Raw genomic sequence first — 113156 nt, 5'->3', positions numbered from 1 at the left:
GCATCTTCGCCTTCATAAGACACCAAGCTGGCGGAGCCGGTGAAGGACAGTTGGCCCGTGACATAGTCGATATCGCCATTGAGGCTGGTGATATCATCTTCTTCGATGTTGAAGTAAGACGCTTCGGCTTTGCTATATGTTACACCATCAGCGGCGGCGGCACCGGCTGCGGTGATCATTGCAAGCGCGAGTGTGAGTTTTTCTGTTTTGCTCATTTTTTACCCCTTTTGATTTCTGCGCAGGATTTACTCCTGTGATTTTGGAAGTTTAAGAGGGCAAAATCTGATTTTTGGCTTGTGTAGAAAACTGTGTTATTTTTGCTACTGATCTGCACATACGCACAGGCGGAAATTTGCCCAAACAGGTGTTTTCTGCATGTATCGCCTTCAATTTTTTGTGAAAGCCTTTGAATGGAAGGGGAAAAATAGATGTTTTGGCATTTTCCCAATTTTACCTGAGTCTTTAAAAGGTCTTGTGATACCTATTTTCGTTAACAAAACGGGGCCTCGAATTGGGGCCCCGTTTCTGCAATTTTATAAGTTTCTCATGAGATGAAAAAATAGGCTCAGCTTTCCACGTCGCCCTTGTCGCTTTCGTCCTCATCGGACTCCGCGATCCATGCGACGGAGACGACTTCTTCGCCTTTGCCGGTGTTGAAGACTTTCACACCGCCCGCACCACGGGACCGGAAAGAGATGCCATCAACCGGACAGCGGATTGACTGGCCTTTGGAGGTGGCGAGCATGATCTGGTCTTCCATGCCGACAGGGAAGCAGGCCACGATCGGACCGCCGCGCATGGTTTTCTCCATTGCGGTCACACCTTGGCCCCCGCGACCGCGCACCGGATAGTCGTGCGAGGAGGATAGCTTGCCGATTCCGCCTTTGGTGATCGTCACCAGAAGCTCTTCGGCGGCTTTCATCTCTTCAAACCGCTCCATGCTGATGGAGCCTTCCGACACCTCTTCGTCGTCTTCTGTGCCTTCGACCTCATCAGCTCCGGCCAGTTGGCGGCGCATTTTGAGATAGGCCTGACGCTCGTAGCTCTCGGCCTCGAAGTGTTTGATGACGGACATGGAGACCACCTCGTCGCCTTCATTCACCAGTTTGATCCCGCGGACACCTTGCGAAGCGCGCGAGTTGAACACGCGCACATCTGTCACGGGGAAGCGGATCGCGCGACCTGCGGAGGTCACAAGCATCACATCGTCGCTTTCGTCGCAAATCCGCGCGTTGATCAGGCGGGTGCCTTCATCCTCGCCCTCGAATTTCATCGCGATCTTGCCGTTGGACTTCACATTGGTGAAATCCGACAGGCGGTTACGGCGCACAGAGCCTTTCGAGGTGGCAAAGACGATTTGCAGATCGTCCCATTCCTTCTCGTCGCGGTCCACCGGCAGGATCGCGGCAATGGAGACGCCCTGCGGGATCGGCAGGATTTGCAGCAAGGGTTTGCCCTTCGCGGTCCGGCCCCCCAAGGGCAGGCGCCATGTCTTGAGCTTGTAGGCCATGCCATCGTCGGTGAAGATCAGAAGCTGCGTGTGGGTGTTCGCCACGAACAGGGTCGTGATTACGTCCTCGTCCTTGGTCGACATACCCGACAGCCCCTTGCCGCCGCGTTTTTGGGCGCGATAATCGGCCAAAGGCGTGCGTTTGGCCCAGCCGGAGGAGGTCACGGTCACAACCATGTCCTCTTTCTCGATCAGGTCTTCGTCGTCCATGTCGCCGGACCAGTCGGTGATCTCGGTGCGGCGGGGCACGGCGAACAGGTTTTTGACCTCGATTAGCTCGTTCGAGATGATCTCCATGATCCGCTCGCGCGAGGCCAGAATGGCAAGGAAATCCTTGATCTTCGCGGCCAGTTCGACCAGCTCGTCGGTGACTTCCTTCACCCCGATCTGGGTCAGGCGTTGCAGACGCAGATCCAGAATGGCGCGGGCCTGAACCTCGGAGAGATTGTAGGTGCCGTCATCATTCATCTTGTGCAGCGGATCGTCGATCAGCCGGATGTAATCGGCAATCTCATGGGCTGGCCAGCGCCGCGTCATGAGTTTCTCGCGGGCCTCGGCGGCATCGGCGGAGGACCGGATCGTCGCGACCACTTCATCCACATTGGAAACGGCCACGGCCAGACCACACAGGATATGGGAGCGGTCCCGTGCCTTGCGCAGTTCAAACGCCGTGCGGCGTGCCACCACTTCCTCGCGGAAGGTGATGAAATGCTCAAGGAACTGGCGCAGCGTCATCTGTTCGGGCCGCCCGCCGTTCAGGGCCAACATGTTACAGCCGAAAGAAGTCTGCATCGGTGTGAAGCGGAAAAGCTGGTTGAGCACCACTTCGGCCGTCGCGTCGCGTTTCAGCTCAACCACCACGCGCACACCATTGCGGTCGGATTCATCTTGCACATGCGCGATGCCTTCGATGCGTTTTTCACGCACCATATCGGCGATCTTCTCGATCATCGAGGCCTTGTTCACCTGATAGGGAATCTCGTCAATGACAATAGCGTAGCGGTCCTTGCGAATTTCTTCCACGCGGGTCTTGGCGCGGATCACGACGGAACCACGACCTTCGAGATAGGCTTTGCGTGCACCGGAGCGCCCGAGGATCATGCCGCCCGTCGGGAAGTCGGGGGCAGGGACGATCTCCATCAACCGTTCGGTCGAGACATCGGGGTTCTCGATCAGCGCGAGCGTGGCATCAACGACTTCGCCAAGGTTATGCGGCGGAATGTTCGTGGCCATGCCGACCGCGATCCCGCCTGCGCCGTTGACCAGCATATTCGGGAACCGTGCGGGCAGGACGGTCGGTTCACGGTCCTTGCCATCGTAGTTCAGCTCGAAGTTGACGGTGTCTTTGTCAATATCTGCCAGAAGATAGGCGGCGGGTTTGTCCATCCGCACTTCGGTATAGCGCATGGCCGCGGCCGCATCGCCATCCATAGAACCGAAGTTCCCCTGACCATCCAGAAGCGGCAGCGACATGGAGAACGGCTGCGCCATCCGCACGAGCGCGTCATAGATCGCGCTGTCACCATGCGGGTGATATTTCCCCATCGTGTCGCCCACGGCACGGGCCGATTTGCGGTAGGGCTTGTCGTGGGTGTTGCCCGCCTCGTTCATCGCAAAAAGAATGCGCCGGTGCACAGGCTTCAACCCGTCGCGCAGGTCGGGGATCGCACGGGACACGATCACGGACATGGCGTAGTCGAGATAGGAGGTCTTCATCTCGCTCGTGATGGAGATTTTCGGACCGTCCCATGCCATCGGCTCGCGCGGGGTTTCTTGTTCGTTTTCAGGGGTTTCGGGTGTATCGCTCACGTTGTCCGCCTGTTGTCTTTGTGTGACGGGGATAAGCCCCGTATCTCGTTGTGACACACTCTACCCCATACCGGATATGGGGTGCAATGGGGGGATGGTCATTCGTTCTGGCAGCCGGACTATATGAGTGACAACATATTGTTTTTATTGACAGTTAACCATTTTGAGGCAGAGTTTTCTTATGGGAGTCGAAAAAAGATCAAATCACAGGACCAACAGGAGAAAACACATATGACTCACATTGCGTCTCAAGAGATGAGTGAAACGGAAATGATGCTGTCCGGCTACGGGCTGACCTTCGCGGAGTTCACCTACCGGATGCCGGATTACAAAAACGTGTTGAACAGTTTCTCGTGGCAGTTGTTCGACCTCGCACCGGACTATCCGAAACTCTTCAAGTTTATCGAGTTCTGGCAGGAGAATATCGAAGGCCCGCTACATCATGTGCGGTTTTCACATCGCAAGATGATTGCGCCGGGTGAATGGCGCAATTGCGTGGGTGAGTTCACTGTGCATTGACCACCGTGCATTGAGGCACAGCGAGCGCCTTGCCGAATGTGGCGCAGTGACTAGAGAGCGTGGCGAGTGCGCGCTGCTCAGAACCGTTTCAGAAGCTTTTTGAGCGGCGTCATGGTGCTTCCCGTCTGGGCGTCATTCGACACTTTGGCAAAACGCTGACGCAGCGCCTCTGCACGGGCATCGGCCATCACACCACCAAGCCGCTTGCGTTTACGGCGCGTAGCGGGGAAGGGCACAACGGTTTTGTTCTTTCGACCAGTCATAGGGAAAAGATGGGATGTTTTTTCCCTGATCTCAAGCCCGTTTTGAGAGCTTTTTCCATGCAATGAACCAAAGCGCGGCGAAAACCAGCGAAAACAGGAAATTCCAGCCCGCCATCGTGATCCCGAGACCCCATGTGTCCCAAACGATCTCGTCGCAAAGCACCAGTCCCGCATCTCCCGCGCCACCGGGCAAAAGATCCGCGCCAGACAGGCCGGACAAGGAGTCTCCGGTTCCCGTGCAGGAACTCGGCCCCGGCCACCATTTTTGTTCGACACCGGCGTGATATAGTCCAAGCGCGGCAGAAACCAGCATGGTGAACAGGCCCAGAAGCGCTAGAGGGCGCAGCCGCATCAGAAAGAACAAAAGCCCGATCACAATCGCAATTGCATGGGGCCAGCGCTGCCACAGACACATCGGGCAGGGCGCAAAGCCAGCCGCCTGAAAGATGAAAGCGCCCAGAAGAATGGCCAGAGATCCGACTGCGGCGGCCAGTGCGGGTTGAAGGGCTGCGAATTCGGAGACAGGTTTTCTCATAGGTATTTCACGGCATAAAAGCCGCCCAGCAGGATGACGACAAACAGGGTGAAGACGAGGCCGAGACGGCGCTCGATAAAGTCGCGGATCGGATCGCCGAATTTCCACAACAGTATCGCGACGACGAAAAAGCGTAGCGCGCGCGCCGTGATCGAGGCCACGATAAAGACCGGAAGCGACAGGCCCGTGGTGCCCGACAGGATGGTGATGACCTTGTAGGGGAAGGGGGTCACACCCGCGATCAGCACGGCCCAAGCGCCCCATTCATTATATTTTACGGCGAACTCGTCGAAGTAGGCGTCCTTGCCGTAGAATTCCAACACCGGTCGCCCGATGGTTTCAAAGGCCCCGTAACCGATCCAGTAACCCAGCATCCCGCCCGCGACCGAGGCCACAGTGGCAATGCCCGCAATCTTGAAGGCGTCACGCGGGCGCGCAACGATCAAGGGGATCATCAGGATGTCCGGCGGGATCGGAAAGACCGAGCTTTCGATAAAAGCCACAAGAGCCAGCGCCCAAAGGGCGTGCGGGCTGTTTGCGAGGGACATGGTCCAGTTGTAAAGCCGTCTGATCATACCTGCCCCTGTAGTCTTGCTCGGCCTCTTTAGGCCTCATTCCTCGGTCGGGGTCAAGCATGTGGGCGCCTGTCACAGGTTTTCCGTCCTGCGCATTTGAGTTGCGGCGAAATCATAAGCAATTTTTTTAGGAAAACCGCGCAGAACCCTCTGGACGCCGCCCGCAGGCTTGGGTAAACGCCTTTTACTGCGCCAGACTTCGGCGCTCTGCCCGTGTGGTGGAATTGGTAGACACAGGGGATTCAAAATCCCCCGCTGTAACAGGCTTGCCGGTTCGAGTCCGGCCACGGGTACCATTCCAATTGAAATGACAAAGACGCCGGTGTTCCGGTCGAGGAAACACGCGCTTTTGAGCGCGTTGATTCGCGTGGTTGCTCTGTTGTCACGCCTCGATTGTTCCCAAAATGGCTAAGATTCTCCGGTTTGCGAAGGATTGGTTCCTGAAGTGAAAACCCGCCCTTATTTTGCGCATGCAGCATCTCCTTGCCCCTACGGAAGCCTGATGCTTCGGAAGGGCTGCTTCTCCGGTTCGTTAGGATGCGATTAACGTGTTGAAAAATAATATTAATATTTTGTTTTTCAATTTCCGGCTCGAGTGGTTTGACCGGACAGTAAATTTGTCATTTTTGTGCCCGTATAGGTTTTTCTCGTCATATTTGACCACATTTCCGCCTTTTTCCCTGTTGCAAGGTCGCATTTTTGCCTTATCCATAACGAGCCCAACTGGGGGGCAAAAGGCCACGGGGGCGGCCGCGCGATGAGGTCCGGGGGGACTAAGCTTGCGTGTCCGATTGTGGTGAAATGGTCGTCTATCGGCCTGCTGCTGCGTTTTGGTGCGACTGCCGCGCCAATCGGCTCTCAAGCTGTATCTGCCTTTCCCTGACAACGCTTTGCGCGTGCTGTTGGTCCAAGAGACGTGTCTTGCGCGGAGTTCTCGCGAAGTCTTGAGGATTGATTTTTTGGTTTTGTCTGCCCGAGCGGCAGTGTGATGGAGAGAGACGATGACACATTGGTGGAAGTGCCACGGCGGGACAACAACGACGGATGATCCGGATTTCAATGACGCTCTGGCCGAGAATCTGATCGGTCTGTGGGAGTTCTCCAGCGGTGCGAGCAACGAGGACACCGGTCTTTCTGACGGGATTGCGCAGAACGGCCATTTCCACGGCAATGCTCATGTCGATGACGGGGCGCTGCAACTGGATGGCAAGGGTGACTATTTCGACGTGTCGACCAACGCCACGACGGATGCGCCATTTGATCTGTCCGAGGGCACCATTCAGGTTCAGTTCACGCAAGACTGTCACGTCGGTTCGTCTCCCGACACGATTGTGAACCGCGGTGAATACTGTGATCGCAATTCCGAAGGCTACTTCAATATCGAAGTGACCAGAGACGGAAGCGTTGTGGTCAACCACATCTCCGACACGGATTCCGTGCAACTGTCCACTGGCTCCGATTTCTTCTCCGAAGGCGACGAAGTGCGTGTGTCCTATTCCTGGGATGAGGACGGCGAGGGCAGCTTTATCGTCGAGAACCTGAGCACGGGCGATACGTTCGAGGAAAGCTTCGACAGCGCCGGTCTCAACATGGACATCGGCGACAATGACGACGAAAGCTTCACTTTCGGCGCGCGTGAATACAATGACGGGTCTTATGACCGGTTTTTCGATGGTGAAATCGCCTATGTCGCTGTGTTTGACGATCCGGAGCTCGACGCCAGCGATGGTGTTGTCGACGGAACCGACGACGGCGAAGACATGATGCTCGGATACACGGATGCCGATGGTGACCAGATCACCGACGGGGCTGATGTGATCTACGGCAATGACGGTGACGATACGATCGACGGGGCCGGTGGCGACGATACGATCTATGGCGGCGCTGGCAACGACACGTTGCAAGGCGGCGGTGGCACCAACACGCTTTCCGGCGGTGACGGTGACGACACGTTCATCGGCGGCGAGGGTGCTGACACATTTGACGGCGGCGCAGGTCAGGACAACATTGACTATTCCGCGTCGGATGCGGCGGTGAATGTTGACCTGTCCACATCGACCCTATCCGGCGGTGATGCCGAGAACGACACCATCGTGAACGGTATCGACGGGGTGATCGGCTCCGAATATGACGACACGCTCACCGGTTTCGATCACGAAGGCACAAGCGCCTCCGACACCTACACCAATGAATTCTTTGGTATGGGTGGTGATGATACGATCTCCGGCGCAGGTGGCGATGATTACCTCGACGGTGGCGATGGCAATGACACGATCAACGGCGGTGACGGCGATGATGTGATCATTGGCGGCGAAACCGGCCTGCCGGATCGCGGCTATGGTTCGACCGGTGTGGATAGTGACCCCGACAATGACAAGGACACGCTCTACGGCGGGGCTGGCAACGACACCATTTATGGTGGCGATGACGAGGATTACATCGACGGTGGTGCGGATAACGACTATCTCGACGGTGGTCTCGACGACGACACGATCCTCGGCGGTTCCGGCGATGATACGATCATTGGCGGCGAAGGCTCCGACACAATCGAAGGCGGAGACGGGAACGACACCATCTATGGCGGTCTTGATCCGGCCTATCCCGATAGCCTGAACGTTCCGGACGACGAGGGTGATCTTGAGCCGGAGAATGGTCAGGATGTCATCTATGGCGGTGCTGGCAACGACACCATCTATGGTCAGGACGATGACGACATCATCTATGGTGGCGACGGCAATGACACCATCTATGGCGGCATTGATGACGACACAATCTACGCTGGAGCGGGCACGGATCACGTCGATGGTGGCGAGGATGATGACATCATCTACGGCGGCGGTGACAACGATGTGTTGTCCGGCGGCGATGATCAGGACACGATCTATGTGACCTTCAGCGATGTAACCTCTGGCGTCTATGACACGACGGTGAACGGCGGCAATGGCGGCGTTGATTGGGATACGCTTGACCTGTCCGAGCTTCTTAGCGACGGCTGGGTTATTACCAGCCATGTGCAGAACCCCGATGGGGATACCGGAGACGCTGCTGGCTACAATGGTCAGATTGTGCTGGAAAATACAGCTGACGGCACCACTGCCAACATCAACTACACCAATATCGAAGAGATCATCCCCTGTTTCACGCCGGGCACTCTGATCGCTACGCCGAAAGGTGAGGTTCCGGTGGAAACTCTGAACGTCGGGGATCGGGTCATCACCCGTGACAATGGCATTCAGGAAATCCGCTGGATCGGCAAAAAGACCCTGTCAGGGGCCGACCTTGCCGCGCGTCGGGAGTTGATGCCGGTGCTGATCCGCCAAGGTGCGCTTGGGGCCGGTCTGCCGGAGCGGGACATGGTGGTTTCTCCGAACCACCGCATGCTGGTATCCAACGAAAAGGCTGCACTTCTCTTTGAAGAGCACGAAGTTCTCGTGGCTGCCAAACACCTGACCCGTATGGACGGTGTCGATGTGGTCGAGGCCTCCGATGTGACCTATATCCACGTGATGTTCGACCGGCACGAAGTGGTGCTGTCGGATGGCACTTGGTCGGAAAGTTTCCAGCCGGGCGATTACACACTCTCCGGCATCGGAGACGAGGCCCGCGAGGAACTCTTCGCGCTCTTCCCTGAACTGGAAGAAGTGTCGAGCCGCGGTCGTTTCTCCGCCGCCCGCCGCGTGTTGCGCAAACACGAGGCCGAGCTGCTGGTCTCCTGACCTCCGCTCAACTGGCTGGGTCTCGTAATGGATCAAGGTTCGGGCTGCCACGGTGGCCCGAATTTTTCTTTATGGCTTGCGGCGATAGACGCGGAATTTGCCTCCGGCGTTGTCATAACGCGGGTCCCGAAAGGCCCGAAACGCTGTTTCCAAAAGTGACCTAATCTACAAAAAATATGAAAACTGTTTATTTGGAGGGGCGGAAGGCTCTCTGTATATACGGCAACCTGTAGGATTTATGACACTGTTTTGCCATATATGCACAGCAGTCGCGAATGTGCTCTTCTCACTTGTTTCTATAATTCATTTGAAAACAAATACTTAATGATATTCGTGAGTTTCTTTCCGAATTCTTCCCCCTTTGAAGTGACGGCAAATGTGGCTACATTGAGTGTATATTTTTTCATGCAGCTTTAATCCGTAGTTACGAAGGTCAACCGTTGTCCTTTGCCCTACTGATGCGCAGCGAGCGATTTCGCCACGGCGGAGGTTTGTAGGGACGACAAGATGGCCAATATCAACGGAACAAATGACGACGACAATCTGAGCGGAACCTCTGGTGCGGATTCGATCGACGGCAAGGCGGGCGACGATCAGATTGATGGCGGCAATGGGGCCGATACCATCAAAGGCGGGTCGGATGACGACACGATCTATGCCGGAGACGGCAATGACGTGATCTATGGTGATGACGGAAGCTCGACGGGCACTCTTGGCCTTGATGCCTCGGCCTTGACGTTGTCGCGCAGCAATCTTGTGTCCAAAACTTGGTCCAACTCAGAAGCCACCTATTCCAACGTTGCTACATTGGAAGATGGCACTGTGGTCAATGCAAAGCTGGTTCTGGTCTCCAAATCTGACAGGGATTTGAACGTCGATTTGTCTGGTGATGCCGGGCAGGAAATCCTTTTGAACGGGAGCAACAATTACAAAATGGTGGGCGAAACCGCCACCATCCGCATGGAATTTTACAATGCGGCCACGGGCGAACCGATCTCAATCAACTCGACAGCGACGTTCAACGACATTGATAAAGCCTACGGCAGCGAACAGGTCAGCATCGATTCCGCGTCCTTCACCAGCTATGGCACCTCGTCGGACACGTCTTTGGATGTGCAGACCGATGGCGGCACCGTGGTGGCCTCTGGGACCGAAGCCAATAGTGCATCCGATCAGGACGCATGGTTCTCCGCCGCGTTTGAAAACCAAAGCTCGATCACCTTCACGCTGACCGCACGAGGGTATAATTCCGGCTATACGCTTTCCGGCGATGTGATTGACGATGTGGACGAAACCGAGCTTGACCCCGGCGATGACGAAATCCACGGCGGGGCTGGTGCCGACACGATCTACGGTGAAGCGGGCGATGACACGCTTTACGGTGATAATGGTGACGACGACATCTATGGCGGCGAAGGCAATGACACCATCTCCGGCGGTCAAGGTCAGGACGAGATCGAAGGCGGCCTCGGCGATGATGTCATCTCTGGCGGCTCCGGCGATGATACGATCTCCGGCGGTGCGGGGGACGATACGATCTATGCCGATGGTGACAATGACAGCCTGTCGGGGGATGAGGGCAGCGACCGGTTTGTGGTGACGGCCTCGGGCAACACCACAATTTCAGGTGGCGAAGATACGGATGGCACCGATCAGGATGTCATCGAACTGTCGCGCGACACCTATGATTATGACGACTACCGCGTCGTGTATACCAATGGCGATCCCTCTACCGAAAGCGGCGTGATCGAGCTTCTTGACGCCAACGGGAATGTCACTCGCCGGATCAAGTTCGAGGAGGTCGAACAGATCGTCTGTTTCACGCCGGGCACCGGAATTGCCACGCCTGATGGCACGGTCGCGGCGGAACAGCTTTGCGTCGGGGATCGCGTCTTCACCCGCGACAACGGTGCGCAGGAAATCGCATGGGTCGGGCGCAAGGATCTTTCGGCGGCGGATCTTCAGCGTCAGAAAGACTTGATCCCTGTGATGATAGCGAAGGGTGCTTTGGGCAACGGTCTGCCGGATCGCGATCTGATCGTCTCACCGCAGCACCGCGTGTTGCTTACCTCCGACCGCGCGGCGCTGTATTTTGAAGAGCGCGAAGTGCTGGCCGCCGCCAAACATCTGGTCGGCCTGCCGGGGATCGTGCGGGCAAAACCGCTTGCGACCTCCTACATACATTTCATGTGCGAGAACCACGAGGTTGTGCTTTCCAACGGGGCATGGACGGAGACTTTCCAGCCGGGGGCGGCCTCCATGTCCGGTCTGGAGAACGGGCAGCGTGATGAAATCCTCGCGCTTTTCCCCGAGCTTGCGACAGCCAAAGGGATGAACGCCTATATTTCCGCGCGCAAGACGCTCAAAAAACACGAAACACGTTTGCTGATGGCGAGTTAAGCCGCGCAAACGGGCGCAGCTCTATTCCGGAATGACGAAAAAAGGCGGCCTTTCGAGCCGCCTTTTCTACATCTTATGTTTGTGGGGCCGCTCTCCCAAACTCCTATTTCTCTGGCAAAAGCCCGCGGGGCGAAAACCGCAGTACCACGAGAAGGATCACGCCCATTGTCAGATAGCGCATATAGGCCACGCGTTCGATCAGACCGGCCTTGAGCGCAGAGCCGTCCTCCAGACCAGAGGTCAGAACATTGACGATCCATGCGCCGATGGGTTCGACCTCGACCCACAAAAACCAGATCAGCATACCGCCGAGAACCGCGCCCCAGTTGTTGCCCGATCCGCCGACGATCACCATCACCCAGATCAGGAAGGTGTAGCGCAGGGGCTGATAGGTGGTGGGGGTCAATTGGCCGTCCAGCGTGGTCATCATCGCACCGGCAAAGCCGATGATGGCTGCCCCCAGAACGAAAATCTGCAAATGCCGTCCGGTGACATCCTTGCCCATAGCTTCGGAGGCCACTTCATTGTCACGGATCGCACGCATCATCCGGCCCCAAGGGCTTTTGAGCGCCAGTTCCATCGCCACGACGATGACAAAGATCACTGCCAGAAAAATTCCCGCATAGAGCAGCTTGACGAAGATCGACGACCCAGTGACCGGATCCATGCCGAGTTTGGCCATAAGGCCGAGGAACCACTCATTTTGTTGCAGGTTGATCTCATAGGGCACAGGACGCGGAAGGCCGTTGACGTTCTTGACGCCACGCGACAGCCAGTCTTCGTTTTTCAAAACCGCGAGGATGATTTCTGCAATGCCCAAAGTGGCTATGGCGAGGTAATCCGACCGTAGGCCCAAAGCGGTTTTCGCCACCAGCCATGCAGCCCCTGCGGCGAGCAAGGCACCCACAGGCCATGCAAAAATCACCGGCAAGCCCATACCGCCGAGATAGCCGGACACGGCGGGATCAACGGCTTCGATGGCTTCCACGGCCGGATCGAAGAGCGCGCGGAAGGCGAAGAAACCGCCAACCAGAATGACGGTCAGGATCACACCACGCAGCCGCGTTTTCGGCAGGCGCGGATAGGTCAAAACCGCCAGAGCAATCGTGCCGACACCAACCAGCAGCGCGAGGATCATCCGCCCGCCGCCCGCAGACCATGCCGCTGGCACAGGCGGCATGGAGGTCAGGACTACGGCGAGACCGCCTAGGGCGGTGAAGCCCATCACGCCCACGTTAAACAGGCCCGCATAGCCCCATTGCAGGTTCACCCCCAGCGCCATGATGGCCGAGATCAGCCCCATGTTGAGAATGGAGAGAGCGGAGTTCCACGACTGAAGAAACCCGACCGCTGCGATCAGAACCGCCATGGCCGCGAAGTAGAGCGGCGCACGGGGCAGGGTGGTGGTCGATGTTTGTGTCTGTGCTTGGGTCATATCGATTGCCCCTTGAAAAGCCCCGTGGGTTTGAACAGCAAAACGATGATCAGGATCGCGAAGGAGACCGCGAATTTGTAATCGGTCGAGAGAAGCTGCACCAACCCGTCAGGTGCCCAACTGTCCGGTCCCAGATAGGTCACGACCTTCTTGAACGCATAGGTCAGCGTCACTTCGGAAAACGCAATGACAAAACCGCCAGCCACAGCCCCCAAGGGGTTGCCGATCCCTCCGACAATGGCGGCGGCAAAGACGGGCAGCAGGAGTTGCTGGAAGATGAAAGGTTTATAGGACTTGTCCAGCCCGTAAAGTGTTCCTGCGATGGTGGCGAGTGCGGCCACCAGAAGCCATGTGATCATCACCACACGCTCCGGATTGATGCCCGACAAAAGCGCGAGGTCTTCGTTATCCGAAAAGGCGCGCATGGATTTGCCTGTGCGGGTCTTGTTCAGGAACCAGAACAAGGCCGCCACGGTGATCATGGCCACAACCACGGTGATCACCTGCGTGGTCTTGAGGGCAAGCCCCTCGTTGAGGCCGGACCATGCCTTGAACTCGCGGGCATTGATGACGAACCGCGCTCCGTCGGAAAAGCGTCGGTCATCTGTCCCGACAACCATCCGAACCAAGCCGTTCATCACGAACATGACGCCGGTGGAAACGATCACGAACATGACCGGCACGGCTTTGACCTTGCGATAGAATTTGTAGACCACGCGATCGGTGAGCAGCAACAGAAGCGCCGTAGCGAGAATGCCGAAGGGCAGGGCCAGAAGCGCCGTGGGCAGTACGCCGAGCGACAGGCCCCAGCTTTGGAACAGCCCCGTGACCAGCACGACGACCATCGCGCCGAAGGACATGGTCTCGCCATGGGCAAAGTTGGAAAACCGCAGGACGCCATAGATCAGCGTGACGCCCAGAGCCCCCAAGGCAAGCTGGGAGCCATAGGCGGTGGCCGGAACCACCACAAAATTGGTGAATGCCACAAGGGCGTTGAGAATATCCATATGCCCTCTCCTTATCCGCCAAGAAATGTGCGACGGACCTCGGGATCCGCCAGAAGGTTGGCACCCGTGTCGGTATAGGCATTCGCGCCCTGCACCAACACATAGCCCTTGTCCGCGATCTCCAGCGCCTGACGGGCATTCTGTTCGACCATGAGGATCGAAATACCGGTCTTGGCAACCTCGATGATGCGGTCGAACAACTCGTCCATCACGATGGGAGAGACCCCTGCAGTCGGTTCATCAAGCATCAGAAGTTTCGGCTGGGTCATAAGCGCACGGCCTACTGCGACCTGTTGGCGTTGACCGCCGGACAGCTCGCCCGCGTTCTGGTTGCGCTTTTCATAGACCGCCGGAAACAGTTCATAGACCTGTTCAATTGTCGGTTCGATTTCGTCCTTGCGGATGAAGGCCCCCATCTCCAGATTTTCGCGCACCGTCATGGTCGGGAAAATATTGTGGGTCTGGGGCACAAAGCCCATGCCCTTGTAGACCCGTTCCTGAGGCGAGAGGCCGGTGATGTCCTCACCGTCGAGATAGACAGCGCCCTCGCGCAGCTTGAGCATCCCGAATACGGCTTTCATCGCGGTGGACTTGCCCGCGCCATTGGGGCCGACGATCACCGCGATCTCGCCCTTTTGCACGGTGAGCGTGCAGCCGTGCAGAATATCCGCACCGCCATAGCCGCCGCGCATTTCACTGGCATGGAGGAAAGTCATTGTGCCTCCTCCGTTTTCTTGTTCTTCACACCGGTGCCGAGATAGGCCTCGATCACCGCTTCGTTCTGCATGATCTCGCTGGCGCTGCCGGTGGCCATGACCTTGCCTTGCGCCATGACGATCACCGGATCGCAAAGCTGTTTGATAAATTCCATGTCATGTTCGATCATGCAAAACGTGTAGCCGCGCTCGACGTTGAGCCGCTTGATCGCATCCCCGATTGTATAGAGCAGCGTGCGGTTCACACCTGCGCCGACCTCGTCGAGAAAAACCATCTTTGCATCGACCATCATGGTGCGGCCCAGTTCCAGAAGTTTCTTCTGGCCACCGGAAATCTCGCCCGCCTTGAGATCGGCAATATGGGAAATCGTCAGAAATTCAAGAACTTCGTCGGCTTTTGCACGCAGAGCGCGTTCTTCCTCGGCAATGCGTTTGCGTCCGAACCATGTGTTCCAGAGCGTCTCGCCCGACTGGCCCGCAGGCACCATCATCAGGTTCTCGCGGCAGGTCATGGAGCCGAATTCATGCGCGATCTGGAAGGTGCGCAAAATGCCCTTGTGGAACAGTTCGTGCGGTTTGAGCCCCGTGATGTCTTCGCCATCGAAGAACACCTGTCCGGAGGTCGGGGTCAACACCCCTGCAATACAGTTGAAAAGCGACGTTTTCCCCGCGCCATTGGGCCCGATGAGCCCTGTGATCGATCCTTGCTCGAGCGTGAGCGAGGCCCCATCAACCGCACGAAAACCGCCGAAATGCATGTGCAAATCACGCACTTCGATCATGTGTCAGTGTCCCCGTATATGGTCCGGCCTTTGTGAGATGGCCGGAACAGTGAGCCCGGAACGCATGAGACGCGCCCCGGGCCAATGATGGTTTTACCGCGACTTAGCGGATGTCGACCGTTTCGAAGTCGCCATCGGTGATGGTGTAATAGCGATAGGTGCCTGCGGCTTCGCCCGGTCCGATCAGCTCGACATTGGTTGCGCCGACATAGTCGATGTCGCCACCCTCTGCGAGAATCTTGAGCGCCTTGTCCAGTTCACCGGGCAGGATTTTCTCACCCGGCGCATTGGCCACCTCAAGCACATTGGCTGCGACCGCCTCTTTGGTGGCTTCGCCACCTTTGGCCATGGCCAGAGCGATCAGAGCGCCCGCGTCATAGCTTTCACGGGTATAGGCAGAGGAGACGTTGATGCCAGCGGCTTCGCCCAGTGCGTTGAACGCATCCGTGCCTTCGCCTTCTGCCCAAGGCACAATGCCCATGGAACCTTCGACAATATCACCAAGATCGGCTACAAGGCTGTCGCCATACATGCCGTCACCCATCAGGAAGGTGTCAAACGCACCGGTGTCGGCAGCGGCCTGAATGATGCCCTTGCCGCCTTGGTCCACATAACCAAGCACCACAAGCACGTCGCCGCCAGCAGAGGCCAGCGCACCGATCTCGGCAGAATAGTCGGCCTTGCCGTCTTCGTGAGAGGTGTTGATGGTGATCTCACCGTCAAAGGCCGCCTCGAATGCGTCGGCAAGGCCCTTGCCGTAATCGGAGTTGGTGTAGCTCACAGCCACCGAAGAGATGCCCTTTTCTTCAAGCACTTCGGCAAGGATTTCCCCTTGGCGCGCATCGGAAGGCGAGGTGCGGAAGAACAGGCCGTTGTCTTCAACCGTGGTCAGCCCCGGCGATGTGGCGGACGGGGAAATCATCACAACACCGTTGGGCACTGCCACGTTGGAGAGAACCGCGCCGGTCACACCGGAGCAATCCGCGCCCATGATCGCCACAACACCGTCGGAGGTGATCAGACGTTCTGCGGCTGCAGAGGCGGCTGCGGCATCGACACAGGTGCTGTCCGCGCGCACGGGGGTGATGGTCGAGCCTTCCAAGAAAGCGCCACTGTCGCTCACTTCTTTCAGAGCCAGTTCGGCACTGGCTGCCATGTCAGGCGTCAGCGATTCAATCGGTCCGGTGAAGCCGAGGATAATCCCGACCTTGACGTCTTCGGCAAAGCCTGCGCCCGCCATCAGAGTTGCGGCGGTAGACGCCAGAAGCAGCTTTTTCATATGGAATACTCCCTGTTTGGATCTTGTCCTGTGGCGCAGACTAGACAGGGTTTTTGCGATTGGAAAGACGATGGCGTGTTTTGCTGATCGATTTTTTTGCATTTGCCTAGGTTCTGAACAGCATGTGGGGCCGTTTTCATGTGACCTGCGTCTGGTGCGCGGTTTCAGGGAAACGAACTGGCCGTTTACGCTTTGAAAAGACGACTCACGATATGAAACGATAAAGGTCGAGGCTTTGTCCGAGGGTTTGTCTGGAGGGTCTATTGGGGATATAATTGAACCACGCCGTGAGAGGGGCTGTGCATCGCAGGCAAGCCAAAGAGACTTTGGCCGCAAGCGTGCCGCAGTGTTTTTTGACATAACGCGCATGAATTAGGCAGTTGATTGCGAATTCTGCGAAATTTTCTGTCTCTTTTGGGTTTTCTCACGCCCGTCTCCTGCTTATAAGTCTACGGACTTCTGTGTGCGCTAACACGCATATGGGGGAGGAGAGATGACCAAGATTTTGGAGTAAAGACGATGACGGATTGGGTGAAAACCGCATGGCGCAACAAACCGCGTGTGCAAATGCCCGACTATACGGACGTGGCCGCGCTGAACGCTGTAGAGGCGCAGCTTGCCAAATATCCGCCGCTCGTCTTTGCCGGCGAGGCGCGTAAATTGAAACGCGATCTGGCGAAAGCGTCCCGTGGCGAGGCGTTTTTGTTGCAGGGCGGCGATTGTGCGGAGAGCTTTGCCGAATTCGGTGCGGACCAGATTCGCGACACGTTCAAAGTCATGCTGCAAATGGCGATGGTGCTGACCTTTGGGGCGAAAGTGCCGGTGGTCAAAGTGGGCCGCATGGCCGGCCAGTTCGCCAAGCCGCGCTCGGCACCGACCGAAACGGCGGGGGGCGTGGAACTGCCGTCCTATCGTGGCGACATCATCAACGGTTTCGACTTCACGCCCGAGGCGCGGATTCCCGATCCCAACCGGATGTTGCAGGCCTACACACAGGCGGCTGCCTCGCTGAACTTGCTGCGCGCCTTCTCGAAGGGTGGCTTTGCCGATATTCATCGGGTGCACGCCTGGACGCTTGGCTTTACCGAATCCGATGAGGCCGAGAAATACCGCGACATGGCGAACCGCATTCAGGATGCGCTCGATTTCATGAAAGCGGCGGGGATGACCTCCGAGAACAACCACGACCTGCACACCGTGGATTTCTACACCTCTCATGAGGCGCTTTTGCTGGAATATGAAGAGGCGCTGACACGTGTGGACAGCACCACCGGCGCAACGATTGCAGGCTCCGGTCACATGATCTGGATCGGCGACCGCACACGTCAGCCGGACGGGGCCCATGTCGAATTCTGCCGCGGGGTCGAGAACCCGATCGGTCTGAAATGCGGCCCGACCACCACCGCCGAAGACCTCAAGGTGCTGATGGCGAAACTGAACCCTGAAAATGAAGCGGGGCGTCTGACGTTGATTGCACGGTTCGGGGCAGGGAAAGTCGCCGACCATCTGCCGCGTCTTGTCGAGACCGTCAAATCCGAGGGCGCCAATGTCGTTTGGTCCTGTGATCCGATGCATGGCAATGTGATCAAGTCCTCGACGGGCTACAAAACCCGTCCGTTCAACGCGATCCTCTCTGAAGTGCAGGAGTTCTTCGCGGTGCACCGTGATCAGGGCACCATTCCGGGCGGCGTGCATGTCGAGATGACCGGCAAGGACGTGACCGAATGCACGGGTGGTTTGCAGGCTGTGTCGGACGAAAACCTCGCTGACCGTTATCACACCGCTTGCGATCCGCGTCTCAACGCATCGCAATCTTTGGAACTGGCGTTCCTCGTGGCCGAAGAACTGCAAAAGGGCCAGACACCGGAAGCGGTGGCCGCGACGGCGTAAAGCCATTTCAAAACAGACTGTTAAAAGCCGGGTTTGCGCCCGGCTTTTTCATGTCTTGACGTGATCCGGTCTTGACGTGATCCGGTCCCGATATGGTTAAGCAAAAGAAAAGGCGCAGCCTGTGGCCGCGCCCTGAATTTTCCTGATTTCGCGGGTCTCAATACCCTGTGACGCCTGTCGCGAAATAGCTTAATCATCCGACTTTATAAGCCGCAGAAAGGGTTTCCTGGAACTCGGAGGTCTGGGGGGCTGTTGCGTCGCGCCCTCCTGCGGGCTCAGGGCGGAGCGGCTGTCCTCATAGGCTTTTTTCGCCTCGGCAAATCCGGCGGGAACGGGGGTGCCTTTGGTCGTTGTCTGGAATGTCTGATCCATCGGATTACCGAGCAGCGGGCGCGACTGGATGCTGACCACTTCAAACCGGCGCGGCTGGCGACCGATGTCGCCTTTGGATTGCAAACAGCCAAGGACGCGGTTCACATCGCCGAGATCGGATTTCAGCGGACAGAGCAAAAGCTGCGCCTCCATCTCGCCCCGACCAATTCCGCGCTCGGCCTTCAAGGTCACAACGCTGACCTGCGGTGTTTCAAACACGGCTTCGAGCGCTTCGGAGAGTTTCGCGCGGCTCTCCGGCACGAACATCGCGGTCAGGGGCATGCCACGCACTTCCATGCCCATTAGATCGGTCAGATGCATGCCCGATAGGCGGAACCGCGCCACGCCGGGCGCGACGCGTTCAAGGATGAAGGCAAATTCCAGCGCCGGTTGCATGCCGCGCGGATCGATTTCGGAGCGTGCTGGCACCGGTCGTCCGTTGCGCAAACCTTCCCAATAGGCCTCAACCGTTTTGACCGCCGGAAAATGCATATCCAAGCGTCGGGGCATAAGGGAAACGACATTGTCTCCGTTCACATATTCGATTTTCATCACAACACCTGTTTACTGCACGATCCATGCCCTTTGCGGGTCGCTTCGGGTCTTTCCGTTCGCCGGTTTCCGCCGGTCGGGGCACATTGATTTCGGGGCGCACTGACGGGTGCGACTGAATTGCGGAACTGGCTCTCACGCTCGCATCCCGCACACGCCCCCACGCCGACTATTCCGTTATCCGGAGGCCCCGCTGGCTTGACCGGAATATGCCATGAGTTTGCCAGATTTGGAGCAAAAACCTAATCATTGGTTAACACAGGGCCAAAAGTTCTGAAAAATCGTCGTGGAAACCTTAGCGATTTGTAAAGGGGCAATGCGGCACGTCCCGAAAAGGTATAAAAACGCCAATATCTTATGGGAATTTTGAAAATCTCGGCCCTTAGCATTCCTTTAATGATCCACATTTTTCTAAAATTTTATGGAAACCGCGAAATCGGAGCGGTTCGGGTAGAAAATGGAAGAAACTGGACTAAATTGTGACGCTGCAAATGCAAAGTGAGTCTCTCAATCGGACCGCGTGTCGTCTTGCATATACGGTCGTATTTTATCCTTGGGCGGCCTTGTTCAGGCCAAGGAAGCCCCTCACAATGACGCGCAATACTGGCCTTCACGGCGACCAGCCGCTATAGACGGAGCAAGGTTCGGGCAGGGGTCCGGACAGGTCAAGGGAGCACAGACATGGCAGCCGACCGGCGTGGTCTTCTTATCATTTTGTCTTCGCCTTCGGGGGCGGGGAAATCGACTTTGGCGCGTCAGTTGATGGGCTGGGACGAGACCCTGAGGTTTTCGGTCTCTGCCACCACCCGCGCACCGCGAGAGGGCGAGGAGGACGGGGTGCATTACCACTTTGTCGATGAGGCCCGCTTCAAACAGATGGTCTCCGAGGGCGAAATGCTCGAACATGCCCATGTGTTCGGCAATTTCTACGGCTCCCCTGCGGCCCCTGTGCGCAAGGCGATTGAGTCAGGGCGCGATGTGTTGTTCGATGTGGACTGGCAAGGCGCGCAACAGATCGCCAATTCCGTGCTGCGCGACCATGTTCTGTCGGTCTTCGTACTGCCGCCGTCGATCAAGGAATTGCGCCGCCGTCTGGAGACCCGCGGTCAGGACAGCGCGGAGACGATTGCGAAGCGGATGGAGAAAAGCTGGGACGAAATCAGCCATTGGGACGGCTATGATTATGTTCTGGTGAATGACAATCTGGAGACCAGTTTTGCGCGTCTCAAAACCATCATCGAGGCCGAACGCCTGCGCCGTGCGCAGCAGCCGGGCTTGATGGAGTTTGTGCGCGGGCTTCAGGCCGAATTCGAGGAGGTGGAAGGATGACGCTCTACGCATTGAACGATCACGCGCCGGTCTTGCCGGAAAATGGCGATTACTGGGTGGCGCCGGATGCCAATGTCATCGGCAAGGTGATTTTGGAGGAAGGCGCGAATATCTGGTTCGGGGCCACGCTCAGAGGGGACAACGAGGCGATCCACGTGGGCGAGGGCACGAATATTCAGGAAAACTCCGTGCTGCACACCGATATGGGCTTTCCGCTGAGTATCGGCGCGGGCTGCACCATCGGGCACAAGGCGATGTTGCATGGCTGTGTGATTGGCGAGAACAGCCTGATCGGCATGGGCGCGACCGTGTTGAACGGGGCAAAGATCGGCCGGAATTGCCTGATCGGGGCCTGTGCGCTCATCACGGAAGGCAAGGAAATCCCTGACAATTCTCTGGTCATGGGCAGCCCTGGTAAGGTGGTGCGGGTTTTGAGCGAGGCGCAAATCGCGGGGCTCAAGGCCTCTGCCTTGCATTATCAGCAAAACGCGCAACGCTTCCGCGACGGGTTGAAGCCACTCGACTGAGGCGGGGTGGTGTTCCCGACGCCACGCCAAAAGGTGGGTGCAGCAGTTAGTGCAGCGACGCGCGGATCTGGACAAGCTGGACGGGAGTGAGGTCCAGCATATCGAAGTCGAGAGACGGGTAGAGGCTGGCGATTTCCTCGCGGATGATCTCTGGACGAGGCAGTCCTTTGGGAATGGCACGGATGCGACCTTTGAACCGCGCGCGATGGAGGAGCTCCGCCAGTTCAAGACAGTCGAACTGTGCGCAAAGCGCCGGAGCCACGACACTGTCGGGGGCAATGCTTTTGAGAATGTCCGGCGTCAGATCGGAAAACTCGATCAGGAAAAAACCGGTGCGCTGCGGGAAATACTTTTTCAGCATTTGCATCCGTTGCGGATCACCCACCATCAGGACCATCCTTCGGGGCGCGGCATCAGCCGCGTCGGGATGTGCGATGAGATCACCGAATATGTTCTGCCGCATGCTGCCCATGACGGGTTCCGATTTTGTGACTCATTGATTTGTGACAAAAGGGGTAAAGTATGGAAAATGCAATGCTATTTTTTCCTAAAATGAAAAAGTATCGTGAAATGCAAAACCCGCTGTGCGGTTCCGGTGGTGAGTTGTCCATAAGACGAGCGCTGTCATGAGACGGTTACATGAGGGCGTTAAAACCTGTCTGGATCCACTTGGACGTCGGATGGATTGCGCAAGTTGATTGTGAAGCGCCGAGGACATCAATAGGGTGGCAGGCGTTTCCCGAAGACCCGTGGAGGGTTTTGCGAAACGCTTCTAAGACGGCGAAAATCGGGACATTCCATGTTGAACAGTTTGAAACAGGTCACTTATGGCGACGAGATGATGGAGGCGGTGGCCGATGCCATGCCTTTGCCGGTGGTCGTGGTCGGGCGCGACGAGCGGATCATGGCGGCCAATGCCCCTGCGCGCCAGCTTTTTAGCGAGGCGATGGTCGGGCGCCACTATATCACCGTGCTGCGACAGCCGATGCTGCTGGATGCGATTGAGAACGTCCTGCGCCTCTCCGAGCCTGCGGAAACGGTTTATCGCATCACGGAGAGCCAGCGCGAACTGGTGTATGACGTTGTGGTGCGGCCTGTGACGGTTGCGGATTTCGCCTGTGTGACTGTGGCATTCGAAGACAAGACCGAGCTGAACGAAGCCGGACAGATGCGCCGCGATTTTGTCGCCAATGTCAGCCATGAGTTGCGCACGCCTTTGACGGCGGTGCTCGGTTTTATCGAAACGCTTCTGGGACCGGCCTCCGAGGATGATGTCGCGCGCAAACGCTTTCTGGAGATCATGTCCCGCGAAGCGCAGCGGATGAATCGCATCGTGGGCGATCTTTTGTCCCTGTCGCGTGTCGAGGCGGAACGGCGCGTGCGACCGACAGATCAGGTCGATATTCCCGCCGTGCTGCGCTCTGTCGTCAACAGCCTGCATCCCGTGGCCGAAGCGCAGGGGGTCGACCTGATCCTCGAAGGAGCGGACGGGACCGAAGAGGTGCCCGGCGATCATGACCAGTTGACGCAGGTCTTTACCAACCTGATCGAGAACGCCATCAAATACGGAGGGCGCGACAAAGAGGTGCATGTGTGTCTGACCTCGCACGCGGTGGAGCCGACCATGCGCAGTTCCGCAATCCGCGTGGACATTTCGGATCAGGGTGAGGGCATTGCCACCCAGCACATCCCGCGTCTGACCGAACGGTTCTACCGCGTGGATTCGCACCGCTCGCGGGAGATGGGCGGCACGGGGCTGGGGCTGGCCATTGTGAAACACATTCTGAACCGCCACCGCGGACGCCTGCGTGTCGAGAGCCATGTGGGGCAGGGCAGTTGTTTCTCTGTCATCCTGCCTTACGAATAAGGGTTACGCGCTGAGGCCAGTTTGATTTAAATCCCGTATGCCTTGAGGCCAGTGCGGTGCCTGTTGGCACGATTCTCGCCGGAGATGCCGCCGGTTCCGTGCGCGTCACAGACTGTCACATATCTTTCCCGCCTGTCACAAAACCCCGTGTGAAAGCCCCGTTCGGAGGCGTTTTCCTGCGCAAATTTACAAGATGTCTAGGAAAAACACGCCATCTGTCATGTAACTGTTACATAAGTTTCACAAAAGCATTGCAGCCACCACCTAAACCGCCTGCAAGAGAGCAATACCGCTCTCGGACATTATGCAAATTCAGGAGCAAACCATGTCCTTTGTGAAACTGACCGCTTCCGCGATCGCGATCGCAGCCGTTTCGGCCTCCGCAGCCTCTGCCCGTGATCAGGTGCAAGTCGCCGGGTCCTCCACAGTTCTTCCCTATGCCTCCATCGTGGCCGAAGCCTTTGGCGAGAACTTTGACTTCCCGACACCGGTCGTGGAATCCGGCGGGTCTTCCGCAGGTCTCAAACGTTTCTGCCAAGGTGTTGGCGAAGAGCAAACCGACATTGCCAACGCATCGCGCAAAATCCGCGACAAGGAAATCGCGGCCTGTGCCGAAAACGGCGTGACCGACATCATCGAAGTGCGCATCGGCTATGACGGCATCGTGTTTGCCTCGCAGCTCGACGGTCCGGCCTACACCACCTTCACGCCTTCCGACATTTTCAACGCTCTGGCACCGAAAGTTGTCGTCGACGGTGCGCTGGTCGACAACCCTTACAAACAGTGGTCCGACTTCAACGCCGATCTTCCGGCCGAAGACATTCTCGCCTTCATTCCGGGCACCAAGCACGGCACCCGTGAAGTGTTCGAAGAAAAAGTGATCGCAGCAGGCTGTGAAGCCACAGGCGCAATGGAAGCCATGATTGCTGGCGGTATGTCTGAAGATGACGCGGAAGACGCTTGTCTCGCTGTGGCTTCCGATGGTCGCGCTGTGGACATCGACGGCGACTACACCGAAACGCTCGCCTCCATCGACGCCAACTCTAACGGCATCGGCGTGTTCGGTCTGGCCTTCTATGAAAACAACACCGACAAGCTCAAAGTGGCCACCATGTCCGGTGTCGAGCCGACGACAGAAACCATCGCCTCCGGCGAATACCCTGTCTCCCGTCCGCTCTACTTCTATGTGAAAAAAGCCCACATCGGTGTGATCCCGGGTCTGAAAGAATTTGCTGAATTCTTCGTCTCCGACGAGATTGCAGGCCCCGATGGCCCGCTGGCGGAATACGGTCTTGTGTCCGATCCCGAACTGGCTGCCACGCAGGCTGCTGTCGCTGCTGAAGACGTGATGCAGTAAGTTTTCCGGCACCTCTCTTTGGTGCTTCGCATATAGTCGGGGCGGCTTGCCCGCCGCCCCGTCCTCTTTGAGACCTTTTTCAACTTAAACTTCATACGGGGTGGCAATGCCTTTTCTCTGGTTGGTCTTAATCGTACTCGCGATCGCGGCCTCGGGCTATGTGATCGGACGCGGGCGCGCGATGCAAAGCGCGGGGGGCGACGCACGTCACCTTCATTCCCTGCCGAGCTACTATGGCTGGAACGTGGCGCTGAAAGCAGCGGTTCCCGCCTTTCTCGTGCTGGTGTTCGCGCTCATCGTTCAGCCCCTCATCATCAACAAGACGGTCTCCTCCATGATCCCGGCAAGTGAAATTGCCGACGGGTCAAATCTGGGCCTCGTGATGGCCGAAGTGCGCCGTGCGGCGGACGGGATCGACCATCTTGTCAACGAAGGTCTCATGGACGAAGCCACCGCACGCAACGTGCGCACGGATTTCACCGACATCACCCAGCGTCTGAAAGATGCAGGGCAGGTCGTGACCTCGAACATCACCCAGCCGGTTCTGGCCGCCGCGCAGAAATATCGCGTCATGAACGGCTCCGGCAAACTGGTCCGCAGCGCTCTGGTGATCCTTGTCGCTCTGGTCGGACTGCTCTGGGGGCTCAAGGAGAGCCACAAGGATTTCCGCGCCCGCAATATTGTCGAACGCAGCATTCTGGCGATGTTGATGGCAGGGGCCTCTGTTGCGGTTCTGACCACTTTGGGCATCGTTCTGTCGCTGATCTTCAACACGGTCGAATTCTTCAAACTCTATCCGGCGTTGGACTTCTTCACGCTTCTGGAATGGTCGCCGAGTTTCTCTGGCCGTGGCGGGTCTTCGGCGCTTGGTGTTCTGCCGCTGTTGTGGGGGACGTTCTACATCTCCATCGTGGCGCTTCTGGTGGCCGTGCCTATCGGGCTTTTCGCCGCGATCTACCTCTCCGAATATGCCGGACCGAAAGTGCGTGCCTTTGCCAAACCGATGCTTGAGGTTCTGGCCGGTATTCCGACCATTGTTTACGGGCTTTTCGCCTTGCTGACCCTCGGGCCGATGCTTCTGAGTGTCTTCGGGGATGATGGCGGGCTTGGCTGGATGCAAGGTCAGCGCGCCGTGATGACCGCAGGGATTGCTATGGGGATCATGCTTATTCCCTTCGTCTCCTCGCTGTCCGACGACATTATCAACGCCGTGCCTCAGGCCATGCGTGACGGCTCTTACGGTCTGGGGGCCACGCAATCGGAGACCATCAAACAGGTGGTTCTGCCAGCGGCCTTGCCGGGGATCGTGGGGGCTGTGCTTCTGGCCGCCTCGCGTGCCATCGGCGAGACCATGATCGTGGTGATGGGGGCAGGGGCCGCCGCCAGCCTGTCGCTCAACCCGTTCGAAGCCATGACTACGGTCACCGCCAAGATCGTCAGCCAGCTCACCGGCGACAGTGACTTTGCCTCGCCCGAAGCCCTTGTGGCCTTTGCCCTCGGCATGACGCTCTTTGTCCTGACCCTCGCCCTTAACGTCTTCGCGCTCTACATCGTGCGCAAATATCGGGAGCAATATGACTGATGTCTGATGCTATGAACAATCCCGCCAACTCCCTGCTCGTTCAGGACGCCCGCACCGCAAAACGCAACGCCGCAGAAAAACGTTTCCGCTTTTTCGGGATTGCCGCGATTGCCACGGGGCTGGTGTTTCTGGTGATCCTGCTGACCGCGATCTTCTCCAACGGGACGGGCGCGTTCCAGCAGACCTTCCTCACCGTGCCGGTCCATCTGGACGAGACCAAGCTCGACAAAGCGGGCAACCGCGACATCGAAGACATCAAGAAAGTGTCGACCTTCGGCTACAATCCTCTGATCCAGCAGGCCGTGTTCGACATAGTGCAGGCGCAGGGGATCGAGACCCCCTTCACCAAACGCGGTGACATGAAGGCGCTGATTTCGGCCTCTGCGGCGGCACAACTGCGCGACGAGGTGATCGCCAATCCCGATCTTATCGGCCAGACCATCGAGTTTCGCGTGCTGGCGACCTCGCGTGTGGACGGCTACCTCAAAGGCCGTGTGACCCGCGAGAGCGTGGAGCGCGACAAGAACATCGACGCCGAGCATTTCGATCTCGTTGACGGGTTGCGTGACGCAGGTATCGTGAAAAAGAGCTTCAACTGGGATTTCATCACTGGTGCCGATGCCTCCGAGAGCCGCCCCGAACAGGCCGGCATGGGCGTGGCAATGGTCGGGTCTTTCTTCATGATGCTGGTGGTGCTGCTCTGCGCGCTGCCCATCGGGGTGGCCGCGTCGATCTATCTTGAGGAATTTGCGCCGCAGAACCGCTGGACCGATCTGATCGAGGTGAACATCTCCAACCTCGCCGCCGTGCCCTCCATCGTCTTCGGGATCCTCGGTCTGGCCGTGTTCATCCAGTTCGCGCATCTGCCGCAATCCGCGCCGCTGGTGGGTGGTCTCGTGCTGACGCTGATGACGCTGCCGACGATCATCATCTCGACGCGGGCGAGCCTCAAAGCCGTGCCGCCTTCGATCCGCGATGCGGCTCTGGGTGTGGGCGCCTCCAAGATGCAGTCGGTCTTCCATCATGTGCTGCCGCTGGCCATGCCGGGCATCCTGACAGGGACCATCATCGGTCTGGCGCAGGCTCTGGGCGAAACCGCGCCGCTTCTGCTGATCGGGATGGTGGGCTACATCGCTTCCGATATGCCCGACGGTTTTCTCGGCGGCTTTCTGGACCCGAACTCCGCGATGCCGGCCCAGATTTACGAATGGGCGAAACGTGCCGACCCTGCGTATTATGAACGTGCATGGGGCGGGATCATCATCCTTCTTATGTTCCTGATGACGATGAACATCATCGCTGTCATCCTGCGCCGCCGCTTCGAGCGCCGTTGGTAAACGAGTTGAGGACAGAGCTATGAACGATATGCGAATTGTGAGAAAAGACGTGGATATGAACGACACAAAAATCTCTGCCAAAGGCGTGCAAGTTTTCTACGGCGACACCCATGCGATCAAGGATGTCGATGTGGAAATCCGCGACAAGACCGTGACCGCCTTTATCGGTCCGTCGGGCTGTGGCAAGTCGACCTTCCTGCGCTGTCTGAACCGGATGAACGACACGATCGACATCTGCCGTGTCGAGGGCAACATCTTGCTTGATGGCGAAGACATCTACGACAAGCGCGTCGATCCGGTGCAGCTTCGTGCCAAGGTGGGCATGGTGTTCCAGCGTCCGAACCCGTTCCCGAAGTCGATCTATGACAACATCGCCTATGGCCCGCGCATTCACGGTCTGGCGAAGAACAAGGCCGATCTCGACGAGATCGTGGAAAAGGCCCTGCGTCGCGGGGCGATCTGGGACGAGGTCAAAGACCGTCTTGACGCGCCGGGCACCGGTCTGTCGGGCGGGCAGCAACAGCGCCTGTGTATCGCGCGTGCCGTGGCGACCGAACCGGAAGTGCTCCTGATGGACGAGCCGTGCTCTGCGCTGGACCCGATTGCCACCTTGCAGGTCGAGGAACTCATCGACGAACTGCGCGAGAACTTCTCCGTCGTCATCGTGACCCACTCCATGCAACAGGCGGCCCGCGTCAGCCAGAAAACCGCGTTCTTCCACTTGGGCAACCTTGTGGAATACGGTGACACCGAACAGATTTTCACCAATCCGCAAGATGAACGCACCGAAAGCTATATCACCGGCCGGATCGGCTAAGGGAGAGACCCATGCATAACGACAGCAAACATATTGCCTCGGCGTTCGACCGCGATCTCGAATCCATTCAGGCGATGATCATGAAAATGGGCGGTCTGGTGGAAGTGGCCATCAAGGATGCCGCACAAGCGCTCGAAGAGCGCGATGTGGAACTGGCCGAAAAGGTGCGCAAGGCCGACATCGCCATCGACAAGCTCGAAGAAGACGTGAACGAGGAGGCCGCGCGTCTTCTGGCGCTGCGCTCTCCGACAGCGGGTGATTTGCGCACGGTTCTGACGGTGATGAAAATCTCCACCAATCTCGAACGCTGCGGCGACTATGCGAAGAACCTTGCCAAGCGCACCGGTGTTCTGGTCAACATGTCGCCCATCGAAGGGGCCGCGCCCTCTATCCGCCGCATGGCGCGCGAGGTTGAGGAAATGCTGCGTCTCGCACTTGATGCCTATATCCAGCGCGACGCAGGTCTGGCCAGCGAAGTCCGCCACCGCGACCTTGATGTGGACCAGATGTATAACGCTTTGTTCCGCGAATTCCTGACCTATATGATGGAAGACCCGCGCAACATCACCGCCTGTATGCACCTGCATTTCATCGCCAAGAACATCGAGCGCATGGGCGATCATGCCACCTCGATTGCCGAACAGGTGATCTACCTCACCACCGGTGAAATGCCCGACGAGGCACGCCCGAAAGGGGATGTGACCTCCTCGCAACCTGATCTGGGTGTGGAGGACGCCTGATGTCTGCCGATCAACCCCGCGTTCTTGTGGTCGAGGACGAGCCCGCACAACGGGAAGTCCTCGCCTATAACCTCGAAGCCGAAGGGTTTGCCGTCTCCAAAGCCGAGAACGGTGATGACGCGTTGCTCTATGTGGATGAGGACAGTCCCGACATCATTGTGCTGGACTGGATGCTTCCGGGGGTCTCGGGCATCGAAATCTGCCGCCGCCTGAAAACCCGCCCCGACACGCGTGATATTCCGATCATCATGCTCTCGGCGCGCTCCGAAGAGGTGGATCGTGTGCGCGGACTTGAGACCGGTGCCGACGATTATGTGGTGAAGCCTTATTCGGTGATCGAACTGATGGCGCGTGTGCGCACCCAGTTGCGGCGCGTGCGTCCGGCCTCCACGGGCTTGGTGCTGGAATTCGAAGACATCCGTCTTGATTCCGAGACCCACCGCGTGACTCGTGGCGAAGAGGCCCTGAAGCTCGGCCCGACCGAGTTCCGGCTTCTGTCCACCTTCATGGAGAAACCGGGCCGCGTCTGGTCGCGTGAACAGCTTCTGGATCGGGTCTGGGGGCGCGACATCTATGTGGACACCCGCACGGTCGATGTTCATATCGGTCGGCTGCGTAAGGCCTTGTGCCAGCACGGCGGCGAAGATCCGGTGCGCACGGTGCGTGGCGCAGGTTATGCTTTGGGCTGAACCCACGCGCTGAGGTCTTCTAACCTGACAAAACAGATGAGAAATGCGTCAAACCGGTCTGGTTTGGCGCATTTTTTTGCGTTTTTGTGCAGATCTTCTCGACGGCCCATCAGAACATGGTGATACAGGGGCGATACAGGCCGGAAACAGGCCCGATACAGGCAGTTCGCGCTGGCAAATGGTTGCAGGTTTTCGAGAAACGCCGTGCAAGGCATTGACGGCGCGGGCTTTTCGCACTCAACTCTTGTAAAGAGATCAACGCAGAGGTTTTCATTTGAGCAAATTCCACGGGGCCCCGACATCATGACTGCCATTCTCACCAAGGAACCTGCACATCTGCGCACCTATCGCGGTATCAGGGAATTGATCCTCTCCGGCGATCTGGTGCCGGGGGAACCGGTGACGATTCAGGGGCTGACGGACCGTCTGGACGCGGGCATGACACCGGTGCGCGAGGCGATCCGGCGCCTGACTTCCGAAGGGGCTTTGGTGTTTCATGGCAACCGTCGTGTGACTGTGCCCGTGTTGAGCCTGTCTGAGGTGGACGAGTTGATCTTTGCCCGTCTGGCGCTGGAGCCGGAACTGGCGCGGCGCGGGGCGGCGCAGATGGACGAGGGCGCTATCGCCGCGCTCACGTTGGTGGACCGCGAGATCGACGAGGCCATGCGTATGGGCGATATGCGCGGCTACATGATCCACAACCACCGGTTTCACATGATGCTCTACAAGGCCGCGCGCACGGAGGTGATCGGCCCTATGGTGGACTCGCTCTGGCTGCGCTCCGGTCCGGCGCTGCGGGTGATGTGCACGCGTTTCGGCTCGCAAAACCTGCCGGACATGCATCAGGTCGCCATTCAGGCCCTGCGGGACGGCGACACGGAGGCTGTGGGCGAGGCGATCCGGCGTGATATTCTGCAGGGGATGGAAAACATCCGCGCCATCGTGGCCGAAAGCGCAGATGTTGCGTGAACTCAGGTGGATATCGCCTTGATTTCGCAGAAATCTTCGATGCCGTAAGCGCCGCCTTCGCGACCGTTTCCCGAGAGTTTGTAGCCGCCGAAAGGCGAGCCGTAGGAAATGTCCGAGCCGTTCAGATGCACCATGCCCGCGCGAATTTCCCGCGCCATCGCCAAGCCACGCGCCTGACTCTCCGCGCTTGTGCCGGTCTGGATATAGGCGGCCAGCCCGTAGGGCGTGTCATTGGCGATCCGGACCGCATCCGCCTCGTCCTCATAGGCGATCATCACCAGAACAGGGCCGAAGATTTCCTCCTGCGCGATGCGCATGTCATTGCGCACATCTCCGAACACTGTCGGGCGGACGAAATAGCCACGGTTGAAGCCTTCGGGCCGTCCCGGCCCCCCTGCAATCAACCGCGCGCCTTCTTCGATGCCGGCCTGAATAAGGCTTTGCACGCGGTCATATTGCATCTGTGACACAAGTGGTCCGATGTGATTGCCCGTCTGCGTGGGCAGATCGACCTTGGTGCTCTCGGCCACGTCTTTGGCAATCTCCATCGCCGTCTCGTAATGGCTTTGCGGGACCAGCATCCGCGTCGGCGCGTTACAGCTTTGGCCGGTGTTCTGGAAACAATGGCGCACGCCGCGTTTCACCGCCTCCTCGAAATCGCAATCGTCGAGCAGGATGTTGGGAGACTTGCCCCCGAGTTCCAGCGTCACGCGTTTGACGGTCGGGGCGGCGGCTTTGGAAATCTCCACACCTGCGCGGGTCGATCCTGTGAAAGAGACCATCGCCACATCCGGATGCGAGGAGATCGCAGCGCCCACGGTCGGCCCGTCGCCATTGACGAGGTTGAACACACCTTCCGGCACTCCCGCTTCATGCAGGATTTCGGCGTAGAGCAGCGCGTTCATCGGCGTGAGTTCCGAAGGCTTCAACACCATTGTGCAGCCCGCCGCCAGCGCCGGAATGACCTTCAGCGCGATCTGGTTGATCGGCCAGTTCCACGGCGTGATGAAGCCGCACACGCCAATAGGCTCATGCAGGATCAGATCGCCCGGCGCGTTGCGGTGTTCGAAGTCGAAGGTTTCAAGCGCCTTGACCACCCCGTCGAGATGACCGATTCCCACTGCCGCCTGAGCGCGGTCGGAGAGCGAAATCGGCGCGCCCATTTCCTCGGTGATCAGCATCGACATTTCGTCGTAGCGCTTCTGATAGACCTCGCGGATCGCGCCCAGAAGGTCGAGCCGCTCGGCTTTCGTGGTTTTGGAAAAGGACGGAAAGGCGGCTTTCGCAGCCTGAACCGCAGCGTCCACATCGGCCGCTGTGCCCATCGCCACCTCGGCAAAGACTTCCTCCGTGGCGGGGTTGATGACCTCCATCATGGTCCCGCCCTGAGACGCAATCCAATCTCCGTTGATATAGAACCGGTCGGTTTTCAACTCCGTCATTGTCGCCTCATCCTGTGTTAGAATTTATCTCTGAGAGCATACCACGTCATCGCCGCCGCCAGAAGCGGCGTGCGCAGCCGTGGTCCGCCGGGAAAGCGCGGGGCGGGCAGGGACCGGAACAGGTCAAACCGCGCCGCTTGTCCCTCCACCGTCTCAGCGGCAATCTGTCCGGCCAGTGTGGCCAGCGCGACCCCTTGACCGGAAAAGCCGGAGACGGACATGGCCGCAGGGCCGAGCCGTGTGAAATGCGGCAGCCGCGACATGGTGATGCCCAGCGTGCCGCCCCATGCGTAATCGAGTTTGATATCTTTCAATTCGGGATAGACCCCCGACATCGGCCCGCGCACCTTGGCGCGCAAGTCGGAGGGGAATTTGTAGCCGTAGCTTTCCCCGCCGCCGAAAATCATACGGTTGTCGGGAGACATGCGGAAGTAATTGATGACAAAGCGCGAATCCGCCACGGCGTGACGGTTGGGCGTCAGCTTGGCGGCGAGGTCTGCGGGCAGGGGCTCTGTCACGGCGATGAAATTGTTGATCGGCATCACATGACGCGCCACATCGGGGGTCATGTTGTTGTGATAGCCATTGAGCGCCATGACCAGATGATCCGCCTCGATCACGGCCTTGTCGGTATGGACGCGCGGTTTGCCCGTGGTCTCGATCCGTGTGACCCGCGACATCTCATGGAGCCGCGCCCCCGCGCCCTCGGCCAGTCGCGCGATGGCGAAGGCGTAGCGCAGCGGGTGCAGGTGGCCTGATCCCATATCCAGCGTGCCGGAGTGGTAATCTTCCGAGCCGGTCTCATAGCGCACCGCGTCACGGTCGAGATAGCGGATTTTGTCATAGCCATAGACCTCGTGCATATGCGCGACATGGGCTTTGGACTCGTCAGAGAACCGTGCGCGGTGGTTGGCATGGATCACCCCGTCACGCCAGTCGCAGTCATCGCCGCTCTCGCGGAGCAGCGTCTTGACCAGATCCACCGCTTGCGCCCCCATATCCCAAAGCACACGCGCCTGATCCGGACCAAGCTGTTCTTCGAGATCGCCCTGTTCCAGCCGTTGTCCCATAGAGACCTGACCGCCATTGCGCCCCGATGCGCCCGAACCGATGCGCGAGGCTTCCAGCAGCACCACGTCCAGCCCGCGCCGCGCCAGATGCAGCGCCGTGGACAGACCCGCATAACCGCCACCCACGACACAGACATCGGCCTTCACCGCGCCGGTCGCGACCGGATAGGGGCCGGGGGCCTCTGCCGTGGCCGCATACCATGACGGGGCGTGTTTACCGGGCCGGTCGTTGATGGTCAGGATGTCCATGCCGGAAATCAGGCGTAAAGCCCCTCCGCCTTGATCCGCTCGAAAGTCTCGTCAAGCGATGTGCGTGCCCGTTCGATCAACATGTCCACCTCTGCTTTGGTGATGGTCAGCGGCGGGGAGATCACCATGCGATCGCCCACATGGCGCATCACCAGATTGTTGGCAAAGCACCGCTCGCGACAGATCACACCCACGCTGCCCGCCGGGGCCTTGAACGGCGCGCGGCTGGCCTTGTCCGGCGTCAGGGCAATGGAACCCATGAGCCCGACGATCTTGGTCTCGCCCACAAGCGGGTGATCGGTGAGGGCTTCCCATTTTGCTTTGAGATAGGGGGCGACCTCCTTGCCCGCGCGTTCGACAATGCCCTCTTCTTCGAGCAGGCGGATATTTTCGAGCGCCACGGCACAGGCCACCGGATGGCCCGCATAGGTGTAGCCGTGGGCAAACTCGCTGCCGTTGATCACCTCGGCGATCTTGTCGGAGACAAGCGACGCGCCCAACGGGATATAGCCGGAGGTGATGCCCTTGGCACAGGTCATGATGTCAGGCGTGATGCCCATAGTCTCACAACCGAACCAGTTGCCCGTGCGGCCAAAACCGGTGATCACCTCGTCCACAATCATGAGAATGTCGTATTTCTCCACGATGCGCTGGATTTCCGGCCAGTAGGTCTCCGGCGGCACGATCACGCCGCCCGCACCCTGAACCGGTTCCGCGATAAAGGCGGCCACAGTTTCGGGGCCGAGTTCGAGGATTTTCTTCTCAAGCTCCTGTGCCCGTTGCAGGCCGAAGTCTTCGGGGCTCATCTCGCCACCTTCGGACCACCAGTCGGGTTGGTCGATGTGATGGATGCCGGGGATCGGCAAGCCGCCTTGGGCATGAATACCGCGCATCCCGCCCAAAGAGCCGCTGCCCATGGTCGAGCCGTGATAACCGTTCCAGCGTGCAATCACATTGAACCGCTCCGGCTGGCCCTTGAGCGCCCAGTAATGGCGCACCATACGCAGATTGGTGTCGTTGGAATCCGAGCCGGAGCCGTTGAAAAACACATGGTTCAAATCCCCCGGTGCAAGCTCGGCCAGTTTCTTGGCCAGCATGATCGCGGGCACATGGGAGGTCTGGAAGAAGGTGTTGTAATAGGGCAGTTGCTTCATCTGGCGCGCGGCCACCTCGGCCAGTTCCTCGCGCCCGTAACCGATATTGACGCACCAAAGCCCCGCCATTGCGTCGAGAATCTCCTCACCCTCGCTGTCGGTGAGCCAGACGCCCTTGGCCTTGGTGATGATCCGCGCGCCTTTTTGCGCCAGTTCGTCGCCATCGGTGAAAGGGTGCATGTGATGGGCGGCGTCAAGCGCCTGAAGCTCTGCGGTGGGCAGGTGGTTGTCGCTCATGCGTCTGGTCCTTTGCTGCCGGCTCTCCATCTGCGCAACGCGCACGGGCGGCGTCTGTCTGGTGGTCCGGTCGGTTTTGAGGGTGGACAGATCAGGGATCCGTAAAATACTGCTCATGCAGAAATATGATCAAATTATTTAAGCGTCAAGGACGGTGATTTTACGGATGCTTTCGGGGCAGGTGCAGGGTTTGTGGCGACAAAGGGAAATCCGCGCGTTAAGAAGAGCCATTCTTCGCCGTTTCTGTAATGAATTCCGTGTTTCACCCTTGACCCCGGACGGTCATGGCCTCAGGTATATGCCGACAGAAACGCACAACTTCTGATATGGAGGCCCCAATGGCTTTTGAACTTCCCGATCTTCCCTATGCTCACGATGCGCTTGCCGATCTTGGCATGTCCAAAGAGACTCTTGAGTATCACCACGACCTGCACCACAACGCCTATGTCACGACCGGCAACAAGCTGATCGCCGGCACCGAGTGGGAAGGCAAGTCGGTCGAAGAGGTCATCAAAGGCACCTACGTTGCGGGCGCAGTTGCGCAAAACGGCATCTTCAACAATGCGTCGCAACACTGGAACCACACCCAGTTCTGGGAAATGATGGCTCCGGGCGAAGACAAGAAAATGCCGGGCGAGCTGGAAAAAGCTCTGGTTGAATCTTTCGGCTCCGTCGACAAGTTCAAAGAAGAATTTGCCGCCGCAGGCGCTGGCCAGTTCGGCTCCGGCTGGGCATGGCTTGTGAAAGACACCGACGGATCGCTCAAAGTGACGAAAACCGAAAACGGCGTGAACCCGCTGTGCTTCGGTCAGACCGCGCTTCTGGGGTGTGACGTCTGGGAACATTCCTACTACATCGACTTCCGCAACAAACGCCCCGTTTACCTGTCGAACTTCCTCGACAAGCTGGTGAACTGGGAAAATGTTGCATCGCGCATGTGATCGCGGTGCAGATGGGGTATCTCATCTCTTTCGGGCTGGGGGCTTTGCTCCTGGCCCTTTTTTATGCCTTCTGGATCGAGCCGGCATGGCGGTTGCGCGTCAAACGCTATGAACTGCGCCATCCGAAATGGGGCAACCGCCCGCCGCTGAAGATTGTCATTATCTCTGATCTTCACGCCGGTGCCCCGCAGATACCGCTTTCGCGTGTCCGCCGGATCGTGCGCAAAGCCAATGCGCTCTCGCCCGATCTTGCGGTGGTTCTCGGTGACTTTTATGCGGCGCATCGTTTCACTTGGGGCAAGATGTCCAAACATGACATCATCGGTGCGCTGAAACCTTTCAAGGGCAAATACGGCACCTTTTCCGTGCTGGGCAATCATGACTGGTGGCAGGACATGGAGGCCGCCAAGGCACACACACCCTGCGAAGCCCAGATCGCACTTAAGGATCATGACATGCCGCTTCTGGACAACGAGGCGGAGAAGATCGTGCTGGACAACGGACAGACGTTCTGGATCGTAGGGCTGGCCGACCAGCGCCCGCTGGACGAGGGACCGGAGGGCGAGGGGTTCGACGATCTGGAGCAGGCCATGCGGCATGTCACGGACGATGCCCCCTGTGTACTTCTGGCCCATGAGCCGGATCTCTTCCCCCATGTGCCCGCAAACTGCATCCTGACGCTGTCGGGCCATACCCACGGCGGACAAATCCGCATCGGAAACCGCTCCCCCGTCATCATGGCGGCGGAGAACGAGGTGTTTTCCTATGGCCGCTATGATGCTGACGGGCGCGTGATGATTGTCTCCGGTGGCATCGGATGTTCCGAATTGCCCGTCCGGTTCAATATGCCGCCCGAGATCACCGTGGTTACACTTTGCGGCCCAGAAAGCTGATCCCGCCGTTCTCCCTTCGACGTTTCAAGCCGCCCCCCTGTGCGATTTTCACCTCTTGTCAAAGTCGCGTGAAATCGCGCTTTGTCTCGCCATGACCGAAACGCAAAAGGGCCTCGTCGCCCTCCTGATTGTCCAGACATCCTGGGGCTTGCTGCCGCTTTATTACAAGGCGATGGACCATGTGCCCGCGATGGAGGTTCTGGCCCACCGCACACTCTGGACCTTTGTTCTGTTCGGCCTCTGGATTCTGATTCAGGGCCGCCTCGGAGAATTGCGCGCGCTTCTGAGTGGTCCACGGCTCAAAAAGGTCATGCCCGCGGCCTTTCTTATCAGCATCAACTGGGGCGTGTTCATCTATGCGGTGCAGGCCGGACAGGCGCTGGAAGCGGCCTTCGGCTATTACATCTTCCCGCTTGTGGCGACACTGATCGGTCTGGTGATCTTCAAGGAACCGCTCAGAGGTCTGCAATACCCCGCGCTGGTTCTGGCCGCGCTGGCGGTTGTGGTGCTGGGTGTCGGTCTCGGCGCGCCGCCGTGGGTGGCACTGGTGCTGGCCCTGACCTTTTCCGCCTATGGCGCGATCAAAAAGTCGTTGGATGCGGGGCCGGTGATCTCCGTGACCGCCGAAGTCGCCTTTCTCGCGCCTCTCGCGCTGATCTACCTTGTGGGGGCGGCGCTATGGGGCTGGGGCGGATCGGAGGAGCAGGCCGCCGGTGTCTTTGGCCGCGATCTAACAGACAGTTTTCTGTTGCTGCTCTCCGGCGTCTTCACGGGCGGGCCGCTGATCTTCTTTGCCGCCGCCGCACGCCGTTTGACCTATACCGTGGTGGGGATGGGGCAATACTGGAATTCGACCCTGCAATTCCTGCTGGCCGTGTTGGTCTTTGCCGAACCCTTTACCCACTGGCATGCGGTGGCGATGCCGCTAATCTGGGCAGCTCTGGTGCTTTATACACTCGAAGCCCTGCGTCAGGAACGCGCCGCACGCAGGCTGCGCAGACGTTCCACAAGTTCTTCCACCGTCTCGACGGTTTCAAAATAGCTCGACGTGGACAGGGGCGCGAAGCCTTCGTCAATCACATGGTCGATCAGCGCCTCCAGAGGTTTCCAGTAGCCATCTGTGGACAACAGGAATATCGGCTTGTCATGCAGCCCGATCTGTTTCCACGTCAACACTTCGAAAAACTCGTCGAGCGATCCCGCACCACCGGGCAACACCACGATGGCGTCCGAATTCATGAACATCACCTTTTTGCGCTCGTGCATGGTCTCGGTGATGATGAAATGCGTCAGGTCGCGCTTGCCGAGTTCCTTGGGCAAAAGATGCACCGGAATCACGCCGAAGGTCTCCGCACCGTACTTTTGCGCCGCTCGCGCCACAGCGCCCATCAACCCGACATCCCCCGCACCATAGACCAGCCGCCAGCCTTCCTGCGCAATCGCCGTGCCGGTCTCGATGGCCGCGGCCTCATAGCTGTCCTTATGGCCCGGACGTGAGCCGCAATAGACGCAGACGGAATAGGGGGTTGTGGAAGACGGGAGGGAAATGGCCGGATCGGACATGGTGCTTGCTCTCAAAAAAGGAAGTCTTTGACCCGTGTTAGACCCCTTGCTAAAGGTTTTTGCAATGAACTTGAAACACAAGTTGATTGGAAAAGGCAGTCTTCCACGCAGGTTGCGCGGATTTTGCGTAAATCCGGCTTTCCGACCGGAGGCAAAAGGCTTTAGGCTGTCGTAACCCTTCACCGCTGCCGGTTTGAAGAAGGGGAATGGGGATGGGACGGGAAATGTCGAAAACAAATGCATGGATGATGCCTGCCGCCGGTGTCGGCGCGGCTGTGATTGTCGTCGCGATCGGGGCGACGCTCTATCTCGCCCGACCGCTCCCGTCACCTCAGCAGTCTCAACAGGATGAGTCGGCTCAGACGGCTCATCAGGCTACACAACAAGCCGCGCAACAGACCGCTCCAGAGGCGAGCGAGCCCAGCGCCGCAGCAGCCCCGAAGCTCAGCGCCCCGGCGGCCAGCCCCTCTGAAGAAAGTGCTCCGGAGACCCGTGCCGCACAGATGGTTCCGGCCTTTGATCTCGTCCGCATCCCGCCCGCAGGGATCGCCACCGTGGCCGGACGCGCCGAACCGGGGGCGCGCGTCAGCATCCTGATCGACGGGGAAGAAGTCACACAGGCAGAAGTCTCCGCCCGTGGCGAATTTGTCGCCCTGTTCGACTTGCCCGCCTCGGATGCGCCGCGCGAAATGCAACTGCTGTCCCGTTTAGGTAGCGAGGAAAGCGCCAGTGCGCAGGCTATTCTCATCTCTCCAGCAACAACCGGTCTCGGGGTTGATCCGCTGCGCCCCGATGCGGTGCTTGGGGCAAGAGACGGGGCAGGCAACGACGTGCCATTGAGGCCAGAGCATGGCGCAGAGACGGACGGTCTGGCCGGAACAAACATGGGGGCAGGTGTCGGGGCCAGCATCGCGGAACAGGTGCTCTCCGGACAGACGCCGGATATTTTGGACGCGCTTGATACGCCTCAGGGGACCACTCCGGCAGATACCGCACCAAGTGAAGCGCAGGACGGTGCCACACAGCCCGACATCACGCTGAATGTCGAGACACTGAATGTTGAAACAGACACACCCAGCGCGCCGAAGACCCCGAACGCAGCCGCCGCACCCACGGTGCTCATGGCCGATGACGAGGGCGTCAAAGTGCTGCAACAGGCGGGCACGGGGCCGACCGATCTGCGTATTGATGCCATCAGCTACGATCCCGAGGGCCGCGTCTTTGTCTCCGGCCGTGCCAGCCCAGAGGCCGCGCTTTTGATCTATCTCGACGGCGGCTTTGTGACCAAGGCCGTTGCAGGGACAGACGGGCAGTGGCGTCAGGAACTCCCGAACATCAACGCCGGACGCTATCAACTGCGCGTCGATCTGGTCGATGCGGGGGGTGAGGTGCTGTCGCGGGTCGAAAGCCCCTTCCTGCGCGAAGATCGCGCCAAACTGGCACAGATCGCGCAAGGGGATGCAGGCGCAACACAGCAAGACGCCATGACATCGCAGGAGACTGCCGCCACGCCCGACACAGCGGGTCAGGAAGAGGCCTCTGAGGCGGCGCAAAGCCGGATTGCCTCGGTTACGGTCCAACCCGGCAATACGCTTTGGGGCATTGCCTCCGAACGCTATGGCGACGGGTTGCTCTATGTGCGCCTGTTTGATGCCAATCGCGCGCAAATCCGCGACCCTGACCTGATCTATCCGGGGCAGATTTTTCAACTGCCGGAGTGAGCGCGAGGGTGATCCTCTGAGCAGGTTCAAGCGCGCCGCTGCACATGCTCCTGTGCGGCCTCTGCGCTTGTCTTCACCGGCGGTTTGCGCGACTGTGCGGCCCTGTTAACAAGAGAGCCACACATGCCACGTCCGCCACAGATCATCTCCGACAAAGGCCCCAAGGATTCATGGGCCGTGATCCGCGCAACCGTTCCCTATTTCTGGCCCGAAGGCGACTGGACCACCAAACGCCGTGTGCTTTTCGTGCTGGTGTTCCTGCTGGCCTCGAAACTCGTCACCGTCATCACGCCGATGTTCTACAAGGCCGCCGTGGATGCGCTCACCAAGGGCGAAAGCTCCTCTCAGGCATGGATGCTGGCGCTTGGCGCGGTGTCTCTGACCGTGGCCTATGGCATGTCGCGGATTATGGCTAACGGGTTCAACCAGCTGCGCGACATTCTCTTTGCGCCCGTATCACAGGCGGCGCTGCGCAAACTGGCGCTGGAGGTGTTTACCCATATCCACCACCTGTCGCTGCGCTATCACATCTCGCGCAAGACCGGCGGGCTGTCGCGGGTGGTCGAACGCGGGGTCAAGGCGATTGCCTTTCTCCTGCGTGTTCTGGTGTTCAACCTCGGTGCGCTGGCGGTGGAACTGACGCTGATTTTCTCCGTTCTGGCGGTGTCCTTCGGGCCCTCTTTTGGCCTCGTGGTGATGACCACCATCGCGCTCTATGTGCTGTTCACCATGAAGGTCACGGCATGGCGCATGAAGATCGCCCGCGACATGAACAAACAGGACACGGAGGCCAACCAGAAGGCGGTGGACAGTCTTCTGAACTTTGAAACCGTCAAATATTTCAACGCCGAAAAACGCGAGGCGGCGCGGTATGATGCCTCTATGGCGCGGTATGAAAAAGCCGCCGTGCGCACCACCACCTCTATGGGATTTCTCAATTTCGGGCAGGCGGTGATCCTCAATCTCGGGATCATCACCGTCATGGTTCTGGCCGCCCTTGAGGTTCAGCGCGGCACCATGAGCGTGGGCGATTTCGTCATGGTCAACGCCTATATGATCCAGCTCCAGATGCCGCTCAACATTCTGGGCTTTGTCTTCCGCGATGTGCGTCAGAGCCTTGTGGATATGGAAGACATGCTCGACCTTCTGCACCAGCCTCCGGAGATCACCGACAAGCCCGGCGCGCCGGATCTTGTGGTGCGCGAAGGGGTGGTGCGACTTGATCATGTCGATTTCGGCTATAGCCCCGACCGTCAGATTCTGCGCGATGTCTCGATCGAGGTTCCCGCCGGTCATTCGCTGGCTATTGTCGGCCATACCGGCTCCGGAAAATCCACCATCGGGCGGCTGTTGTTCCGCTTCTACGATGTCGGCGCGGGCAGCCTGAGCATCGACGGGCAGGACATCCGTGACGTGACGCAGGAAAGCCTGCACGCCGCCATCGGTGTGGTGCCGCAGGACACGGTGCTGTTCAACGACACGATCCGCTACAACATCGCCTATGGCCGCGACGGGGCAACGCAGGCGGAGATCGAAGCCGCCGCCGAGAAAGCCCAGATTCACGAGTTCATCACATCGCTGCCGGACGGCTATGACACGCAGGTGGGCGAGCGCGGCTTGAAACTCTCCGGCGGGGAGAAACAGCGTGTCGGCATCGCCCGCACCCTGCTCAAAGACCCGCCGATCCTGCTTTTGGACGAGGCCACATCGGCGCTGGACACCAAGACAGAGCAAAGCATTCTCGGCGCGCTGAAACTGGCGGGCGAGGGGCGCACGGTCATCACCATCGCGCACCGCCTGTCCACCATTTCCGACAGTGACGAGATCGTTGTGCTGGATGCCGGACGGGTGCTTGAACGCGGCACCCATGAGGCGCTTTTGAAATCCGGCGGACATTATGCGTCCATGTGGGCCGCACAGGCCGAAGATCAGGATACAGCACATGACGCGGGCCAGACGGCGGCGCAGGGGGACAAGGGCGTGGCGTGACGCTCTGGCCACCCCGTTGTCTCTTGTCGCCCCGTTTTCAATTCTGATGTAGTGAATGTGATCCACCGGAGCGCGTCCTGCGTATCCTGCGCAAAGACGGAGGCAACATGGTTTCTATTTGGTGGATCAGGCGCGATTTCAGGCTGGGCGACAATCCGGCTCTGCTGGCGGCGGTCAAGGCGGGGCAGGTGCTGCCCGTTTTCATCCGCGACGCGCAACTGGACGCGCTGGGGGCCGCACCGAAATGGCGTCTGGGGCTCGGGCTGGACCATCTGATCCGGCGCATCGAAGAGCTGGGCGGGCAGGTGGTGCTGCGTCAGGGCAGGGCGGCGGACGAACTCCTGCGCCTCGTCAAAGAGACCGGCGCGACAGGGGTGTTCTGGAACCGGCTCTATGACAAGGCCGCCATCGCCCGCGATACCGAGGTCAAAACCACGCTCACCGAGGCGGGCGTCACCGCGCAGTCTTCCAACGCCCATCTTCTGTTTGAACCGTGGACGGTCTCGACCAAAGCCGGCGGATATTACAAGGTCTATTCGCCCTATTGGAAAGCCGTGCGCGCCCATCCCGTGCCCGATCCGCTGCCCGTGCCCGATCCCTATTGGGCCGAGACACGGCTTGATAGTGCAAAGCTGGAAGACTGGCACTTGGGCGCGGACATGTGGCGTGGGGCGGAGGTTGTTCTGCCCCATTGTCACATCGGGGAAAAGCGGGCTTTGACCCGTCTGGACGATTTCCTGCAGGATCATGTCCAGAGCTATAAGGCGCGGCGCGACTTTCCGGCGGAACCGGTCTGTTCAGGCCTCTCCGAAAACCTGACCTATGGCGAAATCTCGCCACGCACCGTCTGGTTCGCCGGTTGGCACGCGCTGGAGGAAGGCGCACAGGGCGCGGAACATTTCCTCAAGGAACTGGTCTGGCGCGAGTTTGCCTATCATCTGCTCTATCACGAACCCGACCTGCCGGAGGAGAACCACCGCGAAGGCTGGGACCGATTTCCGTGGCGGGCGGAGAATGCCGATGCCGAGAACTGGCGGCGCGGGCGCACAGGGGTGCGCTTTGTCGATGCGGCCATGCGCGAACTCTATGTCACCGGCGTGATGCACAACCGTGCGCGGATGATCGTGGCCTCTTACCTCACCAAACACCTGCTCACCGACTGGCGGGTGGGGCGCAAGTGGTTTGAAGACTGCCTGATCGACTGGGATCCGGCCTCCAATGCAATGGGCTGGCAATGGGTGGCAGGCTGCGGGCCGGATGCGGCGCCCTATTTCCGGATTTTCAATCCTGACGGGCAGGCCGTGAAATTCGACCGCGACGGTGAATATCAACGGCGTTGGATTGCCGAGGGGCAGGAGGCTCCCCCCCCAACTGCGCTGTCCTTTTTCGATGCCGTACCACGCGCTTGGGGGCTTTCTGCGGATCAGCCCTATCCCGCACCGGACCAAACGCTTAAAGCCGGACGGGAGCGCGCTTTGGAGGTCTATAGCCGATTGAAGGGGTGACGGATCCGGATTTTGCGCTAAACTGTTTGTGGAAAAGGAGTTTGCAAGCAGGGGTGTGACCATGCACGACAGCAGCAACCATCCGCGCGAGACCGTCCTCACCAGCACAGAGGGCCAGAGCGATCTGCCGCGCTATTTCAGCAATGTCTTCGCGGTGGCGCAGGAGATGGCCCGTGGCCAGCTTGACTTTGCCTTGCCTGACGGGCGGGTGTTTCGCGCCAGCGGACAACATCCCGGCCCCGTGGCGCGGCTCGACATCCATAGTGACGACGTCTTCGCCCGCCTGATCCGCGAGGGCGATCTGGGCTTTTGCGAGGATTACCTTGATGAAGGCTGGTCCACGCCCGATCTCATGAGTTTCATGGACCTGCTGCACGCGGGTAATGACGATCTCTATGACGGGTTTCCGGGTATGGCTTTTGTGCGGGCCTATGAACGGATGCGCCACTGGATGCACTCCAACACCAAACGTCAGGCGAAAAAGAACATTTCCTATCACTATGATCTGGGCAATGATTTTTATGCGCTCTGGCTCGACGAGACGATGACCTATTCCTCGGCGCTTTTCGAGACAGGGCAGGAAACGCTGGCTGAGGCGCAGCGGGCGAAATACAAAAGCATGGTGGACCAGATGGGCGTCTCGGCGGGCGACCATGTTCTGGAAATCGGCTGCGGCTGGGGCGGGTTTGCCGAATATGCCGCAGGCGAGCGCGGCCTCAAGGTCACCGGCCTGACCATTTCCGAGGAACAGTTCAAATTCGCCTCCGAGCGTATCGAGAAGGCGGGCCTGTCCGATCGCGTCACGCTCAAATTGCAGGACTACCGCGACGAGCGCGGGGTCTATGACGGGATCGCCTCCATCGAGATGTTCGAAGCGGTGGGGGAGAAATACTGGCCGGTCTATTTCGGCAAGATCCGCGACTGCCTCGCCCCTGAGGGACGCGCCACGCTCCAGATCATCACGCTTCAGGACCGGCGCTACGAGACCTACCGCAAATCGGTGGATTTCATCCAGAAATACATCTTCCCCGGTGGCATGTTGCCCAGCCCCACGGTTCTGCGCGAGGAGATCAGCAAGGCGGGGCTGGAAACAGAGAAAAGCATCGAATTCGGTGAAAGCTATTCGATCACGCTCAGGCGCTGGTATGACACGTTTAACGCGAAATGGGATGAGGTTGCCGCCCTCGGTTTTGACGGGCGCTTCCGGCGGATGTGGAATTTTTATCTCGCCTCTTGCGCTGCGACGTTCCACGGTGGAAACTGCGACGTAACACAGATCACAATATCCCATCCGAGCAGGTAACATATGCCCACCGCTGCAAAACTCGTAGCCGCCTTCTGGTTTGCCCTTCTGGCGTGGTTCGCCGCCGAACTGACGAAAAACTATGTGCCAGAGGGCACGCAGTTCGGCATCATGTCCCTCATTGCAGCCGGTTTCGGGTTTCTGACCGGCTGGGTCTTTCTGGGCCGGCGTGCAGGCGACACGATGGCCGCGGCCTATAGCTACGGCTTTTCCTCTTCGGTAATCCTGACCTTCTGGTCGGTGTTCTATTTTGCCTTCGAGACCATGATCCACCGCTCGCTCGACCGGCGCTATCGCGGGCCGACCGAGGCGGTGCTGGGGGTTTTCGATCTGATGCGCGATTATTTCCTCTATGTGTTCAAACCCGATGTTCTGTTCATTCTCATCATTGGCGGCTTCTTCGGTGGCTGGATCACGGAAAAGGCGGCACGCAAATGGTCCTGAGCGATCCGTTTTCCCCGCTGGGCCAGCAGTATTCCCCCGACCAGATCGCCTTTCTGCGTGCGGTGATTGCGGGCGACGAGCCTTTTCTGACACCGGAATTTGTCGCCGCCGCCGCACAGGAAGTTGCGCTCTATCACGGCAATCGCAGCGTCGAGGAGCTTCGCCCCCTACGCCCGATGATCTTCACCCGCGCATGGGCGAGCCTCAATGCCGCCCGCACCACACGCCCGCGCGCCCCTGACCGAGTGGACATGGCCCGCAAGGATGTCACCAGCCTGCGGCGGGAGATTCCCTACAGCTATTTCTTCGCCGTGGATGACAGCACCATCCGTCACCGCCAGTTCGACGGGGACACATCACAGGAAATGACCCGCGCCGCCTTTCTCATGGCCGATGCGGTCACGGTCCTTCCTTATGATCCGCAGCGCGACAGGGTGCTGGTGATCGAACAGTTCCGCTTCGGCCCCTATGCGCGCGGTGATGCGCGCCCTTGGATGCTCGAACCCATCGCGGGCCGCGTGGATGCGGGCGAGGGGACCGAGGCCACCGCCCGCCGTGAAGGCGAGGAAGAGGCCGGTGTCAAAATCGGTGCGCTGCACAAGGTCGCGGAATATTACCCCTCGTCGGGCGCGATCACCGAATATGTCACCTCCTATATCGGCATTTGCGACCTGCCGGACGGGATCACCCAGACCGACGGCGGGCTGGAGGAAGAGCATGAGGACATCGCCTCCTATCTGCTCTCCTATGACCGTCTGATGGAGATGTGTGATGCGGGCCAGCTCGATGTCGGCCCGCTCTACCTCTCCGCGCTTTGGCTGTCACGCCACAGGGACCGGATCAAACGCGAGGCGGGGCTCTAAGAGACGGGAGGCGGGTTGATAGCCTCAGGCCTTCTCCCGCGCCTGCATCCACAGCCAGATCAACGCCCCACCAGCCAGCGTCAAAAACGGCACCATCGCAAGGTTCACCGCCGCCCAGCCGTCCTGCGCCGAGCCGCCCGAACAGTTCATCAAGCCCCCGGAGGCCAATGACGCCACAGTCACGCCGCCGAAGACGATGAGATCGTTCATGCCCTGAACCCGCCCGCGCTCGGACGGCTCATGGGCCGAGGACAGCATGGCCGTCGCACCGATAAAGCCGAAGTTCCAGCCGATGCCCAAAAGCACCAGCGCGATGAAGAAATTCTCAAGCTCCACGCCGACCATCCCGACAATGCCCGCCAGACCGAGGATCACCAGACCCGTCGCAATGATCTTTTCCACCCCGAATTTCGAGATCAGGAAACCGGTAAAGAAAGACGGGATGAACATCGCCAGAACGTGGGCCGAGACCACATCCGCCGCCGTGTTCTGTTCAAAACCGCAGCCCACAACCGCCAGAGGCGTCGAGGTCATAACAAGGTTCATCAGCGCATAGGACACCATCCCCACAATGATCGCCACGGCGACACGCGGGGTTTTCAAAAGCTCCATGCGCGACCGCCCGAGCCGGTGTGCATGGGTCGAGACAGGCGGTTTCGGAATGTCGAGAAACAGGAACAGGAACGAGCCCACAAGGTTGATCCCGATCACCGTGAGATAGGTGCCCAGAAAGGGCACAACCATCGCCTGAGAGGTGACTTTCACCAGTTGCGGCCCGATGATGGCGGAGGCCAGCCCACCCGCCAGAACATAGGAAATCGCCTTGGGCTTGAAGGCGTCATCCGCCGTGTCGGTGGCCGCAAAGCGGAAGAAGCCTTGCGAGGATTGATAGACACCGGTGAACAACCCGCCGAGCACAAAGAGCCAGAAATTCTGATGCAAAAGCGCGAAGGCCCCGACACCGGCCCCGATCGCACCGGAGCTTGTCCCGATCCAGAACCCCACACGCCGCCCGAACCGCTGCATCGCCGCCGAAAGCGGTGTGGCGGCCAGCATGGAGCCCAGCACAATGGCGGATATCGGCAGGGTGGCAAAACACAGGTTCGCCGCCAGAGACTGCCCCGCCAGCCCCGCGATGGTAAAGATCATCGACATCTGCGCGCCGAGAAAGGCCTGCGCCAGCACGAGAATAATCACATTGCGGCGGGCTTTGCGGGTGTCCGGCGTGTCCTTGAGGGGAATATCGGTCATCTGGCTCTCGTGCGGGAATTTGAATATGTTGCGTTAGCGTTTAACGCCCCGCACAGGCTCTGAGAACCCGCGTTCTTCATGGGCGGCTGTGCAAAAACGTCCCATCTGCGGATGGTGCTTGTGACAAACCTGCCGCAGGGGGCACAGATCACACCAGCCAAACCGGAAAAACGGGCAGGGCGTTCAGCCCTCTTGTGCCGGTTTGCCGCGCTTGAGGGGATCAAGGTCGCGGGGTGCCTCGCCGCGCATCAATGCCTGCCAGTCGAGAACCTGCCGCATCAATACTGCACGCCCGACACAGATGATCGCTGGCGGGGCCATATCTGCCGCGTCAATATCAACGACCATATCGCCCAGCGTGGTCTCCAGCACCTTCTGATCCGGCGTGGTCGCCTGTGAGACCACCGCCACGGGCTCGTCCTCGGGCCGTCCGGCGGAAAGCAGACCTTTGCGGATCGTCGCCGCGTGTTTCATCCCCATGTAGATCACCAGCACACCACAGGCGCGGCTCATCGCGGCCCAGTCCACCTGCGTCGGCCCGCCGGTCTTGTCGTGGCCAGTGACAAAGGTCACGGCCTGATTCACATCGCGGTGGGTGACGGGAATTCCCGCATAGGCCAGCCCGCCGATCCCCGCCGAAATGCCGGGGATGATCCGCACCGGCACGCCATGCTGGATCAGAGTTTGCGCCTCTTCTCCGCCACGGCCAAAGACGAAAGGATCGCCGCCCTTGAGCCGCAACACCCGCTTTCCGGCCTGCGCCAGTTCCACCAGTTGCAGCGAAATATCCGCCTGTTTGGCCGAGGGTTTGCCACCACGTTTTCCGGCATAGACAAGCTCGGTCTCAGGCCCTGCCCAAGCCAGAATGTCTTTGGAGACCAGAGCGTCATAGACGACCACATCGGCCTCTTTGAGCGCATGAATGGCATGAAGTGTCATCAGCCCCGGATCACCGGGACCGGCTCCGCAGAGCCAGACCCAACCGGGTTCCAGAGCAGGCCATGAGCCGGAGGGGAGGGTAAGTGTCGATTCTGTCATTGTGTCTTTATGGCGCAGTGTCCCTGTTCGGGGAAGTCGCTTTGTCGCGGGAGTGTCGCCTATGAGTTGATCTGTGAGTTGACCTGTAAGTTTGCCAGCAGGTTGTGCACGTCACCCGCCATAGGGTGATTTTCGCAATCTCCGGCAGGCTTCTGCATTCAGGGGGCTGACATTTGTCCGGCGGTTGCGCAGAAAGGGACAGGCAAGGCAACAGGACGAGACGGATGATTTTACTTCTGGGCGGCACACGCGAGGCGCGCAATCTGGCGCAACATATGGCCGAGGCGGGGGTGCGATTCCTCGTCGGGGATCTGGCTTTGCCATCAGGCGGTCAATCTGTCGAAGCATCGGTCGAGCCACAGGTCGAACAAAGTGCCATACACATGTCCGACGCAATGCAGACGCGTATCATACCCGATTCCGAGGCGCTTTTGGCGCTGTTCGAGGGGTCCGATAGCGGTGCGGACATCACCGCCGTGATCGACGCAGGCCCCGCTTTCGACAGCCGCACCGCTCCCTGTGTCGCCCTGTGCCAGAGCCGGAATCTGCCCTATCTGCGCTATGAACGGGCAGGGCTGCGCTCCCAGCCCGGAGATGCCTGGCATCACGTCAAAGGATTGGAATTCTTGGCGGATTTGATCCCCGTGGGCGCGCGGGTTCTGTGTGAAGCAGGGCCGGTTGCGGTCCAAATCGAAACCCTGTTGCAAGGGCGCTGCGTGACCATTGTACCTGCGATTTCGTCGGCGCAAATCGTCCCCACGGGGACTGACGCGCCCGACTGGCTCGTTGTTTTGCGCGCCACGGCGCAACGCCAATGCCTCGACACCGCCCGCCACACCGGCCTGCAAGTCGCCATGCTCTCCGCCCCCGTTGATGGCTCTGTGGAGCGGCGCGAACATCTTCTGGACGCTCTGGAATGGGCCGAGGCACAGGCGATGGCCTCTGGCGAGGTGATCTGATGCGGATCATTGCCAGCGCGGAGGATGTGGCCGAAGGCGCCGCGCATCTGGCACGGATCGAGCCACGCTTCGCCCATGCACTGCAACAGACCGGCCCCTTGCCCCTGCGCCGCCGCAAGGACGGGTTCGAGGAACTTCTGGCCGCCATCGTCAGCCAGCAAATCTCGGTCGCGGCGGCCAACGGCATCTGGCGGCGGATGAAAACGGCCAAACTCACCGGCCCGCGCAAGGTGCTCTGGGCCAGCGAGGATGAGTTACGCGCCTGCGGTCTGTCGCGGCAGAAAGTGCGCTATGCCAAAGCTTTGGCCGAGGCGCGTATCGACTTCAAGGCCCTGCGCAGCGCCCCGACCGAAGACGTCATCGGCATCCTGACCGAAGTGCCGGGCATCGGGGTCTGGACGGCGGAAATCTACGCCATGTTCTCGCTGGGCCATGCCGATGTCATCGCCTCAGGCGATCTGGCCTTGCAGGAGGCCGCGCGGATGTTGTTTGATCTGCCCGAACGCCCCAAAGAGCGTGCGCTGCGGCAGATGGCCGAGGACTGGTCGCCGTGGAGATCGGTTGCGGCACGCGCGCTTTGGGCCTACTACCGAGTTGAAAAGCAACGCGAAGGGGTGCGCTGAACCATGGCCAATCTGACCAACCATTCCAAAGACAGCCTGACGGGCCGCGCAGGTTCCGCCGTTATTTTCCTGCATGGCTACGGCGCTGACGGCAACGACCTTCTGGGGCTGGCGGATCCCTTGAGCGAGCATATGCCCGACACGATGTTCTTTGCGCCCGATGCGCCCGAACGTTGCACCGGCAATCCGATGGGCTACCAATGGTTCCCGATCCCGTGGATCGACGGCTCCAGCGAGGAAGAAAGCCGCGCGGGCATGATGCGGGCGGTGGATGAGTTGAACGACTATCTCGACACGATCATGGTCGATTACGGTTTCGAGGCCGACCAGATCGCGCTTCTGGGCTTTTCACAAGGCACGATGATGTCGCTCCATGTCGCTCCGCGCCGCGAAGAGCCCTTTGCCTGTGTGGTAGGGTTCTCCGGTCGCCTTCTGGAGCCGGAAATGCTTGAAGACGAGATGCGGGTGAAAATGCCGGTGCTGTTACTGCATGGCGACGAGGATGATGTGGTGCCGCCGCAATCCCTGCCCGAAGCAGGGCAGGCATTGCAGAACGCCGGTTTCGAGACCTACGCCCATATCATGCGCGGCACAGCGCACGGGATTTCGCCTGACGGGCTGGAAGTCGCGCTTGCTTTCCTGCGTAAAAACCTCGGCTACGAGAAAAGCTGACGTAACGGAATAAGGCGGAAATCCGCAAAAATCCGGCCTTTGCGCGCTTTTTCTCTCAGCCGCGCGCGATGGCCCTTGACCCTCAAGGTTCGAGTGTTACCTATTTTACATATAGCTAGGAGGGCTGACCCATGGATATGATCGTGACCACTGCAATCGTTTTTGCCGCACTTGGTGTCATGGTGAGCTATGCCCTCTTCTCGGCCCCGACCGAGCAACGCCTCCCGATCCGCATCCGCACCGACAAACCGCGCCGCAAGCCCTGAGCCACGAGTTTTCAGCTGTCTTTTCGGGGTGATCAGCAGGCGGGTTTCCGTCACTTCCATCTTTAGCTAATGCGCCTTCATCGCGCCGCATCTGAAATTGCAGCGCGTATGAAATCTTGCCGCCACCTCTTGCGACCGTTTTCACGACGCACACGCAAAACGATACCCGTTTGCACAAAGATGCGTCACATGGGCGTCATGAAAATCCCGTAGAGATCAAGGCGCAGCTTTCGCATATACAGGGGCTTGTCAGACAAACCTCGCGATATATAGTGAATTTGATACTGGGGCGGGGTGGCTCCCGTCCTTGATCCGACAGATAGATCAGTGGACGGAGTGGGCACGCGAGATGATTGGTGATTTCAGGACAGAGTTTGTCAGACAACCGAGCGCCATGCGCGCGCATCCGGCCTTGGTGCTCAACGCGGATTACCGGCCCTTGTCCTATTATCCGCTCTCGCTCTGGCCATGGCAGGAAGCCATCAAGGCGGTGTTTCTCGACAGGGTGGATATTGTCGCCGAATATGACGACTATGTTCACAGTCCCAGTTGCAAGATCAGGATCCCCTCGGTCGTCGTTCTCAAAGATTATGTCAAACCTCAAAAGCGCGTGGCATTCACGCGCTTTAATTTATTTTTGCGGGACGAATTCTGCTGCCAATACTGTGGGTCGCGCGGAGAACTGACTTTTGACCATGTGATCCCGCGCGCACGCGGCGGTGTAACCTCTTGGGAGAATATCGTCGCGGCCTGCGTGCCCTGTAATCTCAAGAAAGGGTCCAAATCCCTCAAACAGGTGCGGATGAGCCTGCGTAAACCGCCCCGCGCCCCCGGCGCTGAAGAGTTGCGCAACATCGGTCGCAAATTCCCGCCGGGGCATTTGCATGAAAGCTGGATGGATTATCTCTACTGGGATGCCGAACTGGACATGTAACTGCAAGTTCCGGCTTTCTGATGGGTCAAATACTCAAGCAAAATTTTCCGTCAATCCGGCCGGTTTTCCGCTATCCGACTGCTTTTGTTCAACTCATGCCTTGAGAGGGGCGGTGAGGGTGCTAGACTTCTATTCGGCAAGCCGTTACGAAAAGACCGGTTAGCGCTAACGTAGGATAACGTTGTGCAAAAGAAACACAGATGGCTCAAAAACACAGACGGCTCAAAGCGCCGCACCGCGAAAAGGAACACAGCTATGGTGTCACGCGTCATTCCAGTCGATGATTTCGATCTGGTGATTTTTGGCGGCACGGGCGATCTGGCCCGACGCAAGATCCTTCCGGGACTCTATCGGCGGTTCTGTGCCGGTCAGATGCCGGAAACCGCCCGTATCATCGGCGCGGCCCGTTCCGAACATGACACAGAAGAATTCCGCCAACTCGTGCGCGATGCTATCCGAGAGTTTTCCACCAAAAACACCTGTGACGAGGGGCAGATCGGAGCTTTTCTGGAGCGCCTTGATTATGTGCAGGTCGATGCGCGTGGCTCGGATGGCTGGGACGCGCTCAAGGAGATGATGCGCGAGGGGGTGGTCAAAGCCTATTATTTCTCCGTCGCGCCATCGCTGTTCGGAGATATTGCCGAACGCCTGCAAAGCTACGGAATTGCGGACGAGAGCGCACGGATCGTGGTTGAAAAACCCTTTGGCCGCGATCTCGACAGTGCCAAAAAGCTCAACGCCGATCTGGCCAAACATTTCGACGAGACCCAGATTTACCGCATCGACCACTATCTCGGCAAAGAGACGGTGCAGAATCTCATGGCGGTGCGCTTTGGCAATATCCTGTTCGAGCCGCTGTGGAATTCGCAATACGTCGATCACATCCAGATCACTGTGGCCGAAACCGTCGGGGTTGGCGGGCGTGGCGAATATTACGACCGCTCCGGCGCGATGCGCGACATGGTGCAAAACCACCTGATGCAGCTTCTGTGCCTGATCGCGATGGAACCGCCGTCGCGCTTTGATCCGGATGCCGTGCGCGACGAAAAGCTGAAGGTGATCCGTGCGCTTGAGCCGGTAGACCACCACAGTATCGTGCGCGGCCAGTATGAGGCCACTGCCACGGAACCGTCCTACCGAGAGGATGCGGGCGATCCGCGCTCGACCACAGAAAGTTTCATCGCGCTGCGCTGTATGATCTCCAACTGGCGGTGGGCTGGCACGCCCTTCTTCCTGCGCACCGGCAAAAAGCTCAAGGCCCGCACTTCCGAGATTGCTGTGATGTTCAAGGACGCGCCCCATTCGATCTTTGGCGAAGAGGCCGGACGCCACGCCAATGTGCTGTCGATCCGGTTGCAACCGAATGAGGGCATGACTCTCAAGGTGACAATCAAGGAGCCGGGTCCGGGAGGGATGCGCTTGGTCGACGTGCCTTTGGATATGTCTTTTGCCGAGGCTCTTGGCGACGATGCCGAAGAGATTACAGATGCTTACGAGCGTTTGATCATGGATGTGATCCGCGGCAACCAGACGCTGTTCATGCGCGGCGACGAGGTGGAAGCGGCTTGGGCATGGACCGACCCGCTCATCGAGGGTTGGGAAAAACGTGGTGATGTGCCGAAGGCTTACGAGGCCTATTCCTCAGGCCCCGAGGAGGCCGCCATGATGTTGCACCGTGAAGGACGCCGTTGGCGGGAGATCAAGGAATGAACTTCATCGAATATCCCGATCGCGAGGTGATGTTTCTCGACCTCGCCAACAAGATCGCCGGACAGTTGCGCACCGCTCTGGACACCGAAGGGCGGGCAAGTTTCTGTGTGCCGGGCGGCACCACACCGGGGCCGGTCTTTGACACGCTCTCTGCGGTCTCGCTGGACTGGGAGCGCATCGATGTGTTGCTGAACGACGAACGTTGGGTGCCGGAAAACTCCGAACGCTCCAACACGGCGCTTCTGAAACGGCGGTTGCTGATAGGGAAGGCCGCAAATGCCCATCTTGTGCCGCTTTACCGTGATGTGCCGACGCCCGAAGAGGGCTTGGCCGACCTCATGCCCGCGATTGAGGCCACGTTGCCGCTCAATGTGCTTTTGCTCGGCATGGGCACGGATATGCATACCGCGAGCCTGTTCCCCGGCGCGGACCAGCTTGAACTGGGCCTGTCTGATGCGGCTCCGACACTTCTGGCCATGCGAGCCCCCGGTGCGCCCGAACCACGGATCACACTGTCGGCCAAGGCGCTCAAAACCGCGATTTCAACGCATATCCTGATCACGGGACCGGAGAAACGCGAGGCCCTTGAACGTGCGCAAAAACTTGACGAAATGCAGGCCCCCGTGTCTGCCTTTCTGTCACAGGCGACGGTTCACTGGGCCATGTAAGCGGCCCCGCCGATAAACCGGATGAAATTCAAGACGCATTAGCAAGTTTGTAATATATTTGCGCCAAACTGCACCAAAGAGATCGGGCAGAAGCCCCTCGAAGGAGACGACATGACCGTTGATTTTTCCGCCCTCAAATCCATGGCAGAGGCGGCGAAAGAGCGCCATATTCTGGACCTTTTCGCCGAGGACAAGAACCGCGCCGCCGGATTTTCGGCGCAAAGCGATGGGCTGTTGTTCGATTACTCCAAGACCAATATCGACACGACCACCCGTGACGCGCTCTTTGGTTTGCTAGATGAGGCCGGCCTTGCCGAAAAACGTCGCGCGATGTTTGAGGGGGACAAGATCAACGACACCGAGGGGCGCGCCGTGCTCCATACGGCCTTGCGTAATCTCGACGGTGGTCCGGTCATGGTTGATGGTCAGGATGTGATCCCCGGTGTGCGTCATACGCTGGCGCGGATGGGTGATTTCTCGGATCGTGTCCGGCGGGGAGAGATTGCCTCGACCTCCGGTGCGCCGTTTGAAGATGTGGTGAACATCGGGATCGGCGGGTCGGATTTGGGGCCTGTGATGGCCTACGAGGCGCTCAAACCCTATGTCGATGGCCCGCGCTGCCATTTCGTCTCCAATGTGGACGGGGCGCATATCCATGATGTTCTGACGGGCCTCAATCCGCAGACCACGCTGATCATCGTGGCCTCGAAAACCTTCACAACCATTGAGACCATGACAAACGCCAGAACCGCGCGGGACTGGCTTGTGAAATCCGTGGGCGAAGAAGGCATTGTGCAACATTTCGCAGCACTCTCCACCGCGCGCGACAAAACCGCAGAATTCGGCATCGACCCCGATCTGGTCTTCGGTTTCGAGGACTGGGTCGGCGGGCGCTACTCCGTCTGGGGTCCGATTGGCCTGTCTTTGATGCTCGCAATCGGTCCGCAGCGGTTCGCTGAATTCCTGCGCGGCGGGCAGGCGATGGACACCCATTTCCAATCCAAAGACTGGATCGAAAACCTGCCGGTGCTTCTGGCGCTTGTCGGCATCTGGCACAATCAGGTCTGCGGCTATACCACCCGTGCTGTGTTGCCCTATGAACAGCGGCTTTTGCGGCTTCCGGCCTATCTTCAGCAACTGGAGATGGAATCTAACGGCAAACGCGTGGCGATGGACGGAACAACCCTGCCTTTCCATAGCGGCCCTGTCGTGTGGGGGGAGCCGGGCACCAATGGCCAGCACGCGTTTTACCAGTTGATCCATCAAGGCACGCGCGTGATCCCGTGTGAATTCATGGTCGGACGCTACGGTCACGAGGCGGAGCTTGCGCATCAACATGAATTGCTCGTGTCCAACTGTCTCGCACAGTCCGAAGCCTTGCTGCGTGGCAGGTCCTTGGAAGAAGCCACAGAAATCATGAAGAAAAAGGGCTTTGAGGGGGCGGAGCTTGAGCGTCAGGCGCGTCACCGTGTCTTCCCCGGAAACCGCCCTTCAACCACGCTCGCCTATGACAAGCTCACCCCCTATGTTCTGGGACAGATCGTGGCGCTCTACGAACACCGCGTCTTTGTCGAAGGTGTAATCCTTGGCATCAATTCCTTTGACCAATGGGGCGTTGAACTGGGCAAGGAACTGGCGCTGGCGCTGCAACCTGTTCTGGCGGGCGAAAGTGATGGCAAGGGCAAGGACGGATCGACCATGCAGCTTGTCAATTACCTCAAGACTTCTTGATAAGATTTTGAAACTATAAGAAATACAGACCTCGGTGCGCTCACCCGAAGAGCGCGCCGAACTTCATGGCAGTTTTGGCATCACCTGTGATTTTAAGCTTGCCAAAGAGCGCGGCTTTCATAGGGTTCAACTCGCCTTTGAGAATTTTCTCGAAGGTTGGCTGGTCCGCAATGATCGCGCAATCGGCACGGTCGTCGGAGACATTCGCGGCATTCCCAAGGATCACCAGATTGCCCACATCCTTGATGCGCAAGGATACGGATTTTTCGAAATCCTTGCCTGCGAGCCGCTTCGCCAGAGCCGTTTGGGCGATTGTCAGAAATTCTGCGGTCATAATGTCCTCCCTTTGAAAAGAGGCCTAGTGCGCGCGCATGAAAACACAAAGCAAAACCCTACGTCACGGGGGGCGCAGAACATGTTTTTCTCATCTGTCAGAAGTGTCTGGAGCGGGTAACGGGAATCGAACCCGTAACTAAAGCTTGGGAAGCTGCCGTGATACCTTTTCACCATACCCGCGGTGACGGTTTACCTAAGCAATGGCTTGCGGGTGGTCAAGTAGATTTGCGACCCCTTGATATGAAAAACCGTTTTTAAATCCGGTCTTCTTTAGGTGTGGTCTACGGTCTGGCTTTCTTCGGGTCTTCCTCCCGCCATGCCCCGCTCTCCAATCCATCAAGCAGCCAAGGTCCGATGGACAGCCGGATCAGGCGCAGGGTCGGGAACCCCACAGCCGCCGTCATCCGGCGCACCTGACGGTTGCGGCCTTCGGTGATGGTGAGTTCCAGCCAGCTTTCGGGAACGGATTTACGGTAGCGCACCGGCGGCGTGCGGGGCCAGAGCCAGTCCGGCTCGGTGACCCGTTTGGCACGGGCAGGGCGTGTCATCCCGTCTTTAAGTTCCACGCCGTGACAAAGCTGCGCAATGGCCGCCTCTGTCAGATCACCTTCGACCTGCGCCAGATATGTCTTGGCCATCTTGTGACGGGGATTCGAAATCTTCGCCTGCAACTTCCCGTCATCCGTCAGCAGGAGCAATCCCTCGCTATCCCGATCCAGACGTCCCGCCGGATAGACCTTGGGCACATCAATAAACGCAGACAGGGTTTTCCGCGTGGAGCCTTGCGTGCCCTTGTCGGTGAATTGCGACAGAACATCGAAAGGTTTGTTAAATGCGATCAGTCGCGCCATGTCCGGTCTCCACAAGGCCTCAAAGAGGGGCGTCCAAGCCCGTTTGTCTGCGCACCGCATAAAAGAAAGGCAGAGCCGAGGAAAGGCGCAGAACCGTAAAACTCTCAGGAAACTGGTGAAATACGAGGCATAACGAGGGCAAGCATGGGCTGCCTCCGGTCATTGTGAACATCCGGGACGTTGCACAGGCCTTGCCGGACGCGCGAAAATTCGCTTATGGTGGCAGTAACTTGATATGGAGGGCGTGAACAATGGCGCCCAAGCGTCCCAACGGTGCGGGCGCGTTCCCGAAAGCGGTCGAGCCTCTCGCACCCAAACCTGCCGATCCGGCTGAGCTTTATGCTGCGCTGGATCTCGGCACCAATTCGTGTCGCATGTTGATTGCCCAACCGAAGGGCAGTCAGTTCCATGTGATCGACAGTTTTTCAAAATCGGTCCAGCTCGGCAACGGGTTAGAGGCCTCAGGTCGGCTGTGTCGCACCTCGATTTCGCGCACAATTCAGGCGCTTCGGGTCTGCCGGAAGAAACTCGAAAAACACGATGTCAAACACATGCGCCTCGTCGCGACAGAGGCCTGTCGGCGGGCGCGCAACTCCCGCGATTTTCTGCGTCGGGTGCAGCGCGAGACGGGGCTGAAACTTGAAATCATCAAGCCCGAAGAAGAGGCGCGGCTGGCCGTGATCTCATGTGCGCCGCTGGTGTCCACCAGGACCGAACAGCTTCTTGTGGTCGATATTGGCGGCGGCTCGACCGAACTTGTCTGGATCGACCTCTCGAACGTGCCACGCGCCGAACGTCCGAGGGCCATCATGCGGCTGCACACAGGCTTCCAGAATGCCGACAGCCCGTTTCCCCACGCCAAGGTGGTGGACTGGATTTCGGTGCCTTTGGGCGTTGCCACGCTGATGGAGCAATTCTCCGATGTGGAAGATGATTCCGCCCGCTTTGCCCTCATGTCGTGGTATTTCGAAGAAAAACTCGCCGATTTCACGCCCTACGCAAATGAATCCACCCGTGAAGGTTTCCAGATTGTCGGCACCTCAGGCACGGTCACCACAATCGCGGCCTCGCATCTGGGGCTCCGGCGCTATGACCGCAACAAGGTGGACGGGTTGCGGATGACCTCGGAACAGATCGACCGCGTGATCCGCGACTACCTCGATCTCGGACCTGAAGGGCGCAAACGCGACCCGCGCATCGGGCGCGACCGTCAGGAGCTTATCATGTCCGGCTCGGCCATTCTTCAGGCTCTGCTGCGCATCTGGCCTACCGACCGGCTTTCCGTGGCGGACCGTGGCCTGCGCGAAGGCCTGCTCTATGCGCAAATGTCAGCGGACGGGGTGCTCGAAGAAGCCGTGCCCTGATCTCGGGGAACGCGCGTCTGTTTCTTTCCGCCCGGCTTTCTGATGGCTGAAATACTCAAATAAAAAGCGGGCCTTGGCCCGCTTTCTTTATCTTCGACATGAAAAAATCTTACGGAATAATCCGCGTGTATTTCGTGCCTTCGATGGTGGCGCCTGCGATCAGCCCTGCCTGACCAAAGACCACTGCAATCACCGGAGACAGCGAGGTCATGGTTTCCGCAGACAGGTTCTCGCCACGGTTGGAAATCGCATATTCCATATCGGCACCGGCCGACCAGCCCGGAGAGTTGCGGAAATCTGCAAGCGCTTCGTTGGTCATGAAGAACAACACATGCGCGTATTGCTGCGCGCCGATCTGAAGCCCGAAGGTCGCCTGTGCCGAGGAGTAGTAATCCACGGTCACACCACCCACACGCAACGCACCGCGCCCGTAGGAGCCGCCGATGCCAAAGCCCGCCTTGGTGATCAGCGGCATGACCAGCATCCCCACCGATTTGTCGCGCAGCGTCGTGGTGCCCGGATAATTCGAATAAAGATACTCCAGCGTGCTATCAACGCGCGCGTCAATTGTGGCCGCACCGTTGGAGCGCATGGAGTTGTCACAGGCGGCCAAAAGTCCCGCGCTGCCCAGACCGATCATGAACGTCCGGCGATTGGAAATTGTCATCTGTTTGCCCTTTTCAGACTGCTGCGCGCCCTTGCGGGGGCACGTATCACCTCGATTTGAGAACTCTTTGGTTCGATTGATGGCACTATAGCCGCTTTTTTGCCAGCCTGTCACCGTGAAACAGTGGACAGGCGCAGGCTGGCGGATTTCGGCGAATTCAGGCTTTGCCGTTCAAAATGCGGGCGGCGGCAGGGGCGAAATAGGTGAGGATCCCGTTGCAACCCGCGCGTTTGAAACACATCAGGCTTTCCATCATTACCTTTTCACGATCCAGCCAGCCGTTCTGGAACGCACCTTCAAGCATCGCGTATTCGCCGGAGACCTGATAGGCAAAGGTCGGTACCTTGAAGGTCTCCTGCACGCGGCGGCACACGTCGAGATAGGGCATGCCGGGCTTCACCATCACCATATCCGCGCCCTCCATCAGGTCGCGTTCAACAAGGCGCAACGCTTCGTCAGTGTTGGCCGGATCCATCTGATAGGTCTTCTTGTCGCCTTTGAGCGCACCCGATGCGCCCACGGCGTCGCGGAACGGCCCGTAAAATCCGGAAGCATATTTCGCCGCATAGGACATGATCGAGACCTTGTCATAGCCTTCGGTCTCCAGTGCGCGGCGGATCGCGCCGATACGACCGTCCATCATATCCGACGGCCCGATGATGTCCGCGCCCGCTTCGGCCTGCGCCACGGCCATTTTGACCAGAGCCTCGACGGTCATGTCATTGACGATTTCGCCATTGACCACAAACCCGTCATGCCCGTTGATATTGTAGGGGTCCAGCGCCACATCGGTCATGATCGCCAGTTCCGGCACTTCAGCCTTGATGGCGCGGATGGCGCGGTTCACGAGGTTGTTTGGATCCCATGCACCGGCGCAGTCCTCGGTTTTCAGGTCCTGCTCGATATAGGGGAAAAGGCAAATCGCCGGAATGCCAAGCGCATAGGCCTCGGCGGCGGCTTTCACCAGTCGGTCGATGGTCAGGCGTTCGACACCGGGCATTGAGGGGATGGGCGTGGCTTCATTTTCGCCTTCGCGCACGAAAACCGGCCAGATCAGATCTTCGACCAAAAGCGCATTTTCCCGCACCAGACCGCGCAGAGTTTCCATCTTTCGCGTGCGGCGCAGGCGGGTGAGCGGGAAGGGGGCGGTGCTACGTGGCATGGAAGGACCTCTGGTTGCGATATTTCCTCTGAGGTGGCATGGATTTTCCGGCGCTTCAAGGGTAGGAATCTCTCTGCGGGGTCTCTAATCTGCCCAAGACGCGTTGACCGGCCTCTTGAGCCTGCGCGATTTTCGCTTTACGACACAGAAAACGACAGAAAAGAGCAGCGCCTTGGACATATACGCAACCCTTTTCGAACTGATCGATATGCGGTCTTTTTCGAACTTGTGGTATTGGATCGCTTTGGCGGTGCTTTGGTCTACAACCTCGCATTTTGTCCTCGGGGTGCCCTTTGATCTCGCGCTCAAGGCCAAACGTCACGGCGGCGAACGGATGCGTGATTTCGAAGATCTTGTGCGGATAAACACCCGACGGGTGCTCAATATCGCCGAAGTTTCCGGTCTTTTGCTCACAGCTCTGGCGGGGGCGGTGATTTCCACCCTTGCCATCACCGGCTTTGTTTACGATGTCGAGTTTTCCCAAGCGGTGTTTTTCATGGCCTTCCCGATGCTCTTTGTGGCCGCGATCAATATCCGCATGGCGCAGAGAATTCGCGACAGGGAGATCAGCGGCGAGGCACTTGTGGCGACTCTACGGCGTCATCGCTTCTATGTGCAACTGATCGGTATGTGTGCGATCTTTGTCACCGCCATGTGGGGCATGTATCAAAACCTTGTGACCGGGCCTTTGGGGGGCTGATGTCATGGCAGAAGCTCTCCATCTGACCGTCGGGGGCGCGCCCGAAGGATTCGACGCGCATTTGCTCGCCCGCGAAGTGGCCCGCACAGGCGGCCCCGTGATCCATGTGGCACGCGACGACAAACGCCTTGCGGCCTTGCGTGAAGGACTGAGGTTCTTTGCCCCCGATTTGCCCGTGATCGAATTTCCCGCTTGGGATTGTTTGCCTTATGACCGGATGTCGCCCAATGCCGATCTCTCGGCGCAGCGTATGGCGGCGCTGGCGGCCTTGGCGCATGGCACTGTGCCGCAGCGCTTTGTCTTCCTGACAACGCTTTCCGCCGCAACCCAGCGCCTGCCAGCCAAGGAAATCCTGTCAGAAGCTGCCTTCACCCTGATGAAAGGGCAGCGCGTCAATGAAGCCGAGCTACGGGCCTTTTTCGTGCGTATGGGTTTTACGCAGGCCCCCACGGTGGTCGAGCATGGTGACTATGCGATCCGTGGCGGCATAATAGATGTTTACCCGCCGGGGCAGGCCTTGCCCGTGCGGCTCGACTTTTTCGGGGACGAGCTGGACGGTATCCGCCGCTTTGATCCGGCAACGCAAAAAACCGTGGACAGCCTCAAGGAGGTGAGTTTCACGCCGGTCTCCGAGGTGATCCTTGACGAACCCGCCATCACGCGGTTCCGCCAGAATTACCGCATCGAATTCGGCTCTGCCGGCACGGATGATCCGCTGTATGAGGCAGTGACCGCCGGACGCAAACACGCGGGGATGGAGCACTGGCTGCCGTATTTCCACGAGCGGCTTGATACGATTTTCGACTACCTGCCTGATGCGCCGGTTTCTCTGGATGATCAATCGACTGCGGCGCGTCTTTCACGTTGGGAAGGCATTGAGGACCAGTATCAGACCCGCCGCGAGGCGCTCAATGCCAAGGGACGCATGGACTCGGTCTATAAACCCTGTCCGCCCAAACTTCTCTATCTCGACGATGCCGCGTGGGAAGTCGCCGTTGCGGGCCGGCGCGTGATCCATTTCCACCCCTTGCCGCAGGCCTCCGGACCGGGCGTGATCGACGCGGGCGGGCGCGTGGGGCGCAACTTCTCGCCTGAACGCCAGATGGAAGGCATCAATCTTTTCGAGGAGTTAGCCACACATATTCAAAAACGGCGCGACCTTGGACAGGTGGTTCTGGCCTCATGGTCTGAAGGCGCGCGGGACCGTCTCAAAACCCTTCTGGAAGATCAGGAGGTTGCAGGCACGGAGATTTCCGACTGGCGTGATGTGCCCGAAGGCAAAGGCGGAGTTTACCTTTCGGTCTGGGCGCTGGAACAGGGGTTCGAAGCCCCAGTGGGCGAAGGGCAATCGGTGACGGTGATTTCCGAGCAGGATGTGCTGGGAGACCGTCTCATCCGCCGTCCGGGACGGCGCAAAAAGGCGGAAAACTTCCTCACCGAACATTCCAGCCTCAGCCCCGGCGATCTGATCGTGCATGTCGAACACGGGGTCGGCATTTTCCGCGGATTGGAGGTCGTCACCGCTCTGGGCGCGGCCCATGAATGTCTTTTGCTCGAATACGCGGGCGGGGACCGGCTTTACCTTCCTGTCGAGAATATCGAACTTCTGAGCCGCTACGGTCATGACGAAGGATTGCTGGACCGTTTGGGTGGTGGAGCATGGCAGGCCAAAAAGGCACGGATGAAGGAACGTATCCGCGAGGTGGCTGAAAAGCTCATCCGGATCGCAGCCGAGCGCCATATCCGCAAGGCTCCGATCATGGAACCACCCGCCGATATGTGGGAGGCCTTCTGCGCACGGTTCCCTTACACGGAGACCGAAGACCAGCTCAAAGCCATCGAGGACTGCCTCGACGATCTGGAACGCGGCATGCCGATGGATCGCCTGATCTGTGGCGATGTGGGCTTTGGCAAAACCGAAGTGGCGATGCGCGCGGCCTTTGTCGCGGCACTGTGTGGCGCACAGGTGGCGGTGATCGCACCGACGACGCTTCTGGCGCGGCAGCACTTCCGCAGCTTTGCCGAGCGGTTTCGGGGTTTTCCTATCAATATCAGACCGATGTCGCGTTTTGTTTCGGCAAAGGATATGACGAAAACCCGCGAGGAACTGGCCGACGGGACAGTCGATATTGTGGTCGGCACCCATGCTTTGCTGGCCAAATCGGTGAAATTCGCCAATCTGGGCCTGCTCATTGTGGACGAGGAGCAACGCTTCGGCGTTACACATAAAGAGCGGCTCAAGTCGTTGAAATCAAACATCCATGTCTTGACACTCTCGGCCACACCCATTCCGCGCACGCTGCAAATGTCGCTCACCGGTGTGCGGGATCTCTCGATCATCGGAACGCCGCCGGTCGACCGGCTGTCGATCCGCACCTATGTCTCGGAATTCGATACTGTGACCGTTCGAGAGGCCTTGCTGCGCGAACATTATCGCGGCGGGCAGTCCTTTTTCGTTGTGCCGCGTGTGAGCGACATTCCGGAGATCGAGGATTTCCTGAAAGCGCAGGTGCCGGAACTGACCCATGTGGTCGCCCATGGCCAGATGGCGGCGGGCGAGTTGGACGACCGGATGAATGCGTTTTATGACGGGAAATATGATGTGCTTCTGGCGACGACCATTGTCGAAAGCGGCATCGATATTCCGACCGCCAACACGATGGTGGTGCATCGCGCCGATATGTTCGGGCTGGCCCAGCTTTACCAGATCCGTGGTCGGGTGGGGCGCGCCAAGACCCGTGCCTACGCCTATCTCACCACCAAACCGCGCGCACCTTTGACGCCGCAAGCCGAGAAACGGCTGCGCGTTCTGGGCTCGCTCGACACTTTGGGGGCAGGGTTTACACTGGCCTCGCAAGACCTCGACATTCGCGGTGCAGGCAACCTTGTGGGTGAGGAGCAATCCGGTCACGTCAAGGAAGTCGGCTTCGAGCTTTATCAATCCATGCTCGAAGAGGCGATTGCCAAGATCAAATCCGGCGAAGAGGCGGTAACGCTTGATGATGACGGGGAATGGGCGCCACAGATCAATCTGGGCGTGCCGGTGTTGATCCCCGAAACCTACGTGCCCGATCTCGACGTGCGGCTGGGGCTATACCGGCGTCTCTCGACTTTGCATGGCAAGGTGGAGCTGGAAGGGTTTGCTGCGGAGCTGATTGACCGGTTCGGAAAATTGCCGAAAGAGGTCAATACCTTGCTGCTCGTTGTTCGGATCAAGGAGAAATGCCGTGCGGCAGGTATTGCGCGTCTGGATGGCGGGCCGAAAGGTGCAACAATCCAGTTCCACAATGACACATATGCCAATCCGACGGGGCTTGTGCAGTTCATCCACCAGCAAAAAGGTCAGGCGAAGGTCAAGGACAACAAGATCGTGATCCGCCGCGACTGGAAGAAGGGCAGCGACCGGATCAAGGGTGCGTTCTCGATTGCGCAGGACCTTGCAAAACTGGCGAAGGTCGCCGCGCAACCGATTAAGAAATAAGAGTTATTCGGCGGGTTTCGGCGGCGCGTTATGCGGTGCCGTGGCGCTGTCCTCAAAGTAGAACAGGATCAGCGCCAGCCCCGAACAGATCACACCGGCGGTCATGACCGGAATGGTGGTGCCGTTGAACATCTGCCCGACAGGGGCCGCGATGAACAGCATGCCGGTGGTAAAGAACGCCCCCATCAGCGAATTGGCCAGTCCGGCGATATGACCCAGCGGCTGAAGCGCCAAGGCGTTGATATTGCCGAAGGTAAACGAGTTGATGAGGAACAGCGCGACGGTCCAGATGTAGAAGACCGCGAATTTGATGCCCAAGGCCTCGTCCAGCCCGCTCAGCACCAGCAGAAGCGCGATGACAGAGCCGCCAAGGGAGAGGCCGAAACCCAACCGGATCATGAAGTGCATTCCGACGCGCTCGACGAATTTGCCGTTGATGAGCGCCCCCACAGCGGCAAGTACTGCCACGGAGCCGAACCAGAGCGGAAAGGTCTCTGCCATGTTGAAGACTTCGTCATAGATTTGCTGGATGGAGGACAGCACCGCAAACATCTGGCCAAAGCCCAGAATGAGCATGGCGATATAGATGCGGATATTGTAGGTGCCGAGCACCTCCACAACGCCTTGTTTCATCAGGGTGTAGGTGATCTTCCGGCGGTTTTCCTTGGGGAGTGTCTCCTGTTGGCGCAGCGTCAGCCAGAGCGTGACGACGGAGGCCAGCACGATGAAGGACACGAACACGCCACGCCAGCCCATGCCTTTGATGAGGATCGCGCCAATGGTCGGTGCGGCGGCGGGCGCAAGCATGAAGATGGTCATCACGAAGGACGTGATTTTCGCCATGTTGCGCCCTTCATACAGATCGCGGATCAGTGCCACACCCACTGTGCGCGGGAAGGCTGCGCCAAGCCCCTGAAGCGCACGACCGAAGAGCAACATCTCAAGAGACTGGGCCGCCGCAGAAATCAATGCGCCAATCGCGTAAATGCCCAAGCCCATCAGGATAATCGGCTTGCGCCCGAACTGGTCCGAGATCGGCCCCGACACCAACGTGCCAAGCCCCAGACCCAACATGAAGGATGTCAGCACAAACTGCGCCTTGTTGGGATCGTCCGGCGACAGGTCCGCTGCGATAAGGGGCAGGCCGGGCAGCATGGCATCAATGGAAAACGCCACCATGGCAAAGGTGAGCGCGAGAAGGATCGTAAATTCGAGTTGCGGCAAGCGACGCGGCATAGGGGGCACTTTCGTTGGGAGGGGCATTCGGGAAATGCTGGCGAACCCTAGTGCGGGCGTGGCTCTTTGAAAACTCCGAGAGTTGAAGAGACAGTCCTGCATTTATGCACAGAGCAGTCGAATTTCAGGGGACAGTTCGCGCCAAAAGAGATTGCCTCCAAGAGAACATTAAAGCGCGTTTCGTTCCGCCAGTTCGTCAATCACGTTCAGCCACAAATCAGTCGGCTGGGCGCCGGACACGGCGTGTTGATTGCCGATGATAAAGAATGGTACCCCGTTGATGCCGCGTTCGCGGGCATGAGTATCGCGCCGTTTGATTTCGTCCACATCGGCATCGGTGTCCAGAAGGCGGGCGATGGCGTCCGCATCCATTTCGATCTCTGCGGCCAGTTCCGCAAGAACGGCGCGCGAGCCGATGTCGCGCCCGTCTTTGAAATAGGCGCGGAAGAGGGAGGAGATCGCCGCAGTCTGCCGCCCTTCGATCCCGGCCCAATGAATGAGACGATGGGCGTCGAGCGTGTTGGGTGTGCGTTTGATCTTGCCCAGATCCGCCTGCGGCAATTCTTTGTGCATCACATCAATGATCGGCTTGTAAGCCTTCAACGCGCCTTCGGTGCCGTGGAACTTGCTTTCCAGATAGGCGAGGCGGTCCATGCCTTCTTTCGGCATGGTCGGGTTCAGCTGGAACGGGTGCCACTGGATTGCGAAGGGATGGTCGGGGCGCGCTTCCAGTGCGCGGTCGAGACGTGTCTTGCCGATGTAGCACCACGGGCAAATCGGATCGTGAAAGATGTCGAGGGTGATCATGCGGCTTCTCTTTTCATGAATGTTGCCTTTGCCTCTACACGATCTTGCGGCGTGAGGGGAGTGTCGAGAAAAGGAAAATATTCTCCCACCTCACAATTTACACCAATATGGATGTTCTCATTGACCTATATCTTGTGTTTGGGGTGGGTTTGCAATTTTGCAAACTCCGCATATTTCCGATTCGTTCCCGATTTGATCCTGTGAAAAGCCGCGCGCGGCGGGGCGGAAATGTGACGGATCGCCATGCATGACAGGGGGAGCAGAACATGGTTAACTGACTGCATCATAATCATTTCTCAGGTTCGAGGTTCACGTCATGGCAGCGCAAGATACCAATTCCTTCAGGACCTTTCAGGGCCACGCCCGTCCTATGGGGCTGAACGAGACCAGTTTCCGTCAGCGCCTTCGTCTTCCGATGGCAACCCTTGTGCTCGGCCTGATGGCCGCTCTCGCTATTGCCGGTGGTGCTCTGGATACATTGATCGGCCGTCAGGTGATCGGCGGGTTGACCGATGTGGAATATCTCACCGCGCCACTCCCCGTCACGGAGCCCGCGCCGCTTCAGGACTAAAACCAGATCAGGGCAGGCAAAACCTCACGAGCAGTCCCCCCAACTCTCCTGCCCCAAGAGCCCCCGAAGATGCGAGAAACAGCATCCGGGGGTTTTCTTTTGCCTTTTCTTTGCATCTGCGGGCGCGCTAAAAGAGCCACTATGGAAGAAGATCACACCCCAAGCCTGATCCGTTTGGCCCGCGAGGGCGTCGATGCCGCACCGGACGAGGCGCGTCCTCTGGATCTGGGATTGCGCGTGCGGGATTTGCGTAAGGCGCGCGGCTGGACGCTTGAGCAGGCCGCCACGCAGGCCGGTCTGGCGCGCTCGACCCTTTCCAAGATCGAAAACGGTCAGATGTCCCCGACCTATGACGCGCTCAAAAAGCTCGCTGTGGGGTTGGAGATCTCCGTGCCGCAACTCTTCACCCCGCCGCAAAAAGCCCAGATCTCCGGTCGAATGGCTGTCACACGCGCCGGCGAGGGCACGGCCCATCCGACCACGACCTATGAGCACGAGATGCTGGCAGGGACTTTGACCAAGAAATCCATGCTGCCCTATCGCGCCACTATCCGCGCCCGCGCATTCGAGGAGTTCGACGGCTGGGTGCGTCATGATGGCGAGGAATTTCTCTATGTGCTCACAGGGGTGATCAAGCTGATCACAGAGTTCTATGAGCCTGTCGAGATGCGCCGCGGTGACAGCGCCTATTATGACGCTTCCATGGGGCATAACGTCATTTCGGTGAGCGAGGATGACGCGACGATCCTTTGGGTGACCTCGCTGTCATAAAGCGGATCCATGCCAGTCGCGCCACAGGCGAGCCGCGACAGGTTGCGCCTCTCTTCGCGCTCCGGATTTAGAACACCAGTTTCGAGGTGGTTTTGACGGTGGCCTTCGTGGCCTTTGCCCCCACGCGTGCAACCGCACAGCCCGAAAGGCTCAAGGCCAGCACAGACACCAGAACCAGACGCAACACCACGATTCAGAACCAGCCCTGAACCGTACGCGAGGCGCCGGTGATGTCTTCGCCAACACCAGCAATGGTCCCGCAGGACGCCAGAGCGGAGGTGAGTGTCAGGGTGAGGAGGAGGACTGCTGCTTTTTTCATTTCTCTTCTTCCCAATACCATGTCATTTCCCGCCACATGATCCAATCGCCATATAAAGGCAAGGGCTCGGGGTAGTGAAGCTCCTTCACATGGGCGTTATAGCTTTCATTCCACGCATAAAGCGGAATGGCGTAGCGGCCTGCGGTCAGCACACGATCCAGCGCGCGCGTGGCCGCAAGGCTATCTTCGCGGTCGGTGGCATTCAGCATTCTCGCGATCAGATCATCCACCACCGGATCGTTGATTCCGGGGATGTTGCGTGAACCGGGCGTCTGCGCGGCGACCTGTCCGAAATAGGCATATTGCTCGTTGCCGGGGCTGAGCGACAGGCCGTAGCGCACAGGCGTCATGCCGAAATCAAAATTCTCCATCCGTTGCGTATATTGCGCCTTGTCGACGATGGAGATTTTCGGCTGGATGCCGAGCTGGAGCAGCATCTGGGTGTAGGTGTCGATGATCGACTGGTTTTCATCTTCACCGACACTCAACACGATTTCGAAGGTAAACGGCTGTCCTTCTGCGTTTTTCATCTGGCCGTCCTGAATGGTCCAACCGGCCTCTTCCATCAGCTTCAACGCCCGACGCATCGCGCCACGATCCATTTCGCGCCCCGAGGTTTTCGGAAAGCTATAGCCCTCAAGCACACCGGGCAGGAGATCGTCCTTATATGGTTCCAACATCTCCAGAACGCGGCCTTCGGCGGGACCGGGGCGCATCCCGAGCGGCGAGTTGGAGAAATAAGAGGTGATCCGACTCTGCTGGCTCTCTGTCTGGGCCTCGTTGATATAGTCGAAATTGAAGGCCTCGATCATCGCCTGACGCACGCGCCAGTCGGCAAATTGGGGCAGGCGGGTGTTCATGGCAAACCCTGTCATCCCTGTCGGGCGCTGGTGCGGGATCACGGATTTGATGACATCGCCACGCTCCACGGCGGGGAAGTCATAGTGATCGTCCCATATCTGCACATTGACTTCGCGGTGCGCGTTCAGCTCTCCGGCTTTGAACGCCTCGATCACCAGCGAGGGGTCGGCAAAATATTCGAAGCGGACCGTATCGAAATTCGCCTGACCGCGCATAAACGGCAAGTCCTTGCCCCAATAGTCCGGATTGCGGCTCAACTCGACATACATGCCGGGATTGACGTCCGTCACCACATAGGGCGCAGATGTCACAGGGATATTCTCGATGCCTGACTGGGTGAAATCCTTGTCGTCCCAATAGGATTTCTTGAGGATCGGGCGCATGGCTGTCAAAAGCGCCAGCTCGCGGTTTTCGACGTTGAAGGTGAATTTCACCTTGTTGGGGCCGGTCTGCTCCATACGTTCGATCTGTGCCCAGAGCGCGGCATAGCGGCCATGCCCCTTGGTGCCCAAGGTCTCGAAAGACCACATGACATCCTCGACAGTCACCGGAGAGCCGTCGGAAAACCGCGCCTCGTCGCGCAGGGTAAATTCGACCCAAGTACGATTCTCGTCGGTCTCGACCGTTTCGCAGAGCAAGCAATAGAGCGTGAACGGCTCCGAAAAGGCACGCCCCATCAAGCCTTCGGCCATCATGAACCGCAACTGCCACGGAGCATTGCCTTTCTGGATAAAGGGATTGAGGCTGTCGAATGTGCCGCCCTCACCGGTGACAATCCGGCCGCCCTTGGGCGCATCGGGGTTCACATAGGGCAGGGCGGTGAAATCGGCGGGAAGCTCAGGCACGCCATACATCGCAAGACCATGAGTCGGCTCGGCCATCGCGGCACCTGCAAATGCCGTGGAAAGCATCAGCGCCGCTGTGCCTTTTTTGAACAGGTGAATGTACTGCTGTGACATTATGTAAAGGTCGCCTCTGCCTGTATTCTTATTGTTCACCAAGTTACGCCGACCCGCGCCCGTTTTCAAACTTTTAGCTTGGAGTGCGGCGCAGAACCGCGTATAAAGAGGTCACTGCTCGATAGGTTTCTTGCCTGTATGAAACCTGCCTCAATAACTCAGCGCCCGCCTCGTGCGGGCGTTTTTTTTGGTTTTAATTTGATGTTTATCCAAGCAGGCTTGGCTAAAACTGCCTTTTGATCAGGCAGAAAAAAATCCGCGCACCCCGCCACCTCCTGCGGAATTTACCGATTCTCTCGCCGTTTTGGCGATTCTCCCCTTTGCTTTGCAAGCGCAGCACTTAAAGTTGTTGTCAAACCAAGGGAGAGACAGATGACACTTAAAGGTAAAACCGCTGTTATCACGGGATCGAACTCCGGCATCGGGCTTGGCATTGCGCGGGAACTGGCGAAAGCGGGTGCGAATGTGGTGCTCAATTCCTTCACGGATCGTGACGAGGATCACGCGCTGGCCGAAGAGATCGGCAAGGAATTCGACGTTACCGCACGCTATATCAAGGCCGACATGTCCAAAGGCGACGAATGCCGTGCCCTGATCGAGAAATCCGGCAGTTGCGATATTCTGGTGAACAATGCGGGGATTCAGCATGTTGCCGGAATCGACGAATTTCCGGCTGCAAAATGGGACGCCATTATCGCGATCAACCTCAGCTCCAGCTTTCACACCACAGCGGCCGCTCTGCCGGTGATGCGCGAGGCGGGTTGGGGCAGGGTGATCAACATTGCCTCCGCGCATGGCCTGACCGCTTCGCCTTATAAATCGGCCTATGTGGCGGCCAAACATGGTGTGGTCGGGCTGACCAAAGTCACCGCGCTGGAAACCGCCGAAGAGCCGATCACCTGCAACGCCATTTGTCCGGGCTATGTGCTGACCCCGCTTGTCGAGGCGCAAATCCCCGACACAATGGAGAAATACGGCATGGACCGCGACACGGTGATCCGAGAGGTGTTGCTTGAGCGGCAGCCCTCCAAACAATTTGCCACTGTGGAAGAATTGGGCGGCACCTGTGTCTTCCTCGCGTCCAGTGCGGCCAACCAGATCACCGGCACAACGATTTCCGTCGACGGCGGATGGACGGCCTTGTGATGGCGAAGAAAAAGAGCAAAGGGCAGATCAAAAAGATCAACCTTGCCCTTCAGGGCGGAGGCGCGCATGGCGCCTTCACCTGGGGCGTTCTGGACCGTTTGCTGGAGCATGACGAGGTGGAGGTTGCTGCGGTCTCCGGCACCTCTGCGGGTGCTTTGAATGCGGCGGCGTTCAAGTCCGGTCTGGTGCAAGGCGGACGTGCGGGGGCCAAAGAGGCGCTCGACAATCTCTGGGTGCAGATGGGCGCGGTGTCCGACATGCGTCTGAACGCGTGGATGTCGCAATTCGGCCCGACCACAGAGATGTTCACCAAGATGATGCAGGCCACCGTGCCCTTCGCCTTTCTCGATTCCGTTGCGACGGTTAGCAGCCCCTATGTCTATGGCGCGTTCTACAAGAATCCCTTGAGCGATGTGGTCGAGGATTTGAACTGCGATGTGCTGGGTGCAGATGAAGGGCCGGCGCTGTTCATTTCCACCACCAATGTGCGCACGGGAAAAATCCGCGTCTTTTCCGGCGAAGAGGTGGATACGGATGTGATCCTTGCCTCCGCCTGTCTGCCGGAACTGTTTCAGGCGGTGGAGATCACCGATCCGAACACGGGGGTAAAGGACCCCTATTGGGACGGCGGCTATACGGGCAATCCGGCGCTTTTCCCCTTGTTCGAACCGGAATTTCCCGCTGATGTGGTGATCGTCAATATCAACCCTCTGGAACGCCCCGGAACACCCAAGACACCGGAAGAAATCCAGAACCGGATCAACGAGATTTCCTTTAATTCCTCACTGTTGCGTGAGTTGCGCGCAGTGCAATTCGTCCGCGATCTGATTGAGGATGATCGTCTGCCGCAAGGGGCGATGAAAGGCGTATTGGTGCATATGATCGCGGATGACGACCTGATGCAGGACCTCTCGGCCCGTACCAAAATCGCGCCATCGCCGCTGATCCTGTCACGGCTGAAAGAGGCCGGACGGGCGGCCTGCGATCACTTTCTGAAGGCGCATTTCGACGATCTGGGCGTGCGCGCCAGTATCGATCTCAAAAAAATGTTCGCCTGAGCGAAACGCTTAGGCGGACGGGATCGCAGTCGGCGGTTGCGTCGGGTCTTTCGGATTCGGATAGACGAGACCTGCGGAGATCACCAGTTTGGCCGCATCCTCGACCGACATATCCAGAAGGATCACATCGCTTTCGGGGAAGAACAGAAGAAAACCCGAGGTCGGGTTCGGCGTCGTCGGCACAAAGACGGAAAGGAATTTCTCATCCGTCGGCGTGCGCCGCGCCACTTCGCCCTTGGCGTTGGTCGAAACAAAGCCGATGGCCCAAATCCCGCGTCGCGGGTATTCAATCAGACAGGCCTTGTCAAAAGAGGTTTCCGTTTGCGCAAACACCGTTTCCGCGATCTGTTTCACCCCGTTGTAGATGGAGCGCACGATGGGCGTGCGGTCCACAAGGCTTTCGGCCCAACGGATGAGCGAGCGCCCGACAAGACCCTTGGCGATCCAGCCCACCACAACGGTAAAGATCAGAAAGATAATGACGCCCGCGCCGCGCAGATTGATGTGAATCTGCTCTCCCGGATCGGTATAGCCTAGAAACCGGTTGATAAGCGCATCCGGATGATAGGCCGAGGGCACAAAGGTCAGAACCCAGCCATCGACCCATCCGATCACGGTCCAGATCACATAGGCCGTCAGCCCGATCGGCGCGACCACGATAAGCCCGGTCAGAAAGGCCGCCCGCAAATGCGCGAGCAATCCCGGTTTGCGGGGGTGCGGCGGATGGGTTTCTTCTTCGAACGGATTGTTCATCTGTGTTTCTGAACCGTTTTGATGGGGAACCTGTGCTTGAAACGGAACTTAGGGGCGCATCTGTTCAGACACAATAAGCCAAAGCCCGTTTTCTCGTCTCCTGACAGTTATTTGCACAAGGACTTGGCAATTTCCGAAGCCAGACGCGCATTGTTGCGAACAAGGGCGATATTGGCGGTCAGGGATTTGCCATCTGTCAGCTCGAAAATCCGTTGCAAGAGGAAAGGTGTGACCTCTTTGGCGGAGATGGATTGTTCTTCTGCCTCTTCGAGCGCGGTCTCGACATAGGGCATGATCACGTCACGGGGAATCTCGTCGGTTTCGGGAATCGGATTGGCGACAAGCTGTCCACCTTTGAGCCCCATCGCGGCGCGCATCTCCATGGCTGCGGCGATCTCTTGTGCCGAATCCATCCGCAAAGGCGCGGCAAGGCCGGAGGAGCGCGACCAGAAGGCCGGAATTTCGTCCTGACCAAAGGCGATCACCGGCACGCCATGGGTTTCCAGCACTTCCAGAGTTTTCGGAATGTCGAGAATGGCTTTCGGCCCTGCCGCCACAACTGTCACAGGGGTTTCTCCCAGTTCCAGAAGGTCGGCGGAAATGTCAAACGTCTGCTCGGCCCCGCGATGCACACCGCCAATGCCGCCTGTGGCAAAGACCTTGATCCCCGCGATCTCCGCCGCAATCATTGTCGCGGCCACCGTGGTCGCACCGGTTGCACCGCGTGCGATACAGACCGGAAGATCGGCGCGCGAGACTTTCATCACCCCCGTGGCTTGCCCCAGAGCGATCAGTTGCGTCTCGGTCAACCCGATGTGCAGCACCCCGTCCAGCACCGCAATCGTTGCAGGCACGGCACCGGCCGCGCGAATGTCGGTCTCCACTGTCTGCGCGGTTTCGACATTCTGCGGGTAGGGCATGCCGTGGGTAATGATCGTCGACTCAAGCGCCACAATCGGACGCCCCGCCTCCAGAGCTTCGGCAACTTCGGGGGCGAACATCATCGGTAGGTCAGTCATAGGGGCGTATCTCCGGAAACATAGAGGGCCGCGGCTTCAAGCGCGGCGGTGAGAGCAGAAGCGGCATCGGCACCGCGCATTTCAGCGGCAATATGCGCCGCCATAAACGTATCGCCCGCGCCTGTGACGCGCGCGACCAGAACTTCGGGCGGGGTTTGGGTCAGGATTTCATTCCCCTGTGCAATCGACGCGCCCTTGCCACCATTGGTGACCAGCACCCGATGCGCCCCCTTGTCCAGAAGTGCGCGCGCGGCGGTGTCGGAACTGTCGAATGTCTCATGCGCCAGAAGGCCCGCCTCTTCGAGATTAACGTAAAGCGTTGCACGCGGGTGATCCAGAAGCGGTAAAAGCCGCTCGGCCTTGCCCGGCGAGGCCGGCGCCACGCGCAAATCGGCCTTGGCGAACAGCGGCGAATGGGCAATGTCACGCAAAAGCTGCGTCGTCAGATTGCCATCCAGCGCCACAGGCCCCGTATAGGGCGCATTCACCGTTCCCAGCCGTCCATCCGCCAGTGGTCGCAGAATTTTATCGCCTGCGCGCTCCAGAGAATGCGCATCCGCAATGGCCGCGATCAAACCGTTGGCACCTTCAACGGCCATATAGCTGTCGGTCGGGAGGTCTTCGGAAAGATAGACATGCGTCGTGCCGATCCCGCGCACTTTCGCGGCCTCGATCAGTTCGGCCCCCGCAGGATCGCGCCCGATCGCCGTCAAAAGGTCGGGACGCATCCCGAAACGGGACAGAGCCATAGCAATATTCATCGCCACACCGCCCGGCACACGCACAATCCGGCCCGGCACATCCGATCCCAACCGCATCGAACGATCCGTGCGACCGATCACGTCCCAAAGTACGGAGCCGATACAAAGAATGTCATCTGTCTTGTTCATACGTCCTATTGCGCCGGAATTTGACCAAATGGCAAGAGACCGATAGGTTTGCGCCGTGCCTCCCGTCTCCTTTGTGCGAAAAATACTCAAAACAGGGGCAGGGGTTGCAAAGCCCCCAAAACCTCTCTATATGCGCGATCACTTCACAGGCGGAGGCGGGTCCTCGGGGGAGACATCCTCGAAGATCCACCGGTTGGGGCATTTGCCCTGAGACCCTCCGCTCAGGCGTTAAACCGGAAAGGAAACACGATGGCGCTTCCCGATTTCTCCATTCGTCAGCTCTTGGAAGCTGGCGTTCACTATGGCCACCAAACTCAGCGTTGGAACCCGCGTATGCAGGAGTTCATCTACGGTGAGCGTAACGGCATCCACATTTTCGACCTGACACAAACCGTCCCGATGCTGGACCAGGCTCTGCAAGTCGTGCGCGACGTTGCTGCCAAAGGTGGCCGCATTCTTTTCGTCGGCACCAAACGTCAGGCCGCAGGCGCGATTGCTGAATCCGCTGAAAAATGCGCACAGTATTACATGAACCACCGTTGGCTTGGCGGCACGCTGACCAACTGGAAAACCGTGTCCCAGTCGATCCAGCGTCTGAACGCAATTGATGAGAGCCTCGCCTCCGGCGCAGAAGGTCTCACCAAGAAAGAGCGTCTCCACATGGAACGCGAACAGGGCAAACTGCAGGCTTCCCTCGGCGGTATCCGCGAAATGGGCGGTGTGCCGGATCTTCTCTTCGTCATCGACGTGAAAAAAGAAGAGCTTGCCATCAAAGAAGCCAAAAAGCTGGGCATCCCGGTTGTGGCCGTGGTTGACTCCAACTGCTCGCCGGACGGTGTGGATTACATCATTCCGGGCAACGATGACGCTTCCCGCGCCATCGCGCTTTACACCGATCTCGTGGCCCGTGCAGCCCTCGACGGCATGACCGCTCAAATGGGCGAAGCCGGCGTTGACATCGGTGCCTTCGAAGAAGCTCTCGCTGAAGAAGCGATTGCAGAAGAAGCTCCGGCCGAGGCCTGATTTTTTCGACCGCTCGCAGACGAGTTTCGGGCGGTCGTTACAAAATTGATACGGGGGCAGGGTAATCCGGCCCCCGAAACTGATCCAAGACATTCGAGGAGAGCCGACATGGCAATCACTGCTGCTCAGGTGAAAGAACTGCGCGAATCCACAGGCGCGGGCATGATGGACGCGAAAAAAGCGCTGGTCGAAACCGATGGTGATATGGAAGCCGCCGTTGACTGGCTGCGCACCAAAGGTCTGGCGAAAGCCGCTAAGAAATCCGGTCGTACCGCCGCCGAAGGCCTCGTGGCCGTCGCTGTGAACGGTGGCGTGGGTGTTGCCGTTGAGGTGAACTCCGAAACCGATTTCGTTGCGAAAAACGCCGAATTCCAGACCATGGTGAAAGACATCGCCACGGCTGCTCTGGGTGTGGCTGATGTGGACGCTCTGAAATCCGCTGACGTGAACGGCAAGCCGGTTTCCGAACTGATCACCGACAAGATCGCCACCATCGGTGAAAACATGTCTGTGCGCCGCATGGCCAAAATCGAAGCCGATACGGTTGTGACCTATGTCCACAACGCTGCGGCTGACGGTCTTGGCAAAATCGGCGTGCTCGTGGGTCTCAAAGGCGGCGACGAAGCCTTTGGCAAACAGGTTGCCATGCACATCGCAGCGGCCAACCCGCAAGGTCTCGACGAAGCATCCCTTGATCCGGCTGTGGTCGAGAAGGAAAAGCAGATCCAGATCGACATCGCCAAAGAATCCGGCAAGCCGGACAACATCATCGAAAACATGATCAAAGGCCGTATGAAGAAATTCATCGCCGAGTCCACGCTGCTTGGTCAGGCTTTCGTTGTGAACCCTGATCTCACCGTCGAGAAAGCCGCAAAAGAAGCAGGTGCCGAAATCACCGGTTTCGTGCGTCTCGAAGTCGGCGAAGGCATCGAAAAAGAGACCGAAGATTTCGCTGCTGAAGTTGCGAAAGCAATGCAGGGCTGATCTTCAGCATTCAGACAAATTCCGAAGGGCTGCCGCGAGGCGGCCCTTTTTTGTTGTGCGATCACCAGGTTACGCATTCAGATCGATGTGATGATGCAGCGGGGCAGGGCGAAAAAAATAAGGACCGCCACGTCGATAAATAAACGCACGATCCTCAATGAAGTATCGGTAAGCCGAATATGGATGGCGATCCCGCACTTCTGTCCCAAAGGCCAAGCCTCGAAAGCCAGAACAGGTGTAACCTCGCCTTTCAAGACATTGTATACAACTACGTAAAACCTTACCTTTTGGATAAAAATTAACGCTCTTGTTCAAATGTTGAGCAAAAGACCGGAATTCCCATCAAAACCGGCCCAAATCAGAAGGTGAATATCTGATTGTGCATGGAGGCTTTCAAAACAGCCTGTGCCGTGGTCTCGACCCCCAGCGCCTCGCGGGCGAGACGGAGGTGCTTTTCTACCGTCGCTTTGTTCAACCCGAGGATCTGGGCTGTGTCCGCCACGGTTTTGCCATCGCCGATCCATTCAAGAACCTCACGCTGGCGTTTGGTGAGCATCCGTTTCGGAAGCGGCAGGCTGACCAGTTTCAGATGCGCAACGCTGCAAATAATTTCCAGCTCTTCACCGTGCCGTGCCCAGATTTCGTCAGCTTCTTCCTGAGTGCTCTTGTGAGGTTCCAGAGACAGGCCAATCGCCGCCTTGGCACGTTTCAAAGCATGGGGGAATGCGATGGTATATCCGCAGGTTACGCCCATCTTCTTGTTAAAGGCGACCACATCGCGTTCCTGCTTGGTGAAGCTTTCCATATTCTCCGTGATCCAACCCCATGAGCATGCTCCGACGTTGTCGATCGACCAACGGATCATAGGGGCGTGACGATACCGCCCTTCAAGGAAGTAGCCCTTCATATAGTCCTGATCGAAATTGGTCAGGAAGAGGTGGTCCTTGTCATCCCCGAAACCGTTGGGCGTGTGAAACCGCGTGAAGCCATAGAGAACATGGTGAAAACCGATCTGCTGCAAATACGCCAGCAGCGGCTCCCAGACCTCAGATACGGTATTGGCCGAAAGGATGGTTTGTATGTCTTTTTTCAAGCCCTTATCCCCCATGCAACGAAGGTAAATATATCGCCCACGGAACGCAAGGTGTCTCGGAATATCAAAGGAGCACGCGCAAGGATGTTTTGAAACCGTTTTCTCGCGGCAAAGTCAGCCCACAACATGCGCCAGTAGCAGGCAACTCTCCGAATTGACCACCCCCGGAACTTCGCGGATTTCCCGTAAAATACGGTCGAACCGCACCAGACTGTCGGTCCGGATATCGGCCACAAGATCCCAGGCCCCGTTGGTGGCATAGACGGTGGTCACGCCGGGAATACGGGCCAGCGCACGGATCACCTGCCGCGACATTTTGCCCTGAAGGGCGACCAGAGTGATGGCGCGCACTTCGCCTTCGACATCCACATCGGTCTCGATGGTGAACCGCCGGATTCGACCTTCCGCGACAAGAGCATCCAGCCGGTTCTTGGCCGTGCTGCGTGACAGGCCGGTGTGTTGCGCCAGTTCCGTGATGGACATCCGCGCGTTGTGGCGCAAGGCCGCAATGATCGCGTGATCGCTATCTGAAAGAGCGTCTTTTGTCATTTTGCTAAATTACCTTATCATTTTGGATAAATTTAGAGTCCATATGAGCAATTTAAAAGCATAAACCGCCATCGCACTCTGTCATACTCAAGGAGATCTCACTCAAACCCAGATGACAAAGGCTTTCTCTCATGCACAAATCCTGCCTGATTCTCGGGGCACCGATTGAAACCGGCGCGTCTCAAAGGGGGTGCATTATGGGCCCCGCAAGCCTGCGCACCGCTGGCCTCTCCGACACCCTCGCCAGTCTCGGCTGGCAGGTCGAAGACCGTGGCGATGTGCAAATTGACGCCCAGACGCCCGTCAACGATGCCAATGCGGCAGTGCACAATCTCGCGGAGACGATTGCATGGATCAATGCGCTGGAGCCTGCCGCCTATGAGGCCACCCGCAACAGCGATCTGCCGATCTTTATGGGCGGCGATCACTCCATGTCTGCGGGCACCGTGCCGGGCGTGGCGCGTGTGGCTGCCGAGGAGGGCCGTCCGCTCTTTGTTCTCTGGCTGGATGCCCATCCCGATCTGCACACGCTGGACACGACCGAAAGCGGCAACCTGCATGGCACGCCCGTTGCCTATTTCACGGGGCAGGCGGGCTGTGAGGCCTATCCGGATCTGGCGCACAAGGTCGCGCCCGAAAACATGTGTTTCATCGGCATCCGCTCCGTCGATCCCGCCGAAGAAGCGCGGATCAAGCGGCTCGGCATGGATGTGCAGGACATGCGCGCCATTGACGAGACCGGCGTTCTTGTGCCTCTGCGGGCCTTTCTTGACCGTGTTCGCGCCGCAAACGGGCGCCTCCATGTCAGTTTCGACGTAGATTTCCTCGATCCAGCCATTGCGCCGGCTGTGGGCACCACCGTGCCGGGCGGCGCGACTTTTCGCGAGGCGCATCTGATAATGGAAACGCTCTGTGACAGCGGGCTTGTCGGCTCGCTCGATCTTGTTGAATTGAACCCTTTCCTTGATGAACGTGGCCGCACGGCGAAACTGCTCTGTGACCTCACGGCAAGCCTCTTTGGCCGCCGCGTTCTCGACCGTATGACCCGGAGTTTCGGATAATGACGACTGATCTTACCCCATCGCACCTCGCTCTTGTTCCCTTCGTCTCCGTTCACAACATGATGCGGCTCGTCAATACGATGGGCGCGGAAGGCTTTATCACCGAGCTTGCGGCCTATATCGAAGAGGATTTCAAACGCTGGCCGGAATTTGACAAGACTCCGCGCGTGGCGTCTCATTCCCATGAGGGCGTGATCGAACTGATGCCCACGGCGGATGCCGAACTATACGGTTTCAAATATGTTAACGGCCATCCCAAGAACATGAAGGAAGGCTTTCAGACCGTCACGGCATTCGGTGTTTTGTCAGCTGTTTCAAATGGATATCCGGTATTGCTCACGGAAATGACGATCCTGACCGCGCTACGGACCGCCGCCACATCGGCGCTGGTTGGCCGCTATCTTGCGCCCGAAGGCTCCAAAGTCATGGCGATGATCGGCAACGGTGCGCAATGCGAATTTCAGGCGATGGCGTTCCGTGCCTTGTGCGGCATCAACACGCTGCGCCTTTACGACATTGATCCGGCCGCCACAGCCAAGGCCAAGCGCAATCTCGAAGGGCAGGGGTTCGAAATCACCACCTGCACAAGCGGTCAGGAGGCCGTGGAAGGCGCGCAGATCGTCACCACATGCACCGCCGACAAACAATACGCCACGATCCTGAGTGACAACATGATCGGACGTGGGCAGCATATCAACGCCATTGGCGGCGATTGTCCGGGCAAGACGGAACTGCATAAAGACATTCTGCTGCGTTCCGACATTTTTGTGGAATATCCGGAACAAACGCGGATCGAGGGCGAAATCCAGCAACTCGCCGAAGATCATCCTGTGACCGAGCTTTGGAAGGTTATGCGTGGCGAGGCCCAAGGCCGACGCGATGCAGCGCAGATCACGCTTTTTGACAGTGTGGGCTTTGCCATCGAGGATTTCTCCGCGCTGCGTTTCGTGCGCGACAAGGTCGACGGCACGGATTTCGCCGAACCGCTCGACATGCTGGCCGATCCCGATGATCCGCGTGATCTCTTCGGCATGGTCCAACGCGCCAAAGGATGAGCACATAAGCAAGGTCTGCCACGCGTGGCAGGCCTTGTATTTTGGTATATATTACACATAATACTGATTATAGGATGTTTGGATATAACTTGATCCAAGGCTAAACACAGCCCCAGAGCCTTCCCCATGCGTGCACTTTGAAAAGCAGCGCACAGGAAACCACGGGCCATTCCGTCACACCCGCGTCATTTGGGGTTTTCTGGTCTCCCTTGCACCGTTAAAGCTGGGCGTCGAACCGTACGTTGAAAGAGCCCGACATGACCTTCTGGATCATTGCCATTTCCATCGCTGTCCTCTGTGCCGTTCCGCTGGCCCTTGCCATGCGCAAACCACGCGTTGCCGGACAACAGGCCGATGATACCCGCGAGATCGAGATGAAGGTCTATCGTGATCAGCTCAAGGAAGTGGATCGTGACGAAGCGCGCGGTGTGCTCTCTGTAGAAGATGCCAATCGTGCGCGGACCGAAGTCTCCCGCCGGTTGCTGGAAGCTGACAAAGCACAGACAGGTAAAACCTCGTCCAGCCGTAAAGCGCCCGTCTGGGGCGCTGTGGCGCTTGCAGTCGCTGTGATCGGTGGCGCGCTGTGGCTCTACAATGATCTGGGCGCACCGGCCTATGAGGATCTGCCTCTGTCCCGCCGGATCGCGCTCGCGGATGAGGCCCGCGCGTCGCGCCCCTCACAGGCCGAAATCGAAACCCAACGCCCCGCCTCACCGCCCATACAAGATCCCGACGAGCGTTTGCTGTCTCTGGTCACCCAGTTGCGCGAGGCCCTTGAAAACCGTCCTGACGACCTGCAAGGCCATATTCTTCTGGCGCGCAACGAGGCCGTAATCGGCAATTACAAACGCGCTTATGAAGCACAACAGAATGTGCTGCGGATCAAGGGGCCAGCCGCCACGGCAGATGATTACGCCGATCTCGCGGATATGATGATCCTTGCCGCCGGCGGTTTTGTTTCTCCCGAAGCCGAAGATGCTCTGACCAAGGCGCTCCAGCGCGATCCGCAAAATGGCACGGCGATCTATTATTCCGGCCTGATGTTCGCCCAGACAGGACGGCCCGATATGACATTCAAACTCTGGCAACCGCTTCTGTCATCCTCGACGGCACAAGACCCGTGGGTGCGACCGATCCGAGCCCAGATCGAGGCCGTGGCACAGGCTGCAGGGATCCGCTATACCCTGCCCCCTGCCCCCACAAATACCCTCTCCGGCCCCTCCGAAGAAGATATCGCAGCTGCCGCCGACATGAGCCCCGAAGACCGTCAGGAGATGATCCGCGGCATGGTCGAAGGCCTGTCTGCGCGGCTCGCCAACAACGGTGGCACGGCGGAGGAATGGGGCCGCTTGATCTCTTCGCTCGCCATGTTGGGCGATACGGATCGGGCGCGCGATATCTGGAACGAGGCGCAGGTGATTTTCAGCGCAAACCCCGAAGACCTCGCCGTGGTCCGCGCCGGTGCCGCACAAGCAGGATTGGTCGAATGAGCGCCTTGATCACCAATGACGTGGCCGAATTCGCCGCCGCACTGCCGCCCATGACTTCTGTGGCAGGGCTTGATTTCGGGGATAAAACCATCGGTGTGGCGATCTCGGACCGCCTGCGTACCGTGGCCACGCCCACAGATACAATCCGGCGCAAGAAATTCACGCTGGATGCAGAAGCCCTGCTTAAACTTCTCACCTCGCGCGAGGTGTCCGGCATTATCCTCGGCCTGCCCCGCAATATGGACGGGACTGAAGGGCCACGATGCCAGAAAACCCGTGCATTTGCCCGCAATCTCGGACAGTTGACCGATTTGCCAATCACCTTCTGGGACGAGCGTCTCTCTTCTGTGGCCGCAGATCGTGCCATGCTTGAGGCGGATATGTCCCGCGCCAAGCGTGCCGCAAAAATCGATCAGGTGGCCGCCAGCGTGATCCTTCAAGGCGCATTGGATCGTTTGAGGAACCTCTGATGGGGCAAAACGACAAGATCGAAAGCCCCTGCACGAATATCTGCCAAATCCATCCTGAAACGCGGCTCTGCATCGGCTGCGCCCGTTCAATTGAGGAAATCATGGATTGGGCGCGGATGAGCGCCAAAGAACGCGCCAAGATCATGGCCGAACTGCCAAAGCGTCAACCTCGTCCCGAAGTATAACACGGCCTCACCTGTCCGCATGCATTGCGAAATTTGAGTATTTATTCGCACAAAGGAAACAGATCTCCTTTGTGCTTCAAATACTCAAGAAAACTCAGCCCATCAGCGCCTTACGCAGCATGTTGAGCGCAACAAGGATCAGAAACCCGCCGAAAACCCGCTTGAGCGGCTTCGGGTTCATCGCATGGGCGATTTTGGCCCCAAGGGGCGCGGTAAGCAGGGTCATGGAGATCACGACGAGGAAGACAGGGATATTGACTGCGCCAATGGTGAGCGGCGGCGTGACCTCTGCGGGTAGGTTGACAAAGAGAAAGCCGATCACAGAGGGAATGGCGATGATGGCGCCAAACCCTGCGGCAGTGGCAACCGCGCGGTGAATCGGCACGCCGTAGAGTGTCATGGTCGGCACCCCGAATGACCCGCCGCCAATGCCCATGAGCACGGAGAGAAAGCCAATCAATGGCGAGATGATGGCGCGCATGATGCCTTTGGGCATTGCAACACCCAGCCGCCATGAGGCGTTCCCGAAGGCCAGATAAAGACCGATGACAATCGCAACGATACCGAAAATCACCTGCAACGTTGCCGAGCGCAGAGAGGATGCCACCAGCACACCGATCAGGGCCCCCGCCACGATCCCCGGACCGAAACTTTTCAGGATCGACCATTCTACAGCACCTTTCTTGTGATGCGACAGAACGGACCGGATCGAGGTCACAATGATCGTTGCCAGAGATGTGGCCAGACAGATCTGCATGAGTTGCGGGCTTTCATAGCCCAGAGCCGCAAAGGTATAGAAGAAGGCCGGCACCAGAACGATGCCCCCTCCGACGCCCAGAAGACCTGCGAGAATGCCGGCAAAAGCGCCGATGGCGACGATCAGGGCGATGAAAGGGAGAAGTGTCGAAATATCCATAAGGTGTTGGTTAATCGCAAAACGCGCCCTTGAGAAGAGCGCGTTTTCAGAAAGTAGGGCTGCGTTTATGCGGAGAGGTCGACCAGCACCCTGCCCTTCACCCCGCCTTTGAGAATCGATGCGCCCAGTTCGGGCAGGTCTTCGAGCGTGGCGGGCTGGATCATCGCCTCAAGCTTGTCCATCGGCAGGTCGGTCGAAATCCGGTTCCAGCAGCGGATACGTCTTTCTTTTGGCTGGGTCACGGAATCGATGCCCAGAAGGTTCACGCCCCGCAGGATAAACGGAATGATCGTCGCGGGCACGGCAGCGCCGCCCGCAAGGCCGATTGCGGCCACGGAGGCGTTATATTTCATCTGCCCCAGAACACGGGCCAGCATCTCGCCCCCGACCGCGTCGATACATCCGGCCCATGTTTCGGATTCGAGCGGGCGTTTTATCGTTTCATTGATGTCCTCGCGCGGAACGATCTGTGTCGCCCCCATGGACTTGAGATAGTCGGCCCCTTCGGGACGTCCGGTCACAGCGGCGACCTCATACCCCAAATGTGCAAGAATTGCGGTCGCCACGGAGCCCACACCGCCAGTTGCACCTGTGACCAGAACCGGCCCCTGATCCGGTTTCAGCCCGTGCTCTTCAAGCGCCATAACGGCCAGCATGGCTGTGAAGCCTGCGGTACCGACGGCCATGGCCTGTCGTGTAGTCACACCGTCGGGCAGCGGCACGAGCCAATCGGATTTCACCCGTGCCTTTTCGGCATAGCCGCCCCAATGCACCTCGCCCACGCGCCAGCCGGTCAGCACTACCTTGTCGCCGGGCTTGAAGTCTTGGCTTTCCGAGGTCTCGACAGTGCCTGCGAAATCGATCCCGGGCACATGCGGGTAGTTGCGCACCAAGCCGCCCCCTTTGGGAGACAGGCACAGTCCATCTTTGTAGTTCAGCGTGGAATACTCCACCCGCACCAGGACATCGCCCTCCGGCAACGCGTCTTCGGAAATCTCCTTGATATGGGGTTCGGCAAGGCCGTCAGAGTTCTGTTCCATAATGAGGGCGCGCATGCGGGCCTCCTTTCCAACTTGCGTTTCAATTCTCTTGCCTTCATAAATGTCAGACAATTAATGCGAATGGCAAGTCAAATGTCTGACAATTCAACAAGCCCCCAAAAACACACAGATTTATCCGCCGATATTGCAGAACGCATCCGGCAGGATATCCTCAATGGCAGCCTTGTGGCTGATGATCGCCTGCCCTCTGAGTCGGAGCTTTCCGAAGTCCACGGTGTCTCTCGTGCCACGGTGCGCGAGGCGTTGAAACGGCTGGCAGCGCAAAGTCTGATCCGCACAAAGCGCGGGGCCACAGGTGGCGCCTTTGTCAATCGTCAGACATTTGAGGATGCCTATGCGCAAATGGCATCGACCGCAAAACTGCTCATTACGTTGAACGAGGTGGATATTGCCACGGCCTGTCAGGCGCGGTTCGCACTTGAACGCGGTTGTGCGCGATTGGCGGCGAAGAACCGGCAGGAGCATCACCTTGATGCCATGCGGCATGAAATCGACAGGCAGAAAGATCCGGAACTCTCCGACGAGGATTTCTGCGCCTCGGATGTGGCCTTTCACCGCGCGTTGGTGGATGCCACAGGCAATCCGGTTCTGTCGTGGCAACTGGCGGCGGCGGTCGAAGGGATCGAGCCCTTGATGAACATGCTCACCTATCGCCAAAGGGACCGCGATGCGGTCATCTCTTTGCATGAAGCGATGGTGGATGCGCTGGAGGCGCGTGTGGGGTCGCGTCTTGAAATCCTGATGGACTATTTGCGCGACCAGACCCTGCGCACGGCCTTGAGCTAAGTGGCTGACACGGCCTGCATATAATTTGATCAAATTGCACCCTGCAGCCCCTTACACCTGTGATGAGGCAATGATCCGGCTTGCAAAGAACAAATCCCCTGATAGCGTCAGTATCTGAAACTGGTCCATTTTCAGGGAGATGACCTTTATGAATACTGTGAAAACCCTTCTGGGCGGCGTTGCGCTCACGGTTCTGTCCGGCGCGGCCTTTGCCGAGGATCAAGACCTTCTGGTGTTTGACTACTCGGGATTTGAAGATCCGGCTTTCCACGCCAAATATATCGAAAAGCACGGCGACACCCCGTCTTTCGCCTTTTTCGGCGAAGAAGACGAGGCGCTGCAAAAACTCGTGTCCGGGTTCAAGGCCGATGTCAGCCACGTCTGTGCCGGTTCCGTGAAGAAATGGGAAGAAAGCGGCATTATCGAGCCGTGGGACACGTCGAAAATCACAGATTACGCGAAGCTCGACAGCAACCTTCTGGGCAGTGATGTGGCCGCAGACAGCGCCTATTTCATCCCGACCGATTTTGGCTCCACCGCCATCGCTTATAATACAGAAGAAGTGCCTGCCGAAGATGTGGCCTCTCTTCAGGTTTTCAAAGATCCGAAATATGCAGGCCGTATGACATTGCCGGACAATGTGGACGATGCCTATGCGCTGGCCTATCTGGCCACCGGCACGACCGACTGGACCACCGCGACGGATGAACAGTTTGAAGCGGCCTCCAACTGGCTGCGCGAAGTGCACCCCAACCTGCGCACCTACTGGACCGATCCGGCAGAGTTGTCGCAGTTGATGGCAACCGGCGAAGTGCTGATCTCTTGGGCATGGAACGAGACCTATCCGACATTGGTGGACGAAGGTTTCCCTGTGGGATTCCAGCGGGAAGCGGAAGAAGGTTCCTCGCTCTGGCTGTGCGGCTATGTGAATCTCAAGGACGGCCCCGGCTCCGAAGACAAGGCGTATGATTATATCAACGGCTTCCTTGATGCGTCGAACGCCGAGGTCCTGATGGACGCGGGCTATGGCATTTCCAACAGCGAAGGCCTGTCCTCTCTTGGGCTGGAAGCGCTTGAGGCCGGTGGTCTTGAACCCATTGATGCGCCCATTCTTGCGCAATTGCCGATGTCGGTGGATCTGCGTGAAAAGCAGTCCGAAGAGTTCGAGAAGATCAAGGCAGGCTTCTAAGCCACTAAATTAATGTAAAAAAATGAAAACGCCGCCTGTCTCCGCATGGGCGGCGTTTTTCGTGGCTTCACAGTTTGCCCCCTTGAAACCTGTGACCTGTTGGCCTAGATATACCCTGTTCCTTCGGGGACTATGGACATAAACGCGCTCGTAATAAGCGGATCGGACCCGGGGGCGGTACCCGGCGTCTCCACCAAATACCTCTCTTCAGCCATCGTTTGGGGCTGGCAAGAGATTGGATCATGGGGACGAAATAGGATCGACGGACGTCTAAAGGGGTTTGCTTTGTCTCGGTGAGATACCACCGTTATCGGTTCATTCAAGCTAGTTGCAAACGACAACAAAGCTCCGATGGCTCTCGCAGCGTAAGCTGTGCGAAATATCGAAATCTAAGTCCTGACGCCTAGCAGCATCAGGCGGGGTTCGCAGGTACCTGGCAACAGAAACCTGCACCTTACTCCCCAACCTCTCCGTTCGGAACGCAAGTGACCCAGTCGCAGCATTGCGATGGTTCTCTTTGGCGCTTCACCTCTTCCCTCTCCGGCAGAATCCCTTATGGTGAGGACAAGGGATAAGGAAAGGACGAACAGATGGCGCAAACCATCGATTACGGAAACCTCATGCATGACGCCATGCGCGGATTGATCCGCAAGGTGCTCGACAGTGTGGCAAAAGACGGTCTGCCGGGGGAACATCATTTCTTTATCACTTTCGACACGATGCATCCGGATGTCGAACTGGCCGACTGGCTCTCTGACCGCTACCCCGAAGAGATGACCATCGTCATCCAGCACTGGTTTGACAATCTTGATGTCACAGACGACGGATTCGCCATCACGTTGAATTTCGGTGACAATCCCGAACCGCTCTACATTCCCTACGACGCGATCCGCACCTTTGTGGACCCCTCCGTGGAATTTGGGCTGCGCTTCGAGACACAGGAATATGACGTCGAGGAAATGGAGGAGGAAGATATCCCCCATGATGCCGAGGTCACAAGTCTGGAGCCGAAAGACGATGCGGGAAAAGACGACGGGCCGAAAGAGGCGGAGATCGTGTCGCTGGACAAATTCCGCAAGTAAGTCGCATCTCATCCACGCAAACGACAAAACGAGGGGCCACGCGGCCCCTTTTTATATGTTTGGAAACAACCGCATGAATTTTGCGTAACAGAGCAGCATCACCGCTTGATTTGAGCGCGCGGGCATCAAACTGTCTGGACCAAGCGTTCGCGTGAACGCGCCAGCCAAACGTGCCGCACGCGTTGCGGCGGGCTTTCGGACCACATAGGAGCCAGACATGCCGCGTGATTTTGCCGTTTTCCTTGCCGAAATGATCCGCAACCCTGACGAGGTGCGCGCCATTGCGCCCTCCTCCACCGCCGTGGCCCGTCTCATGACCGAAGGTGTCGAACATGTCTGCGGCCCGATTGTCGAGATCGGCGCGGGCACTGGGACCTTCACCCGTGAAATCCTCGCCCGCGGTGTTGATCCGGAGCGGCTGACGCTTTTGGAACTGAACCCGCGTTTCTGTGTCGAACTGTGTGAAAAATTTCTCGGTGTGCGCGTGGTCAACCGCCCAGCCGAAGACATCCGCGACATCGGGTTGGAACAGATCGGCGCAGTGATTTCCGGCGTGCCAGTTCTGGCCAAACCCGCGCTGCAACGCGCCGTAGTCGGGCGCGCCTTTGACGTCATGGCACATGGCGCGTTTTTCACCCAGATCACCTATGCGAACAGCTCCCCCGTGTCGCCCGAAATGCAAGGCGAGCTGGGGTTGAGTGCCGAAAAGCGGGGCACGGTCTGGGCGAATTTGCCGCCTGCGCGGGTGTTTGAATATCGCCGCCGCGCCAGTTGACGCCAAGGGGCCGCCTTTTAGCGCTATCAGGGGCATGTATGCCTGCGTATACATTGCAAGCCTTTCCGCAAAGCCTTATAGGCAAGGCAATCTTTGGCATAGCATGGGAGAGTGCCCCGATGACCACCCGTACAGAAACCGACAGCTTTGGCCCGCTTGAAGTTCCCTCCGATAAATATTGGGGCGCGCAGACGCAGCGCTCGATCATGAACTTCCCGATCGGGTGGGAACGCCAGCCTGTGCCGATCATCCGCGCCTTGGGTGTGGTGAAAAAAGCCTGTGCTCTGGAAAACATGGCGCAAGGCAAACTGGCCAAGGAGCTTGGTGACGCCATCGTGCAAGCCGCCACCGAAGTGATCGACGGCAAGTTTGACGACAACTTCCCGCTCGTGGTCTGGCAGACAGGTTCGGGCACCCAGTCCAACATGAACGCCAACGAGGTGATCTCCAACCGTGCGATTGAAATTCTGGGCGGCACGATGGGGTCGAAAGATCCGGTCCACCCGAACGACCATTGCAACATGGGTCAGTCCTCCAACGACACCTTCCCGACCGCGATGCATGTCGCCATCGCCATGCAGGCCCGTGACGTGTTGCTGCCGGGGCTGAACAAACTGGCCGCCGCGCTCGAAGAGAAATCCGAGAAATTCAAGGACATCATCAAGATCGGCCGCACCCATACGCAAGACGCCACGCCGCTGACGCTCGGTCAGGAATTCTCCGGCTACGCGCATCAGGTCCGCATGGGCATCAAACGCGTCGAACAATGCCTGCCCGCGATCTATGAACTCGCGCAAGGCGGCACCGCAGTTGGCACCGGTCTCAACACGAAAAAAGGCTGGGCGGAAGCCGTGGCCAAGAATATGGCCGAGATCACCGGCCTGCCCTTCGTCACCGCTCCGAACAAGTTCGAAGCACTTGCCGGTCACGATGCAATGGTGATGTTCTCCGGCGCGCTGAAAACCGTCGCGGCCTCGCTGTTCAAAATCGCCAATGACATCCGCCTGCTGGGCTCCGGTCCGCGCTGTGGTCTAGGCGAATTGATCCTGCCTGAAAACGAACCGGGCTCCTCCATCATGCCGGGTAAGGTCAACCCGACACAGGCCGAAGCTCTGACAATGGTCTGCGCGCATGTCATGGGCAATGACGCTGCCGTTGGCTTTGCTGGCTCGCAAGGTCATTTCGAGTTGAACGTCTACAACCCGATGATGTCCTATAATGTGTTGCAATCCATGCAGCTTTTGGGCGACAGCGCCTCGGCCTTCACCGACAACATGGTGTCCGGCATCGAAGCCAACGAGCCGCGCATCAAAAAACTCCTGCACGAGTCCCTGATGCTGGTGACGGCTCTGGCCCCGACCATCGGCTATGACAATGCCACGAAAGTCGCGAAAACCGCACACAAAAATGGCACCACGCTGAAGGAAGAAGCCATCGCTCTGGGCTTTGTCGACGAGAAGACCTTCGACGAGGTTGTGCGCCCCGAACAGATGATCGGCCCGAAGGACTAAACCCGTCCCCGTGCAGCCGCAGCACAAGCGGCGACGCATCACAGGCTAACAAAAACGTGAAGGCGACTTTCGGGTCGCCTTTTCTTTTGCGCGACAGAAGCCCCGCCTTGCCGCGTATCACTCTCACAACGACGACACATTGTGAGGATAGAATGAAACATCTGATTTACGCCCTTCCGCTCATCGCCCTGACCACCGGCGCCGCCTTTGCACAAAACGGGCCGCGTCTGCCGATGGACGAGATCGCAAGTGAGATCGGCGTCTCCGAGGCTCAACTCAAACAGTGCTTCAAAGACAACGCCCCCTCACGCGAGGAAATGAAGGCCGCGAAAGAAGCTGGCAAACGCCCCGACGAGGGTCGCGACCCGAGCCCAGAGTTGATCAGCTGTCTGCAAGAGCACAACCCGCAGATCACAGCGGAATCGTTCCAGGCGGTGATGAAAGAACATCGTCCCGAACATCCGGCACAGAACTGAAGACCAGTGGGGGCTACGGCCCCCACACCACAACAGGACGGTAAAGATAAAAGAAAATCTGGATCACATGCGCGACAAGAGGTACCATGAAACCTCTCACGCAGGAGATTTTTCCATGTCTTCCACACCGCCTTCCGACACGCCCCCAACTGTCGTCAACCTGAACCGGTTCCGCAAAGCCAAGGCCCGTAGCGAAAAACGCGTTCAGGCTGACGGGAATGCAGTGAAATTCGGGCGCACGAAAGCGCAAAAGGCATTGGAAGAGGCGCAAAAGGCCAAGGCACAGGCCGCGCTTGACGCCCACAAGCGGGACGACACGCCGTGACTCCCGTGATACCGCCCATGCCGGTCGGGCGTCCGGTCAAACGCTCCCTGACGCTGCACGGGCACCGCACCTCGGTTTCTCTAGAAGAACCTTTCTGGCGGGCCTTTCGCGAGATTGCCAAAGAGCGCAATATTCCGATCAACGTGCTGGCCGCCGAGATTGACGAAATGCGCGGCGTGGAAAGCGGGCTGGCCTCTGCAATCCGTGTCTACGTTCTCGCTTACACTCAGAACAAAGCCCAGCTCGGGGACTGAGACACCAGCGCCAGCCGCAAGGCCTTGCGGGCTGGTCCCTGCCCCAACCCACCGTCAAGAACCACCTCAGGGGTCTTTGCCGCCTGTTTAAGCACGGGCAGATGCATCACCGCGTCGATCATCGGCGCGCGGTTTGTCTTGGACAGTTTGCCCAACTGCTGCGCACCCCAGCGGCCCTGTTCATGTGCTTCTCTGGCCAGTTGTGCGACCGCCTCGGGCCGTCCGTCGACCAAAGGAATACGCCCTGCCGCCTGTAGTCCGGGAATCGCCATCAGATACCGTGCCAAGGCCCCCGCATAGCCCAAGGCATTAAGCGCTTTGGCGCACTCTTCCGGTGCCCCCAGAAGACGCGCGGCCAGATGCATCGGGATCGCGTAGCTCTTGTGCAGATAGCGCCGGAAGGCGGCGTCATCCTCATGCGGGTCGCGGTAGATGTCCCATTGCCGCGCCGTCACCGTGTCGTCCAACGCCTGCGCAGAGGTCGTATCCAGAACGGACGCCAAAGGGGCGGCGACCTCATGGGCGCGGGGCGGCTTTCCGTCGATCTTTTCTTGCAAAACATCCCGCCAGAATTGCAACCGCATCTCCGCGATCATCGCCTCTTGTGTCACCCACGGCGCTTTTGCGACCTCCAGGCAAAAGGCATGGATCGGAAACAGTACCTCACGCGCCGCCACCGGCGCGGCCATCGTGGCGCGGAACCGGTCTTCGTCGCCCTTCTGGACGATCTCTGCACAGGCTTGAACGGACATCTTGCGTCCCCCTTATTCGGCTCCGAGCGCCTTGGCCCCGTCGCGCACAAGTTTCCACAGCACCGCATCCAGAAGCGCCTCGAAGGAAGCGTCTATGATGTTGGAGGATACGCCCACCGTGGACCAGCGCCGCCCTTGGCTGCCTTCGAAATCGATGATCACACGGGTGCGGGCCTCGGTGCCGCCGTTGGTGATACGGACTTTGAAATCAACCAGTTCCATGTCGGAGATCATCTCCGAATAGGGGCCGAGATCTTTCACCAGCGCCTTGGAAAGCGCGTTGACCGGTCCGCCGTCATTGCCATCGGCCATGATGCCTTCGGAGACGGAGAGATGCCGTTCACCGGCCACATTCACCACCACCGTGACCTCGGAGAGATGGATCTCGCGCCCCTTGGCATCGCGGCGGCGCTCCACCGTGGCGCGGTAGCGTTCCACCGTGAAAAACTCCGGCATCCGCCCCAATTCACGACGCGCTTCCAACTCAAAAGACGCCTGTGCCGTATCGTAGGAATAGCCCTCGCTCTCGCGCTGTTTGATCCGGTCGAGAATACGTCCGAGATCGGCTTTCTCCGTGACCTCCAGCCCCATATCCAAAAGCCGCTTGCGCAGGTTGGACTGGCCCGCCTGATTGGACATCGGCACGATCCGCGTGTTGCCGACAACTTCCGGCGGGATGTGTTCGTAGGTGCTGGGGTCTTTGAGGATGGCCGAAGCATGAAGCCCCGCCTTATGCGCAAAGGCCGACGCCCCGACATAGGGCGCGGAGCGCAGCGGCACGCGGTTGAGAATATCGTCGAGCATCCGCGAGGTCTTGACCAGATCGGCAAGTGCGGCCTCGCTCACCCCTGTGTCAAACTGCGATTTATAGGGCTCTTTCAACAGGAATGTCGGGATCAGCGTGGTCAGATTGGCATTGCCGCAGCGCTCCCCCAAACCGTTCAATGTGCCCTGCACCTGCCGCGCGCCCGCATTGACCGCAGCGAGGCTGTTGGCTACGGCATTGCCCGTGTCGTCATGGGTGTGAATGCCGATGTGATCCCCCGGAATGCCCGCCTGAATGACCTGTCCCGTGATCTCGAAGACCTCGGAGGGCAGCGCCCCGCCGTTGGTGTCGCACAGAACGATCCAGCGCGCGCCCGCATCATAGGCCACCTTGCAACAGGCCAGCGCGTAATCCGGATTGGCCTTGTAGCCGTCAAAGAAATGCTCCGCGTCGAACAAGGCCTCGCGGCCTTGCGACACCAGATGCGCAACTGACTTTCCGATGTTGTCGAGGTTTTCCTCCAACGTGATGCCGAGCGCGGTGGTGACGTGGAAATCATGGGTCTTGCCCACGAGACAGACGGAACGGGTTCCGGCATTCAACACACCTGCCAGCACCTCGTCATTCTCCGCCGAGCGCCCTGCCCGCTTGGTCATCCCGAAGGCGGTGAAGATTGCCTCGGTCTTTGGCGCAGCCGCGAAAAAGGCGCTGTCGGTCGGGTTCGCACCGGGCCAGCCGCCTTCGATGTAATCAACGCCCAAATGGTCCAGCGCGGCGGCGATCTCGTGCTTTTCTTCGGTGGAGAATTGAACGCCTTGGGTCTGCTGCCCGTCGCGCAGCGTGGTGTCGTAAAGGTAGAGGCGGTCTTTGGTCATTGGCTTTCTCCCCTTTGGTCAAAGCATTGCTTTGACCAGCGCCCGACCCTCCCCCCACGGGGAGGGCGCTTCCCGCCCACCCCATCGGGTCGGGCGCAAAACAATGATCTAACACAGCACCTCACAGCAACCCCTCCAGTTTGGAAGCATCGAAATTCGGACCCGGCTCAAGTTCGACACCTGTCTTCGACATGCGAACTTCCACACCTGCATCCAAAAGCGCGGTTTTGAGTGCGTCCACTTCGGAGAAGTCTTTGGTTTCCATGGCTGTGGCGCGGAGATTGGCAAAATTTTCAGTCAAAGCGGAAAGGTCCATCTTTGCCAACACTGGATTCTCACCGAAAACTCGAGTTCGCGAACTTCTTCCGTCCTCATAATTTACTGCACTGGAGCTAAACGAACTGAACCTTTCTATCAGCTCACCCCGCTCAAATCCCAACAGGCCCAAAGCACCGATGAGGTCTCTTTCGCGCTCTTCTTTGAGGTATTTCACCACCAAAGTCAGGGCTAAAGAAGTGTTCAAATCATTGCTAAGAGCGTCCACAAATTCATCTGGCGGCTGAATAAGGCCGCTCGTCAGAACCCAAGGCTTTGTCAAAGGATCTCGGGCCAGAAATGCAGCAATCTTAACTAATGTTTTTTCCGCTTCCTGCCGTTTCTTTTCCGTCCAGTCCATCGGCTTGCGGTAATGGGTCGACAGGAAAACGAACCGAATGACATAGCCGTCTACGCCTTGGTCCAACAAATCCCGCACGGTGAAGAAATTGCCGAGAGACTTGGACATTTTCTTGCCCTCGACCTGCAACATCTCGTTGTGGAGCCAATAGTTTGCAAAGCCTCCCTGCGGATGGGCGCAGCAGCTTTGGGCGATCTCGTTTTCGTGGTGCGGGAACATCAGGTCGTTGCCGCCGCCATGAATGTCGAAGGTCTCACCGAGCAATTCATAGGACATGGCCGAACATTCGATATGCCACCCCGGACGCCCTCGTCCCCACGGGCTTTCCCAGCCGGGCAGATCGTCGGAAGACGGTTTCCAGAGCACAAAATCCATCGGGTTGCGTTTGTAAGGGGCGATTTCGACCCGTGCGCCCGCAATCATGTCGTCGATACTCCGACCCGAAAGCTTGCCGTAATCCTTGTAGCTCTCGACAGAGAACAGCACATGCCCCTCCGCCACATAGGCGTGACCGCTCTCAACCAGCCCTTCGATCATCGTGATCATCGCGCCGATGAATTCCGTCGCCCGTGGCATCTTGTCGGGATCAAGTGCTCCCACGGCCCGCATGTCGTCGAGATACCACTGCATGGTCTCGTCGGTGATCTCTTTGATCGAGCGGCCTGTGTCCTGCGCCTTTTTGTTAATCTTGTCGTCGACATCGGTAAAGTTGCGCACATAGGTGACGTGATCTTTCCCGTAAACATGACGCAGGAGCCGGTAGAGCACGTCAAACACGATCACGGGGCGTGCATTGCCGATATGGGCGCGGTCATAGACCGTGGGGCCGCAGACATACATCCGCACATTATTCGGATCGATCGGCTCGAAAACCTCTTTTTTGCGAGTCTTCGAATTGGTGAGTTTGATCACAGTCATAAGCCTGTCCCTTCGGGTGTCCCCGCGGGCGTATCAGCTTTCAATTCAGGAGAAAAGAGACCGGACCCGCGCGACGATGTCAGCGGATAATGCAGCAGCAGATAATGAGGGTGCCACGGTTGGTCATGACGCTCTTGTAGCGCGGCTTTTCGCGCTTGCAAAGCCCTGTTGTGCGGTTCAGTTTGACCACATGACACAAGATCCGATCCATGACGTGCCCGCAGGCATAGAGCAACTTCTGGAAATCATGCGCCGATTGCGCGACCCCGAGGGCGGCTGTCCTTGGGATATTGAACAGGATTTCGCAACCATCTCGCCCTATACGATCGAAGAGGCCTATGAGGTCGATGACGCGATTGCGCGGGGCGATATGGAGGATCTGAAATCCGAACTGGGTGATCTGTTGTTCCAGTCCGTGTTTCAGGCCCAGATCGCCGCCGACAAAGGGTTGTTCGACTTTCACGACGTGGCTCAAACCATTGCGGCCAAAATGATTTCCCGCCATCCGCATGTCTTTGGGGACGAGAGCAACCAGAAATCGCCTGAACAACAGACGGTGGATTGGGAAAAGGAAAAAGCCAAGGAACGCGCACGCCGTGGCGAGACGCGGGTGCTTGACGGGGTGGCGATGGGGCTGCCGGCTTTGATGCGGGCGCAAAAGCTGCAAAAACGGGCGGCGCGGGTCGGGTTCGACTGGCCGGATGCCTCCCATGTTCTCGATAAAATCCGCGAAGAAGCCGCAGAGCTGGAAGAGGCCCGCGACACACTCACGCAGGCGGAGGTGTTCGAGGAGTTCGGTGACCTGCTTTTTGTGGTTGTCAATCTGGGCCGCCATCTCGGCGTGGATGCCGAAGAGGCCCTGCGCGCCTGCAACGCAAAGTTTACACGCCGATTCAATGCAGTAGAGGATGCACTTGCAGCGAAAGGCAAAGCCCCTCAGGACAGTGATCTGGCCGAAATGGATGCACTTTGGGATCAGGCAAAAGAGGCAGAAAAACGCGCGAAAACGTGAGCGGTTGCGCCCCTTGACCTGATGATTTCACTCGGGTTTAACAGGCGCAACCAGTCAAAGGATTTTTCGCATGTCCGCGCTCGCCTCTTCCACCCTCAAACTTGCCCTTCCGTTTACGCTTCTGGCCTCTTCCGCACTGGCCGATGTGAATGTCTATTCCTATCGCCAACCGGAATTGATCGCTCCGCTGACGGAGGCCTTCACGGAAGAAACCGGAATCAAGGTGAACGTGGCCTATCTGGTTGAGGGGCTCACAGAACGGCTCAAGGCCGAGGGTGACCGCTCCCCCGCCGATGTGATCCTGACCGTGGATATTGCGCGTCTGACCGAGGCCGTGGATGCGGGCGTGACCCAGCCGCTCATGACCGACACTCTGGCCAAGAACATCCCTGCAGAATTTCACGACCCCGAAGGCAACTGGTGGGGCGTGACCACGCGTGCGCGGATCGTCTATGCCTCCAAAGAGCGCGTGCCCGAAGGTGCCGTGACCACATACGAAGACCTCGCGGACCCGAAATGGAAGGGCCGGATTTGCACACGATCCGGCATGCACACATATATGATCGGCCTAACCTCGGCCTATCTGGTGCATCACGGCCCCGAGGAGACCAAAGCCTGGTTGCAAGGGCTGAAAGACAATCTTGCCCGCCGCCCGCAAGGGGATGACCGCGCACAGGTCAAGGCGATCTGGGCCGGTGAATGCGATATTTCTCTGGGCAACACCTATTACATGGGTGAAATGCTGGCCGATGAGGAACAGCGCGTCTGGGCCGAAACCGTGCGTCTCGACTTCCCGCGCTTCGATGTCGAAGGTGGTGGAACCCATGTGAATATTTCCGGCGTAGCGCTCACAAAAGCCTCGAATAACAAAGAGGAAGCCATTCAATTTATTGAGTTTCTGACCTCCCACCACGCGCAGGAAATCTACGCGGAAGCCAATTCCGAATATCCGGTTGTGCCGGGCACGGAAGCCTCCGATCTGGTTAAAAGCTGGGGAGAGCTGCACCCCGACAACGTGTCCTTGAAACAGCTGGCCGACGAGCGCCCCGATGCTCTGCGCCTGACCGAAGAAGTCGATTACGACGGCTGAGATCACAGGGACGACATGCCAACAAGGCGATTGACAGTCGCGGGAAGATGGCGCAGATTGCGCTCATGATGATGACACAGACCCTTTCCACGACTGTCTTTTATTGGACCGAGCTCACATAAGCGCGGCCCGTCAGTTATGGAATATTGAAAGCCGCCACACGAGGCGGTTTTTTCATATCTACTCCCTCCTGTGGCGCTCAGGAGAGAGAGACAAGATGACCCACATGATCGAAATCACCGCCGACACCACAGTCCATGTGCGGCAGGCACGCTGGAGTGATAAACATGCGCTTCTGGAGATGATTCACGCCTTGGCACGTTTCAACGGGGACGAGCCGGAACTGGATATGAGCAGCCTCATTGACCTGATGCGTGCGGACCTGCCGTGGTTGCGTATTCTGGTCGCGGAGCGTGACGGGGAGATTGTGGGCTATGCCGGTCTTGTCGGCGGTGTGCGTCTGCAAGATGGGCAAAAGACCATGGACCTGCATCATTTGTTCATCAAGGAAGACCAGCGCGGTCAAGGTGTCGGACGCGCCCTGATCAAAGCCGCGAAGGCCGAGGCGCAGGCGGCAGGCTGTCACCGTCTGACTGTCGGCACCCATGTCAACAACACAGCGGCACAGGCGACCTATCTCGCCTGCGGTTTCACGGCGCAAGCGCGGCGCAGTAAACGGTTTGAACTGGCGCTGTAAAACAAAACGCGCTCTGTCCGCTACGGGTTAGAGCGCGATGACATCCACACGCTGACCTTTGACCGCAAGGCCGATTTCGCCGTTACACAGGCGCAGCGCGTCGTCGCCAAAGACTTCGGCGCGCCAGCCCTTGAACACAGGCAGATCACGTTTGCCCGCTGCGATCTGGTCCAGATCCGATGCGGAGGCGATCATTTTAGCCGCCACATTGAAGCGATCCGATTTAGCTTTCAGCAGGACCCGCAGCATATCCGCCAGCGCCGGATTCACTTGTAGCTTGTCTTTCGACACGTCCAGCTTGGGCATCTCGGCGGCGGTGTAATGCGCTGCTTTTTCAATCGCCTGAAGGATACCGTCGGCAATCTCGCCTTTGCGCGCTTCGCGCAGCAAAAGCCGCGACCGCGAAAGGTCTTGCGGTGTTTTGGGCTTGGTCGAGGCCAGTTCCAGCATCGCATCGTCTTTGTACACGCGGTTGCGGGGAATATCGCGGCTCTGGGCGTATTGCTCCCGAAACGCGGCCAGTTCCTTGACTGCGGCGAGGAATTTACCGGAATTCGTGCGCGTTTTGACCCGTTTCCATGCATCTTCCGGCTGGACCACATAGGTCTCCGGCGACATCAGGATTTCAAGCTCTTCGGCCACCCATTTTTCGCGGCCTGTGCGTTTGATCTCGTCGCGCAGGTATTCGTAGATCACCCGCAAATGCGTCACATCGGCCAGCGCGTAGACTTCTTGCGCCGAGGTCAGCGGGCGGCGCGACCAATCGGTGAAGCGCGAGGTCTTGTCGAGGCTCTCCTTGGCGATCTTGCGCACGAGGGTCTCGTAGCCCACCTGTTCGCCAAAGCCGCAGACCATCGCCGCAACCTGTGTGTCGAACAAAGGCGTGGGGATCACCCCGCCCTGAATGTAGAAAATTTCGAGATCCTGCCGTGCGGCGTGGAACACTTTCACCACGCTCTCGTCACGAAACAGGTCATACAGCGGCGCCAGATCCAGCCCTTTGGCCAGCGGATCGACAAGAACCGCGTCCTCTTCCGCATCGCCTGTCACCGCCAGCTGCACAAGGCAGAGCTTGGAGTAATAGGTCCGTTCACGGAGAAATTCGGTGTCGACCGTGACATAAGGATGCGCTTTGGCGCGGTCGCAGAAGGCCTGTAGACCCTCGGTCGTGGTGATGGTGATCATATGTTTTTTCTTTTACCTGCGGCGCGGGGTCATCCCGTCGGTTTTATCGTGATACGGGGTTTCAGGCGGAAAGAAAAGAACAAAGGGGGCTCGCGCCCCCTTCCCCCATGCCATAAGACACGGATCGTTTCGACTTATGAGCACAAATGCCGCCTCAGGTGATCGGCAATGTGCCCTTTGCCGCCATCATAAGCTCCACCACATCCGGCGCGGTGATGATCTCATAGGAGGGGTCCATCTGATCGGCGGTAAATCCGTTGTGGAGCATACAAGCCCCGCAAATCCCGATACGCCCGCCCGCCTCGCGGTAGGCTTTGACCAGATCGGCCACCGGCTCAAAGGGTTTGCCAATATCGATGTCGTCACAAGAGCCAGGCTGGCCAAGTTCGACACCTTCCACCATCAGAAGCACCATCGAGCTATGCCCCATCTTTTGCGCGTTGAGCGCCATGGTGAAGGCAACGGTCACCTTGCCGGGGTTGGAATGGCCATCAAAAATGGTGGCAACAAAATCTGCGGGTTTCATGAGATATCCTTTCGCGACATGTCTCAGGCGGGTCCGCGGGGGACTCACTTATATTCTATGTCTCGAATGTATCTTTTAAAGGGGCACATCACTCACCTGCCCGCGACAGATTGACCATCGTGCCAGATCAACCGCAGTTCAGAGCGAAAGCATCTCTGTTTCGCCTCGCAAGAAACGTTCCAGAACCGCCGGATAGAGCAGATGCTCCTTCACCAGAACCCGCGCGGCCAGATCATCAGCCGTGTCCTCCGACAGGATCGGCACCCGCGCCTGCCCCAGAATCGGGCCGCCATCGAGTTCTGCCGTCACCTCATGCACCGAACAGCCCGCCTCCGCATCACCCGCCTCAATAGCACGCTGATGGGTGTGCAGGCCCTTGTATTTCGGCAGCAAGGACGGGTGGATGTTGAGCATCTTCCCCGCGTAATGGCCGATGAATGTCGGGGTGAGAATACGCATAAAACCGGCCATCGCGATGACATCGGGCTCATAGGCGTCAATCACGGAAATCAGTTTGGTCTCAAAGGCTTCGCGATCACCTTTGAAGTCGCGGTGATCCACGACCTCGGTCGCAATCCCCATATCCGCCGCCTTTTGTAATCCGCCCGCGCCGGGCACGTTGGAAAGCACAAGGCAGGGTCGTCCGGGATGATCACCCGTCATGGATTTGGCCAGCGACACCATATTGGAGCCGCCGCCAGAGATCAGGATCGCAACCTTCTTCGGGCTCACTTCAATTCGCCCTCATAGGTCACACCGCCCCCTGTGGTCACTTGCCCCAGACGGTAGACCGTTTCGCCCTCATCCGAGAGCAAAGCTGTCAGAGCCTCGACCTCGGAGGCAGCACACACCACAACCATGCCGATACCGGCGTTATAGGTCTTGAGCAACTCGTGCTGCGACAGGCCGGCCGTATCCACCAGCCATTTGAACACAGGCGGCAGGGTCCATGCCGTGAGGTCAATATCCGCCCCCATGCCCGCAGGCAGAACACGCGGCAGGTTTTCGGTCAATCCTCCGCCGGTGATATGCGCCAGCGCATGAACACCGCCCGCACGGATCGCTTTCAACACGGGCTTCACATAGAGACGTGTAGGCTTCAAAAGCTCCTCGCCCAAGGTTGCATCAGAGAATGGCGCGATGTCGGACCATTTGTAGCTCGACAGCTCCACGGTTTTGCGCACCAGAGAATAGCCGTTGGAATGCACCCCGTTGGACGCGAGTCCCAAAAGCACATCGCCCTCCTGCACACCCGCAGGCAGGTCCGCACCGCGTTCCATCGCGCCTACGGCAAAACCAGCAAGATCGAAGTCACCGTCTTCATACATGCCCGGCATCTCGGCGGTCTCGCCACCGATCAACGCACAACCGGATTGCGCACAGCCTTCGGCAATGCCCTCCACCACAGCGGCAGCATTGTCGAGCTTGAGCTTGCCCGTTGCAAAATAGTCGAGGAAGAACAAAGGCTCTGCACCCTGACAGACCAGATCATTGACGCACATAGCGACAAGGTCGATACCAACTGTGGCCACATTGTCCGTGTCAATCGCGATGCGCAGCTTGGTGCCGACACCGTCAGTTGCGGCCACAAGAATCGGGTCTTCGTATCCTGCCGCCTTGAGATCGAACAAAGCGCCAAAACCGCCAAGCCCGGCCATCACACCCGGACGGACGGTCTTTTTCGCCGCCGGCTTGATCCGTTCGACAAGCTCGTTGCCCGCATCAATATCCACGCCAGCATCGGCGTAAGTCAGACCATTTTTTTTCAGCGTCATCGCCAAGGCTCCCCGCGCAAACCAAAGTTTCGGCCCGTTTACGCGCTTTGGACCGACTTGAAAAGGCCCGCGTGACACGCAAATGTCGAAAGACCGACTTCTGCTTGACCCCGCCGCAACAGCGCAATAATCAATGCACCTGTAGGGGCCTGTAGCTCAATTGGTTAGAGCAGAGCGCTCATAACGCTTTGGTTGCGGGTTCAAGTCCTGCCGGGCCTACCATCTCCCCCCCCTGCGACAAGTCCCGATACGGATTGAAAAGTCACACAATACAATACCTTAAAGATTTCGGCGTATTTTTATGCGTCGCTACTTATCAATTTGGCAGATGTTATCCTGCCTCCCAACAAAAATCGGACCGGCGCCAAGGTTGGAAATCTCTTGTATGTGAAAAAGAAATGGGATTTTCATCGCAACCCAGCCGGTTATCCGACGGGTTGCGATAGGTGGGTTTCCCGCCAGCTTCAGGCGTCTGAACCTGTGTTCAGGTGCTCAATGATGCGACCAAGGAAGCCGACGCATTGCGTCAGTTGATCCAGTTCGACAAATTCATTCGGCTTATGGGCCTGCTCGATAGAGCCGGGCCCCACGATCACAGAGGGGATGCCGCCGATCTGCTCGAACACGCCACCTTCAGAACCGTAAGACACCTTGCCGCCCCAGTCCGGCAAGAGCCGTGCATAGCGGTTGAATCCAACGGTATTGCGCGCCTCGCCCATAGCGGGATAGGCAAAGATGCGTTCGAATTCTATGCCTGTGCCTGCGGTTTTGACCTGCATCGGCGCGACAACCTTTTGCTCGATCTCATGGAGCAAGGCGGACATATCAGCCTCGGGGTCCATGCCGCTAATGGAGCGCAACTCGAAGGTAAAGCTGCAACTGTCCGGCGTCACATTGGTTGCGACCCCGCCTTTGATCATCGTGGCCAGCATGGTGGCATGGGGCACGGTGAATTCCGGATCGAAAGGCCCTTCGGTTTCGTAGCGTTTGCCGCGCTCGGAGATCAGGGTGATGGCCTTTGAGGCGTATTCAATCGCATTGACATGGCGCGGCGCAAAAGAGGAATGGCCCGAGGTGCCCGTCACACGCGCACGCATGGCGATTTTGCCCTTCTGTCCGGTGACGAGTTTCATCATCGAAGGCTCGCCAATGATGGCAAATTCAGGCGGCACCGGCAGGCTTGCCAGATACCGCGCCACAGCAGGCGCGCCGAGACAGCCGACTTCTTCATCATAGGAGAAGCACAGATAGACAGGCCGCGTCAGCTTTGCACGCGCCAGATCGGGGGCCACGGCCATGACACAGGCGGCAAAGCCCTTCATGTCGCAGGCCCCGCGCCCATAAAGCCGCGTGTCGCGAATCTCTGCGGTGAAGGGATCGCTTTCCCACTCCGGCTCGTCGGCAGGCACCACATCGGTGTGGCCCGACCAGACGACCCCCGCCTGATCTTCCGGCCCGAAGGCCGCAACAAGATTGGCCTTGTCTCCCGTCTCGTCCGGCAAAATCGTGATCCGTGCTCCGAGCCCTTCAAAATACGCGGCCATAAAGTCGATAATCGGCCGGTTGGAATTGCGCGAAACCGTATCAAATGCGATCAGATTGGCCAGATGCTCTGCGGCCTGGCCGGTCAGATCGTCAGATGCGAACGTGATCTCACTCAGGAGTGTCATTGTTCTACTCGTCTTTCTTTATGTTTTGTAAATTCACGCCGGATCGTCAGACTGACCACAAAGAGGATCAGCGCGGCAAAGACCCAGGTGATGGGGGAGGACAGCAAAACTGCCGGATCGCCGCGGGAAATCGCCAATGCACGGCGCAGGTTTTCCTCGATCATCGGACCAAGGATAAAGGCGATGAGGAACGGCGCTGCGGGAATGTTCAACAAGAACATGCCGAAACCCACCACTCCCATCACCAGAAGCACGGCGACATCAAATGTGCTCGACGCGATGGAATAGATGCCGAAGATGCACAGCAACAACACCAGAGGCGTCAGAAGCGTCTGCGGGATATGCGCCACTTTGGAGAACATACGCATGGTGATCTTACCTGCGAAGAACAGCAGCACCGAAGACACCAGCATACCGATGAGCAACATGTAGATTTCGTGCATGTTGGTCTGGAACAGCAACGGTCCGGGCGTCAGGCCCTGGATCATAAAAGCGCCAAGCATCACACCGGTGATCACATCCCCCGGCACGCCAAGCGCCAGAAGCGGGATCATCGTTGCGCCACAGGCCCCGTTGTTGGCGGATTCGGAGGCCGCGATGCCTTCCAATTCACCTTTGCCGAAATTCGCCCCGTTTTTGGAACTGCGCTGCGCCTCGCCATAAGAGAAGAACGCCGCAGAAGACGGCCCGATCCCCGGAATCGCGCCCAGAATGGAGCCGATCACGGAGCCTTTCAGGATGCTGCGCAAGGATCCCATGAACTCGTCACGGGTCACATGCTGCGCCCCCAGAGCGGCAGCTTCTTCGGTCTTGGCCGCACGCATGACGATGAGCTTGATCAACTCCGGCAGAGCAAACAGCCCGATCAGCACCGGCGCGATCGACAGACCGGCCTGCATGTCCGGCATGAAGGCAAAGCGGAACGAGCCATACATGTCTTCACCTACCGTGGCGAGCAAAAGCCCCAAGGCCGCGGCCACCATGCCCAGCAGCAAGGAACTGCCCGACACGCCCGCCACAGTGGTGAGCGCAAAGAGCATCAGCATGAAGAATTCCGGCGGACCTATGTGGAGTGCCAGCGCCGCGAGGGGGGCCGCAAAAAAGATCAGCGACATGTTGGACAGGAAATCCCCGATCACGGAGGAATACAGCGCCATGTTGAGCGCTTTGCCTGCCTTGCCCTGTTGCGCCAGAGGATAGCCGTCCAGCGCGGTGCAAGCAGCAGAGGCCGTGCCCGGCGTCTTGATCAGAATGGCCGAGACCGATCCGCCATAGGTCGAGCCTTTATACAAGGCGACCAGCAACAGGATCGACGGCACAGGGTCCATATAAAAGGTAAAGGGCAGCGCCAGCGTTACCGCCATTGTGCCGGTCATACCGGGAATGGCACCGACAATCACACCGCCCCAGATGCCGGCAGCCATGATGAGAAGGTTTTGGAACGTGGCCACAGCCACCAGTGCAGAGAGAATTTCAGCGAGCATATCGGTCTCCGATCAAAAGCCGAACAGCTTGGCCAGTTCACCCTTAGGGAACTGTGTGCCGAGCGCGGAATGGAAGAACAACACGAGCAGCACAGGACCACCAAAGGAGAGCAGGGCAATCCAGATGCGGTAGTGTCGCTCGCCGGTCATGAGAACCATTGCAAGGGTCAGGAACATTGTTGCAATCAGGAACCCGACATAGGGGACCAATGCGAAAAACAGCACGAAGATGGCGATAATGCCGGCAAAACGCAGCATCATCTGCGGGACAGAACTGCCGTCCGTATCCACCTTTTCCTCTTCTGGCTGTCCTCCGCGCAAAGCGAGAACAATGGCCAGAGCGCCAAGGACGACACCGACAATAGACACGGTGCGGGGCCACATATCCGGCGGAGGTGCGAAACCGGGAATAAACGCGGGACGGGGCACAAATGCGGGCACAAGGACGAAGGCACAGAGCGCGAAAAACGCGACAATGAGCACCCCCCGTAAAACAGGCTTGGTCATAGCAATGCTCCTGAGTGTGTAGAGATCTCGGCTGAGATGAAGGCGGCCGCTGGATCAGGCCGGACAAACAACAGGTGGGCGATCTCCCGCCCACCTGCATCAGGGATTATTCGGGCAGGTAGCCGAAGTCTTTGGCCAGACCGTTGAACAGCTCGTACTGGCTCTTCGCATATTCGGTCATATCCACAGTGCCGATGGTCGAGATCGACCCGCGACGCGCTGCCAGATCAAGCCATTTCTCGTCGGTCGCCACTTGGCCGAGAACCTCGTGCCATTTGGTCACAACCTCTTCGGGCAGGTCTTTCGGCGCATAGAGCGCGCTCCAGCCGGTGATCTGACCGGCTTTTTCGTAGCCGAGCTCTTGAGCCGTTGCCACGTCCGGCAGGCTTTCAACACGCGACGGAGCAAAGACCATCAGCGCTTTCATGTCGCCGCTTTCGATATGGGGCATCAGGGATGCCGCAGCCATTGCAACGAAATCGACGTGACCGCCCAGAAGCGCCGTCGCCAGAGCACCGCCCCCTTTGTAGGGCACCAGAGTGGCCGCAGTCAGCGGGTCGAGACCATTGTCGGCCAGAAGGGCTTGCGTGGTGAAACCGTCAATCGCGGTCGCACCGGAAGCCGCATAGGTCATTCCGCCTTTGCTGTCCTTGATCGCCGCGATCAGGTCGTCAACGGTGTCATAAGGCGCATCCGCACGCACGGCGAGGATCATCGGGGTGGCTTCCAGAGCGCCAAGGAAGGTGTAGGCATCCCACGGCACAGCATTGTCCGGCGTCACCGCAGGCGACAGGGCCATGCCCACACGCGCGAGCAAAAGCGTGTAACCGTCCGGGTCGGCTTCGGACACAAAGCGCGCACCGTTCATACCGCCAGCGCCGGGTTTGTTCATCACCGTAACCGGCTGTTCAAGAAACGGCTGTGCCGTTTCAGCCAGAGCACGACCGGCCAGATCAGATGCTCCACCCGGGCCGTAGGGGACAACGAGTGTCACGGCTTGGTCGGGATAGGATTGGGCCATCATGGGGCCGGTGGCTGCGAAGACTGCGACTGCAATCGATCCGAGTAGTTTTTTCATATGTACCTCACGTTTTGTCCGATCCGGCGGCGAACCCGCCAGCCGGAACTGTTGGATGTGAGCAACCATTCACAGTATGCGAAATTTGACAATAGATAGCTTTAAGTTGCATAAAATGCATACTCAGAGGAAAACCCATGTTCAAACCCCAAGAATTAAAGGCCTTTGACGCCTATATGCGTTTGGGCGGCGTTAAACTGGCTGCCGAACAATTAGGCACAAGCCAACCGATGATCAGCCGCCTGCTCTCATCCCTGGAGGACAAGGCGGGGTTCGAACTGTTTCAGCGCAAACGGAATCGACTCGCCCCGACGCCGGAAGCCTTTCGGTTTCACCAGACTGTCGCCCGCCATCTCGCAGGCATGCGCACCCTTGAACAAGAGGCCAGCGCCATCGCCAGTGGTCAGGTCGGCCATCTGGTGATCGCCGCCCAGCCGATTTTCTGTGATACTTTCCTGCTCGACGCGCTCGCCCGTTTTCGCAAGGACCATCCCCACGCCACCGTGCAGATCGTGGATGTGGGCATGGCGGAGATGCTGCGCCTGATCAGTGAGCAACGGTGCGATCTGGCCTTCGGGATTACGCTCAATGCAGAGGCTTTCGGCGGGGACACCCTGTCACTGGCCCGTTGCGAGGCCCAATGCATCCTCCCCAAAGGCCATCCGCTTGGCGATATGAAAGACATTCCCCTGCCCCGCCTGCGCAAGGAAATGTTCATTGATCTGTCTCAGGGGAGTCCCTTGCGTCGCAGGATTGATCACATGATGGAAACAATCCATGTGCACCGCACCATTGCCGCAGAACTGCGCACCATTCATGGCATTGTGCGCCTTGTGGAACGCGGCGAAGGCGTCGCAATCGTCGATCCTGTTGCCCATCAACTCGTTGATTTCGATAAAATCTCTATCCACCGCCTCATGCCAGCCATCACATGGGACATCGCACAGTTCGTCCCGCATGACCGTCCGCTCAGCACGGCAGGTCAGGCCTTTGCCGAAGCGGTCTCCTATGAGATCGAAAACCTGAAACGTGCAGGTATTGTTTCCTGAGGATTTCGGACCCGCTGCCACGCGCATATGCAAACCATACGCGAGACAGAACAAAAGCACAGTTTTAAGGCTGACCCGCGGCCAGAGCAGCGGCCAGATGTTTTGCGGCGCTCACAGCCTCCTCCCCATGCAAAGGCCAAGTCTGCGTCAGCCCCTCCATGACGAGCAAAAGCGCCACGCCCTGCCCCTCCAATCCGGTGGCCAAGGCCGCACGAGTGGCGACCTCGTGTTTGTGACGCTCCAGAAGCGCGCGCAACGTGGCATTGGCCGGATCGGCCGCAACGGCAGAATGGAACAGACATCCATGCGCCGCCTCGCTTTGCATCCAGTGTCCTATGCGGGTCATCAAGGCATCGCGCGCCTGCGTCGGATCGACAGGCAGATCGTCCAACACCTCCGCCAAATACCGCCTGTGCCGATACTCCAGCGCCGCCAGCACCATATCGGCCCGCGATGGCAGATATTTGTAAAGTGTGCGCAGGCTGACTCCGGCGGCTTCACGCAGGGTATCCACGCTTGCATCGGCAAAGCCGTGACGGACAAAAGCCTGCTCCAGCCCCGCCGCCATTTTCATCTTGATATCTCTCATGCTTGACGAGGTAGAGGGGTTACTCTACCTGCGCAAGTGGAACGATTGCTTTACATCCGGAGAGACCCGTTATGCCCCTGCCCGACACGATGACCGCAGTTCTGCTCACCGGACACGGCGGGTTTGACCGTCTGGAATATCGCGACGATGTGCCTGTCCCCCGCCCCGCATCCGGAGAGGTTCTGATCCGTGTGCGTGCCTCTGCGGTGAACAACACGGATGTGAATACCCGCACCGGCTGGTATTCCAAAGCGGTGCGCGGCGACACGAATTCGGCAGCGGCCACGGGTTATGACGGCGGTTCTGACGCCGATGGCGGCTGGGCCGGTGCCTTGCATTTCCCGCTCATCCAAGGGGCTGATTGTTGTGGCGAGATCGTCGCCGTGGGGAATGGGGTCGAGCCCACCCGCGTGGGACAGCGCGTTCTGGTGCGTCCGATGTATCACCCCGCCCGAAGCGACGATCCAGATGCGCTCGCAACTTTCGGGTCGGAACGTGACGGCGCTTTTGCACAATTCGCCACGATTGAAGCCGAACAAGCCATTCCCGTTAACAGCCCGCTGTCAGACGTGGAACTAGCCTCCTTCCCCTGCGCCTTCTCCACGGCAGAAGCCATGGTCCAACGCGCAAATCTCGGTGCGGAGCGGGTGCTGATCACAGGGGCGTCCGGCGGCGTGGGCTCGGCGGCGATCCAGCTGGCCAAGCGACGCGGCGCTCATGTCACAGCCCTCACCAGCCCGTCCAAGGCGGAGGCCCTGCGTGATCTAGGGGCCGATGTCACATTAGGCCGTAAAGAAGCACTCCCCGCTGAAGCATTTGACGTGGTGCTTGACCTCGTGGGTGGCCCACGCTGGCCTGAATTGCTGGACGCGCTTACGATGCACGGACGCTACGTCACCTCCGGCGCAATCGCAGGCCCTATCGTTGATCTGGACCTGCGCACGCTCTACCTCAAAGACCTCACCCTGACCGGCAGCACCCGCCAGCCGCCAAGCGTCTTTACCGACCTTGTCGGCTATATCGAACGCGGTGAAATCCGTCCGATCATAGCCAAGACCTTCCCCCTGCACGACATTCACAACGCGCAAAAGGCATTCCTTGAGAAAAAGCACATCGGGAAAATCGGCCTGTCTATTCCTTAATATATTCCCTGACGCCTCGCGAATCCCGCGACCGATCACCTCATCTCTGTGCTGTTACAAGCGGTTTTGGCCCCAAACGAGAAAATTTCAAAAACAGGGATTTTTGTCTTGTATCCCCTACGTTTGCTTGGCTATACGCGTCGGTGGAGACGTGGCCGAGTGGTCGAAGGCGCTCCCCTGCTAAGGGAGTAGGCCCGGAAGGGTCTCGAGGGTTCGAATCCCTTCGTCTCCGCCATTTACCTTTATAAGGCGTTGATTTTGTTGGATTTTAATAATCGCAACGCAATCAACGTGCTTTCCTACATGCCAACCCCAAAACGCTAGGAAAATAAGGGTTAAAGCCCTCATTCCTTCGCCAGAAGGTCGATCGCTTCCTTGCGTGCCTTCGCTACCATACGCAGCACGGCGGCGCTGTCGATTTCCACAGTGTTATCAGGCGGGGTGAGTGTCTCGATCAGTTCCTCGGCAAGCGTCTTGTTTGGTTTCTTGCCCAGCACTATCGAGATCATGCGATCTTGGCGGGTCAGGTTCATGCCCAGAAATTCACGGGCGGCGATTAAAATTTCGATCTCGGTCATGCCATCACTCCCGCAGCACGCTTTTGCGCAGCGCGGAGATCCAGCACGGCTAGGGCGATCCGGTCGGACTGTCTGTCGATGCCGTCCAGCGCTTCGCAGGCGTCAGAGGACAGCAGGCGGCCAGACTGAATTTCGCGTGAAAGCACCGCAAGGCGCGTGCGAACGTCCTTTACTGCATCAAACATATCGTCGGCAGCTTCGTGCGCGATCTTCGATGGTAGTTTTACGATGGTGTCTGTCATTGGCTCGATCTCATTCTTGGAAAGGTGCCCGGCCACCAATGGCGAACCAGAGGGGAAATGTGGCCGGGCGGTGCGGCGCAGGTCCAAAGAGAAAAACGACCTGCGCCGAGGATGCCGGGGGCGGAAACAACCCGTGAGAAAACGCGCCCCGGCTTGGTGGCGATCGGTTAGGGCTTCCGGCCTGCTCCGATCGCTGCGGCAGCTTGGGCAACCAAACCCTCACCGTCGCGAATTTTTATATGGCCGCGCGTCAGGCGCTTGCGGCGTCTTGCTACCCGTGCGGCAGGCGAGAGGTGACGTGGCTTGCGTTTGGGCTTCACCATGATCCCTGCCCCCAATCTGTTGCGCTCCAACGGCGACGGCTCGACTGGTGCCTATGAGCTAAGAGATTGCGCTTGCCGATCTCGGCGGCGATCATCTTGGCCGCGCGGCGGCAGGCTTGCGGGGTCAGATCAGGGTAATGTTTTTGGACCCGCTCGGCAGCCTCGGCGATGCCATCGAAACGCCACATGCCACCCAAGCCGACGATGCGCACCACCGCAGAGGAATAGCTCGCTTCGTCTTTGTCCGCATTACCCTCGAAGTAACGCCACACGACGCTTGCCGCTTCGATAGCCGCGACCAGATCCGGCGGCAGCGTGTCGGAGCGCGGCGTCGCGGCTTCGATCGCCTCGGTGGCGGGGTCAGCCGAGGCGGTGGTGAAACCGCCCCGGAATAGATTGCGAACGCGGCCCCACATTAGACCGAACCCGCTTTCCAGAAATACGCGGGATCCGGCAGAGCCGCTTGCAAGCCCAGCCACGCTGTCAGGTTCAAGCCACCGCCGCGACGACGCTCGACCAGGAGGTCAATTTCAGGATCAAGCCAGACGCCAGCGCGGTCGAAAGCCCCCACAAAGGTGTCGGCGCAATCTGCGGAGGTATCGGCAGGAACGCCGTGAACGTTCAGTTTCCCCGCCTCGATCGGCAGAGAGACGCCATTGCCAGAGGGTGCCGATGATCGCGGCGAGTTCTTCATAGCGAAGGCCAGCTTGCGCAGCGGCAGCCACAGAGAATTCACCGGAGACTGCATCGCCCAGAGCCGTCAACAGTTGGTTGTCCACGGCGCGACCAATCCCCAAAGCAATACCGCTCAGAGCGTGAGCTGCGATCACGTCGCGGCCATAGGTGCGCAGGGTAGAGCGCGGGATCTCGAAACGCACGGCGTGCTGGCGAATATCGTCACGGCTCAGGTCAACCGACGCGAACGGCAGGTTCGAGGCGGTGACTTCGGCCTCTGCGTCGTCTTCCTCGCCGGTGGTGGTGTGAGCGATAAGGTTCTGGAATTCGGCGGGCTTGATAACGGTAAAGCGTTCGGGCACTTCCAGCAGCGCAGGAACACCAGCGCCTGTATCGGCAGCAATGTCACCGACGATCGGGATAAGAACCGCACCGGCGCGGACCACGCGGGAGTTTGCAGCGGCTGCGGTGGAGAGCGTCACAGTCTCACCTGCCGGTTGGGCGGATGGTGTGCGCGTCACTCGGCCCCCGGCGTCCAGAAGGTCGGGCAGCGCGTCCCCGGCATCTAGGGTGATGTGCGCGCCAGCAAACTGTTTTCGCGTGCCGTCCTCAATCCAGTCGTTCGCGCCATTCATACGGCCAGTATTCGGGATGGCCTGTTCGGCACGTTCGAGCACCTGAGCGAGGGTTTCAGTTGTTTTCGTCATGTCTTTAGTCCTGTTTCGTTTTTTTCGGTGTTGATCGAACCCAAGGTTCTTGGATTACGATCACTTCATGTTTCTTTTAAATTTCGGCGCGCGGTCGCCCAGCAGCGATGCGCCAGCGATGAGCAGGCCCATAGCCTCGGCGTGCGACAGCCCCCATTCAGCACAAATGTCGATCCAGACTTTGAAGTTATCCCCTTCGGCGGGTGCATCGGCGATCGCGGCGAGCCAGCCGACAGCGACCACCACGTCAGCCGCGATGTTCCGGCGCTGGTCTTGTCCGAGAATTTCGGCCCCGGTGGCACCGTGGATCGCATGGCGGACGTCGAATTTCCCGCGACCACGGCGGCGCAGGCGGCCTTCCTCGGCCAGCTGGCGGATCCGGCGCGGTGTAACTCGCAGCAGCTCGGCGAGGTCTGTTGCCGTCATGGCGGTGATATCTTGCGCGTTATCAGTCATGGCAAGCCTCTAGCTCCCGGCGCAGGGCCATTGCGGCAACTGCGGAAAGCGAGACCTTCAAGCCCTGTTTGCGGGCAATTTTCTCACGCTCGGCGCGCAAAGCGTCGGCCAGATCGCGATCCGCAAGGACCGTCAGTTTTTCAGGATTGTCTTGGTTTTCGTGCTTCATGTGCCTCACCCATTTGTTCGGATGAGGCCAGAATGATTCGGATGTGTTCGGCGTTCCACTGGCGCTTTTGCCGTTTCTCGGATTTCCGCAGGTGGAAGAAACGGAAGCGCAATTTTTAGGGCACGCACAAATAAATAATCGCGGTGATGTATGACCCGTATCCCCACCCCTTTAAGGAGGACCCGAACACCGGGGGGCACCCCACCCCACAGGCCGGAATGATCGCAGGCGGGAAGTGTAACTAAACCGTAAATCCTTATGTCACAACATAATGTATTGTTTTTATTGTATTTATTTTAGATTGTGACCAATGTTGACCAAAAAACCCATATAGAGCACTCGCGAGTAATTGTTACCTATGTCTTTCTATCTCATATTCTTTTTCTAATAGTCTTGGTCAACTTAGTCACAAACAGGATATTTATCATTAATTACTGTTACTTAACTTGTGACTGTGCATGTTGACCAAGGGTGACTAAGTTGACCAAAGCTTTGGCCACTGGCATCAACAGCATACAGCGACTAAAAACTCTTAACGGCTCATAAATTCCACTAACTGAGAATTAGAAAAGCCCCAAAACCAACTTCTCACCATAGATGAGGTGCCCCTAGATTTGTAAACGCCTTGCTTGGTAATTTTGGAAGCAAGGAGAGACGGTTATGAACAAAAGAGTTCGGTTTACGGATGAGTTTAAGCAGGATGCCGTGGCGCAGGGAGCTATTGTCAAATCTGGTGTCAACGGATTTTTCATGCGGCGGCCTGATCCTGGTTTGATGGCTTGATGCCGTTTACGAAATCGACGCCTTGTATGACGTCGGCGAGATGGGCAAAGCCGCGCAGCTTGCGCCAACTTTTCTCTGCGCTTTGACCGAGCTTGAACATCATATGAAGCATGCCGTCTCTGCTGAGACAGCCCTTGGTCCGTTTGGTTCGGTGCCGGATTGTGGCGAAGGCGCTTTCGATCGGGTTTGATGTGCGGATGCTCTGCCAGTGTTGGGCGGGGAAGTCATAGAAGCTCAACAACTCGTCACGATCCCGCATCAGGCATTCGGTGGCCTTTGGGTATTTCGCGTCGAAGGCTTCAATGAACAAACCGAATGATTCATGCGCATCCTCACGGGTTTCCGCCTGCCAAATGTCATGTAGCATCTTTCGGGATTTTGGCTGGGTTCGCTTGG

The 113156-nt window shown here is 58.5% G+C and carries 111 protein-coding genes, 4 tRNA genes and 1 other RNA gene (1 of these 116 running past the window's edge); 62 read left to right on the top strand and 54 right to left on the bottom strand.

Features of this window, described 5'->3' with window-relative positions; translation table 11 throughout:
- A protein-coding gene (locus tag KO492_RS12395) for a hypothetical protein (protein ID WP_216045252.1) crosses the window boundary here: on the bottom strand, positions 1–215 show its start. It extends 643 nt beyond the left edge of the window; only the first 215 of its 858 coding nucleotides appear in the window; the start codon lies at positions 213–215; its stop codon lies beyond the left edge, outside the window.
- Between the two features lie 350 nt (positions 216–565).
- Positions 566–3319 (bottom strand): DNA gyrase subunit A, encoded by a 2754-nt coding sequence (gene gyrA / locus KO492_RS12390; protein WP_216045251.1) that lies wholly within the window; start codon positions 3317–3319, stop codon positions 566–568.
- A gap of 231 nt (positions 3320–3550) precedes the next feature.
- On the opposite strand from gyrA, the gene KO492_RS12385 reads away from it, so the two are divergent.
- The gene (locus KO492_RS12385) at positions 3551–3838 is read left to right on the top strand and encodes an usg protein (RefSeq protein ID WP_216045250.1); all 288 of its coding nucleotides are present in this window, start codon (positions 3551–3553) and stop codon (positions 3836–3838) included.
- A 77-nt stretch (positions 3839–3915) separates the two neighbouring features.
- On the opposite strand, the gene KO492_RS12380 is transcribed toward KO492_RS12385, so the two are convergent.
- The 3 genes from KO492_RS12380 to KO492_RS12370 are packed head-to-tail and all read right to left on the bottom strand — an operon-like array spanning position 3916 to position 5211.
- A complete protein-coding gene (locus KO492_RS12380) occupies positions 3916–4101 on the bottom strand; it encodes a hypothetical protein (protein ID WP_216045249.1) in 186 nt (61 codons plus the stop codon).
- Between the two features lie 31 nt (positions 4102–4132).
- On the bottom strand, positions 4133–4636 hold the full coding sequence (locus tag KO492_RS12375; RefSeq protein ID WP_216045248.1) for a disulfide bond formation protein B: 504 nt from the start codon (positions 4634–4636) through the stop codon (positions 4133–4135).
- Entirely contained in the window at positions 4633–5211 is a 579-nt protein-coding gene (locus KO492_RS12370) for a YqaA family protein (protein ID WP_216045247.1), read from the bottom strand. The genes KO492_RS12375 and KO492_RS12370 overlap by 4 nt, the downstream gene beginning before the upstream one ends.
- Positions 5212–5420: 209 nt before the next feature.
- On the opposite strand from KO492_RS12370, the gene KO492_RS12365 reads away from it, so the two are divergent.
- The 3 genes from KO492_RS12365 to KO492_RS18805 all read left to right on the top strand — a co-directional run bounded on the left by KO492_RS12365 (position 5421) and on the right by KO492_RS18805 (position 11327).
- Positions 5421–5507 (top strand) — tRNA-Leu (locus KO492_RS12365).
- A gap of 705 nt (positions 5508–6212) precedes the next feature.
- Positions 6213–8927: a Hint domain-containing protein gene (locus KO492_RS12360; RefSeq protein WP_216045246.1), complete on the top strand. Its 2715-nt coding sequence runs from the start codon at positions 6213–6215 to the stop codon at positions 8925–8927.
- A gap of 507 nt (positions 8928–9434) precedes the next feature.
- The gene (locus tag KO492_RS18805; RefSeq protein ID WP_216045245.1) at positions 9435–11327 is read left to right on the top strand and encodes a Hint domain-containing protein; all 1893 of its coding nucleotides are present in this window, start codon (positions 9435–9437) and stop codon (positions 11325–11327) included.
- A 103-nt stretch (positions 11328–11430) separates the two neighbouring features.
- Here the strand turns inward: KO492_RS18805 and KO492_RS12350 are convergent, their stop codons facing one another.
- The 5 genes from KO492_RS12350 to KO492_RS12330 form a co-directional block, all read right to left on the bottom strand.
- Positions 11431–12762, bottom strand: coding sequence for a branched-chain amino acid ABC transporter permease (locus KO492_RS12350; RefSeq protein WP_066600015.1), 1332 nt, complete (start codon positions 12760–12762; stop codon positions 11431–11433).
- Positions 12759–13769, bottom strand: coding sequence for a branched-chain amino acid ABC transporter permease (locus KO492_RS12345; protein ID WP_216045244.1), 1011 nt, complete (start codon positions 13767–13769; stop codon positions 12759–12761). Before KO492_RS12345 ends, KO492_RS12350 begins: the two co-directional genes overlap by 4 nt.
- A gap of 11 nt (positions 13770–13780) precedes the next feature.
- Positions 13781–14485 (bottom strand): ABC transporter ATP-binding protein, encoded by a 705-nt coding sequence (locus tag KO492_RS12340; RefSeq protein ID WP_216045243.1) that lies wholly within the window; start codon positions 14483–14485, stop codon positions 13781–13783.
- A complete protein-coding gene (locus tag KO492_RS12335; protein ID WP_066600026.1) occupies positions 14482–15267 on the bottom strand; it encodes an ABC transporter ATP-binding protein in 786 nt (261 codons plus the stop codon). The genes KO492_RS12340 and KO492_RS12335 overlap by 4 nt, the downstream gene beginning before the upstream one ends.
- Positions 15268–15370: 103 nt before the next feature.
- The gene (locus tag KO492_RS12330) at positions 15371–16546 is read right to left on the bottom strand and encodes an ABC transporter substrate-binding protein (protein ID WP_216045242.1); all 1176 of its coding nucleotides are present in this window, start codon (positions 16544–16546) and stop codon (positions 15371–15373) included.
- 519 nt (positions 16547–17065) lie between these two features.
- Here KO492_RS12330 and KO492_RS12325 point away from each other — a divergent pair.
- Complete coding sequence (locus KO492_RS12325; protein ID WP_216045241.1) at positions 17066–18436, top strand: class II 3-deoxy-7-phosphoheptulonate synthase; 1371 nt, start codon at positions 17066–17068, stop codon at positions 18434–18436.
- A 189-nt stretch (positions 18437–18625) separates the two neighbouring features.
- Here KO492_RS12325 and KO492_RS12320 read toward each other — a convergent pair whose 3' ends face one another.
- Positions 18626–19360 (bottom strand): PAS domain-containing protein, encoded by a 735-nt coding sequence (locus KO492_RS12320; RefSeq protein ID WP_216045240.1) that lies wholly within the window; start codon positions 19358–19360, stop codon positions 18626–18628.
- 681 nt (positions 19361–20041) lie between these two features.
- On the opposite strand from KO492_RS12320, the gene gmk reads away from it, so the two are divergent.
- Together gmk and KO492_RS12310 are read left to right on the top strand one after the other, a co-directional pair.
- Positions 20042–20689: a guanylate kinase gene (gene gmk, locus KO492_RS12315; protein ID WP_216045239.1), complete on the top strand. Its 648-nt coding sequence runs from the start codon at positions 20042–20044 to the stop codon at positions 20687–20689.
- The gene (locus KO492_RS12310) at positions 20686–21216 is read left to right on the top strand and encodes a gamma carbonic anhydrase family protein (RefSeq protein WP_216045238.1); all 531 of its coding nucleotides are present in this window, start codon (positions 20686–20688) and stop codon (positions 21214–21216) included. The genes gmk and KO492_RS12310 overlap by 4 nt, the downstream gene beginning before the upstream one ends.
- Positions 21217–21262: 46 nt before the next feature.
- On the opposite strand, the gene KO492_RS12305 is transcribed toward KO492_RS12310, so the two are convergent.
- Positions 21263–21688 (bottom strand): hypothetical protein, encoded by a 426-nt coding sequence (locus tag KO492_RS12305; RefSeq protein ID WP_216045237.1) that lies wholly within the window; start codon positions 21686–21688, stop codon positions 21263–21265.
- A 327-nt stretch (positions 21689–22015) separates the two neighbouring features.
- On the opposite strand from KO492_RS12305, the gene KO492_RS12300 reads away from it, so the two are divergent.
- From KO492_RS12300 to KO492_RS12265, 8 genes are all read left to right on the top strand, one after another.
- Positions 22016–23083 carry an ATP-binding protein gene (locus KO492_RS12300; RefSeq protein WP_216045236.1) on the top strand — a complete coding sequence of 356 codons (1068 nt, stop codon included), beginning with the start codon at positions 22016–22018 and terminating at the stop codon, positions 23081–23083.
- 325 nt (positions 23084–23408) lie between these two features.
- A complete protein-coding gene (locus KO492_RS12295; protein WP_066600059.1) occupies positions 23409–24440 on the top strand; it encodes a substrate-binding domain-containing protein in 1032 nt (343 codons plus the stop codon).
- A 106-nt stretch (positions 24441–24546) separates the two neighbouring features.
- Positions 24547–26022: a phosphate ABC transporter permease subunit PstC gene (gene pstC, locus KO492_RS12290; protein ID WP_216045235.1), complete on the top strand. Its 1476-nt coding sequence runs from the start codon at positions 24547–24549 to the stop codon at positions 26020–26022.
- Positions 26022–27359 carry a phosphate ABC transporter permease PstA gene (gene pstA / locus KO492_RS12285; RefSeq protein ID WP_216045234.1) on the top strand — a complete coding sequence of 446 codons (1338 nt, stop codon included), beginning with the start codon at positions 26022–26024 and terminating at the stop codon, positions 27357–27359. The genes pstC and pstA overlap by 1 nt, the downstream gene beginning before the upstream one ends.
- Positions 27360–27378: 19 nt before the next feature.
- The gene (pstB, locus tag KO492_RS12280; protein WP_066600072.1) at positions 27379–28176 is read left to right on the top strand and encodes a phosphate ABC transporter ATP-binding protein PstB; all 798 of its coding nucleotides are present in this window, start codon (positions 27379–27381) and stop codon (positions 28174–28176) included.
- Between the two features lie 11 nt (positions 28177–28187).
- The gene (gene phoU / locus KO492_RS12275) at positions 28188–28916 is read left to right on the top strand and encodes a phosphate signaling complex protein PhoU (protein ID WP_216045233.1); all 729 of its coding nucleotides are present in this window, start codon (positions 28188–28190) and stop codon (positions 28914–28916) included.
- Positions 28916–29605, top strand: coding sequence for a phosphate regulon transcriptional regulator PhoB (phoB, locus tag KO492_RS12270; protein ID WP_216045232.1), 690 nt, complete (start codon positions 28916–28918; stop codon positions 29603–29605). Before phoU ends, phoB begins: the two co-directional genes overlap by 1 nt.
- 303 nt (positions 29606–29908) lie before the next feature.
- Entirely contained in the window at positions 29909–30574 is a 666-nt protein-coding gene (locus tag KO492_RS12265) for a GntR family transcriptional regulator (protein ID WP_216045231.1), read from the top strand.
- Positions 30575–30576: 2 nt separating this feature from the next.
- Here KO492_RS12265 and KO492_RS12260 read toward each other — a convergent pair whose 3' ends face one another.
- From KO492_RS12260 to KO492_RS12250, 3 genes are read right to left on the bottom strand one after another with little or no spacing between them, the layout of a single operon-like run.
- Complete coding sequence (locus KO492_RS12260; RefSeq protein WP_216045230.1) at positions 30577–32016, bottom strand: aldehyde dehydrogenase family protein; 1440 nt, start codon at positions 32014–32016, stop codon at positions 30577–30579.
- 17 nt (positions 32017–32033) lie between these two features.
- Positions 32034–33335 carry an NAD(P)/FAD-dependent oxidoreductase gene (locus KO492_RS12255; protein WP_216045229.1) on the bottom strand — a complete coding sequence of 434 codons (1302 nt, stop codon included), beginning with the start codon at positions 33333–33335 and terminating at the stop codon, positions 32034–32036.
- A gap of 8 nt (positions 33336–33343) precedes the next feature.
- Complete coding sequence (locus KO492_RS12250) at positions 33344–34726, bottom strand: aspartate aminotransferase family protein (RefSeq protein WP_216045228.1); 1383 nt, start codon at positions 34724–34726, stop codon at positions 33344–33346.
- A 338-nt stretch (positions 34727–35064) separates the two neighbouring features.
- On the opposite strand from KO492_RS12250, the gene KO492_RS12245 reads away from it, so the two are divergent.
- The 3 genes from KO492_RS12245 to rarD all read left to right on the top strand — a co-directional run bounded on the left by KO492_RS12245 (position 35065) and on the right by rarD (position 37602).
- Entirely contained in the window at positions 35065–35667 is a 603-nt protein-coding gene (locus KO492_RS12245; protein WP_216045227.1) for a superoxide dismutase, read from the top strand.
- A gap of 11 nt (positions 35668–35678) precedes the next feature.
- The gene (locus KO492_RS12240) at positions 35679–36560 is read left to right on the top strand and encodes a metallophosphoesterase (protein ID WP_216045226.1); all 882 of its coding nucleotides are present in this window, start codon (positions 35679–35681) and stop codon (positions 36558–36560) included.
- 91 nt (positions 36561–36651) lie between these two features.
- Complete coding sequence (gene rarD / locus KO492_RS12235; RefSeq protein ID WP_216045225.1) at positions 36652–37602, top strand: EamA family transporter RarD; 951 nt, start codon at positions 36652–36654, stop codon at positions 37600–37602.
- Here rarD and KO492_RS12230 read toward each other — a convergent pair.
- Positions 37530–38123: a TIGR00730 family Rossman fold protein gene (locus KO492_RS12230; RefSeq protein WP_216045224.1), complete on the bottom strand. Its 594-nt coding sequence runs from the start codon at positions 38121–38123 to the stop codon at positions 37530–37532. The two genes, rarD and KO492_RS12230, sit on opposite strands and share 73 nt — an antisense overlap.
- Positions 38124–38347: 224 nt before the next feature.
- On the opposite strand from KO492_RS12230, the gene KO492_RS12225 reads away from it, so the two are divergent.
- From KO492_RS12225 to KO492_RS12200, 6 genes are all read left to right on the top strand, one after another.
- Complete coding sequence (locus tag KO492_RS12225; RefSeq protein WP_216045223.1) at positions 38348–39844, top strand: LysM peptidoglycan-binding domain-containing protein; 1497 nt, start codon at positions 38348–38350, stop codon at positions 39842–39844.
- A gap of 123 nt (positions 39845–39967) precedes the next feature.
- On the top strand, positions 39968–41833 hold the full coding sequence (locus tag KO492_RS12220) for an ABCB family ABC transporter ATP-binding protein/permease (RefSeq protein ID WP_216045222.1): 1866 nt from the start codon (positions 39968–39970) through the stop codon (positions 41831–41833).
- A gap of 107 nt (positions 41834–41940) precedes the next feature.
- Positions 41941–43338 carry a cryptochrome/photolyase family protein gene (locus tag KO492_RS12215; RefSeq protein WP_216045221.1) on the top strand — a complete coding sequence of 466 codons (1398 nt, stop codon included), beginning with the start codon at positions 41941–41943 and terminating at the stop codon, positions 43336–43338.
- Between the two features lie 61 nt (positions 43339–43399).
- A complete protein-coding gene (locus KO492_RS12210; RefSeq protein WP_216045220.1) occupies positions 43400–44641 on the top strand; it encodes an SAM-dependent methyltransferase in 1242 nt (413 codons plus the stop codon).
- Between the two features lie 3 nt (positions 44642–44644).
- Positions 44645–45085 (top strand): TrgA family protein, encoded by a 441-nt coding sequence (locus KO492_RS12205; protein WP_216045219.1) that lies wholly within the window; start codon positions 44645–44647, stop codon positions 45083–45085.
- Complete coding sequence (locus KO492_RS12200; protein WP_216045218.1) at positions 45076–45948, top strand: NUDIX domain-containing protein; 873 nt, start codon at positions 45076–45078, stop codon at positions 45946–45948. Before KO492_RS12205 ends, KO492_RS12200 begins: the two co-directional genes overlap by 10 nt.
- 24 nt (positions 45949–45972) lie before the next feature.
- On the opposite strand, the gene KO492_RS12195 is transcribed toward KO492_RS12200, so the two are convergent.
- A complete protein-coding gene (locus tag KO492_RS12195; protein ID WP_216045217.1) occupies positions 45973–47199 on the bottom strand; it encodes an MFS transporter in 1227 nt (408 codons plus the stop codon).
- Positions 47200–47382: 183 nt separating this feature from the next.
- Positions 47383–48237: a uroporphyrinogen-III C-methyltransferase gene (cobA, locus tag KO492_RS12190; protein WP_216045216.1), complete on the bottom strand. Its 855-nt coding sequence runs from the start codon at positions 48235–48237 to the stop codon at positions 47383–47385.
- 224 nt (positions 48238–48461) lie between these two features.
- On the opposite strand from cobA, the gene KO492_RS12185 reads away from it, so the two are divergent.
- The 8 genes from KO492_RS12185 to pgi all read left to right on the top strand — a co-directional run bounded on the left by KO492_RS12185 (position 48462) and on the right by pgi (position 55800).
- Positions 48462–49196, top strand: a complete 735-nt coding sequence (locus KO492_RS12185; protein ID WP_216045215.1) for a precorrin-6A/cobalt-precorrin-6A reductase — start codon at positions 48462–48464, stop codon at positions 49194–49196.
- A complete protein-coding gene (locus KO492_RS12180) occupies positions 49196–49819 on the top strand; it encodes a DNA-3-methyladenine glycosylase family protein (protein WP_252735513.1) in 624 nt (207 codons plus the stop codon). Before KO492_RS12185 ends, KO492_RS12180 begins: the two co-directional genes overlap by 1 nt.
- Positions 49820–49822: 3 nt before the next feature.
- Positions 49823–50491 (top strand): alpha/beta hydrolase, encoded by a 669-nt coding sequence (locus KO492_RS12175; RefSeq protein ID WP_216045213.1) that lies wholly within the window; start codon positions 49823–49825, stop codon positions 50489–50491.
- Positions 50492–50622: 131 nt separating this feature from the next.
- Positions 50623–50757, top strand: coding sequence for a hypothetical protein (locus KO492_RS18800; protein ID WP_289847584.1), 135 nt, complete (start codon positions 50623–50625; stop codon positions 50755–50757).
- Between the two features lie 349 nt (positions 50758–51106).
- Complete coding sequence (locus KO492_RS12170) at positions 51107–51691, top strand: HNH endonuclease (RefSeq protein WP_216045212.1); 585 nt, start codon at positions 51107–51109, stop codon at positions 51689–51691.
- A 255-nt stretch (positions 51692–51946) separates the two neighbouring features.
- Positions 51947–53401, top strand: coding sequence for a glucose-6-phosphate dehydrogenase (zwf, locus tag KO492_RS12165; protein ID WP_216045211.1), 1455 nt, complete (start codon positions 51947–51949; stop codon positions 53399–53401).
- Positions 53398–54069, top strand: coding sequence for a 6-phosphogluconolactonase (gene pgl / locus KO492_RS12160; RefSeq protein ID WP_216045210.1), 672 nt, complete (start codon positions 53398–53400; stop codon positions 54067–54069). The genes zwf and pgl overlap by 4 nt, the downstream gene beginning before the upstream one ends.
- Before the next feature lie 111 nt (positions 54070–54180).
- On the top strand, positions 54181–55800 hold the full coding sequence (pgi, locus tag KO492_RS12155; protein WP_216045209.1) for a glucose-6-phosphate isomerase: 1620 nt from the start codon (positions 54181–54183) through the stop codon (positions 55798–55800).
- A 40-nt stretch (positions 55801–55840) separates the two neighbouring features.
- Here the strand turns inward: pgi and KO492_RS12150 are convergent, their stop codons facing one another.
- The 3 genes from KO492_RS12150 to KO492_RS12140 form a co-directional block, all read right to left on the bottom strand.
- Positions 55841–56134 carry an SCP2 sterol-binding domain-containing protein gene (locus tag KO492_RS12150; RefSeq protein WP_216045208.1) on the bottom strand — a complete coding sequence of 98 codons (294 nt, stop codon included), beginning with the start codon at positions 56132–56134 and terminating at the stop codon, positions 55841–55843.
- Between the two features lie 108 nt (positions 56135–56242).
- Positions 56243–56316: transfer RNA gene (locus tag KO492_RS12145), tRNA-Gly, on the bottom strand.
- Between the two features lie 101 nt (positions 56317–56417).
- Entirely contained in the window at positions 56418–56987 is a 570-nt protein-coding gene (locus KO492_RS12140; protein WP_216045207.1) for a pseudouridine synthase, read from the bottom strand.
- Positions 56988–57238: 251 nt separating this feature from the next.
- Here KO492_RS12140 and KO492_RS12135 point away from each other — a divergent pair, with 251 nt between their 5' ends.
- Complete coding sequence (locus tag KO492_RS12135; RefSeq protein ID WP_066600142.1) at positions 57239–58351, top strand: Ppx/GppA phosphatase family protein; 1113 nt, start codon at positions 57239–57241, stop codon at positions 58349–58351.
- A 109-nt stretch (positions 58352–58460) separates the two neighbouring features.
- Here KO492_RS12135 and KO492_RS12130 read toward each other — a convergent pair whose 3' ends face one another.
- Both KO492_RS12130 and hemB read right to left on the bottom strand, forming a co-directional pair.
- On the bottom strand, positions 58461–59018 hold the full coding sequence (locus tag KO492_RS12130) for a YSC84-related protein (RefSeq protein WP_216045206.1): 558 nt from the start codon (positions 59016–59018) through the stop codon (positions 58461–58463).
- A gap of 157 nt (positions 59019–59175) precedes the next feature.
- Positions 59176–60180 (bottom strand): porphobilinogen synthase, encoded by a 1005-nt coding sequence (gene hemB / locus KO492_RS12125; RefSeq protein WP_216045205.1) that lies wholly within the window; start codon positions 60178–60180, stop codon positions 59176–59178.
- Between the two features lie 172 nt (positions 60181–60352).
- Between hemB and KO492_RS12120 the strand changes: the two genes are divergently transcribed.
- Positions 60353–60880: a component of SufBCD complex gene (locus tag KO492_RS12120; protein ID WP_216045204.1), complete on the top strand. Its 528-nt coding sequence runs from the start codon at positions 60353–60355 to the stop codon at positions 60878–60880.
- A gap of 4 nt (positions 60881–60884) precedes the next feature.
- Entirely contained in the window at positions 60885–64361 is a 3477-nt protein-coding gene (gene mfd / locus KO492_RS12115; RefSeq protein ID WP_216045203.1) for a transcription-repair coupling factor, read from the top strand.
- 3 nt (positions 64362–64364) lie between these two features.
- Here the strand turns inward: mfd and KO492_RS12110 are convergent, their stop codons facing one another.
- Positions 64365–65597 (bottom strand): multidrug effflux MFS transporter, encoded by a 1233-nt coding sequence (locus tag KO492_RS12110; RefSeq protein ID WP_216045202.1) that lies wholly within the window; start codon positions 65595–65597, stop codon positions 64365–64367.
- Between the two features lie 168 nt (positions 65598–65765).
- On the bottom strand, positions 65766–66404 hold the full coding sequence (locus KO492_RS12105) for a DsbA family oxidoreductase (RefSeq protein WP_216045201.1): 639 nt from the start codon (positions 66402–66404) through the stop codon (positions 65766–65768).
- 316 nt (positions 66405–66720) lie between these two features.
- Between KO492_RS12105 and KO492_RS12100 the strand changes: the two genes are divergently transcribed.
- Both KO492_RS12100 and KO492_RS12095 read left to right on the top strand, forming a co-directional pair.
- Positions 66721–66975: a hypothetical protein gene (locus KO492_RS12100; RefSeq protein ID WP_216045200.1), complete on the top strand. Its 255-nt coding sequence runs from the start codon at positions 66721–66723 to the stop codon at positions 66973–66975.
- A 141-nt stretch (positions 66976–67116) separates the two neighbouring features.
- Entirely contained in the window at positions 67117–67746 is a 630-nt protein-coding gene (locus KO492_RS12095) for a helix-turn-helix domain-containing protein (RefSeq protein ID WP_216045199.1), read from the top strand.
- Positions 67747–67813: 67 nt separating this feature from the next.
- Here KO492_RS12095 and KO492_RS18795 read toward each other — a convergent pair whose 3' ends face one another.
- The 3 genes from KO492_RS18795 to KO492_RS12085 are packed head-to-tail and all read right to left on the bottom strand — an operon-like array spanning position 67814 to position 69885.
- The gene (locus KO492_RS18795) at positions 67814–67936 is read right to left on the bottom strand and encodes a hypothetical protein (protein WP_289847583.1); all 123 of its coding nucleotides are present in this window, start codon (positions 67934–67936) and stop codon (positions 67814–67816) included.
- 3 nt (positions 67937–67939) lie between these two features.
- Positions 67940–68065, bottom strand: coding sequence for an entericidin EcnA/B family protein (locus tag KO492_RS12090; protein WP_066600167.1), 126 nt, complete (start codon positions 68063–68065; stop codon positions 67940–67942).
- The gene (locus KO492_RS12085; RefSeq protein WP_216045198.1) at positions 68062–69885 is read right to left on the bottom strand and encodes an extracellular solute-binding protein; all 1824 of its coding nucleotides are present in this window, start codon (positions 69883–69885) and stop codon (positions 68062–68064) included. Before KO492_RS12085 ends, KO492_RS12090 begins: the two co-directional genes overlap by 4 nt.
- A 372-nt stretch (positions 69886–70257) precedes the next feature.
- Between KO492_RS12085 and KO492_RS12080 the strand changes: the two genes are divergently transcribed.
- The gene (locus tag KO492_RS12080; RefSeq protein WP_216045197.1) at positions 70258–71031 is read left to right on the top strand and encodes a 3-hydroxybutyrate dehydrogenase; all 774 of its coding nucleotides are present in this window, start codon (positions 70258–70260) and stop codon (positions 71029–71031) included.
- Positions 71031–72089 carry a patatin-like phospholipase family protein gene (locus KO492_RS12075; protein WP_216045196.1) on the top strand — a complete coding sequence of 353 codons (1059 nt, stop codon included), beginning with the start codon at positions 71031–71033 and terminating at the stop codon, positions 72087–72089. The genes KO492_RS12080 and KO492_RS12075 overlap by 1 nt, the downstream gene beginning before the upstream one ends.
- 9 nt (positions 72090–72098) lie before the next feature.
- Here the strand turns inward: KO492_RS12075 and KO492_RS12070 are convergent, their stop codons facing one another.
- From KO492_RS12070 to KO492_RS12060, 3 genes are all read right to left on the bottom strand, one after another.
- Complete coding sequence (locus KO492_RS12070) at positions 72099–72842, bottom strand: DUF502 domain-containing protein (RefSeq protein WP_216045195.1); 744 nt, start codon at positions 72840–72842, stop codon at positions 72099–72101.
- A 107-nt stretch (positions 72843–72949) separates the two neighbouring features.
- Positions 72950–73861, bottom strand: a complete 912-nt coding sequence (locus tag KO492_RS12065; RefSeq protein ID WP_216045194.1) for a pseudouridine-5'-phosphate glycosidase — start codon at positions 73859–73861, stop codon at positions 72950–72952.
- The gene (locus KO492_RS12060; protein ID WP_216045193.1) at positions 73858–74751 is read right to left on the bottom strand and encodes a PfkB family carbohydrate kinase; all 894 of its coding nucleotides are present in this window, start codon (positions 74749–74751) and stop codon (positions 73858–73860) included. The genes KO492_RS12065 and KO492_RS12060 overlap by 4 nt, the downstream gene beginning before the upstream one ends.
- Before the next feature lie 249 nt (positions 74752–75000).
- On the opposite strand from KO492_RS12060, the gene rpsB reads away from it, so the two are divergent.
- Both rpsB and tsf read left to right on the top strand, forming a co-directional pair.
- Complete coding sequence (gene rpsB / locus KO492_RS12055; RefSeq protein ID WP_216045192.1) at positions 75001–75774, top strand: 30S ribosomal protein S2; 774 nt, start codon at positions 75001–75003, stop codon at positions 75772–75774.
- A gap of 108 nt (positions 75775–75882) precedes the next feature.
- Positions 75883–76758 (top strand): translation elongation factor Ts, encoded by an 876-nt coding sequence (tsf, locus tag KO492_RS12050; RefSeq protein ID WP_216045191.1) that lies wholly within the window; start codon positions 75883–75885, stop codon positions 76756–76758.
- A gap of 358 nt (positions 76759–77116) precedes the next feature.
- On the opposite strand, the gene KO492_RS12045 is transcribed toward tsf, so the two are convergent.
- Both KO492_RS12045 and KO492_RS12040 read right to left on the bottom strand, forming a co-directional pair.
- On the bottom strand, positions 77117–77851 hold the full coding sequence (locus KO492_RS12045) for a helix-turn-helix transcriptional regulator (RefSeq protein WP_252735512.1): 735 nt from the start codon (positions 77849–77851) through the stop codon (positions 77117–77119).
- A gap of 114 nt (positions 77852–77965) precedes the next feature.
- Entirely contained in the window at positions 77966–78400 is a 435-nt protein-coding gene (locus KO492_RS12040; RefSeq protein ID WP_216045189.1) for an Lrp/AsnC family transcriptional regulator, read from the bottom strand.
- Between the two features lie 131 nt (positions 78401–78531).
- Here KO492_RS12040 and rocF point away from each other — a divergent pair, with 131 nt between their 5' ends.
- The 5 genes from rocF (at position 78532) to KO492_RS12015 (ending at position 82661) form a co-directional block, all read left to right on the top strand.
- Entirely contained in the window at positions 78532–79461 is a 930-nt protein-coding gene (rocF, locus tag KO492_RS12035) for an arginase (RefSeq protein WP_216045188.1), read from the top strand.
- Positions 79461–80516: an ornithine cyclodeaminase gene (locus KO492_RS12030; protein ID WP_216045187.1), complete on the top strand. Its 1056-nt coding sequence runs from the start codon at positions 79461–79463 to the stop codon at positions 80514–80516. Before rocF ends, KO492_RS12030 begins: the two co-directional genes overlap by 1 nt.
- A gap of 257 nt (positions 80517–80773) precedes the next feature.
- Entirely contained in the window at positions 80774–82006 is a 1233-nt protein-coding gene (gene ccmI, locus KO492_RS12025; protein ID WP_216045186.1) for a c-type cytochrome biogenesis protein CcmI, read from the top strand.
- Complete coding sequence (ruvX, locus tag KO492_RS12020; RefSeq protein WP_436835701.1) at positions 82003–82476, top strand: Holliday junction resolvase RuvX; 474 nt, start codon at positions 82003–82005, stop codon at positions 82474–82476. The genes ccmI and ruvX overlap by 4 nt, the downstream gene beginning before the upstream one ends.
- The gene (locus tag KO492_RS12015) at positions 82476–82661 is read left to right on the top strand and encodes a DUF1289 domain-containing protein (protein ID WP_216045185.1); all 186 of its coding nucleotides are present in this window, start codon (positions 82476–82478) and stop codon (positions 82659–82661) included. The genes ruvX and KO492_RS12015 overlap by 1 nt, the downstream gene beginning before the upstream one ends.
- Before the next feature lie 94 nt (positions 82662–82755).
- Here the strand turns inward: KO492_RS12015 and KO492_RS12010 are convergent, their stop codons facing one another.
- Positions 82756–83577, bottom strand: coding sequence for a sulfite exporter TauE/SafE family protein (locus KO492_RS12010; protein WP_216045184.1), 822 nt, complete (start codon positions 83575–83577; stop codon positions 82756–82758).
- 65 nt (positions 83578–83642) lie between these two features.
- Positions 83643–84617: an oxidoreductase gene (locus tag KO492_RS12005; RefSeq protein WP_436835704.1), complete on the bottom strand. Its 975-nt coding sequence runs from the start codon at positions 84615–84617 to the stop codon at positions 83643–83645.
- 93 nt (positions 84618–84710) lie between these two features.
- Here KO492_RS12005 and KO492_RS12000 point away from each other — a divergent pair, with 93 nt between their 5' ends.
- The 9 genes from KO492_RS12000 to KO492_RS11960 all read left to right on the top strand — a co-directional run bounded on the left by KO492_RS12000 (position 84711) and on the right by KO492_RS11960 (position 91036).
- Positions 84711–85424: a FadR/GntR family transcriptional regulator gene (locus tag KO492_RS12000; protein WP_216045182.1), complete on the top strand. Its 714-nt coding sequence runs from the start codon at positions 84711–84713 to the stop codon at positions 85422–85424.
- A 148-nt stretch (positions 85425–85572) separates the two neighbouring features.
- Positions 85573–86613, top strand: a complete 1041-nt coding sequence (locus tag KO492_RS11995) for an extracellular solute-binding protein (RefSeq protein ID WP_216045181.1) — start codon at positions 85573–85575, stop codon at positions 86611–86613.
- Positions 86614–86691: 78 nt separating this feature from the next.
- Positions 86692–87067, top strand: a transfer-messenger RNA (tmRNA) gene (ssrA, locus tag KO492_RS11990).
- 136 nt (positions 87068–87203) lie between these two features.
- Complete coding sequence (locus tag KO492_RS11985; protein ID WP_216045180.1) at positions 87204–87695, top strand: SspB family protein; 492 nt, start codon at positions 87204–87206, stop codon at positions 87693–87695.
- A 217-nt stretch (positions 87696–87912) separates the two neighbouring features.
- Positions 87913–88470 carry a class I SAM-dependent methyltransferase gene (locus KO492_RS11980; protein WP_216045179.1) on the top strand — a complete coding sequence of 186 codons (558 nt, stop codon included), beginning with the start codon at positions 87913–87915 and terminating at the stop codon, positions 88468–88470.
- Between the two features lie 119 nt (positions 88471–88589).
- Positions 88590–89981: a class II fumarate hydratase gene (gene fumC / locus KO492_RS11975; protein ID WP_216045178.1), complete on the top strand. Its 1392-nt coding sequence runs from the start codon at positions 88590–88592 to the stop codon at positions 89979–89981.
- A gap of 152 nt (positions 89982–90133) precedes the next feature.
- Positions 90134–90457: a hypothetical protein gene (locus KO492_RS11970; RefSeq protein WP_216045177.1), complete on the top strand. Its 324-nt coding sequence runs from the start codon at positions 90134–90136 to the stop codon at positions 90455–90457.
- A gap of 115 nt (positions 90458–90572) precedes the next feature.
- Positions 90573–90782 (top strand): DUF4169 family protein, encoded by a 210-nt coding sequence (locus tag KO492_RS11965; RefSeq protein ID WP_216045176.1) that lies wholly within the window; start codon positions 90573–90575, stop codon positions 90780–90782.
- Between the two features lie 17 nt (positions 90783–90799).
- Positions 90800–91036 (top strand): ribbon-helix-helix domain-containing protein, encoded by a 237-nt coding sequence (locus KO492_RS11960; RefSeq protein ID WP_216045910.1) that lies wholly within the window; start codon positions 90800–90802, stop codon positions 91034–91036.
- Here the strand turns inward: KO492_RS11960 and KO492_RS11955 are convergent.
- The 3 genes from KO492_RS11955 to cysS all read right to left on the bottom strand — a co-directional run bounded on the left by KO492_RS11955 (position 91009) and on the right by cysS (position 95023).
- On the bottom strand, positions 91009–91788 hold the full coding sequence (locus tag KO492_RS11955) for a squalene/phytoene synthase family protein (protein ID WP_216045175.1): 780 nt from the start codon (positions 91786–91788) through the stop codon (positions 91009–91011). The genes KO492_RS11960 and KO492_RS11955 overlap by 28 nt on opposite strands.
- 12 nt (positions 91789–91800) lie before the next feature.
- On the bottom strand, positions 91801–93429 hold the full coding sequence (cimA, locus tag KO492_RS11950; protein ID WP_216045174.1) for a citramalate synthase: 1629 nt from the start codon (positions 93427–93429) through the stop codon (positions 91801–91803).
- Positions 93430–93550: 121 nt separating this feature from the next.
- On the bottom strand, positions 93551–95023 hold the full coding sequence (gene cysS, locus KO492_RS11945; protein WP_216045173.1) for a cysteine--tRNA ligase: 1473 nt from the start codon (positions 95021–95023) through the stop codon (positions 93551–93553).
- Between the two features lie 190 nt (positions 95024–95213).
- Here cysS and mazG point away from each other — a divergent pair, with 190 nt between their 5' ends.
- The 3 genes from mazG to KO492_RS11930 all read left to right on the top strand — a co-directional run bounded on the left by mazG (position 95214) and on the right by KO492_RS11930 (position 97822).
- The gene (gene mazG / locus KO492_RS11940) at positions 95214–96035 is read left to right on the top strand and encodes a nucleoside triphosphate pyrophosphohydrolase (protein WP_216045172.1); all 822 of its coding nucleotides are present in this window, start codon (positions 95214–95216) and stop codon (positions 96033–96035) included.
- Between the two features lie 70 nt (positions 96036–96105).
- Entirely contained in the window at positions 96106–97125 is a 1020-nt protein-coding gene (locus tag KO492_RS11935) for an extracellular solute-binding protein (protein WP_216045171.1), read from the top strand.
- A gap of 217 nt (positions 97126–97342) precedes the next feature.
- Positions 97343–97822 carry a GNAT family N-acetyltransferase gene (locus KO492_RS11930; RefSeq protein WP_216045170.1) on the top strand — a complete coding sequence of 160 codons (480 nt, stop codon included), beginning with the start codon at positions 97343–97345 and terminating at the stop codon, positions 97820–97822.
- A gap of 27 nt (positions 97823–97849) precedes the next feature.
- Here the strand turns inward: KO492_RS11930 and rnd are convergent, their stop codons facing one another.
- The 4 genes from rnd to purM all read right to left on the bottom strand — a co-directional run bounded on the left by rnd (position 97850) and on the right by purM (position 101308).
- Positions 97850–99007, bottom strand: coding sequence for a ribonuclease D (gene rnd, locus KO492_RS11925; RefSeq protein ID WP_216045169.1), 1158 nt, complete (start codon positions 99005–99007; stop codon positions 97850–97852).
- Between the two features lie 154 nt (positions 99008–99161).
- The gene (locus KO492_RS11920; RefSeq protein WP_216045168.1) at positions 99162–99533 is read right to left on the bottom strand and encodes a DsrE family protein; all 372 of its coding nucleotides are present in this window, start codon (positions 99531–99533) and stop codon (positions 99162–99164) included.
- 138 nt (positions 99534–99671) lie between these two features.
- Complete coding sequence (gene purN / locus KO492_RS11915) at positions 99672–100265, bottom strand: phosphoribosylglycinamide formyltransferase (RefSeq protein WP_216045167.1); 594 nt, start codon at positions 100263–100265, stop codon at positions 99672–99674.
- Positions 100262–101308 (bottom strand): phosphoribosylformylglycinamidine cyclo-ligase, encoded by a 1047-nt coding sequence (gene purM, locus KO492_RS11910; protein WP_216045166.1) that lies wholly within the window; start codon positions 101306–101308, stop codon positions 100262–100264. Before purM ends, purN begins: the two co-directional genes overlap by 4 nt.
- A gap of 145 nt (positions 101309–101453) precedes the next feature.
- Here purM and KO492_RS11905 point away from each other — a divergent pair.
- A tRNA-Ile gene (locus KO492_RS11905) sits at positions 101454–101530 on the top strand.
- Positions 101531–101772: 242 nt separating this feature from the next.
- Here the strand turns inward: KO492_RS11905 and argE are convergent.
- From argE to KO492_RS11885, 4 genes are all read right to left on the bottom strand, one after another.
- Positions 101773–102978: an acetylornithine deacetylase gene (gene argE, locus KO492_RS11900; protein WP_216045165.1), complete on the bottom strand. Its 1206-nt coding sequence runs from the start codon at positions 102976–102978 to the stop codon at positions 101773–101775.
- The gene (locus tag KO492_RS11895; protein ID WP_216045164.1) at positions 102975–104462 is read right to left on the bottom strand and encodes a tripartite tricarboxylate transporter permease; all 1488 of its coding nucleotides are present in this window, start codon (positions 104460–104462) and stop codon (positions 102975–102977) included. The genes argE and KO492_RS11895 overlap by 4 nt, the downstream gene beginning before the upstream one ends.
- 12 nt (positions 104463–104474) lie before the next feature.
- Positions 104475–104969: a tripartite tricarboxylate transporter TctB family protein gene (locus KO492_RS11890; RefSeq protein ID WP_216045163.1), complete on the bottom strand. Its 495-nt coding sequence runs from the start codon at positions 104967–104969 to the stop codon at positions 104475–104477.
- Between the two features lie 106 nt (positions 104970–105075).
- On the bottom strand, positions 105076–106047 hold the full coding sequence (locus KO492_RS11885; RefSeq protein ID WP_216045162.1) for a Bug family tripartite tricarboxylate transporter substrate binding protein: 972 nt from the start codon (positions 106045–106047) through the stop codon (positions 105076–105078).
- 137 nt (positions 106048–106184) lie between these two features.
- Here KO492_RS11885 and KO492_RS11880 point away from each other — a divergent pair, with 137 nt between their 5' ends.
- Entirely contained in the window at positions 106185–107096 is a 912-nt protein-coding gene (locus tag KO492_RS11880; RefSeq protein WP_216045161.1) for a LysR family transcriptional regulator, read from the top strand.
- A 64-nt stretch (positions 107097–107160) separates the two neighbouring features.
- Here the strand turns inward: KO492_RS11880 and KO492_RS11875 are convergent, their stop codons facing one another.
- Complete coding sequence (locus KO492_RS11875) at positions 107161–107670, bottom strand: TetR/AcrR family transcriptional regulator (RefSeq protein WP_252735511.1); 510 nt, start codon at positions 107668–107670, stop codon at positions 107161–107163.
- A gap of 86 nt (positions 107671–107756) precedes the next feature.
- On the opposite strand from KO492_RS11875, the gene KO492_RS11870 reads away from it, so the two are divergent.
- Entirely contained in the window at positions 107757–108827 is a 1071-nt protein-coding gene (locus tag KO492_RS11870; protein ID WP_216045159.1) for an alcohol dehydrogenase family protein, read from the top strand.
- Between the two features lie 145 nt (positions 108828–108972).
- Positions 108973–109062, top strand: a tRNA-Ser gene (locus KO492_RS11865).
- 109 nt (positions 109063–109171) lie between these two features.
- Here the strand turns inward: KO492_RS11865 and KO492_RS11860 are convergent.
- From KO492_RS11860 to KO492_RS11830, 7 genes are all read right to left on the bottom strand, one after another.
- Complete coding sequence (locus KO492_RS11860) at positions 109172–109405, bottom strand: hypothetical protein (RefSeq protein ID WP_216045158.1); 234 nt, start codon at positions 109403–109405, stop codon at positions 109172–109174.
- On the bottom strand, positions 109402–109647 hold the full coding sequence (locus KO492_RS11855; protein ID WP_216045157.1) for a hypothetical protein: 246 nt from the start codon (positions 109645–109647) through the stop codon (positions 109402–109404). Before KO492_RS11855 ends, KO492_RS11860 begins: the two co-directional genes overlap by 4 nt.
- A 316-nt stretch (positions 109648–109963) precedes the next feature.
- Entirely contained in the window at positions 109964–110449 is a 486-nt protein-coding gene (locus KO492_RS11850) for a hypothetical protein (RefSeq protein ID WP_216045156.1), read from the bottom strand.
- Positions 110450–110506: 57 nt separating this feature from the next.
- The gene (locus KO492_RS11845; RefSeq protein ID WP_216045155.1) at positions 110507–111352 is read right to left on the bottom strand and encodes a hypothetical protein; all 846 of its coding nucleotides are present in this window, start codon (positions 111350–111352) and stop codon (positions 110507–110509) included.
- Between the two features lie 60 nt (positions 111353–111412).
- Positions 111413–111808, bottom strand: coding sequence for a hypothetical protein (locus tag KO492_RS11840; RefSeq protein WP_216045154.1), 396 nt, complete (start codon positions 111806–111808; stop codon positions 111413–111415).
- Positions 111801–111977 carry a hypothetical protein gene (locus KO492_RS11835; protein WP_216045153.1) on the bottom strand — a complete coding sequence of 59 codons (177 nt, stop codon included), beginning with the start codon at positions 111975–111977 and terminating at the stop codon, positions 111801–111803. Before KO492_RS11835 ends, KO492_RS11840 begins: the two co-directional genes overlap by 8 nt.
- Before the next feature lie 748 nt (positions 111978–112725).
- Positions 112726–113156 (bottom strand): transposase (locus KO492_RS11830; RefSeq protein ID WP_216045152.1); only part of this gene is annotated, 431 nt, incomplete at its 5' end.

Origin of the sequence: Celeribacter halophilus, assembly GCF_018860305.1 — a bacterium.
In the GTDB taxonomy this organism is placed as follows: Bacteria; Pseudomonadota; Alphaproteobacteria; order Rhodobacterales; family Rhodobacteraceae; genus Celeribacter; species Celeribacter halophilus_A.
Note: the sequence above shows the minus strand (reverse complement) of the source record. Positions and strands in the feature narration are given on the sequence as shown.

Coding starts and splice junctions, on each gene's coding strand:
- KO492_RS18800 (WP_289847584.1), top strand. CDS start 50,623: ATGGATATGATCGTGACCACTGCAATCGTTTTTGCCGCACTTGGTGTC.
- rnd (WP_216045169.1), bottom strand. CDS start 99,007: ATGATCACCATCACCACGACCGAGGGTCTACAGGCCTTCTGCGACCGC.
- pstC (WP_216045235.1), top strand. CDS start 24,547: ATGCCTTTTCTCTGGTTGGTCTTAATCGTACTCGCGATCGCGGCCTCG.
- KO492_RS12040 (WP_216045189.1), bottom strand. CDS start 78,400: ATGACAAAAGACGCTCTTTCAGATAGCGATCACGCGATCATTGCGGCC.
- KO492_RS12130 (WP_216045206.1), bottom strand. CDS start 59,018: ATGACAATTTCCAATCGCCGGACGTTCATGATCGGTCTGGGCAGCGCG.
- KO492_RS12175 (WP_216045213.1), top strand. CDS start 49,823: ATGGCCAATCTGACCAACCATTCCAAAGACAGCCTGACGGGCCGCGCA.
- KO492_RS12195 (WP_216045217.1), bottom strand. CDS start 47,199: ATGACCGATATTCCCCTCAAGGACACGCCGGACACCCGCAAAGCCCGC.
- KO492_RS12380 (WP_216045249.1), bottom strand. CDS start 4,101: ATGACTGGTCGAAAGAACAAAACCGTTGTGCCCTTCCCCGCTACGCGC.
- KO492_RS12300 (WP_216045236.1), top strand. CDS start 22,016: ATGTTGAACAGTTTGAAACAGGTCACTTATGGCGACGAGATGATGGAG.
- KO492_RS11870 (WP_216045159.1), top strand. CDS start 107,757: ATGCCCCTGCCCGACACGATGACCGCAGTTCTGCTCACCGGACACGGC.
- KO492_RS12090 (WP_066600167.1), bottom strand. CDS start 68,065: ATGAAAAAAGCAGCAGTCCTCCTCCTCACCCTGACACTCACCTCCGCT.
- KO492_RS12075 (WP_216045196.1), top strand. CDS start 71,031: ATGGCGAAGAAAAAGAGCAAAGGGCAGATCAAAAAGATCAACCTTGCC.
- KO492_RS12335 (WP_066600026.1), bottom strand. CDS start 15,267: ATGATCGAAGTGCGTGATTTGCACATGCATTTCGGCGGTTTTCGTGCG.
- KO492_RS12345 (WP_216045244.1), bottom strand. CDS start 13,769: ATGGATATTCTCAACGCCCTTGTGGCATTCACCAATTTTGTGGTGGTT.
- KO492_RS11995 (WP_216045181.1), top strand. CDS start 85,573: ATGAATACTGTGAAAACCCTTCTGGGCGGCGTTGCGCTCACGGTTCTG.
- KO492_RS12140 (WP_216045207.1), bottom strand. CDS start 56,987: ATGGCGCGACTGATCGCATTTAACAAACCTTTCGATGTTCTGTCGCAA.
- KO492_RS12150 (WP_216045208.1), bottom strand. CDS start 56,134: ATGACCGCAGAATTTCTGACAATCGCCCAAACGGCTCTGGCGAAGCGG.
- KO492_RS12350 (WP_066600015.1), bottom strand. CDS start 12,762: ATGACCCAAGCACAGACACAAACATCGACCACCACCCTGCCCCGTGCG.
- KO492_RS12375 (WP_216045248.1), bottom strand. CDS start 4,636: ATGAGAAAACCTGTCTCCGAATTCGCAGCCCTTCAACCCGCACTGGCC.
- mfd (WP_216045203.1), top strand. CDS start 60,885: ATGGCAGAAGCTCTCCATCTGACCGTCGGGGGCGCGCCCGAAGGATTC.
- KO492_RS12240 (WP_216045226.1), top strand. CDS start 35,679: ATGGGGTATCTCATCTCTTTCGGGCTGGGGGCTTTGCTCCTGGCCCTT.
- KO492_RS11835 (WP_216045153.1), bottom strand. CDS start 111,977: ATGAAGCACGAAAACCAAGACAATCCTGAAAAACTGACGGTCCTTGCG.
- KO492_RS11885 (WP_216045162.1), bottom strand. CDS start 106,047: ATGAAAAAACTACTCGGATCGATTGCAGTCGCAGTCTTCGCAGCCACC.
- KO492_RS11955 (WP_216045175.1), bottom strand. CDS start 91,788: ATGTCCGTTCAAGCCTGTGCAGAGATCGTCCAGAAGGGCGACGAAGAC.
- tsf (WP_216045191.1), top strand. CDS start 75,883: ATGGCAATCACTGCTGCTCAGGTGAAAGAACTGCGCGAATCCACAGGC.
- KO492_RS11880 (WP_216045161.1), top strand. CDS start 106,185: ATGTTCAAACCCCAAGAATTAAAGGCCTTTGACGCCTATATGCGTTTG.
- gmk (WP_216045239.1), top strand. CDS start 20,042: ATGGCAGCCGACCGGCGTGGTCTTCTTATCATTTTGTCTTCGCCTTCG.
- KO492_RS11855 (WP_216045157.1), bottom strand. CDS start 109,647: ATGACAGACACCATCGTAAAACTACCATCGAAGATCGCGCACGAAGCT.
- KO492_RS11985 (WP_216045180.1), top strand. CDS start 87,204: ATGGCGCAAACCATCGATTACGGAAACCTCATGCATGACGCCATGCGC.
- KO492_RS12370 (WP_216045247.1), bottom strand. CDS start 5,211: ATGATCAGACGGCTTTACAACTGGACCATGTCCCTCGCAAACAGCCCG.
- KO492_RS12220 (WP_216045222.1), top strand. CDS start 39,968: ATGCCACGTCCGCCACAGATCATCTCCGACAAAGGCCCCAAGGATTCA.
- KO492_RS12070 (WP_216045195.1), bottom strand. CDS start 72,842: ATGAACAATCCGTTCGAAGAAGAAACCCATCCGCCGCACCCCCGCAAA.
- KO492_RS11875 (WP_252735511.1), bottom strand. CDS start 107,670: ATGAAAATGGCGGCGGGGCTGGAGCAGGCTTTTGTCCGTCACGGCTTT.
- KO492_RS12245 (WP_216045227.1), top strand. CDS start 35,065: ATGGCTTTTGAACTTCCCGATCTTCCCTATGCTCACGATGCGCTTGCC.
- KO492_RS12030 (WP_216045187.1), top strand. CDS start 79,461: ATGACGACTGATCTTACCCCATCGCACCTCGCTCTTGTTCCCTTCGTC.
- KO492_RS12135 (WP_066600142.1), top strand. CDS start 57,239: ATGGCGCCCAAGCGTCCCAACGGTGCGGGCGCGTTCCCGAAAGCGGTC.
- KO492_RS12230 (WP_216045224.1), bottom strand. CDS start 38,123: ATGTCCGATCCGGCCATTTCCCTCCCGTCTTCCACAACCCCCTATTCC.
- KO492_RS12295 (WP_066600059.1), top strand. CDS start 23,409: ATGTCCTTTGTGAAACTGACCGCTTCCGCGATCGCGATCGCAGCCGTT.
- KO492_RS12250 (WP_216045228.1), bottom strand. CDS start 34,726: ATGAGCGACAACCACCTGCCCACCGCAGAGCTTCAGGCGCTTGACGCC.
- phoB (WP_216045232.1), top strand. CDS start 28,916: ATGTCTGCCGATCAACCCCGCGTTCTTGTGGTCGAGGACGAGCCCGCA.
- KO492_RS11840 (WP_216045154.1), bottom strand. CDS start 111,808: ATGACTGATAACGCGCAAGATATCACCGCCATGACGGCAACAGACCTC.
- KO492_RS12385 (WP_216045250.1), top strand. CDS start 3,551: ATGACTCACATTGCGTCTCAAGAGATGAGTGAAACGGAAATGATGCTG.
- rarD (WP_216045225.1), top strand. CDS start 36,652: ATGACCGAAACGCAAAAGGGCCTCGTCGCCCTCCTGATTGTCCAGACA.
- KO492_RS12305 (WP_216045237.1), bottom strand. CDS start 21,688: ATGGGCAGCATGCGGCAGAACATATTCGGTGATCTCATCGCACATCCC.
- KO492_RS12360 (WP_216045246.1), top strand. CDS start 6,213: ATGACACATTGGTGGAAGTGCCACGGCGGGACAACAACGACGGATGAT.
- KO492_RS11970 (WP_216045177.1), top strand. CDS start 90,134: ATGAAACATCTGATTTACGCCCTTCCGCTCATCGCCCTGACCACCGGC.
- KO492_RS12255 (WP_216045229.1), bottom strand. CDS start 33,335: ATGGACATCCTGACCATCAACGACCGGCCCGGTAAACACGCCCCGTCA.
- KO492_RS12100 (WP_216045200.1), top strand. CDS start 66,721: ATGGCAGCGCAAGATACCAATTCCTTCAGGACCTTTCAGGGCCACGCC.
- KO492_RS12110 (WP_216045202.1), bottom strand. CDS start 65,597: ATGCCGCGTCGCTTGCCGCAACTCGAATTTACGATCCTTCTCGCGCTC.
- mazG (WP_216045172.1), top strand. CDS start 95,214: ATGACACAAGATCCGATCCATGACGTGCCCGCAGGCATAGAGCAACTT.
- KO492_RS12225 (WP_216045223.1), top strand. CDS start 38,348: ATGTCGAAAACAAATGCATGGATGATGCCTGCCGCCGGTGTCGGCGCG.
- cimA (WP_216045174.1), bottom strand. CDS start 93,429: ATGACCAAAGACCGCCTCTACCTTTACGACACCACGCTGCGCGACGGG.
- ccmI (WP_216045186.1), top strand. CDS start 80,774: ATGACCTTCTGGATCATTGCCATTTCCATCGCTGTCCTCTGTGCCGTT.
- KO492_RS12065 (WP_216045194.1), bottom strand. CDS start 73,861: ATGACTGACCTACCGATGATGTTCGCCCCCGAAGTTGCCGAAGCTCTG.
- KO492_RS11930 (WP_216045170.1), top strand. CDS start 97,343: ATGACCCACATGATCGAAATCACCGCCGACACCACAGTCCATGTGCGG.
- KO492_RS12325 (WP_216045241.1), top strand. CDS start 17,066: ATGACGGATTGGGTGAAAACCGCATGGCGCAACAAACCGCGTGTGCAA.
- KO492_RS11920 (WP_216045168.1), bottom strand. CDS start 99,533: ATGAAACCCGCAGATTTTGTTGCCACCATTTTTGATGGCCATTCCAAC.
- KO492_RS12340 (WP_216045243.1), bottom strand. CDS start 14,485: ATGACTTTCCTCCATGCCAGTGAAATGCGCGGCGGCTATGGCGGTGCG.
- KO492_RS12015 (WP_216045185.1), top strand. CDS start 82,476: ATGGGGCAAAACGACAAGATCGAAAGCCCCTGCACGAATATCTGCCAA.
- KO492_RS12105 (WP_216045201.1), bottom strand. CDS start 66,404: ATGATCACCCTCGACATCTTTCACGATCCGATTTGCCCGTGGTGCTAC.
- pstB (WP_066600072.1), top strand. CDS start 27,379: ATGAACGATATGCGAATTGTGAGAAAAGACGTGGATATGAACGACACA.
- hemB (WP_216045205.1), bottom strand. CDS start 60,180: ATGCCACGTAGCACCGCCCCCTTCCCGCTCACCCGCCTGCGCCGCACG.
- cysS (WP_216045173.1), bottom strand. CDS start 95,023: ATGACTGTGATCAAACTCACCAATTCGAAGACTCGCAAAAAAGAGGTT.
- KO492_RS11890 (WP_216045163.1), bottom strand. CDS start 104,969: ATGACCAAGCCTGTTTTACGGGGGGTGCTCATTGTCGCGTTTTTCGCG.
- KO492_RS11845 (WP_216045155.1), bottom strand. CDS start 111,352: ATGACGAAAACAACTGAAACCCTCGCTCAGGTGCTCGAACGTGCCGAA.
- KO492_RS12215 (WP_216045221.1), top strand. CDS start 41,941: ATGGTTTCTATTTGGTGGATCAGGCGCGATTTCAGGCTGGGCGACAAT.
- KO492_RS12095 (WP_216045199.1), top strand. CDS start 67,117: ATGGAAGAAGATCACACCCCAAGCCTGATCCGTTTGGCCCGCGAGGGC.
- KO492_RS12320 (WP_216045240.1), bottom strand. CDS start 19,360: ATGAAAATCGAATATGTGAACGGAGACAATGTCGTTTCCCTTATGCCC.
- KO492_RS12330 (WP_216045242.1), bottom strand. CDS start 16,546: ATGAAAAAGCTGCTTCTGGCGTCTACCGCCGCAACTCTGATGGCGGGC.
- KO492_RS12180 (WP_252735513.1), top strand. CDS start 49,196: ATGCGGATCATTGCCAGCGCGGAGGATGTGGCCGAAGGCGCCGCGCAT.
- pstA (WP_216045234.1), top strand. CDS start 26,022: ATGTCTGATGCTATGAACAATCCCGCCAACTCCCTGCTCGTTCAGGAC.
- phoU (WP_216045233.1), top strand. CDS start 28,188: ATGCATAACGACAGCAAACATATTGCCTCGGCGTTCGACCGCGATCTC.
- KO492_RS12000 (WP_216045182.1), top strand. CDS start 84,711: ATGTCTGACAATTCAACAAGCCCCCAAAAACACACAGATTTATCCGCC.
- KO492_RS12310 (WP_216045238.1), top strand. CDS start 20,686: ATGACGCTCTACGCATTGAACGATCACGCGCCGGTCTTGCCGGAAAAT.
- fumC (WP_216045178.1), top strand. CDS start 88,590: ATGACCACCCGTACAGAAACCGACAGCTTTGGCCCGCTTGAAGTTCCC.
- argE (WP_216045165.1), bottom strand. CDS start 102,978: ATGACACTCCTGAGTGAGATCACGTTCGCATCTGACGATCTGACCGGC.
- rocF (WP_216045188.1), top strand. CDS start 78,532: ATGCACAAATCCTGCCTGATTCTCGGGGCACCGATTGAAACCGGCGCG.
- KO492_RS12080 (WP_216045197.1), top strand. CDS start 70,258: ATGACACTTAAAGGTAAAACCGCTGTTATCACGGGATCGAACTCCGGC.
- zwf (WP_216045211.1), top strand. CDS start 51,947: ATGGTGTCACGCGTCATTCCAGTCGATGATTTCGATCTGGTGATTTTT.
- rpsB (WP_216045192.1), top strand. CDS start 75,001: ATGGCGCTTCCCGATTTCTCCATTCGTCAGCTCTTGGAAGCTGGCGTT.
- KO492_RS11960 (WP_216045910.1), top strand. CDS start 90,800: ATGCCGGTCGGGCGTCCGGTCAAACGCTCCCTGACGCTGCACGGGCAC.
- KO492_RS12005 (WP_436835704.1), bottom strand. CDS start 84,617: ATGGAACAGAACTCTGACGGCCTTGCCGAACCCCATATCAAGGAGATT.
- cobA (WP_216045216.1), bottom strand. CDS start 48,237: ATGACAGAATCGACACTTACCCTCCCCTCCGGCTCATGGCCTGCTCTG.
- KO492_RS12085 (WP_216045198.1), bottom strand. CDS start 69,885: ATGTCACAGCAGTACATTCACCTGTTCAAAAAAGGCACAGCGGCGCTG.
- KO492_RS11895 (WP_216045164.1), bottom strand. CDS start 104,462: ATGCTCGCTGAAATTCTCTCTGCACTGGTGGCTGTGGCCACGTTCCAA.
- KO492_RS11980 (WP_216045179.1), top strand. CDS start 87,913: ATGCCGCGTGATTTTGCCGTTTTCCTTGCCGAAATGATCCGCAACCCT.
- ruvX (WP_436835701.1), top strand. CDS start 82,003: ATGAGCGCCTTGATCACCAATGACGTGGCCGAATTCGCCGCCGCACTG.
- KO492_RS18805 (WP_216045245.1), top strand. CDS start 9,435: ATGGCCAATATCAACGGAACAAATGACGACGACAATCTGAGCGGAACC.
- pgi (WP_216045209.1), top strand. CDS start 54,181: ATGACCGTTGATTTTTCCGCCCTCAAATCCATGGCAGAGGCGGCGAAA.
- KO492_RS12210 (WP_216045220.1), top strand. CDS start 43,400: ATGCACGACAGCAGCAACCATCCGCGCGAGACCGTCCTCACCAGCACA.
- KO492_RS12185 (WP_216045215.1), top strand. CDS start 48,462: ATGATTTTACTTCTGGGCGGCACACGCGAGGCGCGCAATCTGGCGCAA.
- KO492_RS12260 (WP_216045230.1), bottom strand. CDS start 32,016: ATGACGGAGTTGAAAACCGACCGGTTCTATATCAACGGAGATTGGATT.
- KO492_RS12010 (WP_216045184.1), bottom strand. CDS start 83,577: ATGGATATTTCGACACTTCTCCCTTTCATCGCCCTGATCGTCGCCATC.
- KO492_RS12200 (WP_216045218.1), top strand. CDS start 45,076: ATGGTCCTGAGCGATCCGTTTTCCCCGCTGGGCCAGCAGTATTCCCCC.
- KO492_RS11965 (WP_216045176.1), top strand. CDS start 90,573: ATGTCTTCCACACCGCCTTCCGACACGCCCCCAACTGTCGTCAACCTG.
- KO492_RS12060 (WP_216045193.1), bottom strand. CDS start 74,751: ATGAACAAGACAGATGACATTCTTTGTATCGGCTCCGTACTTTGGGAC.
- KO492_RS12205 (WP_216045219.1), top strand. CDS start 44,645: ATGCCCACCGCTGCAAAACTCGTAGCCGCCTTCTGGTTTGCCCTTCTG.
- KO492_RS11860 (WP_216045158.1), bottom strand. CDS start 109,405: ATGACCGAGATCGAAATTTTAATCGCCGCCCGTGAATTTCTGGGCATG.
- KO492_RS12265 (WP_216045231.1), top strand. CDS start 29,909: ATGACTGCCATTCTCACCAAGGAACCTGCACATCTGCGCACCTATCGC.
- KO492_RS11935 (WP_216045171.1), top strand. CDS start 96,106: ATGTCCGCGCTCGCCTCTTCCACCCTCAAACTTGCCCTTCCGTTTACG.
- pgl (WP_216045210.1), top strand. CDS start 53,398: ATGAACTTCATCGAATATCCCGATCGCGAGGTGATGTTTCTCGACCTC.
- KO492_RS12170 (WP_216045212.1), top strand. CDS start 51,107: ATGATTGGTGATTTCAGGACAGAGTTTGTCAGACAACCGAGCGCCATG.
- purM (WP_216045166.1), bottom strand. CDS start 101,308: ATGACGCTGAAAAAAAATGGTCTGACTTACGCCGATGCTGGCGTGGAT.